This window comes from Halopseudomonas phragmitis (assembly GCF_002056295.1).
GTDB classification, from domain to species: Bacteria; Pseudomonadota; Gammaproteobacteria; order Pseudomonadales; family Pseudomonadaceae; genus Halopseudomonas; species Halopseudomonas phragmitis.
The window spans coordinates 668,358-762,500 of record NZ_CP020100.1; the positions used below are offsets into that span (position 1 = coordinate 668,358).

Here is a 94,143-nt window from a genome sequence, read left to right on the forward strand (position 1 = left end):
CAGCATGATCACTCCAAACTCGGCAGCTACTCCGGCCAGAGCAATGAAGCCAACCGCCGAAGCCACGGACAGGTTGTAACCCAGCAGGTACATGAACCAGAGCCCGCCAGTCAGCGCGAACGGCATGGTCACCATGATCAGCAAAGCCTCATCAACCCGGGAAAAGGTCAGATACAGCAGCACGAAGATAATCATCAGGGTGGCAGGCACCACCAGCATCAAGCGCTGATTGGCACGCTGCATGAATTCGAACTGGCCCGAGTAGCTCAGGCTCATGCCGGGGTCCAGCGTAACCTCGGTCGCAATCCGCTGGCGCAAGTCGCGTACCAGCGAGCCCATGTCGCGTCCGCGCGCATCAATATAGACCCAGCCCGAGGGACGTGCATTTTCACTGCGCAGCATCGGTGGACCTTCACTGATACCGATCCGTGCAACACTACCCAGGGTGATCTGCGCACCATCCGGCGTCAGGATCGGGAGTTGTTGGAGGGCTTGTGGCGAGTCACGCCAATCGCGGCCGTAACGCAGACTGATTGGGTAGCGAGCCAACCCTTCAACCGTCTCACCGATGTTCATCCCACCCACCGCGCCGGCCACCAGATCCTGCACATCGGCGATATTCAGGCCATAGCGCGCGGCGGCAAAGCGATCAATCTCAACATCCAGATAGCGCCCACCGGTAAGCCGCTCGGCAATCGCCGAGGTGACGCCGGGCACCGTTCTGGCCACCTGTTCGATTTCGCGGGTCAACGCGTCGATGCGAGCCAAATCAGAGCCGGCCAGTTTGATGCCGATCGGGCTTTTGACCCCGGTGGCCAGCATATCGATACGATTGCGGATCGGTGGAATCCAGAGATTGGCCAGCCCCGGTACCTGCACCGCCCGGTCAAGCTCCTCAATAAGCTTTTCCGTGGTCATCCCCGCTCGCCATTCGGAGCGCGGTTTGAGCCTGATGGTCGTCTCGAACATTTCCAACGGCGCCGGGTCGGTAGCAGTGTCAGCCCGCCCAGCCTTGCCAAAGACCCGTTTGACCTCGGGCACAGTCATGATCATCCGATCAGTCTGCTGCAGTAGTTCTGCTGCGCGCTGGGCCGACAAGCCCGGCAGAGCGGTCGGCATGTAGAGCAGATCACCCTCATCCAGCGGCGGCAGGAACTCCCCACCCAGGCGCGACAAGGGCCACAGGCTGGTCAGAAACACCAGTAGAGCAACCAGCAGGGTGGTTTTCGGCCAGCGCAACACCGCCTGCAACCAGGGTCGATACAACCAGATCAGCCCACGATTGAGCGGGTTATGCTGTTCGGGACGAATGCGTCCACGCACGGCATACAGTATCAGCACCGGGATCAGGGTAATCGAGAGCCCTGCCGCGGCGGCCATGGCCCAGGTTTTGGTCCAGGCCAGCGGGCTGAACAGCCGCCCTTCCTGCGCTTGCAGGGTAAATACCGGGATGAACGACAGGGTAATGATCAACAGACTGAAGAACAGTGCCGGGCCCACTTCAGTGGTAGCCTCGAGAATCAGGCGCCGGTGCTCGCCCTGGTCTGGTTCACGTCCGCCGTGGGCCTGTTGCCAGGCTTCGAGCTTTTTGTGCGCATTCTCGATCATCACCACGGCGGCATCGACCATGGCACCAACCGCAATGGCAATCCCGCCGAGCGACATGATGTTGGCGTTGATACCCTGGGCCTGCATGATGATAAAGGCCAGCAGCACCCCCAGCGGCAGGGAAATGATCGCCACTAGCGATGAACGCAGATGCCAGAGGAAGGCCGCGCACACCAGAGCGACAACAAGGAACTCCTCGATCAGCTTGCGGCTGAGATTGGCAATGGCACTGTCGATCAGCTCGGCCCGGTCGTAGGTGGTTACAATCTCCACCCCTTCCGGCAGGCTGGCACCCAGTTCAGCAAGGCGTTGGCGCACCCGGTCGATGGCTGCCCGGGCATTGCCGCCGCTGCGCAGCACCACCACGCCACCCACGACCTCGCCCTGACCATCCAGCTCGGCGATCCCTCTGCGCATCTCCGGCCCCAACTGGATACGCGCCACATCGCCCAGCAAGACTGGAACCCGGGCATTATCCAGACGCAACGGAATCTGCCGGAAGTCCTCCAGCGTCTGCAGATAGCCGCTGGCGCGCACCATGTACTCCGCTTCGGCCAACTCCAGCACACTGCCGCCGGCTTCCTGGTTGGCACGCCCGATGGCCGCCTGCACCTGCTGCTGAGTTACCCCCAAGGTCGCCATGCGCACAGGATCAAGAATGACCTGATACTGTTTGACCATACCGCCAACGGTGGCCACTTCCGCCACTTCCGCCAGGGCCTGCAGCTCAAATTTCAAGAACCAGTCCTGCAGGCTGCGCAGCTCAGCCAGATCATGCCGGCCACTGCGATCCACCAGGGCATACTGGTAGATCCAGCCAACCCCCGTAGCGTCCGGGCCAAGCGCCGGCGCAACCCCTTCCGGCAGCCGCCCCTGAACCTGGTTGAGGTACTCCAGTACCCGTGAGCGGGCCCAATACAGATCAGTGCCATCCTCGAACAGTACGTACAGGAAGCTGTCGCCAAAGAACGAGAAGCCGCGTACCGTGCTGGCCCCAGGCACAGCCATCATGGTCGTGGCCAGCGGATAGGTGATCTGGTTCTCGACGATCTGCGGGGCCTGTCCTGGCCAACTGGTACGAATGATCACCTGAGTGTCAGACAGGTCAGGCAGGGCGTCGATCGGCATCCGCTGCATGGACCAGATACCCCAGGCCAGACCGAACAGGGTGGCCAGCAGCACCAGCAGGCGGTTATCCACAGCCCAGCGAATAATGGCGGCAATCATGGCTGCACCTCACGCTTCTCGATCCGCACGATCGGCAGGCCGTCCGGGTCCTCGCGGACCCAGACCCGTACCGCATCGCCCTCGGCGATATCACTCAGATCCAGGGCCGGATCAACCGCAAACTGCATGCTCATGCCAGCCATACCCAGAGTCTCGAACGGGCCGTGTTCAAGCATCAGCCCGTCCTCGTCAAAGTACAGCACCACCGCATCCGCCGGGTGCAAGACCTCAGCCTCAGCGCTGCCACGGGCGACAATACCCCGCAAACTGGCTTCGGAGTCGATAAGGAACTGGGCGGCGATGACCACCTGCTGCCCTTCCTCAAGTCCATCCAGCACCTCGACTCGCTCACCACTTTCCCGCCCGAGCCGGACCCGTTGTGGTCGAAACCGGCCATCGCCCTCGGCCAGCATGACCAGATCCTCCTGACCACCCCGGATCACCGCACTGGCCGCGACCAGCAACTGCTCGCTGGCAACCCCATCCAGCAACTGCACCCGTGCACTCATGCCTGGGCGCAAGCGAGTATCGGCGTTATCCAGCACCGCACGCACCCGCACCACCCGGGCACGCTCATCAGCTTCAGGCAATAGCTGCTCGACCTTGGCTTGCCAGACTTCCCCCGGCCAGGCCGGCAGATGCACCTCAAGCGGTTGCCCGGCCCGCAAGCTGGCGGCCTGCGCCTCTGGCACCGCGGCTTCCAGCCAGATGCGCTCGATCCCGTTGATCCGCGCCACCGTACTGCCGGCTGGCAGGCTCATCCCGGCACGCACCGGCCACTCAGTCAGCACCCCTGCCACGGGGCTGCGCAGCGTCCAGCGCATCTGCACCCGTCCGGTCGTGCGCACGGCCCGCATCAGGTCTTCGGGCATACCGCTCAGACGCAGACGCTGCCAGGCCGCCTCGCTTAGCTGGGCATCCCCAAGCCGCCGCAAGGCCAGATATTCTTCCTGGGCAGCTACCCAGTCCGGCACCAGCAGTTCGGCCAATGGCGCCCCAGCCACCAGCACATCTTCCGGCGCCAGCGCCGCGACCGACTCAACCCAGGCCTCAGCCCGGGTTTGCAGCACGCTGACCTGGCGCTGGTCATAACCCAGTACCGCGCTAGCCTGCAGGACCGGCTCAAGCCGGCCTCGCTCGACTTGGGTCAGGCGCATCCCAAGATTGCGGGTCAGTGAGGGGTCGATACGAATGCTGCTGCCATCATCGCCGGCATCGGCATAACGCGGCACCAGATCCATGTCCATGAACGGAGAGCGACCCGGCGCATCGAAGTGCTGCTGCGGATACATCGGGTCATACCAGTAGAGAATCCGCCGCTCGGACTCGACAGCGGCCGTGGCATGCTCGCCATGCCGTTCGGCAGATGCCAGCACCAAGCCCGGCACCAGCAGAATCAGTAGTTGAACAATCATCAGATGACGACCAGACATGTCAGCGCTCTCCCCAGGTCAGGTGCAGGCGGGTGTGACTGATGGCTCGTGCGGCCTCCAGCTCGACATGCTGCAAACGGGTTTCAATAAGTTCACGACGCGCTTCAATCAGACTGTCCAGCTCCGCACGTCCTCCGCGATAGTCCGCCAGCGCCAGCTCAGCGCGCTGTTCAGCCAACGGCAGCATCTGCTGCGTGCTACGCACTTGGGCCAGTTCAAGCCGCCGGTATTGGCTCAGCTCGACCTCCAGCTCGTTTTCCAGGCGCAACCTAGCGCTGTCACGTTCGCGATCCAACGCCGCCAACTCTGCTTCGCGAGCGGCAATACGAGGCTGTTGCCGCCGACCGGAAAAGAGTGGCAAGCCAACGCTGACCTGAACACTGAACATGTCATCCAGCCCCATGCCACGTCGCTGGTACGCCAACTCCCAACCCCAGTCCGGTCGCCGATCCGCCTCAGCCAGCCGCACGGCCGCCTCGCGCTCACGCGCCAGCGGCCGGTACTGTGCCAGTTCCGGCTGCAGGGCCAGACGCGCCCGATAACCATTGAGGTCGAGCGGCCACTGCGGCCAATTGCCCAGTGTCTGTGCCGGCGCCTGCGCCCCCAGCCAGCGCCGCAACTGCGCACGCCACACCTCCTGTTCGCTCAACAACAGGTCTCGCCGCTGGTCCAGCCGAGCCCGTTCCAGAGCCGCCAGGGGTTGTACGGCCAATGGGCCGAGACCGCCCGCCAGGCGTGCGGCGATGGATGCCGCGAGCACATCGTTCTGAGCATAAAACTCGTCAAATAGCGCCAGTTGGCGCTGCAAGGCGTGCAAGCGCAGCCAGGCTTCAGCCACCTCCAGACGGACATTCAGGCGCTCCACTTCATACTCGGCCTGCACTCTTTCCACGGCGGCGCCAGCCAGTTCACGCTGGGCCTGGCGGCGAGCGCTATTGGGCACCTCCTGCATCAAGCCAATCATCTGCATGGTCATGCCGTCGGCGTTGAGACGACCGCGCCGATCGCCTTCGATCGGCACATTCTGCAGACCCAACGCCAGCTTCGGATCCGGTAACTGGCCGGCGGCCTGGGCCTCGCTACGCACGGCCAATTCGTTCAGGCGCCAGGCCTGCAGACTGGGGGCCTGCTGTTCAGCCAGGCTCAGGGCCTGTTCCAGGGTCATGGCCTGCAGCGGCAGGCTCAGACAGAACGCCAGGGCACTGCCAACAAGCAGACTCCGGCGACAAAAAGAGGGATTCAACATGATCGCAACTCTCTGGTGATCGCCGTGACAAGGCACGGCAGAACGTCAACGGTCAAGCCGTTGGTCCGGGGGTCACACAGGAGTCAGTGGCGCGGCGGGCGCCAGAGCGGGTAGTTCATGGCCGGGCTGGCGCCGGCATGAGTAGCGGGAACAAGTGTGTTCTTGGGCAGGATGCCGGACAACTGGCCTCCGCCCACCAGGGCAGCGGCACTCAACTGGCAATCCAGCCCGCTGTCACACAGCAACTCGGCGGTACTGCTCAGCCAGTCAGCAGTGCCCATGTCGGCACAGTCTTCATGCAGGCCGTGCATCATGACCGGCTCATCAACCAGGCACGCCTGGGCCGCAAGCAACGTCGCCGCCAGCGTATTGAACGACAGCAGCAAAGTCACCAGCAGAGCACCCAGACAAGCACGCAAGGCAGGCATCAGCAGTCCGACCATTCGGGATTGAGTTTCATACGGTAAAGACTAGCATCTTCACCAATCAATGGTTTGATCAAGATCAACGCCTAGGCGCTCACAACACTGGCGCAAACAGATAGGCCGCCCGGGCCGCTACCCGGTACCACAACGACAGCGAATCCAGATCGTCGCGGTGCATCAAGCGGGAGCGAGCAAAGTCCTGCTCGAACATCAGCTCGACCTCGCGGGCAAAAGCCGCATCAATAACCAGCGCGGTGACCTCGAAGTTAAGCCGGAACGAGCGATTGTCCAGATTGACCGTGCCCACCCCGGCGCCGACGTTATCGACCAAAAAGCTCTTGCCGTGCAAAAAGCCGCCCTCATAGCGATAAACCTTGACGCCGGCCTCCAGCAAGGGGCCAAGGAAAGCGTAGGCGGCAAAATACAGCAAGGGATTGTCCGGACGCTGGGGGATAAGAATACGGACATCCACCCCATTGATCGCCGCCAGCTTGAGCATCGACTGGACGCTCTCATCGGGTACGAAATAGGGGCTGGAAATCCAGATCCGCTGATGGGCCGAGTGAATCGCCTGCTGAACCATCAGACTGGCCGTTTCAAAACTGTCCGCCGGACCCGATGGCAGAATCAGCACCGGCGCCGCATGATGACTGGGTATGCTCGGCTCCCAGGGCAAATCGAGAATATCCTCGGTTGCCCAGTGCCAGTCCTCACAGAAAACCAGTTGCAACGCCAGCGCGGCCGGACCCTCGATCAACAAATGGGTATCCCGCCAAGGGCCGAGCCGGGCATGCCCTTGCAAATACTCATCTCCGACATTGAGGCCGCCAACCCAGGCCCGTGCACCGTCGGCGACGACAATCTTGCGGTGGTTGCGAAAGTTCAACTGCAGACGGTTGCCACGTCCTCGGGTCGAGTGAAAGTGATGCACCTGCACCCCGGCCTCACGCAACGCCTGCAGGTAGTCGGCCGGCAACGCATAACTGCCGATTTCATCATAGAGAAAAAACACCTCAACCCCTTGCCGGGCCTTGTCAATCAGGCGGGCCTGCAGGGCCATACCCAGTTCATCGGCGCGCACGATGTAAAACTGCACCAGAAGGTAGCGCTCGGCCGCCTCGATGCCGGCAAACAGACTGGCGAACGTGGCTTCGCCGTCAACCAGCAATGACACCTGATTGGCTTCAAGAAACGGCAGTTTGGCCAACCGCTCAACACCCGCCAGATGTTTATTGTCGTAGGCCAGCGTCGCCCGCTGACTTCGCAACTCGGTCATTTTCGCCATCAAGGCCTGGCTCAGCTCAGAATCCTCATCGCGCCGGGCGTTGACGTACCCCTGAAATTTGGTCCGGCCAAACACCCAGTAGGCCGGGACCGCGACATAAGGCATCGCATTAAGCGAGACAATCCAGGCCACCGCCCCCGGCGCCGTGCGGGTCGACATCATCGCATCCACCGATGAAACCAAGCCCATAATCTGAAACAGCGCCGCTACCATCAGCCAGCGGCGCCAGCGCCGACGTTTGGCTGGTGCTGTCACAAGATTCTCAGCCATCACCCGTACTCACCCCGGCTTGACGGCGCTATAAAGCGCCATGGTGCCGAACAGGGTATTGAAGGTCCTGGCCTGGGTTACCTCGACAAAGCCCGCTGCTTCAAACAGTGGTACCAGCCGGCCGGCCAGGTTGTCCCCGGTATTGGCAAAACCATCAAGCAACTGGATGAACAGGAACAGGCTACGCATCAGCGGGTTTTCGGGCTTGCCCCAGTCCGCGACATGCAACTGGCCGCCCGGCTTGATGATCCGAAACAGCTCCCGCGCAGTGCGCTGTTTTACCTCCCAGCTCAAGTGATGAAAGAACAGACTGGAGAGCACCCGATCAAACCGGGCATCGGCATAGGGCAAGGCCTGGGACATGGCCTGAGCAAAGTCGACACTGATCCCCGCCTTGTCGGCCTTGCGTCTGGCCAAGGTTAGAATCGCCGGGTCGGCATCCACTGCGCTCATGCTGAGCCTCGGATACTGCCGCTTGACCCAGACCGCCAAGGTTCCGGTGCCACAGGCCAGGTCCAGCACCTCCAATCCGGGAGCCAGACCGGCTTGTGCGATCAGCGCCTGTTTGACGCGCTTCTCACGCGTTGTAAGTCCCACCACAGCATCATAAAGTGGCGTCAAGCGATGAAACCCCAAAGCCGGGACAAACGTCGAGTCAGCGCGTTTCATCTACCCTCCTGGCGACACAAGAGCATGTCCTGAGCTTAGCCGAAATCCTCGTCATCGCTTCAGGGCTTGCCCTCCCCACGCCGACCGAGCTGCCAACGCGGCAGGAAGCGGGGAGTACGCGCCGCGTAGTCACGCCATTCATCCCCGAACTGGGCCGCTATTTCCGCTTCTTCAGCCACGGCCAAACGGGCATACATCCAGGCCAGGACCGGGAACATCGCCAAAGTAAGCAGTGTTGGCCACTGCAGCAGGAAGCCCAACATGATCAGCATAAACCCCAGGTACTGGGGGTGGCGAACATGGGCATACAGCCCACTGGTGGCCAACGCCTGCTGCTGTTGAGCGGCATAAAGAGTCCGCCATCCCTGGGCAATCAGGTAGAAGCCCAGGCCAATCAAGAGCAGACTGAGCAGATGAAATGGGCCGAAATGGGGAGCGCTTTGCAACCCGAACAGCATTTCCAGCAAATGCCCGCTGTCATGGGCGAACCAGTCGATCCCCGGATAGCGGCTTTGCAACCAACCCGCCAGGAAGAACAGAGTCAGGGGAAAACCATACATCTCTGCAAACAGCGCGACTAGGAACGCACTGAACGCGCCAAAGGATCGCCAGTCACGCCGCGTTTTCGGCTTGAAGAAACTGAAGGCAAAAAAGATAAAGATTGCCGAGTTGATAATCACCAGCCCCCACAACCCATATCCAGACGCATCAGAGTGCATGTCACTTCTCCCTGGGCTTGTGGGTATCATGACCCGAGTGGCCGTGGCCGCGATGCATGAAAATATGCATCAGCGGACAGGCCAACAGAATCAGCCAAGGCAGCGCACCCAATAGGTGGGCGCGATGTTCCTGCCATAAAAAAAACCCGGCGATCAGTGCAAATCCGGCAAACGCCAGCCAGTAACGCCTGGGACGAGGAAGGCCGGACAGCGCTCCGAGCTCGGACTGCTGACGACTAACAGGCTTATGCTTCATGAACACCTCCGGCCTGCCCGATGCGTGCAAAGCGCCGCTTGAGCAGCAACGAGTTACCGATGACCGACAACGAGCTGGCGGTCATCGCAATCACCCCGATCATTGGGTGCAACAATCCGACCGCGGCCATCGGAATGGCTGCGACGTTGTAGGCACTGGCCCAGATCAGGTTCTGTACGATCTTGTCGAAGGTCGAACGGGACAACTGCATGGCTTCAACCACGCCGGTCAGCTCACCACGCACCAGGGTTACATCGGCGGCCTCGATGGCCACGTCCGCGCCGGCCCCAATGGCAATACCGACATTGGCCTGTTTGAGCGCCGGCGCATCATTGATGCCATCTCCAACCATCGCGACATGGTTACCGTAGCGGGCCTGCAACTGGCGGATGGCATCGACCTTGCCCTCGGGCAGCACACCGGCCTGCACCTCATCGATTCCTACCTCCTCGGCTACCGCCCGGGCGGCACGTTCGTTATCGCCAGTGATCATCACCACATGCAATCCCAGCTTGTGCATGCCCCTGACCGCTTCAGCCGACTCGCCTTTGACGGTATCGGCCACTGCCACCAACCCCAGGGCCCGGCCATCACCGGCCACGATCACCACCGTGCAACCTCGCGCCTCCAGCCGTTGTAGCGACTCATCCAGGCTCTCAAGCGCGGTTATGCCCTGCTCCACGAGCAGCCGACGGTTGCCGATCAGAATCTGTTCGTCCCCGACCCGGCCTGCTACGCCCCGTGCACCAATGGAGCGAAACCCGGTCACCTCAGCGGCCGCCACTCCACGCTCACTGGCGCCATCGACGATGGCCCGGGCAATCGGATGTTCAGAGGCGTTTTCCACACTGGCGGCCAAGTGCAAAAGATGCTGTTCGGAAACCCCTGCCGCCGCCACAACCTCGGTCAGACGAGGCTCACCACGGGTAATGGTGCCGGTCTTGTCCAGCACCATGACCTTGATGTCCTTGAAGGTCTGGATCGCTTCACCGGAGCGAATCAGGATGCCGCGCTCGGCTCCAATCCCGGAACCGACCATCAGTGCAGTCGGCGTAGCCAGGCCAAGCGCACAGGGGCAGGCAATGACCAGCACCGCAACGGCGGCGAGGATGGCCAGCACCGGGCCGTCGGCTTGCGGGTTGACCCAGGGCAGGAATTGGGCACCCCAGTACAGGATCGGCCGCAGAGTTTCGGGAAACAGTAGCCAGGCGGCCAGGCTGAGCAGCGAGATCAGCACTACCAGAGGCACAAAACGTCCGGTCATGCGGTCGGCGAACTCCTGGATCGGCACACGCGAGCCCTGGGCCTGATCTACCAGACGAATCACCTGAGCCAGGAAGGTATCGCGTCCTACCCGGGTAGCCCTGACTCGCAAGCGCCCCTCTTTGTTGATGGTTGCACCAATTACCGGGCTGCCAACTTCCTTGTAGACCGGAACCGACTCGCCCGTTGCAATGGATTCGTCGACATGGCTTTCGCCTTCGACCACCTCACCGTCGGTGGGGACTTTGTCGCCCGGCCTGATCACCATGATGTCGCCAGGTTGCAGCTCTCCAACCGGCAACTCCAGCTCTGTGCCGTCGCGCTCGACCCGGGCAGTCTTGGCGCCCAGGGTCAGCAGCCGACGAATCGCCTGCGAGGCCCGGCCCTTGGCCTTGGCCTCAAGATAACGCCCGAGCAGGTGGAAGGTCATGATGGTCGCCGCCATTTCCATGAACGAGGTCATGGGAAAGATGAACCCCACCAGCCCTATGAAGTAGGGCGGCAGGCTACCTAGCGAAATCAGGACATCCATGTTCAGGGTACGGTTGGTAAGCGAGCGCCACGCTGCCTTGTGTGTGGCCGCGCCACCGAACAGAAAGACCACCGGAAAGGCCAGCACGGCCACCATGGCCAGATAGCCCGGCACTGGCTGCCAGAACATGTGCGGCACCATCAGCAACATGATCAGGGTGGCGGGAACCCCGGCAATCCACAACCGCCGACGCGCCTGCGCCAGATATTGCGCCTCAATCTCAGCCGCATCCGCCTCATCGGCCGCAGCCCCTCGGCGCACGGCAGCCACGTCATAGCCGGCGCGCTCCACCGCCTGCCGCAGCCGCTGTGAGTCGTCGGCCCCCGAGCGGACACTGACGCTAACGTGGTGACTGGCTATGTTGGTCCTAACCTCGGCAACCCCCTCAAGCCGCTGCAGGGTTTGCCTGACGATCCCGGCACAGTGGTCGCTACCCATGCCAGGTACTGTCAACTCATACTCGCTGATACTGCTCTCAATTGTGCTCATGACGGGCACTCCAGACACGGGTAGGGAACACCGACAGGCAGAGCCCAGCAGGCCCTGCCATGCGGTGTACGGTCAGTGATGCCCGGCGTGCTCGTCGTCTTCTGACGTCTCAGCCGCCGGCTCAACAGCCGTTACCGGACTGCCGCCACGCTCGCGCACACAATTGACCAGCATGTCGCGATGCGCTGCCGCCATCCGGTCATGCAGCGCCCCGACCTGCTCTGGATCAGGGCTATCCTGCGCCAGCAAGGCCTGCATCTGGCCCTTGAGCTCCTGCATCTCCTGCATCCGGGCCCGATGCTGTTCCGGCATGGCCGCATCGGCCATCCCGCCTTCCATCGGCATCTCGCCCATCATCATGCAGGGCCCCATACCCTGCTTCATCATCCCGCCGTGCTTGTCGTGCATCTGGTTCATCATGCCCTGGGCCAAGGCCATGAACGACGCTCCCGCCAGCCCGATAGCCAAGCTCAGGCCAACCATACGCTTACGTTGCAAACTCATCATGATCGCGCTCCCCACAGGCCTGCGCCTGCTAAATTACCTATGTGTGAAAACGCCCCGGACGGGGCCAGCCGGTCCCGCGGTGCCACTCAAGGCCGCAGGCGCTGGGTTAACAGGTAAAGGGGCCGCCTGGCGACGCGAGGGGATTGGCGCGCAATCGGCAGTACGGACACCACCGACCATTGGCAGACAGGGTTAGCCATCGGGAAGTAGTGCCCCGCACCAGGCTCGGTACGTTCGGCACGCGGCAAGAGCGCAGGAGCTAGATGTTCCGTGTCTTGATGGTGGCAGTCGGGCCGCTCATCGCTCAGCCACAGCGCAGCTCCGGACTCGAGCCCGGCGGTCTCGGACAAACGAGGCACATCGGCGTGGGACCCGACATGAGCCAAGGCCATCGGCGACGCCAGCAGCAACATCAACCACAGCAGCACCCTCCCAACCCATGGCGGGCAGGGTGAACGCGTAGTGCTGAAGACATCCAAAGGCATGGACATAGGCGTCTCTCGGCTTAGTACAGATTTACTCTACACCCTTGAACTGTCGGACCCTTGATACAGATCAAGATAGCCGTACATCGCCCAGCCCGCCGATTCTGTCGGGCAGTTGGGCATCGCCAGCCAATCGGTTAAACTGTGCGCTTGATTTCCCGCCATGCCGAGTGGCACCCAGAGCACTGTTTAATGCCTAGCACCTTCCACGAAATACCCCGTGAACGCCCCAGCACGCCCTTGCTGGACAGCATTGACGACACCGCACGCCTGCGTGAGCTGGACGAAGAACTGTTGCCGGTACTGGCCGATGAACTGCGGGCGTTCCTGCTCTGGACAGTGGGCCAGACTGGCGGTCATTTCGGCGCGGGGCTTGGCGTGGTCGAACTCACCGTTGCTCTGCATTATGTCTACCAGACCCCGGAAGACCGGCTGATCTGGGACGTTGGCCATCAGGCCTATCCACACAAGATCCTGACCGGTCGGCGCGAGCAGATGGCGACCCTGCGCCAGAAAGACGGCCTGGCGGCCTTCCCGCGCCGCTGCGAAAGCCCATATGACACCTTCGGCGTCGGTCACTCCAGTACCTCGATCAGCGCCGGGCTGGGCATGGCCCTTGCCGCCCGCCTTCAAGGGCTCGAGCGCCGCACGGTCGCAGTCATCGGCGATGGCGCACTGACCGCCGGCATGGCCTTCGAGGCGCTCAACCATGCCTCCGACGTCGAGCCCGACATGCTGGTCGTGCTCAACGACAACGACATGTCGATCTCGCGCAATGTCGGAGGCATGTCCAACTACCTGGCCAAGATCCTGTCCAGCAGCACCTACGCGCACATGCGCGAAGGCAGCAAGAAGGTCCTGTCGAAGATTCCCAAGGCCTGGGAGCTGGCGCGACGCACCGAGGAACACGCCAAGGGCATGCTGGTGCCCGGCACCCTGTTTGAGGAACTGGGCTGGAACTACATTGGCCCGATCGATGGCCATGATCTGCCGACCCTGATCACCACCCTGCGCAACATGCGCAGCCTCAAGGGTCCGCAGTTCCTGCATGTGATCACCAAGAAAGGCAAGGGCTTCTCACCGGCCGAAGCCGACCCGATCGGTTACCACGCCATCACCAAGCTCGAGCCCAAACCGGCCAGTAACGGCATGAGCAAGCCAAAGTTCTCCAACGTGTTCGGCCAGTGGCTGTGCGACATGGCCGCCGAGGACTCACGGCTGATTGGCATCACGCCTGCCATGAAGGAAGGCTCGGACCTGATTGCCTTCAGCGAGCGCTTCCCCGAGCGTTACTTCGATGTAGCGATTGCCGAACAGCATGCCGTGACTCTGGCCGCCGGCATGGCCTGTGAAGGCGCCAAGCCGGTGGTAGCGATTTATTCGACCTTCCTGCAACGGGCCTACGATCAGTTGATCCATGATGTCGCAGTGCAGGATCTGGACGTACTGTTCGCCATCGACCGCGCCGGTCTGGTTGGCGAAGACGGCCCCACCCACGCCGGCAGCTTCGACCTGTCATATCTGCGCTGCCTGCCCAACATGCTGGTCATGGCCCCGGCCGACGAGAATGAAACCCGGCAGATGCTGACCACCGGTTATCTGCACAACGGCCCGGCGGCGGTACGTTACCCGCGCGGCACTGGCCCCGGCGTGGCGATCGATCCCGAGCTCAAACCCCTGCCAATCGGCAAGGGCGTTATCACCCGCCAGGGCAGCCGGGTCGCCATTCTGTGCTTTGGCACCCTGCACGCCAACGCGCTGCTGGCCGCCGAATCACTGGATGCCAGCGTCGCCAACATGCGCTTCGTCAAACCGCTGGACGGCGAACTGATCCGCCAACTCGCCAGCAGCCATGAACTGCTGGTTACGGTTGAAGAGAACGCCGTGATGGGTGGCGCCGGCAGTGCCGTCAACGAGTGGCTGCACGCTGAAGGCCTCAACATTCCGGTGCTCAACCTGGGCCTGCCGGACAGTTATGTCGAGCATGCCAAACCTCGGCAAATGCTGGCCGAGTGCGGACTGGACGCCGCCGCTCTGGAACAGCGCATCCGCCAACGCCTGAGCAGCCTGACCAGCGACGACCAGCCATCGGCTGCGCTTGACCCGGTCAGCGCAAAGTCATAGAGTCCCCCCGCTTCCAGAAGTACTGGGTGCCCGGCCTGGCTTGATCAAGCCACCGGGTGAAACGGGAAGTCGGTGCAACCCCGACGCTGCCCCCGCAACGGTAAAGGATCGCAGGCTAACACCTGCAGGGAAACCACAACGCCACTGTGCTTTTACGGCATGGGAAGGCGGTTTCTTCACATCCTGAGCCCGGAGACCGGCCCAGTATTCCAGGGAACGCCCTTATGGCGTTCCCAGGGGAGCTGCTGAAAACGTCAGCGAGGCAGGCAAGACAAGGCCATTTTTAACGCCGTATTGCCAACGCAGCTAGTTTTCAGGGGCTCACCTGCTGAGGTGCCGCGGAGGGCGGCACTGGTCAGCGTGCGGCCGCCCCCGGTGCATTGCGCCGACCGCCCTCCTGACTTCCCGCCCTCCTCAAAAGCCTGACCTTTTGAGGACCGATAATGAAAAAATTTCTGCCCCTGACTCCTGCCCTGCTGGCCGCCAGCATCGTCCAGGCCAATACCGCCATCGACCTGCCGGATACCGTGATCACTGCTTCGCGGATTGAGCAGCCTCGCGAAGCCGCCCTGGCGGCCAACAGCGTGTTTACCCGTACCGATATCGAGCGCCTGCAGGCCCGCAGCGTTCCGGAATTGCTCAGCCGGGTACCGGGCCTGCAGCAGAACAACAATGGCGGGATTCCGGCCTACTTCCTGCGCGGCAGCAACACCGCGCAAACGCTGGTTCTGGTCGACGGTCAGCGCATTGCCTCCACGACCAGCGGCATTGCTCGCCTGGACTACCTGAATATCGATAATATCGAGCGGGTCGAGGTCATTCGTGGCCCACGCTCCTCGCTGTATGGTGCCGACGCCATCGGCGGCGTTATTCAGATCTTCACCCGCCAGGGCGAGCCCGGCCTCAACCCCAGCGTGCGCCTGGGCTTTGGCAGCAACCATACAGTTGAGCGCAACCTGACCCTCAGCGGCGGTGACCAGCAGACCCGCTACATGCTTGGCGCCACCCTGGATGAAAGCCGTGGCTTCGACCGCACCACCGACAAGCAGGGCAATGACCGTGACCGCGACGGCCAGCGCAACAAGGCGCTGATGCTGCGTCTGGACCACAGTTTCAATGCTGACTGGCAAGCCGGGCTCAGCCTCAACGACCAGCGTGGCAAGAACGAATTCGACGATGCCTATGAATTGTTCCCCGGCTTTCCCGAAGACCAGTTCCGGGTCAGCAGCTATAACGGCCACCTGCAAGGTCAGTTGACCGAGATCTGGCAAAGCCGCCTGGAGCTCGGCCAAAGCTATGACCGCAACAAGACGGTTGGCTCCGGCAGCCCATGGAACGATGGCCGCATCGAAACCACCCGGCATTCAGCCAGTTGGCTCAACCACCTGCAACTCAGCCCGGAACAGCGCCTGAGCGTTGGCAGCGACTGGCACCGCGACCGCCTGTCCTCGACCAACGCCTACACCAAGACGCGCCGGGAGAATCTGGCCGGTTTCATCCAGCACAGCTGGACCCAGCAGAACTTTGCCACCGAACTGGGTGTGCGCCACGACGACAACCAGCACTTCGGCAATCACAGCAGCTGGAACGCCGCGCTGGCCGTACCGGCTGGCGACCGCCAGCAATGGATTCTGAGCTACGCCGAAGGCTTCCGCGCCCCCACCTTCAATGACCTGTATGCGCCTCCGGGCTGGGGCGGCAACCCGGACCTGGATCCCGAGCGGTCAAAAAGCTGGGAACTGCAATGGCGCGCCGAAGTGCTCGACAGCCAGCTCGAAGCCTCGCTGTATCGCAACGACATCAAGGACCTGATCACCTGGAATAGCAGCACCTTCCAGATGGACAACATCAACAAGGCCCGCGTCAACGGCTTCGAGGCCGCCATCAGCCGCGACCTGTTCGGCTGGTCGAGCCGCACTGCCATCAGCTTCATCGACCCACGCGACCGGGCCACTGGCAAAACCTTGCAACTGCGCGCCCGCCGGCACCTGAGCCTGGATTTGGATCGCAGCTTTGGCGACCTGTCCTTTGGCAGCACCTGGCAGCTGTTCAGCCAGCGCTACACTGATCCGGCCAACAGCGACACCCTGGCCGGTTACGGCACCCTGGACCTGCGCGCCAGTTGGCGAGCCAGCCCGGCGCTGCGCTGGGACCTGAAGCTGAGCAATGTGCTGGACCGCGACTACCACCTGGGCACCTACTCACGTCCCACGGGTTTCTGGCCGGCGCCGTCGATTGACCACCCCTACCGCGAACAGGGTCGCAGCGCCTTGCTGGCCGTGACCTGGACTCCACAGCTGTAACCACCCTGCAACTGACGGCCCGATCTGACTCGGGTCGTCAGTTGGTCGCCTGCGGCTTGCCGCGCCAAGCACCAGTTAAGGCATAATGCGCGCTTGGTTTTCATCGCATCGGATGCCGCATGTTCTTCACCGACGAGCGCCAGCACTTCTTCCGCCCGCTCACCAGCAAATACCGCGAACAGATCGTCGAATGCCTGCGCCTGCTGCACGAGCGGCTGTACAGCGCCCGCGCCGACTATGGCGAATCACCGCGCCGCGATCAGGTCCTGGATATCTTCTGCGAAGCCCTGGAGCGTGCCCCGCTGCTCGATGGCGATGACCAGGACAGCGGCCGGTTCAAGAACAACCGCGAGCAGGCCAACTGGATTCTCAACAGCCTGATCGAGCATGGCTGGCTGGAGCGCCAGGTCGACCAGGCCAGCTTTCAGTCCAGCTACCCGTTCAGCCGCCTGGGCCGGCTGTTCACCCTGCCGCTAGTCGAGGCCGACGGGCGCAGTGTACGCACCCGCCACCGCAATACCCGCAACACCCTCAACGCCCTAAGCGCCTTCGCCGAGCATGGCGAAGTCTACGACCTGCTCGATGCCCATGAATACTCCGAGCGGATCATCGCCGACTTCAGCGACATCATTGCCGAGCTGGAAGAGCGCAAGCGCGAACTGGTACGCGAGGTTGAAGCCCGGCAACTGGTACAGCAGGCCAGCGACCAGTTCTTCGAATTCATGGAGCGACGCTTTCAGCCCGACCTGGCCATTCGCCTGTCGGCCGACAGTGTCGAACGTCACCGCGAGCGCATCCTCGAGCTGCTCGAACGGATTCGGCGCAAACCCAGGGACTGGAAAGCCCATGCCGAACGCGAACTGCGGCGCCTGGCCCCTGACCTGCTGAGCGATGAGCGCAGCTCGGTGCTGTGGCAATTGCTCGATGCGATCGACAGCCGCCTGCGCAATGCCTCGGACATCATGCTGCCAGCCCTGCGCAAGACCTTGCAGAGCTTTACCCAGCGCGCCGACCTGATCATCCGCCAGCTCAGCTACCTGCACAGCCAGCAGCACAGCGACATCGTTGGCCTGTGCCGGGAGTTGTCCAATCTGCCCGAAGCCGAGCAGAGCGCCCGCCTGCAAGCCGCCGGCGAGCTCATGGCCGGCGTCGGTCTGGGCCTGCTCGACCCCGGCCAATTGCGCCTGCGCGAGCGCCGCGAGCGGCCACCAGTGCAAAGCCTGATGAGCGACCCCGGCGCCCCGGATGACGACACCCTGCACGAACTGGCCACCCAGCAGCGCCTGGACAAGGCCTTCAACATCAACGCCAGCGGCCTGCGCGACTACCTGCGCAACGCCCTGGCCGGGCGCCAGCGAATCGACAGTCGTGACCTGCCGATCACCAGCGCCAGCGATCTGCTGGCACTCAGTCACCTGATCGAACTGGCCGGCGCCGAACATGCCGCCCGCGGCCTGCAGGTACGCATCGAGCCCAGTGGCCAGACGATTACCGACGAAACCTATTTCAGCCGCCGCGACGGCTTCATTATCGAACTGGAACACGACGACCATGCGTGAAGCCCTGAACGCCCAACTGGCCGAACGCGGCCTGAGCAGTGAGGAGTTTTCCGAGCTGATGATCCGCCTGCTTGATCGCGGTGTGCTGTGCCGTGACGACAGCAAGCGTGAGGCCGAGCTCTATGACCGCTTCTTGCAGGTACGCGAACTGGTCGAGGATTACCTTGAGATACTGCGCATCCGCCTGCTGCACGAGCCGCGCTTCAACCTGCTGCGGCTGTTCCCACCCGGTGCCGAAGTGCCCGGCCTGGCTGACAGCGACGACGATTTTCGCACCGGCCTGCGCCAGCGCCTGAACCAACAGGAAGTGGCCCTGATCCTGGTGCTGCGCGCCGAATACGACAAGGCCCTGCGCGAAGGTCAGGTCGACGAGCAGGGCCAGGTGCTGCTGACCCTGGAAGCCCTCAACCTCAGCAGCCGCAACCTGCTGGGCAAACCGCTGCCGGAAAGTCTCAGCGAGCGCCAGGCGCTGTTGCGCCGCCTTCGCCAACTGCGACTGATCCGCAGCCCCGGTGACAACAGCAGTGAAGAGGATGCCTGGCTGCTGATCCGCCCCGGCATTCTCAGCCTGGTCACCGACAGCGCCCTGAATCAACTGGCCAGCCCCGAGGCCGACGACCTGGACGAGGACGCGCCCTGATGTATCTGAAACGCTCAATCACCGTGAACTGGGGCAACCTGCCGGTCGAAGAACTGGAGTACGGCCCGGTCAACCTGTTTTCCGGCGGCAACGGCTCGGGCAAGACCACCGCCGCCGATGCCCTGCAAACCCTGATGACCGCCGCCCACGACAACCTGTTCAACTACAACCCCGGGCAGGACGAAACCACCCAGCGTGGGCGCGGCGGCAAGCAGGTGCGGACCCTGGCCTCCTACGTGCTGGGCTGTGACGATGGTGCCTACGCCCGGCCCTGGGATACCGACGGCTACATCGCCGGCGTGTTCCACCCGACCCAAGGCGAAAGCGCCGAGCCCTTTACCGCAGTCATCGGCGTGCGCGCCCACCTCGACAGCGCCGGCAGCAGCCGCCAGGCTCGCCAGAACGAACTGCTGCTGATGATCGTTCCCGGTGAAATGCTGTCGCTGTCGCATCTAGTGCGCGAGGCCGACGACGGCCGCCACGTGGTCCCGGTTACCGAACTCCCGACCCTGTTGCGCCGCCAGTTCGGCAAGGCCGGCGTCGAACTCTACGAGCGCAAAAGCGCCTATCTGGCCCGGCTGTATGGCGCACTGCGCGGGCGCCGTGATGCGGTATCGATACGCGAGGCCAAGAATGCCGCACGCACCTTCGCCAACTTCATGGCCTACAAACCGGTCAAGTCGATCGACCAGTTCGTCGCCGAAGAAGTACTGGAAGCCCGCGACTTTGGCGACACCATCCGGCGGATTCGCGAACTGCTGCGCACCGTGCACGGCATGGAGCAGGAAGCCGGCCGCTTGCGTGATGCCGTGGCCCTGCTCCAGCAGTCACGCGATCAGGCCGACCAGTACCTGGAAGGCTGGCTCGAGCGCACCGGGCTCGACTATGCCGCCGCAGCCCAAACCTGGCGGCAGAATCAGAAACAGTATCTGGCGGCCAAGGACGAACAGCGCCAACTGGCGGCGCGCCTGGCCAGCAATCTCGACGAACAGCGCCTGACCAACGAGCGCCTGGAGCAGGCCCATCAGGAGCTGGTGCAACTGGAAGCCCGGCGCCAGGGCATCCCGGCCCTGCACAACAAGGACCAACTGGAAAGTCGCCAGCGCCAGCTGCATGAGCAGTTACAGACCGGGGTCGCCCCGCTGCTGCAACAGGCCCGCCAGCGCGACCAGAACGTCGCAGCCCTGCGCAGCCTGCAGCAACTGCTCAGCCAGCACAGCTTGGGCCTGGAACTGCCGCAACTGGCCAGCCGTGGCTGGCGGGAAACCAGCCAGGCAGTACTGACCGCCGAACAGCAACCAGTGGCCGATCTCAACCAGTTGCTGGCCCGCGACTGGATCGACCTCAGCCCGCTGGATGCCGGCCTGGACGCCATTCGCAGCCAGCAGCACAGCCACAACCTGCTGGCCGAACACCTGTACGCCGAGGGCAGCGACGGCATCAGTCTGCTGCAGAAGGTTGACCGGCTGGGCCAGGAGCGCGCCGCCGCAGTCACCAGCCTGGAGCGCCAGGTCAGCCAGTGCGAACAACAGATCAGCACCCTGCGCGCCAGCCGGGTCAGCTATCCCGGTTATGTCGAAGACGCCCTGCGCGCCATTCGCCAGCAGTGCCCGCAGGCCGACCCGCGGGTCCTGTGCGATTATGTCGAAGTGCTCGACCCGGACTGGCAAATGGCGATCGAGGGCTATATCGGCGGCAGCCGCTTCGCCATTCTGGTCGAACCGGCCTTCGAGGCCGAAGCCATCCGTATCGTCCGCCAGCTCAGCAGCCGCGAACGCAACCGCGCCCGGGTGATTCAGGGCGACAAGGCCCGCCAGGATGCCGAACGGCTCAGCGTACCGGAGGATTCGATCCTCAAGGTCATGCGCTTTGGCCACAAGATTGCCGAGTACTACCTGCGCGCCTCCTATGCCGGGGTACAGCGTGTCGAGCATGCCGATGCGCTGCGCCAGACCCGCCGCGGCATCACCCGCGAAGGACTGGGTTCGGGCAACTATGCGCTGTTCCGCTGCGATATCGACGACAGCCAACTGGTGTTCGGTGCCGAAGCCCGCGAGCGCAATCTGCGTGCCCAGGAAAGCCAGCTGGAACAGTTGCACCTGCAACGTCACGCCCTGCGTCAGCAACAGCAGGCACTGCAGCAACTGGCCCAGTTGCTGAACCAGATCAAACCACTGGACTACGCGGCCCGGGCCAGCGCTCTGCTCGATTGCCAGCGCCAGCTCCGCGAACTCGAACAGCAACTGGACAGTCTCGATCTGGGCAGCCACGGCGACCTGGACGACCAACAGTCGCGAGTCAACCAGCGCTACCGCGAACTCGAACAACGCCAGCGCGAACTGCTCGAAGAGCATGGCCGGCTGGACGAAAAACACCGCCAGCTCAGCCAGCGGATCAACCAGCTGGCCGACCAGAGCGACACCCTGCTGGAAGCCAAGGACGCTGCCGAACAGCATCTGCTGGAAGCCGCCAGCGGCCTGCCCGGCCTGGATCCGCAGCAGCGCCTGGAGCAGCTCGACGCCATGCTAGAACAGGCCCACAGCCCCTTCGACTTCGTCGCCGACAGCGCCACCCTGACCACTCGTCTGCACCAGCAGGCGATCAGTCTGGAGCGCGCCATCGAGCAGTACAACCAGCAGTCCCAGCCGGCTGACCAGTTGCTGCACGACTGCGCCGACGAACTGCACAGCCTTGGTTTTTTCCGCCATATCGGCGGCCTGCAGCGCCAGCTCGACAACCTCTACAATCGCCTGCGCAACAACGTCCTGCTGGAAAAGCAGAACCAGCTGGCCAGCCTGCGCGACAGCTTCAACACCACCTTCGTCAGCGACCTGTGCCATGAAATCCACCAGGCCATCAACGACGGCCGGCGGATTCTGGAACAACTGAACCTGGAGCTGGAACACCACCAGTTCGGTGCCGACCGCGAGCGCTTCCAGTTCGACTGGGACTGGTTGCCCGAATACAAGGAATACTGGGATTTCTTCCAGGAAGTAATGCAGATGCCCAACCTGGGTGATGGCGCCAGCCTGTTCGACAGCAATCTGTCCGAACGCGCCGCCAGCATCCGCGACCGGCTGCTGTCGCTGCTGCTCGATGGTGACGAGCAGCAGGCCCTGCGCGAGCTGGAGCGGCTCAGCGACTACCGCCGCTACCGCCGCTACGACATTCTCAAGCACCCCCAGGGCAAGCCGGCGATCCGCCTCAGCGAATACGGCACCGGCTCAGGTGGGCAGTTGGAAACCCCGGCCTATATCATTCGCGCCGCCGCCGTGACCAGCGCCTTCCGCTTCAATGAGGGCGACAGCCACCTGCGCATGGTGATCGTCGATGAAGCCTTCATGCACATGGACGAAACCCGCTCACGCGAGGTGATCGGCTACTTGACCGAAACCCTGGGGCTGCAACTGATCTTCATCATGCCGACCAGCAAGGCCGGTCCCTTCCTCGACCTGATCAGCAACCAGTTCGTGTTCAGCAAGGTGCCCAGCCGTCAGCCGGTCGGTGAACTCAACACCCGGGTACTGCTCGACCGGCAACAACTCAACCGCGAAAGGGTGGCCGAGCTGTGGGCCCAGCATCGACGAGTCATCCGCCAGCAGGGGATGCTGGACTTTATGGAAGAACTGGTTTGAGTGACCGCGCTCAGGCTTTCTTGCCTGGGCGCTGGTCCTTGATCAGCAACTGATTGTTCTCGCGCTTGATCGTGAACAGGCCGATGCCCTCAAGCAGCCCGCTGAATTTGCTGTAGCCATAGTTGCGCGGATCGAACTCGGGCATCTGCTTGGCCAACTGACTACCCACCGGCCCCAGGTTGGCCCAGCCCTCATCATCCGAAGCGGCCTCGATGGCCTGACGCAACTGATGACACAGCTTGGTATCCTGACGCAGCTCCTGCGCACTCTTGCGCTTGATCGTCGCTTCTTCGGTTTCCGGGTTGCTGGTAAAGATTTCCGTGTAGATAAACCGATCGCAGGCCGCCACGAACGGCTTGGGGGTCTTGCGCTCGCCAAAACCGTAAACCACCTTGCCGGATTCGCGCAGGCGTGAGGCCAGACGGGTAAAGTCGCTGTCGCTGGATACAATACAGAAGCCACCAAACTCACCGGTATACAGCAGATCCATGGCGTCGATGATCATCGCGCTGTCGGTGGCGTTCTTGCCACTGGTATAGGCGAACTGCTGGATCGGCTGAATCGAATGCTCCAGCAGCGCCGCCTTCCACTTGCCCAGCGCCGGCGTGGTCCAGTCACCGTAGATGCGCTTGACACTGGCCACTCCAAACTTCGCCACCTCAGCCAGCAACCCCTCGACGATCGCCGGGTTGGCATTGTCCGCATCGATCAACACCGCCAGCCCCACATTGTGCCCATTGCTACCTGCACTCATAACCCGGCTCCTGCCCGTGATGGAAAGGCTCATGCTGGCATGCTTTGGCGGGCTTGAACAGCGGGCGCTATGGCCGGATCGTGTCCGCATGCGGCGCACTGAAACCGCGCTGCTCCTGCCAAACCAACTCACACAGCACCCTCACCCCCTCTACCGCAGCCGGAGTCGGACGTACCAGGGTGTTGCTGTCGAGCACGAACAGCGCCTCATGACGCACCGCCCGCAGGTGCGGAAACTGGCGCCAACGCTGGAGCCAGGGGGCGGCCAGCTTGCGCTCGTCAGCCAGCAGGATAATCACATCCGGGTCGGCGGCAATGACACTTTCCCGACCGATCTGCGGGGCCAGAATAGCCAGGTCGGCGAAGATGTTGCGGGCACCGCAGTGACGCAGGGCATCGCCCATCAACTGGGCGTCGCTGATGGTATACAGCGGGTCGTCCCAGAGCTGAATGAACACCCGGGGAGAGTCCTCGGTCAGTGGCCGGTGCAACTGCGCCAGTTGCTGGTGGTAGCTATCGACCAGTGCAGCAGCGCGGGCTTCGGTCGCGCTCAGACGACCCACCGCCAGGGTAACCTCGGCAATCTGCGCCAGGCTTTGCGGGTCAAAGCGCTCGACCCGCAGTCCCAACTGCTCCAGGCGTGCCAGCAACTCCGGCGGATTGCCGCTGGTCCAGGCCAGGACCAGATCGGGACGGGTCGCCAGAATACGCTCGACCGGCAGGCTCTGGTGGCTGCCGACCCGGGTTACAGTGGCCAGCTCGGGCGGCAGATTGCCGTCGTCAAGCACGCCGACCAGGCGCTCGCCAGCGTCGAGTTGTACGATCAGATCAGTGAGAAAAGGGGCGAGGCTGACGATCCGTTCGGCCGCCAGTGCTGGCAGGCTGACCAGCACCAGCAGTGTGGTCAGCAGCCAGCGCAGCATCACTGGTTTGCGGCCTGGACCCAGGCAGCCGGTGGGCGATACAGCAGCATCACGCCCTGGCTGGCCAGCACCAGCAGAATCAGCGGCACCAGTTCACCGGCACAGACATACTGCAGCATGCCGATCCAGCCTGGCAGCTTGGCATTGAGCAGGCCCAGCAGTTGCTGGTGATGCAGCCGCGCCCAGGCCGCTTCCGCTTCGGGCTGCTGCCCCTGACGATCAGCTTCGATCAGTGCCTGCTTGTAATACCGAAAGCGCCGCAGGGTAAGGAACACACTAGCAACCCCGACCACGAACAGCGGGATGGCCGCTTGCTCCCAGGCACCTTGCCAACTGCCAAGGAACCAGACCAGAGCAATCGGCAGGCCCAGCGAAACGACGGTCTGCAAGCGCCAGTTGCGCTGCAGGGCTTTCCAGTGCGGACGCGTATCAAACATCAGTCGGCCTCGGCCTGATGGATGTTGCCCAACATATGCCCCAGCTTGCCGGCCTTGGTCGCCAGGTACTTGCGGTTATGCGGGTTGAGACCAAACTGCAGCGGCAAACGCTCGGCTACCGGCACCCCGAACTCTTCCAGCGCCTTGACCTTACGCGGGTTGTTGGTCAGCAGTTTGAGGGTCTTGATGCCCAGATGCTCGAGCATCGGCTTGCAGATGCTGTAATCGCGCTGGTCGGCGCCAAAGCCAAGCTGCTCGTTGGCTTCGACGGTATCAGCACCGCCATCCTGCAGGTGGTAGGCGCGGATCTTGTTCATCAGGCCAATGCCCCGGCCTTCCTGGCGCAGATACAGCAGCGCCCCACGACCTTCATCGGCAATCGCTTTGAGCGCCGCCTCCAACTGGAAGCCGCAGTCGCAGCGCAGACTGAACAGCGCGTCGCCAGTCAGGCATTCGGAATGCAGCCGGCCGAGGACCGGCTGGCCATCGGCGATCTCGCCCATGGTCAGCACCACATGCTCCTTGCCGGTTTCTTCCTCGAAGAATCCGTGCATGGTGAAGGTGCCCCACGGGGTCGGCAACTTGGACGAAGCAATGAAGGTGACTGCCACACCGGACTCCTGTACAGCCGCTGCACACAAAAAGGGGCAGCCATATTAGCAGGTGCGGAACCTGACCGCGACGGTCAGAAGCCTCTGAATAGTGCCTATGGGACCTCTGAAAAACGTAGGCGAGACAGGCAAGACAAGGCAAAAACAGCCGGAAAAGCGCAGTTTACGTGTGGTAAATGAGCATTTTGAGGCTGTTTTTAACGCAGTATTGCCAACACAGGTAGTTTTTCAGAGGTTCCCTAATAGCGGCGCTCGAGCACCAGACTACTGCCCTGATCATCCATCCGCACCCGGCTGAGATAACTCATGCCCAGCAGCACCTCCAGGGGAAAGCCGCCCTCCAGCACCAGTCCCTCGACGCCGGTCAGCTCGATATCGCCGACCTTGACCCGATCCAGCCGCACCCGGTAGCCGTTGGCCTGGCCACTGGCGGTAGCGGCCTGCACCGGGGTGCCGGCAATCCGGTAGTCGATACCCAGACGCCGGGCCTGCACCGAGCTCATGGCCACGCTGGTGGCACCGGTATCAACCAGAAACTGGACACCCTGACCATTGATCGAGCCAGCGATACGGTAGTGCCCGCCATCACCGCGCGGGATACTGACCCGCTGGCGCTCCGGCTGGGCAAAGCCCTCGGTGTAATCGCGCTCAAGCCGGAACTGACGGGTCTGACCATTGATTCGCAGGGTCGCGCTGTGACTGTCGGCACTGAGCAGCTCGATACCCTGCGGCCCAGGCCGGCCGGCCCGGAGCATATGTCGCTGACCGTCGACGGTGATCACCGCCGCACCGGAAAACAAACCAACCACTCTGACCACCGGCTCGGCAAACGCCAGCGGGGCCAACAGCGCAACAGGCAGAATCAGCAAGCGTTTCATCGGGGCTCCCGAATTGATCGCATCGATGAACTCAGAATAGCGGCAGCAGCGCCCACTCGGCCAGCCACAGGACCGCCAGGGCCATGAACCCGGCGATGATATCGTCCAGCATGATGCCCAGACCGCCGTGCACATGCCGGTCAATCCAGCGAATCGGCCAGGGTTTCCAGATATCGAACAACCGGAACAGAACAAAACCGGCGAGCAGCCACGCCCAGCCGGGTGGTGCCAGCCACAGGGCGATCCACAGCCCGACAAATTCATCCCAGACGATCCCGCCGTGATCGTGCACACCCAGGTCGCGCGAGGTACGTCCGCACAGCCAGATACCGAGCAGGGTGCTGACGATCAGCACCAGGGTATAGCCTCCAGGCGGTAATTGCTGCCACAGAAGCACAAACGGCAGCGCCGCCAGGGTGCCCCAGGTTCCGGGCGCGCGCGGCATCGCGCCGCTACCAAACCCAAAGGCAAGAAAATGAATAGGGTTGCGCCACACCGATGCCGGGGTGGGTTCTCGGGACTCAGCCATCCTAGGACTCCTTGAAGTGTTGGTAACCGGGTAATGCGCTGACCCGCTCCGGCCCTTGGCCCTGATCGAGCCAGACGCCCTCGCCCGCTGCCACTTCGCCGATTACCCGCAACCACCAGCCGTCAGCCTCCAGCCGGGCTCTGTGCCTGGCAGGCAGACTGAACAGCAAGACGTAGTCATCGCCAGCGCCTAGCATCCAGTTCAGCCGCTGAGGTTCGGGCCAGCAGGCCACGGCAGCGGAACAGGGCAGATCGGCGGCACGGATATGCACGGCAACGCCGCTGGCGGCAGCCAGATGTCCGGCGTCAGCCAGCAACCCGTCGGAAATGTCCAGCCCGGCACTGGCAACACCGGCCAGTGCCATGCCCAATCCACACTGGGCTCGCGGTCGCCAGAAGCGTTGCAGCAGATAGTCGCGCCCGGCCGGATCAAGTGCTGGCGGGGCCGCCTGGCTCTGCACCAGCGCCAGCCCGGCACCAGCATCGCCCAGCGGGCCACCGACGCACAGCAGATCACCCGCCGCGGCGCCAGCACGGCGCAGCGCCTGGCCGGCGGCAACCTGGCCGAATACGGTGAGTCCAAGATTCAGCGGGCCTCGGGTGGTATCGCCGCCGATCAGGCTGATCCGGTGATCAGCGGCAGCAGCGGCCAAGCCCTCGGCAAAACCGGCCAGCCAGTCCTCGCGGACAGCAGGCAGGGTCAGCGCCAGGGTAAAGGCAAGCGGGGTGGCGGCCATAGCCGCCAGGTCACTGACCGCCACCGCCAGGGCGCGGTAGCCAAGATCGGCAGGCAGGTAGTCGAGCGGGAAATGCACCCCTTCGACCAGGCTGTCGGTGGAGATCACCAACTGCTGGCCGAGGGCAGGCTGCAGCAAGGCGGCGTCATCGCCGATGCTCTGGATGATGGCCGCCTGCGGGCCAGCCTTCTCCAGCGCTGCACTGCGAAAATAACGCCGGATCAGCTCAAACTCACCCAGCGCCATGACAACCGACTCGAGTCAGGGGCATCAACGCCCCTTGCGGGCCGCGTTGACCTCGACACTGCGTAGCCGGGGCGCCAGCTTGTCGAGAATGCCGTTGACGTACTTGTGTCCTTCGGTGGCACCGAAGGTCTTGGCCAGTTCGATGCCCTCGTTGATCACCACCTTGTAGGGCACGTCGATGCGCTTGAGCAGTTCATAGACCCCCAGACGCAGGATCGACAGTTCGATCGGGTCGACCTCGGCCACCGGCCGGTCAAGCACATCGGCCAAGGCTCCGTCGATCTCGTCGAGATGGCGTGGCACGCCAGTCAGCAGTTCGTGGAAATAGGCCCCATCGACCTTGCTGAAATCGTTGTCGGTAAGGAACTGAGCCTCGATGTCGGACACTGGCTGATCGGCCATGTGCCAGGAGTACAGGGCCTGCATGGCCAGGCTGCGCGCCTTGCGCCGAGCCGATGGCTTGGGACCGGCCGCGCGGGCCGGTCGGGGATCATGCTCGCTCACTCAGGCCCCCAGTTGCTTGATGACGCTGACCATCTCGACCACCGACAGTGCCGCTTCAGCGCCCTTGTTGCCGGCCTTGGTGCCGGAACGCTCGATGGCCTGTTCGATGCTGTCGACCGTCAGCACACCAAAAGCCACCGGCACGCCGTATTCCAGCGATACCGAGCCCACGCCCTTGACGCACTCACCGGCGACGTACTCGAAATGCGGCGTACCACCGCGAATTACGGCACCCAGGGTGATGATGCCGTCGAACTGCTTGAGCTCTGCGACCTTCTTGACCATCAGCGGAATTTCGAAGGCGCCGGGCACGCGGATAATGGTGATGTCCTCGTCCTTGACTCCGTGGCGCTTGAGCGTATCGACCGCACCAGCCACCAGGCTTTCCACCACAAAGCTGTTGAAACGGCCAACAACCAGTGCGTAGCGGCCCTGGACGGCGATGAAGTCGCCTTCGATATTACGGATAGCAGTCATGGTCTCTCTCTCTTAAAGAACGGATGGCGCGCAGTGGCGCCATCATCGCGTGCCTCGCCGGCACATGGATTCGGTGCGATCAGTCGCGGGGCAAGTATTCTACTACTTCCAGGTCGAAACCGGATATCGCATTGAATTTCATCGGCGTCGACAGCAGGCGCATCTTGCGTACTCCCAGATCACGCAGGATCTGCGAGCCGGCGCCTACCGTATTGTAGGTGGTAGGCCGGCGCGGTTGCTGCTCACGAGTACCGCCCAACTGGCGAACATGCTCCAGCAGCGCATCACCATCGATGTGGTTGCCCAGCAACAACACCACCCCGGAACCATCCTCGGCGACCTTGCGCATGGCGTCCTGCAGACTCCAGCGTCCCGACTCCTGCACCTGGAACAGATCGCGCAACGGATCGACGTTGTGCACCCGCACCAGCACTGGCTGCTCCGGGCTGATCTCGCCCAGGGTCAGGGCCATGTGCACCAGGCCGTCGGTACTATCACGATAGGCGACCAGGCGGAAGTTGCCCAGTTCACTGTTGATCTCCTGCTCGGCTGCGCGCTGCACGGTGCGCTCATTGAGCAGGCGATAGTGAATCAGGTCGGCGATGGTGCCGATCTTCAGGTTGTGTTCCTTGGCGAACTTTTCCAGCTCCGGCCGCCGGGCCATGCTGCCGTCGTCATTCATGATCTCGCAAATCACCCCAGCCTCGCCGAACCCGCCCATCCGGGCCAGATCGCAGGCCGCTTCGGTGTGGCCAGCCCGCGCCAGCACACCACCGGGCTGAGCCATCAGCGGGAAGATGTGGCCGGGGCTGACGATATCTTCAGCCACGGCATTAGGCGCAGCGGCGGCCTGCACGGTCCGCGCCCGGTCGGCGGCGGAAATGCCGGTGGTAACACCGGTGGCCGCCTCGATTGAAACGGTGAACTTGGTGCCGAAACCGGAGGCGTTGCGCTGGACCATCAGCGGCAGCTTGAGCCGTTCGCAGTGCTCCAGGCTCATCGGCATGCAGATCAGACCACGGGCGAAACGCGCCATGAAGTTGATGTGCTCGGCCTGGCAGGCTTCGGCGGCCATGATCAGGTCGCCCTCATTCTCGCGGTCTTCGTCATCCATCAGGATGACCATCTTGCCGGCGCGAATATCTTCGATGATTTCTTCGATACTGTTGAGTTTCATGCGGCCCTCCCGGGCACCTTGATCAGGACTTCAGATAGCCGTTTTCGGCCAGGAACGCCAGGCTAAGGCCGCCGTCACCGGCACCCGGCTCGGCCGCCTTGTCACCCAGCAGCAGGCGTTCCAGATAGCGGGCAATCACATCGACCTCCAGGTTGACCGGATGCCCGGAGCGGTAGTCGCCCATGATGGTTTCCTGCAACGTATGCGGGACGATGTTGAGGTGAAACACCGCACCGTCCACTGCGTTGACGGTCAGACTGGTGCCGTCGACGGTGATCGAGCCCTTCTCGGCTATGTATTTGGCCAGCGCCGCCGGCGCCTCGATCCGGAAGTGCCAGGAACGGGCATCCTCATGCATCGACAGGACCTTGCCGACGCCGTCGACATGACCGCTGACCAGATGGCCGCCCAGCCGCGAAGCCGGGGTCAGCGCCTTCTCCAGATTGACCCGGCTACCTTCCTTGAGGGTGGTGAATGCGGTACGGCGAATGGTCTCCTGACTGACGTCGGCCCAAAAGCCGTCACCCGGCAATTCCACGGCGGTCAGACACACGCCGTTGACGGCGATGCTGTCGCCCAGTTTGACGTCGGCCAGATCCAGTTTCCCGGTTTTCACGTAGACCCGCACATCGCCACCACGTGGCTGCATGCTCTGGATCCGACCCACGGCTTCGATGATGCCAGTGAACATAGGATGCCTCTCGTTGCACGAAGTACGCTGTCAGCCACCGACCACCAGGCCGAGACCGTACACCGCCAGAAAGCCGAAGGCAAAAGCCAACAGCAGCAGCCCGAAGCTGCGAAGGTATGTCATGAAGGTCAGCCCCGGCACCTTGCTCATGGCCACGATACCGGCGGCGGAGCCAATTATAAGCAAGGAACCGCCCACTCCGACAGCATAAGTCAGCCCCATCCACTCGGCGACGCTCATCTTAAGATCGGACTTGAGCAGCGCGGCCGTCAGCGGCACGTTGTCGATCAACGCCGAGAGCAGCCCCATCAGGAAGTTGGCCAGCAGGGTCGGCATCATGCCATAGAGCGCGGTCAGGCCTTCGAGTACGCCGATGAACTGCAGCATGCCAACCAGCAGCAACACGCCGAGGAAGAACAGCAGCGTCTCGAACTCGATGGCCCGGATATATTCGAGAATCGGGTCGTTGTCGATGTCTTCGTTGAAGAACCGGGCCACCAGAAACATGATCGCCAGGCCGGTAAGAAAGCTCAGCACTGGCGGAATCGCCCAGAGCAGGCTGGCGAGGATGGTAAAGACGATGGTCGCCAGGAAAATCCCGGCAATCACCTGATCCACCCCACGGATCGGTCGCAACGCTTCTTTCTCGATCACCGCCTCGCCATTAAGCCCCCAGGATAGCAATCCGGCCAGCAGCATCACTGCCATGAATGCCGGCAGGCTTAGCATCAGCAGATGGGTGATCTCGACCTTGTCAGCCAGGAAGATCATCAGCGTGGTGACATCCCCGGTGATCATCGCCACCCCGCCGGAGTTGACCGCAAACACCACCAGAGTCGCAAAACGCAAGGTCTTGCGCGCTTCCATGTTGAGGCTGAGGATCAACGCCACCGATACCAGGGTCGCGGTGATGTTGTCGGCAATCGAGGAAAATACAAAGCAGAACAGCGCGGTGAGAAACAGCAGCTTGCGCTCGGTAATCCGCCCCGGCAGCACCAGGTATATGAGGTTCTCGATCAACCCCTTCTTGTTCAGGTAGGCAACAAAGGTCATGGTCGCCAGCAGAAACAGCCAGAGCCCGGCGATATCGGCAATATTATGGTTCAGGGCGGCCTGGACCTCGGCCCGGAACGCCGGATCCGGTGCAGCCATAAACATGACCAGCCAGGCCAGCGCACCGAACAGCAACACCACCTTGGCCTTGCTGACGTGAATGACCTCTTCCAGCACAACCCCCGCAAACGCTGCAATCGCCATGACGATCAGCAGCACCTCTACCGCGCTATGCATGTGACGTACTCTTCAGGAAGGAAAAACCGGGCGCGCCGTAATCCGCCAGTCGCGACCGACCGCGCGCAGGTCGGTAATCTCGACATCCATGGCCTCGGCCATATGGGCAAACGGCAACTCAAGCAAGCCGCGGGCCTGGCTGCCCAGCAGCCGCGGTGCCATATAAATCACCAATTCATCGACCAGTTGCGCACGCCAGAAGGCGCCAGCCAGGTGGGCACCGGACTCCACCAGCACCTCGTTGCAGCCACGCCCGACCAGCTCGGCCAGCAGCGCCGCCAGATCCACATGCTGGTCCTGGCCCGGCAGCGCCAGCAGCTCACTGCCCGCCGCCTGGTATTCGGCCTGACGGTTCGAGGCCTGATAACAGACCACCAGGGTCGGGCCTGGGGTCTGGAACAGCCGGCGCGTCAGCGGGACCCGCAGACGGCCGTCGATCAACACGCGCAGCGGCTGGCGTTCGGCGGCGGCACGGGCCTGGTCTTCCGGCAGGTCCAGCTCGGCGGCGCGCACGTTCAGGGCCGAGTCATCCAGCAACACGCTGTCGGCGCCGCTGATCACTGCGCCACTGCGGGCCCGCAGCCGCTGCACATCGGCGCGTGCAGCCGGGCCGGTAATCCACTGACTTTCGCCACTGGCCATGGCCGTGCGGCCGTCCAGACTCATGGCCAGCTTGAGTCGTACCCAAGGCAAACCACTGCGCATACGTTTGATAAAACCGGGATTGAGCGCTTCGGCCTCGGCCTCCAGCACCCCACAGGTAACGGCGATGCCCGCCGCGCGCAAACGCTCCAGGCCGCGCCCGGCCACTTGCGGATTAGGGTCCTGCATGGCCGCAACCACCCGGCTGACGCCGGCCTTGACCAGCGCATCGGCACAGGGTGGCGTCTTACCGAAATGACTGCAGGGCTCCAGGGTGACATAGGCCGTTGCGCCCCGGGCCTGGGCGCCGGCCTGGGCCAGCGCATTGACCTCGGCGTGCCCTTGGCCAGCACGCACATGCCAGCCCTCGCCGACAATCTGCCCATCGCGCACCAGCACGCAGCCAACCCGCGGATTGGGCTCGGTGGTATACAGGCCGCGCGCCGCCAGTTGCAAGGCGCGAGCCATCATCTGCTGATCGAGCACCGCCATTTCAGGCATTGCCGGGATCCTGATCGCCCCGCGACAGGCGCTCGATTTCCTCACGGAACTGATTGAGATCCTGGAACCGGCGATAGACCGAAGCAAAGCGGATATAGGCGACCTCGTCGAGCTGCTTGAGTTCGTCCATCACCATCTCGCCCACCACCATGGCCTTGATCTCCCGCTCACCGGTAGCCCGCAACCGGTGCTTGATATGGCCGATCGCCGCTTCGATCTGTTCGACGCTGACCGGACGCTTTTCCAGCGCCCGCAGCAGACCAGCCCGGAGCTTTTCCTCATCGAACGGCTGACGCCGGCCATCCTGCTTGATCACCCGAGGCAGCACCAACTCGGCGGTCTCGAAGGTAGTGAAGCGTTCCTGGCAGGCCAGACATTCACGCCGTCGGCGCACCTGATCGCCATCGGCCACAAGCCGGGAATCAATCACCTTGGTGTCATGGGCACCACAGAACGGGCAATGCATAGCTGGGTTCCTAGGGTCTTAAGCGCCGCCCATCTTACTCCCATGCCCGGCATGAATAAACGCCAGCGGCGAAACTCAGCGTTGCGTGGCTAACCAGCTATCACGCAACCGACGCTTGGCAACCTTGCCATTGTCATCGCGCGGCAACTGCTCGACCCATTCAATCACACGCGGCACCTTGTAGCCTGCCAGCCGCTGGCGCAACTGCTCGCGCACCTGATCAGGCGTCGCCCGGCCACTGTCCTGCCCGGCCAGCAGCGCCACCAAGGTCTCGCCATACTCCGCATCCGGCACTCCGAAGACGGCGCAGTCGGCCACACCGGGCATGGTCAGCAGAACATGTTCGATTTCAGCCGGGTAGATATTCACCCCGCCGGAAATCACCATATCCGAGGCACGATCGCAGATGTACAGATAACCGTCATCGTCCAGATAGCCGATATCACCGACCGTCACCAGGTCGTCCAACCCGGCATCAGCCCGGGCCTGCGGATTGTTCAGATAGGTGAAGTCGGTAACCGCTGGCTGGCGTACATAAACCACCCCCGGCACACCCACGGGGCAATCGTGACCATGCTCATCAACGATACGCAGCCGCGTACCGGTGATTGGCCGGCCGACACTGCCGGGCTTGTCCCGGGCCGACTGCGGGTCCTGCAGGGTAATCATGCCGGTTTCGCTGGAAGCGTAGGTCTCATAGATGACTGGCCCCCACCAATCCAGCATCGCGCGCTTGACCTCAGGGGCGCAGGGCGCGCCGGTCGAGGCGACGAAACGTACCGAAGACAGGTCGTAACGCGCACGTACCTCGGCCGGCAAGCGCAACAGACGCACATACATGATCGGCACCAGAAACACCGTATCGATGCGGTGGCGCTCAATCAGCGCCAGGGTCTGCTCGGCATCGAAGCGGGCCATCAGTACCAGGGTTTCGGCCTGCTGCAGAGCCTGCTGGGCAAACGAGCTAGGGGCACTGTGATACAAAGGTGCCGACACCAGTGCCCGGACGCCTGGGCGGATACCCCAGGCCGTCGCTACCAGCTCGGCCATGCGCGCCAGCATCAACTCACGCTCCTCAGGCTGCGGGGCCATACGCTTGACCCCCTTGGGCCGTCCCGTGGTGCCCGAGGTGTAAGCCATGTGCGCACGCGGGGTACGCGGCGGCCCGGCATAAGGGGCCTGCAGCGCCAGCCATTGGCCATAGTCCTGGGCCTCACTGGCAGCAGTTGCCGCGCCCACCACCAGCAACCGGACACCCTCTGGAATCGCCACCTGCACCTCAGCCAGCAAATCGGCCTCGATCAGCAACACCTTGGCCGCGCAGTCGCGCAGGATGAAGCCGACCTCTTCGGCCTTGAAGTGCCAGTTGATCGGGCAATAGAAGCAGCCGGCCGTCTGGCAAGCCTGAATGGCATCGACGAAGGCCGGCCCGTTACGCAGCATCAGCGCCAGCACGTCACCATCCTCCACGCCCAGACGCGCCAGGCCGCCAGCCAGGCGCAGAGCCCGATCATCCAGCTCGGCAGGGGGGTATGACTGTTCGGCAAAAATCAGTTCGGCGGTCATGGCAGGACTCCGGGGGACAATGAATGGATGGCGCTGAAACTGCACCCGACTATAGATACCGCCCAAACAGTCGACAATTACCCATATACCACTCAAACTGATTCTATTATGGAAACAATAACCGATATCAAAACCCTGCAATTTCTGCTCGCCGTTGTCGAAGCGGGCTCGATGAGTGCAGCCGCCCGGCGCCTTGGTACTACCCGGTCCTACATCAGCCGGCGAATCAAGTCTCTGGAACAGCAGATTCAGGCCCAGTTGTTCCGACGTACCACCCGCCAGCTCGAACCGACCCAGATCGGCTGGGCGCTGCATGCTCACGCGATACGCATCAGCCGCGAGCTACAGGCGTTGCAGGCCACAGTGGAAGATCTGGGCCAGAGCTTGCGTGGGCATATCCGCGTCAGCATGCCGACAGCCCTTGGCCAGATGGTCATTGGCCCCTGGCTGCTGGAGTTCGGCCAACGCCACCCGGACGTCAGCCTGCAGGTGATTTTCAGCAACCGGATTACCGACTTGATGGCCGAGGAAGTCGACATTGCCATCCGGATCACCAGCTACCCACCGGAGTCGGTAGTGGCGCGCGATCTAGGCCCCATCGATTGGGTATTGTGCGCCGCCCCCGACTACCTGCAACGCCAAGGCCGACCGAACACTCCGGAGCAGTTGAGCCAGCACCCATTTCTCACCGCCCCGCTCAGTGGCAACCGGCTGACTCTGCGCCTGAGCTCACAGACCCAGCGCTTGAACCTGACGGTAACGTCGCGCCTGCAGTCTGCCGAAGTGCTGTTCCTTAAGCGCGCCGCCATCAGCGGGTTGGGTTGCGCCCTGCTCCCGGCCTACGCCGTCAGCGATGCCCTGCATGATCACCGGCTGGACGTGCTGCTCGACCAGTATCAGATCAGGGTCGATGACTGGGGCGACCGGTTGTACCTGATCACCGCCCCAACCCTCTACCCCACACCCGCAGCCCGGGCGCTGATCGAGTTTTTGCGTGAGCGGCTGGGAAGTCTGGACTGGAGTGAGCCCTGGCCGTAAGGTGCGATCCTGACACCAACGCGCCGCTCAAGCCCGATAATGACCATGACCCTGAACCGCCTTGAACTCGCCCTGCATGCCGTCCTGCCCGATGCCCGCCTATGCGCCACGGCGCTGCCCGGTCTGCCGGAGCTGAAACTGTGGCTGCTGGATCCGGCCAATCTGGATCGCGCCTTCGCCAGCGACGAAACCCGCCGCCTGCTCGACAGCCCGCCGTACTGGGGCTTCTGCTGGGGCAGCGGTCTGGCCCTGGCGCGTTGGATTCTCGACAATCCGCAGCAGGTGCGCGGCCAACGAGTCCTGGATTTTGGCGCGGGTTCCGGCGTGGTCGCTCTGGCCTGCGCCCTGGCTGGGGCCCGAACCAGTATTGCCTGCGACCTTGATCAACCGGCACTGTGGGCCAGCGCGCTGAACGCCGAACTGAACGGCGTAGAACTGGAACTGGCCGGCGACTACTTTGCCGTTGCCGACGAGCTGGACCTGATCATTGCCGCCGATGTGCTTTATGACCGCGACAACCACCCGCTGCTTGAACATTTCGCCGAGCGTGCACCACGGGTGCTGATCGCCGACTCACGGGTCCGCCAGCTTGAGCATCCGCACTATCGGCGGCTGGCCACACTGGCGGGGCAGACCTGGCCGGATCTGGGCGAGCCGCTGGAATTTCGCCAGGTGGCGCTGTACAGCACGCGCCAACGCCCCTCAGCGGCGGCTTGATTTCCCTACCCCCCGCCCCCACTATCGACCAATACCCCAGCCTTGAACGGATCAGCCCGATGAGTCAGTCGCCCTATATATTCGATGTAACAGAAGCCGATTTTGACCGCTTTGTTCTGGAAAACTCGTTTCACAAGCCAGTGCTGGTCGACTTTTGGGCGGACTGGTGCGCCCCCTGCAAGGCACTGATGCCGGTACTGGCAAAAATTACCGAAAGCCTTGGAGGTGAGCTGCTGCTGGCCAAGGTCAACTGTGACGAACAGGCCGGACTGACCCAGCGCTTCGGGATTCGCAGCCTGCCGACTGTGGTGCTGTTCAAGGATGGCCAGCCGGTAGATGGCTTTGCCGGAGTCCAGCCTGAGAGCGCGATCCGCACCCTGCTTGAGCCCCATGTCGGCACCCCGCCGGAGCCCAGCGACACCGCCGATCCGGCCAGCCAGGCCAGCGAGCTGCTGGAGGCCGGCGATCCGGCAGCCGCAATTGCCCTGTTGCAGCCCCTGATCAGCGAGAAGCCTGACGACCCCTTGCTGATTTTGCTGGCCCGCGCCCTGGCGCTCGATGGCCAACTCGACGAGGCGGGCCAGGTACTGGAGGCGGTCAAGGACCGGGATAGCCACAAGGCGGCGCTGAACGGTGCCCGGGCGCAACTGACCTTCCTGCGTCAGGCCGCCGGCTTCCCGCCCCGCCAGGCACTGGAACAGCGTCTGGCAGCCGCGACCAACGACAGCGAAGCGCTCTACCAACTGGCGGTCAGTGATCTGGCCGCCCAGCGTCACGAAGCCGGCCTGCAAGCCTTGCTGGAGCTGTTCCGCCAGGACCGCGGTTACGCTGACGGCGCGGCGCACAAAACGCTGCTGCAGGTGTTCGATCTGTTGGGCAGCGACCACCCACTGACCCTGCAGTTTCGCCGCAAGCTGTATCAGCTTCTCTATTGATCGGTGACCGGGCTGCGGTTGAAACATACCGCAGCAAAGCTGCTTTTGGTCTTTGCAGGCGTTATAAGATAACATCATGCTTTTCACCGACTGCCAGGAGAACTTCCCGATGCGCCTACTCCCCCTTGTAGCCGGTAGTCTGCTGACTACTCTGGCCTTCAGCCTGCATGCCCACAACCACGATCATCACGGGCATAACGGCCACGATCATGACCATGCACATGAGCACGGCGACAGCCTGGGCGCCCATCAGCACGGGGTAGCCAACCTGAACCTGGTACTCGAGGGCAGCGCCCTGGCCATTGAACTGGAAAGCCCGGCCGACAATCTGGTGGGCTTCGAATACCTGCCCAGCACCGACGCCGACAAAGCCAAGGTGCGTGAGGCCATGGCCAGCCTGCGCCAGGCCGATGCTCTGTTCCAGTTCCCGGCCGCCGCCGGTTGCAGCCTGGATCAGGTGGAACTGCAAAGCCCTCTGTTCAGCGCCGTCGAGCACAGCCACAAGCATGACCACGGCCACGCTCACAAGCACAAACATGACCATGATAATGCCCATAACGACATCGAAGCGCACTACCACTTTACCTGCACCAACGTCGCTGCTCTGAACCAGATTGAACTGAAGCTGTTTGAAAGCTTCCCGCGCACCGAGAAACTGCTGCTGCAGGCCATCACGCCGACAGGCCAGCAAGGTGGCGAGCTGAGCCCGGCTCAGAACCTGATCCGCTTCTGAAATACCCCCGGCGTGCAGACCCGCCCTGCACGCCCTCTTGTCTTGCATTAGCCCAAGCCTGTAGTTTGAACCCCTGCAATCTGCCAACGGCACGCCCATGACCCAGCCTGTTATCCAACTGCACGACATGACCTATGCATGGCCTGGCCAGCCAACCCTGCTGGATATCCATGAGTTCACCCTGCAAGCTGGTGAAAAAGTCTTTCTCAAGGGGCCATCAGGTAGCGGCAAGACCACCCTGCTGGGCCTGCTTGGTGGGGTCTACCTGCCAGCCAGCGGACATATCCGCCTGCTCGGCCAGGATCTGGCCAGACTGTCATCGGTACGCCGCGACCGTTTCCGCGCCGACCACACCGGCTACATATTTCAGATGTTCAACCTGCTGCCCTATTTGTCGTTGGTCGACAATGTCATCCTGCCCTGCCGTTTCTCACGAATCCGCCGCCAGCGCGCGCTGGCACGCCACCCCAGCCTGGAGCAAGCCGCTTGCGAGCTGCTCGCCCACCTCGGTCTGGCTGACCCAGCCCTGTTGCGGCGTCCGGTGACCGAACTGTCGATTGGTCAACAACAACGCGTGGCTTCGGCTCGCGCCCTGATCGGCAGCCCGGAACTGGTAATCGCTGACGAGCCGACCTCGGCGCTGGATGCCGACAGCCGCGAGGCGTTTCTCAAACTGCTGTTCGCCGAATGTCAGGCCGCCGGCAGCAGCCTGCTGTTTGTCAGCCATGATGCCTCACTGGAACGGCTGTTCGACCGTGGCTTGTCGCTGCAACAACTCAATCGGGCCGCCAGCACCCAGGAGGTGATTTGATGCATCTGCTGCGACTGGCCTTGAAGAGCCTGGGTAACCGGCGTTTTTCCGCAATTCTGACGGTGCTGGCCATCGCCCTCAGCGTGACCCTGTTGCTGGCAGTGGAGAAGGTACGTACTGAAGCCCGCGCCAGCTTCGCCAATACCATCAGCGGCACCGACCTGATCGTCGGTGCCCGCTCGGGTTCAGTACAACTGCTGCTGTATTCGGTCTTTCGTATCGGCAGCGCCACCAACAACATCCGCTGGGACAGCTTCGAGCACTTTGCCGAGCACCCCCGGGTCGCCTGGGCCATACCGGTCTCGCTGGGCGACTCGCACCGTGGATTCCCGGTCATGGGTACCAATCACAGCTATTTTGAGCACTTTCGCTATGGTCGCAGCCAAGCCCTGCAGCTGAGCCAGGGTCAGGCCTTCGATGACCTGTACGACGCGGTGCTCGGCGCCGATATCGCCCGCGAACTGAATTACCGCCTGGGTGACGAGATCGTCCTGGCCCATGGCACTGGCGCGGTCAGCTTTGTCGATCACGCAGACAAACCGTTTCGGGTCAGCGGTATTCTCGAACGCACCGGCACACCGGTCGACCGCACCGTGCATATCAGCCTGGAAGGCATGGAAGCCCTGCATGTCGACTGGCAACAGGGCATGCCCGCCCGCGGTTCGGCCCGTATTGATGCCGAACAGGCCCGCGAACTGGAGCTGACGCCCAAGGCCATCACCGCCATGTTGCTGGGCCTGAACAACCGGATCAGTACCTTTGCGGTGCAGCGCGAGATCAATCAGTACCGCGGTGAGCCGCTGCTGGCGATCCTGCCGGGCGTCGCTCTGCAGGAACTCTGGAGCCTGCTCGGGGTCGCAGAAAAGGCCCTGTTCATCGTTTCGGTGTTTGTAGTCCTGACCGGCCTGGTCGGCATGCTGACGGCCATTCTCAGCAGTCTCAACGAGCGTCGACGGGAAATGGCCATACTGCGCTCGGTTGGCGCCAAGCCCCGACACATCTTCGGTCTGCTGCTGCTTGAAGCCGCCAGTCTGGCCTTGAGTGGTATCCTGCTGGGGCTCGGCTTGATGTACCTGGGGCTGTGGATCGGTCAGCCGCTGATCCTTGCCCACTATGGCCTGTTCATCCAGATCACCCCCCCGGGCCTGTATGAATGGCAACTGCTTGGCGCTATCCTGTGCGCCAGCATCCTGATGGGCAGCGTCCCGGCCTGGCGGGCCTACCGCCAATCGCTGGTCGATGGGCTGTCGATACGAACCTGAGGTAAGCAGTATTTATGCGAATTCTGGCTGCACTACTCGCCACCACCCTGCTCAGCGCCAATAGCTGGGCCGTTGAGGAACTGACCTGGGGCGACCTGGTACCGCCCGAGGCCCGCGACATGCTTGGCATGCCGGCACCGGTGCACGACCTGTCGCAACTGGCCGACGCTCTGGGTGACGAATTCTATGGCGACCCGGCGGTGCAGGTGGAGCCGGCGGCGCCGGTAGTACCGGAACTGGATGGTCGCCAGGTGCGCTTGCCCGGCTATGTCGTGCCGCTGGGGATTACCGAGCGCGGGGAAGTTGATGAGTTTCTGCTGGTGCCTTACTTCGGCGCCTGCATCCATGTTCCGCCGCCGCCATCAAACCAGATCGTCTACGTCAAGAGCAGCCAGGGCATTCCCCTGCAGGATCTGTATCAGCCCTTCTGGATCACCGGCCCCATGCAGGTTGAGCACATGGAAAGCGATCTGGCCAATGCCGGCTACCGGATCGCCGGAGCCCAGGTCGAGCCCTATACCTATTGATTGGAGCGTCCAGCCTGCTCAGGACTGGTTGTCAATCCACTCCAGCAAGCGTCGGGCCTCTTCCGCCTGACGCCCGTCACTAACCTCAAGCAGGGCCCGACGCGCCGCCTCCGGCTCACCCAGGGCCTGGCGGGCATAACCCTGCCACAAACGAATCTGCCGCCGCTGCTCGGCATTGGCGTCAGACTCGGCGCGGGCCAGGCTGGCCAGCAACCCGTTCCAGTCTTCACTCTCCATCTGCACCGCTGCCACTCTCAGCCAGTGTGAAGCGCGACCACTGTGCTCAGCCAGGCTGCGCCAGGCCGACTCGGCGCGCTGTCGGTCACGCGCCAGCTGCCATAACTGGGCCAGGCGCTCACGTCGCTCAGCATTGGCCGGCAACAGCCCACGCTCGAACATTTCCTCCAGCAGCCTGGCCGCCTGCCAGGGTGCGCCGGCCTGGGTTTGCAGACCGACCAGGCTATCAAGGTCGGTGGCCGAGAAACGCACCCCGGCCTCATAAGCCAGGCGCAAACTGGCCGCCGCCGCCCGAGGACGGTTGTCCAGGCTTTGCATTGCGGCCAGTTGCCGCCAGTACTCCGCATTGGCAGGTTCACGGCGCAGCATCGGCTTGAGCCAGCGCTCGGCCTGACTGTAACGCTGCAGGCGGTAGTTCATGCCGACCAGCAATTGATACCAGGCGGCATCGATGCCTGGTTCTTCGCGCACAACCCGCTCGGCCAAGGGAATGGCCTTGTCGAATTGACGCAGCTGACTGTAGGCCTGCACTAGCAGGCGCTGACTGTCTCGCGGCAGAGCACCGCGCGCCTGTTCTACCTCAAGCAGCGTCACAGCCTCACGGTAACGCCCGGCCACGGCCAGCAACTGGGCCAGATTACGCCGATCCTGACTGGCGGCTTCGGCCTCCAGCCGGTCGTGTGCTAGAGCTTTGCTCAGCCAGTCGATCGCTTCCTCGTGGCGGTCACGGGCAATCGCCAGATAACCCAGCCGCTGCTCAATCAGCGCCTGCTCCAGGCTGCCGGCCCGCACCTGGTTCAGCGCCTGCTGCAGCGTGTCGCGAGCCTGACCGTAGTTACCCTGCTGCTGCGCCTGCTGGGCACTGGTCAGGGCCTGAAACACGGAAGGCTGAACCGTCTGCTGAGCACACACCATCGGGCTTGCCAGGACCAGTAACAGGATCAAGTAACGCATCAGCGACCTCCATCCAAACGGAAGTAGAGCGTTTTGGTGGCTTCGCGCGCCACATTCTGGCCATTCTCCCGTCGCGGGGCGAAACGCCAGCGCATCGCCGCCCGGCGGGCCTCGCGCTCAAACACACCTGGAGGATTGGCATGGGTAACCCGCAAGTTGTCGACCCGACCGTCGGCGGTGATGGTGAAGGCTAGCGTGACCTCCCCTTCAATCCCTGCCGCCAGCGCCCGTTGCGGGTAGTTCGGCGGAATATCGACCAGTGGCGTCACTTCTTCCGACAGGCTTGGCGTGGCGTCCATGGTCGGGGCTGGCGGTGGCGTTGCCACTTCCGCCGCGGCACTGAGGTTCTGCAGGCTTGGCGCACTGCTGATCGCCAGCGGGGTACTGATATTCGGCAGGTCAATGTTGAGATTGACCTGGGTATCGACCTGCGGCTGCGGCGGCCTAGGCGGGGTCGGCGTGACCGGCGGCTGCGGGGTCGGCGGCTCAGGGGCCTGACGCGGCTGGCGCTCGCGACTGTCGCTCTGGGTATCGGAAACGCTGCGCACGAAGCTGACCCGTGCCAGCTCGTCGTCCGGCAGGCTGTTGTCACGCGGCGGCATGATCAGCACCAGCATCAGGGCGAACAGCGCCAGCGCCACCAGCAGCGCGCCAAGGAAACTGACCAACAGGCGCATCAGCGGCTCTCTGCCGTGGCCGCCAGAGCCACGTCCATGACCCCGGCCAGGCGTACCTGATCCATGACCTGAATCACCAGTCCGCTGCGCGAGTCGCGGTCGGCCTGGACCACGACACTGCTGTCCGGCTGGTCCACCCGCAGACGCTCGACTGCTGCGCGCACGGCGCGAATATCGACCCGCTGACGGTCGATCCAGATTTCGCCGTTGGGGCTGACCGCAATCAGGATATTGCCCTTGGGCTGCTCACTGGCGCTCGCCGCCGAAGGGGTTTGCACGGTAATCCCCGATTCCTTGATAAAGGAGCTGGTGACGATGAAAAAGATCAGCATGATGAAGACGATATCCAGCATCGGGGTCAAGTCGATGCCCGCTTCCTCGTCATTGCCGGTGTGCCTGCGCATGCGCATAACTCAATTCCTAATCGTGTCGCAGTCGGTCGGTAAGCCGCTGCAGCGCCCTGCGTGACTGTTGATCCAGCCGCGCCAGGCAAAATAAGCCGCTGATGGCGATCACCATGCCGGCCATGGTCGGCATGGTCGCCCGCGAAACCCCGGACGCCATGGCCCGGGGATTGCCATTGCCACTCAGGGCCATGACATCGAACACCTGGATCATCCCGGTCACGGTGCCCAGCAACCCCAGCAAGGGGCACAGGGCGATCAGTACCCGCACCAGCGGGATAAACCGGTTAAGCCGCTGCTGGGCCTGAGACAGCCAGGCGTTGCGTATATGCCGGGCGGCCAGGCTGGCGCGATCGGCCCGGGCTTGCCAGGCCTGCTGATAGCCCTGGGCCTGGCGGGGAAATACCCAGCCCAGAAACCACAAGCGCTCAAGCATCAATGTCCACAGCAGTACGGTGACCCAGAGAATGGTCCACAGGACCCAGCCACCGCTGTCGAGGAAATCGCGCAGCAGCCACAGTCCGTCAAGCACCGCGGCGCTCCTCGCCACGCTCATCGCCGCCCAGGTGCAGCGCGATCAGGCCGGCACTCTGCTGTTCCAGCAGCTGTACCAGAGCCTTGCTACGCGCCGCCACCAGGCTGTGCATGAACAGCAGCGGAATGGCTACCACCAGGCCCAGTACTGTGGTTACCAGCGCTTGGGAAATACCCCCGGCCATCAGTTTCGGATCACCGGTACCAAACAGGGTGATGGCCTGAAAGGTCGCGATCATCCCGGTCACGGTGCCGAGCAGCCCGAGCAGCGGCGCCACCGCGGCCAACAGTTTGATCAGCCCCTGCCAACGCTCCAGCGCCGGCGTTTCCTTGAGGATGGCTTCATCCAGCTTCAATTCCAGGGTATCGAGCTGTTCCAGCTTCGGTTGCGCACCGATGACCCCAAGTACCCGGCCCAGCGGGTTGCCGGTATCCAGGTTGTCCAGATCAGCAACCTGCCGGTCAACTCGTTGCTGGGTGCGCTGCAGCCAGGCTAGCCGCGCCAGCGCCAGCAGCAGGCCAATCAGACCCAGTGCCAGAATCACATAACCCACCAGGCCTCCCTGCTGAACCCGCTCCCACAGACTCGGGGTCAGTTGCAACTGGTTGATGACATTGCCACGCGTCGGGTCGACCCACAGGTCAGCCAGCCCGGTGCGCGGGCTGTCGAACTTGCTCGCCAAGCCATTGCCATCAGGCTGACGCGCAGCCACCAGCAGTTGCCCTGCTTCGGGTTGATAAATCAGGTAGTCACGCCCCTGCACTGCGATGAAGGGCCCCACTGCCAGCACCGGGCTGAGTTGCTGCTGGCCATCGCGCCCCACAACCGGTGCGTCGAAGCGGCTAACCTTGCCACTGTCTGTCATATCCTGCTGCAGGGTGAACCAGAACTGCTCCAGCGTCTCGACGGTGGGAATCTGCCGGCTCTCGGACAACTGCTGCAGAGTCGCGGTCCGTTCAGGGAATTTCAGGTTGAGCAAGGAATCCTGCCACTGACTGAGGGTGTCACCCGCACTCTGGCGGACGACCCCGAACAACTCGCCCAGACTGCCACTGCGCTGGCTCAGCTCAGCCTGCAGTTCGGCCAGCTCAGCCTCCTGCTGATCGAACCGAGCCTTGAGCCGGTCGGCTTCAGCCTGAACCCCGGCCAGCGCCTGCTCGGCCTCGCGCAGCCGGCGTTGCTGCTGGTCGCGTTCAGTAATGAAACGGGTTTCACGCTCACGCATTGCCGCCTGTTCGCTGCTGCGCAGCTCACGGACGTTGCGCAGCAGATCGTCGAGGCTGGCCGGTTGCGCCTGTACCAGCGGCGCCATCAATCCGGCCAGCAGGATAATCAACAGGCGTTTCATGACTCACCTCCCGGCTCGCTGATCGGCGGCAACGGTAACTTCAGCATCACCGGGGTTTGTTGTTGACGGGCAATGCTCAGTCCCTGTTCCAGCGTCCGGTGATAGCCCGACGGCAGGCTGGTCCAGCGCTGGGCCTGGGGATCCCAATAGCCCTGCTCGCGACCATCCAGACTCTGATAGAACAGCATCAGCCGTCCAAGCCGGAGGAAATCGACCACCCGGGCTTGGCCATTGGCTTCGACAGTGCCACGCCAGGCCTCCAGGGTCCGACCGTAATCACTTTCAATCTGATAGGCTTCGATGGTGCGCCGGTACTTTTCCGCTACGCTGACATCGGCCCGAGCCATCAGCTCCTTGAGCTGAGTCACCCGCTCGGCCCGCTCCTCTGCCAGAAATGGCAGATCCAGAGCGACGAACTGCTCCAGCGAGTCGACCATCCGCTGAATCATCGGCAGCACTTCACGCTGGGTCTCCTCAATGCTGGCCACCTGCAGTTGCAGACTTTCCAGTTCACCTTCCTGGGCGGTCACCATGTCGCGCAGGCGCTCGTTATAGGCCAGCAATTGCTCGCGCTGGGTGACCGCCTGGCGATAGCGCTCCAGCGCCTGCCGGGCAGCATCGTCCATCTGCTCGATCCGCTGCTGGGAAGCCGCCGCCTCGGCGCTCAGCGCCTCGCTCTCGGTCAGCGCCCGCTCACCGGCACTCTGGCCCAGCGCCAGACCCGGCAACAGGGCCAGCATCACCATCCACACCACTTTCATTGGTATCTCCCACCGCGCCGCTCTAGCCGGCGCCTCTTAAAAGAGAAGCATTATCATCTTTGACTGCACAGACTTCAACCACCAATCCAGCCCCGGGACATTTTCCCGGGCGTTCCCCTGCAGACTTCCTGACCACTGTGACAGACGGTCGCAGGCAACCCCATTCAACCTTTGCTCCAGATCAATACCGCCCCATGACCCAGCTACTAAAGTCGCCCTACACGTTATTCAAGGAGAGACTCCATGTCGCATTTCGTTTCCAAATTGACCGCCAGCCTGCTGCTGGCTCCGGCTCTACTCGCTGCTTCTGTCGCCCAGGCTCATCAGGCCGGTGATATCATCGTCCGCGCTGGCGCCATTGTGGTCGACCCGCGCGAGGACAGCTCAGGCATTAAGACCGGCGGCGCCAATCTGGGCGGCAAGGCTACCCTGAACAAGGACACCCAGCTTGGCTTGAACTTTGCCTACATGCTGACCGACCAGTTTGCCGTAGAGCTGCTGGCCGCCACCCCGTTCAAACACGAAGTCGGGGTTGCCGGCTCACCAGCGGGCCTGGATGCCCTTAACGGCAAACTCGGAACCATCAAACACCTGCCGCCGACCCTGAGTGCACTGTGGTATCCGCTGCAGAACAATTCAGCGTTCCAGCCCTATGTTGGTGCTGGGGTCAATTTCACCTGGTTCTTTGATGAGGAAGTAGGCAGCGAGGCCAAGGGCAAGGGTTTCCGCGGCCTGAGCCTGGATAACTCCTGGGGCTGGGCTGCACAGATCGGCGCTGATTACATGCTGACCGAAAATCTGATGGTCAACGCCCAGGTTCGTTATATCGACATCAGCACCACCGGCTACACTCACCTGGATGGCGTCGGCCGCCTGAAAGTCGATGTCGACGTTGACCCGTTTGTCTACATGGTGGGCCTGGGCTACAAGTTTTAAGCCCACCGGGAACGAACAACGGCCGCTACTGCGGCCGTTGGTTTTTGGCTCCCAGGCTCTGCTCCAGTAGCCCGGCCAGTTGACTGCGCCAGGCCCTGGGCTTGATCCCGAAAGTATGCAGAATCCGCTTGCCCGAGAGCGCCGCATTCTGCGGTTCCTTACCGGCCATCGGCTGACTGCTGAAGGGAACCGGCTGAATCAGCGGGTCGTGCTCGATATAACCGGCGGCCAGCAATTCCTGCACCAACGCCTTGGCCAGACTGATCCAGCTACTGACCTCGGCACCACCATAGTGGTAGAGCCCGTACAATGGGGCGTCACAGTCGACCTGTTTGAGCAGCGCCAGTATCACCCGGGCCACATCGGTCACCGGGGTCGGGTTGCCACGCCATTCTTCGGCCAGGGTCACTGGCTGGGCCGAACACAGCTGAGTCAACAAGCGTCCAAGCTGGCCTTCAGCCGAACTGTCCAGCACCCAGCTCAAGCGCAGGATCAAATGCCGCTCCCAGACCAGCAGCCGCTGCTCCAGCTCAGCCTGCATCGCCCCCAGCGGATCAGCCGGTGCGGTCTCATCCTTTTCGCTGTAGGGCGCCGGCTTGAGCCCATCGAAGACCCTGGCGCTGGAGAGCATCAGCAACAGCACGTCATGCTGCTGGCAGGCCGCGAGCAGCGCCGTATCGAAGGCCCGCTGAGCCTGCAACGTGCGGGCATCCTGGACACCCAGTTGAAACTGTTCATGGTAATGGGTCAGATTGACCACGGCGTCCGGCTGCTGCGCCAGCCAACTGTCCAGCGCCTCGGCGCGCCAGCCGCCTTCAGGCTGGCCGACCGCCATGAGCTGGATGTCTTCAGCCGCTGCCAGAGCCGTCAGGGCTTGTCCCAACCTATTGTCAGCCCCCAGCAGCATTACCCGCATGCGCATGCACTTACCTTTATCCGTTCAGATTCGCTGCATTGTGCATTGCTTGCGGCCTGCTCGTCACCCTCAGGTGTAGCTGATCAGTGCCTGGCGCTCTGGGTGATCCAGATGCGGCACATTGTTGAAACTGCTCAAACGCATTGAACGCTGGTTGAAGATGCAGTGAATCAAGGCGGTATTGCGGGTTTGCAGGTTGAGTTCGACCATGATTTCTTCCGGCGCCTTGAGCAGTTGCCGTACCAACATGGCAATCGCCCCACCAGAACTGACCGCCAGCACCCGGCGGCCGGCACACTCGCGCATCACATACTCACGGACATACTGCAAACGCTGCTCGAATTGCACCCAGGTTTCCGGCAACTCACCCTGCAGCTCGCCACGCGACCAGAGCAGAATGCCCTGGCGCAGACGCTTGAAGAAGTCCGCCACCGCCGGTTTCTCCGGCAACGCCTGGTCCGGGAATTGAGTAAGATAGGCCTTCAGAATCGCATGAAAATCAAATTCGTTGAGCTCTGTCAGAACCTCGAAGCTGCTACCGCTGAGCCCCATCCCCTGACAGATGCCTTCGGCGGTTTCCCGATGCCGGACCATATCGCCGACCAGAACCCGCTCAAACTGCATGTCCCGCTCGCGAAAATATTCGCCCAGCAGCCGCGCCTGCTGATGTCCTAACTCGGACAACTGATCATAGTTGCTGGAGCCGAAGGAGGCCTGGCCATGGCGTACGAAGTAGATATCTGACATCGGGCAACCCATTTTCACTGAACAAAAGAAAACCCGGCAGACCGGGATAGCATTCTATGCTCGGTCATACCGGGTTTCACCGACAGTTACATATCAGAACGGAATGTCGTCATCAAAGCTGTCGTAATCGGGCGCCGGCTGCTGCTGAGCGGCTGGCTGAGCCTGCGGCTGTTGACGAGCCGGCTGCGCCGGACGTTCCTGCGGTGCACGTTGCCCCATGCCTTCTCCGCCCTGACGGCTATCGAGCAACTGCATCTGACCGCCCATATCGACCACGATCTCGGTGGTGTAGCGCTTGACCCCATCCTTCTCCCATTCGCGGGTCTGCAGACGACCTTCGATATAGAGCTTGGAGCCCTTGCGTACATACTCTCCAACGATTTCCGCCAAACGGCCGAAGAACACCACCCGGTGCCACTCAGTACGCTCCTGCATCTGACCGCTCTGCTTGTCTTTCCAGCTATCGCTGGTGGCCAGGGTGACGTTGGCCACCGCATTGCCGTTGGGCAGGTAGCGCACTTCCGGGTCGCCCCCTACATTACCGATCAGAATTACCTTGTTGACGCCTCTGGCCATGTTTTCTCTCCTGACGTGCCGCCGCCAGCTCAGGCCGGATCAATGACCCGATCCAGAGCCTCACGGTCGAGCACCTGTGTATCGACTTTTAGATATGCTGCGGCCTCTTCGGCCACAACCACCGCTTCAGCTACCCCCGGAACCGCGAGAATTCGCCGGGGTAATGCCTCATCCCGGACCAGCGCCAGGGGCAACGGCAGGCGGTAGCTGGTAACGTACGGTGGCTCGCCCATGGTAACACCAATCACCCACCAGGACAGTGCAAGCAACGCACAACAGACGAACACCCCGGTCAAGCCAAAGGCCCCGAATACCGCGCCACCCAGCACCCCACCCAGCGCCGCGCCAGCGAACTGGCAGGTTGAGTAGACGCCCATGGCGGTACCCTTGCTGCCGGCTGGCGCCAGCTTGCTGAGCAGCGATGGCAAGGTAGCCTCAAGCAGATTGAAGCCAATGAAGAACAGCACGACCGCCGTCACCAGCCAGCCCAGCGAATCAACACTCAGCCAGAACAGCGGCTGGACCAGCGCCAGTAGCATGATTGCCCCCAACACCACCCGTTTCATCTGTCGCTGACGCTCGGCATAGATGATAAACGGCACCATGGCGAAGAACGACACCAGCAAAGCCGCCAGATAGACCCACCAATGCTCCTCAGGCGGCAGCCCGGCCCGTTCCTGCAGAGCCAGCGGTACGGCAATGAATACCGCCATCAATATCGCGTGCAGTACCGCAATGCCGTAGTTCAGTCGCAGCAGCTCAGGGTTGCGCAGGGTCGGCCAAAAGGCCGCGCGCACCACCCCCGCCTCACGGTGACGAAGCGCCTGTTGCGGCGACGGCACCACCCAGAGCACCAGCACCAACCCCAACACGGCCAACCCGGCGGTCACCTGAAACACTGCCGTCAGGCCACCCAGACCAGCGATTACCGGCCCAGCCACCATCGCCACGGCAAAAGAAGTACCGATACTCATGCCGATCATGGCCATGGCCTTGGTCCGGTGTTGCTCGCGCGTCAGGTCAGCCACCAGCGCCATCACCGCAGCGGCGATTGCTCCAGCCCCTTGCAGCACCCGCCCGGCGATCACGCCATAGATAGTTTCCGCCTGGCTGGCCAGTAACCCACCCAGGGCGAACAGCACCAGACCACCAACGATCACCGGCTTGCGCCCAATCCGGTCGGACAGCATGCCAAAGGGAATCTGCAGAAAGGCCTGGGTCAGGCCATAGGCACCAATCGCCATGCCGATCAGCAGCGGTGTCGCCCCGGCCAGTCCCTGACCGTAAGTGGCCAGCACCGGCAGCACCATGAACAGCCCCAGCATGCGAAAGGCGAACACCGCCGCCAGCGACGAGGCCGCCCGGCGTTCGGCAGTGGTCATTGAATCAGCCCTGGGCATGGTGGCTCCGCAATCAGCAAAAGCGCGCATTCTAGCACGCCGACACCGCCCCGCCACGCCCCGAGCGACCGACGCCGCAAGCCCCATCACTTTGCCGTCCAGTGGCCGAAACCCGTATACTAGTCCGCTTTGCTAGCCGCCCGGTGCATGTGTTGTGGATACCATACTGATTCGTGGGGCACGCACCCACAACCTGAAGAATGTCGACCTTGATCTGCCCCGCGACAAGCTGATCGTGATCACTGGCCTGTCCGGCTCAGGCAAGTCCTCCCTGGCCTTCGACACCCTCTATGCCGAGGGTCAGCGCCGCTACGTCGAGTCGCTGTCGGCCTATGCCCGGCAGTTCCTGTCGATGATGGAAAAGCCCGATGTCGACCATATCGAAGGCCTGTCGCCGGCGATCTCCATCGAGCAGAAATCTACCTCGCACAACCCGCGCTCGACCGTCGGCACTATTACCGAAATCTACGATTATCTGCGCCTGCTGTATGCCCGGGTCGGCATTCCACGCTGCCCGGATCATGACCTGCCGCTGGCGGCCCAGACCGTCAGCCAGATGGTCGACCAAGTGCTGGCCCTGCCCGAAGGCAGCAAGCTGATGCTGCTGGCCCCGGTAATCCGCGAGCGTAAGGGCGAGCACCTGGCAGTGCTCGACGAACTGCGCGCCCAGGGTTTTGTCCGCGCCCGCATCGATGGCCGTGTGCATGACCTGGATGAAGCCCCGGCACTGGACAAACAGCGCAAACACAGCATCGAAGTGGTGGTCGACCGGTTCAAGGTTCGAGATGATCTGCAACTGCGGCTGGCCGAATCCTTTGAAACCGCTCTGCACCTGGCCGACGGTATCGCCATCATCGCTCCCATGGACGGCGAAGACGGCAACGAAATCACCTTCAGCGCCCGCTTTGCCTGCCCCGAGTGCGGGCACTCGATCAGCGAACTGGAACCGCGGCTGTTCTCCTTCAACAATCCGGCCGGTGCCTGCCCCAGCTGCGATGGGCTCGGGGTCAAGCAGTTCTTCGATCAGAAGCGCCTGGTCAATGGCGAGCTGACCCTTGGCGAGGGGGCCATCCGCGGCTGGGATCGGCGCAACGTTTATTATTTCCAGATGCTCGGCTCGTTGGCCGAACATTACGGTATCGACCTGGACACCCCGTTTGGCCAGCTGTCTGAGCAACACCGCAAACTGATCCTCAATGGCACCGGCAGCACTAAGGTCACCTTTCGCTACCTCAATGACCGCGGAGATATCGTGCTGCGCGAACACCCGTTTGAGGGCATCGTTCCCAATCTGGAGCGACGCTACCGGGAAACTGAATCGCAAAGCGTACGCGAAGAGCTGGCCAAGTACCTGAGCACCCAACCCTGTCCAGACTGCCACGGCACCCGACTGCGTCGCGAGGCTCGCCACGTATTCATCGACGAACGCAACCTGCCGGGCATTACCACCCTGCCGGTCGGTGCCGCCGCCGATTACTTCGGCCAGTTGCATCTGGATGGCAGCCGGGGGGAGATCGCCGAGAAGATCCTCAAGGAAATTCGCGAACGCCTGCAGTTTCTGGTCAACGTTGGCCTTGATTACCTGACCTTGGACCGCAGTGCCGACACCCTGTCCGGTGGCGAGGCCCAGCGCATCCGCCTGGCTAGCCAGATCGGCGCCGGCCTGGTCGGTGTCATGTATATCCTCGACGAGCCCTCAATTGGCCTGCATCAACGCGACAACGAACGACTGCTGGCAACCCTGGTGCACCTGCGCGACCTGGGCAACACGGTAATCGTGGTCGAGCACGACGAAGATGCCATCCGCCTGGCCGACTATGTGGTCGACATCGGCCCCGGAGCGGGCGTGCACGGTGGCCAGATCGTTGCCCATGGCACCCCCCAGCAGGTCATGGCGCACCCCGCCTCGCTGACCGGCAAATACCTGTCCGGGCGCAAGAAGATTGCCGTGCCGGCCAAGCGCACTCCACTGCAGAAAGGTCAGTGGCTAAAGCTCAAGGGGGCCTGCGGCAACAACCTGCAGAAGGTCAATCTGGAGATCCCGGTTGGGCTGCTGACCTGCATCACCGGCGTCTCCGGCTCGGGAAAATCAACCCTGATCAACAATACCCTGTTCCCGATCACCGCTACTGCACTGAACGGCGCCACCACCCTAGAGGCTGCCCCCTACGACAGCTTCGACGGCCTGCAACACCTGGACAAGGTAGTCGATATTGACCAGAGCCCGATCGGCCGCACCCCGCGCTCCAATCCGGCCACCTACACCGGCCTGTTCACCCCGATCCGCGAGCTGTTTGCCGGCACCCAGGAAGCCCGCTCTCGCGGTTACAAGGCCGGGCGCTTCTCGTTCAACGTCAAGGGCGGGCGTTGCGAAGCCTGCCAGGGTGACGGTCTGATCAAGGTCGAAATGCATTTTCTGCCAGATATCTACGTCCCCTGCGATGTATGCAAGAGCAAACGCTACAACCGCGAGACCCTGGAGATTCGCTACAAGGGCAAGAGCATCCATGAGGTGCTGGAAATGACCATCGAGGAGGCTCGCGAGTTCTTCGACGCGATTCCGGCGATTGCCCGCAAACTGCAAACCCTGATCGATGTCGGATTGTCCTACATTCGCCTCGGTCAGTCGGCCACCACGCTCTCGGGCGGCGAAGCCCAACGGGTCAAGTTGGCCCGCGAGCTGTCCAAGCGTGATACCGGCAAGACCCTGTACATTCTCGACGAGCCGACTACCGGCCTGCACTTTGCCGACATTCAGCAACTGCTCGACGTCCTGCACCGGCTGCGCGACCACGGCAACACCGTGGTGGTGATCGAACACAACCTGGACGTGATCAAGACCGCCGACTGGCTGGTCGACCTTGGTCCCGAGGGTGGTTCCAAGGGGGGACAGATCATCGCCAGTGGCACCCCGGAACAAGTCGCAGCAATGCCCCAGTCACACACCGGGCGATTCCTCGGCCCGCTGCTGGAGCGTGACCGTACCTGATTCATCCCGCAGATAATTTGCCTCAACGCAGACACGCAAAAGCCGGGCTTGTAGCCCGGCTTTTGCGGCAATGACCACTAAGGTCTTTGCCTGGCGGTTTAGGCCAGATCGAAGCGGTCCAGGTTCATCACCTTGGTCCAGGCCGCCACGAAGTCCTGCACGAACTTCTCTTGACCACCAGCCTGAGCATAAACCTCGGCATAGGCACGCAGGATTGAGTTGGAACCAAACACCAGATCAGCACGAGTTGCGGTGTACTTCTTGGCCCCACTCTTGCGATCCACGCCTTCGTAGATACCACCGTTGGACTTCCAAACGGTAGCCATATCCAGAAGGTTGACGAAGAAGTCATTGCTGAGCACACCCACCCTATCAGTGAAGACCCCGTGCTTGCTGCCGTCCCAGTTCGCTCCCAGCACCCGCATTCCGCCAACCAACACGGTCATTTCAGGGCCGGTCAAGGTCAAAAGCTGAGCCTTGTCCAGCAGCAGAACTTCGTCACTGATATCAACACCGTCACCTTTCCAGTTACGGAAACCATCAGCCACACCCTTTAGGTATTCAAAGGTATCGACTTCGGTCTGCTCCTGGAGCGCATCGACCCGACCGGCGGCGAACGGTACATTGACCGCCACACCCGCAGCCTTGGCTGCCTGCTCGACACCAAGATTGCCGGCGAGCACGATCAGATCAGCCAGCGACAGCTTGGTCGCGGGCTTGATGGCCTCAATCTTGGCCAAAGCAGCAACCGCGACCTTGTTGACCGCCCAACCACGCTGTGGCTGCAGGGCCAGACGCGCGCCGTTGGCACCACCGCGCTTGTCACCACCACGGAAGGTTGCAGCTGAGGCCCAGCCGAGCGAAACCAAGTCGGAAACACTCAACCCTAGCTCAGCGATCTTGGTCTTGGCATCAGCAATATCAGCAGCGGACGGCGCAGCGCCAGCAGGCGGCAACGGATCTTGCCAGATCAGATCTTCCTTCGGCACTTCCGGGCCGAGATAGCGCGCCTTGGGACCCATGTCGCGGTGGGTCAGCTTAAACCAGGCGCGCGCAAAGGCTTCGTTGAAAGCCTGCGGATCATTGAGGAACCTGCGCGAAATTTTTTCGAACTCGGGATCGAAGCGCAGAGTCAGGTCCGTGGTCAACATGGTCGGCTTACGCTTCTTCGACGGATCGAAGGGGTCAGGCATGATCTCTGGTGCGTCTTTGGCCTCCCATTGGATGGCGCCGGCCGGAGACTTGGTCTGAACCCACTCGTACTTGAACAGGTTTTCAAAGAAGTAGTTACTCCACTGGGTCGGGGTCTGTGTCCAGATCACTTCAATACCTGAGGTAATCGCATCCTTACCCACACCACTACCATAGCCACTGGCCCAGCCCAGACCTTGCTGTTCGATCGGTGCCGCTTCCGGATCCGGCCCGATTTTGTCGCCCGGAACCGCACCGTGAGTCTTGCCCAGGGTGTGGCCTCCAGCGATCAGCGCAACGATTTCCTCGTCGTTCATCGCCATGTTGCCAAAGGTGGCGCGAATAAACGGCGCCGCCGAACGCGGATCACCGCTGGCCTCCGGACCTTCAGGGTTAACATAAATCAGACCCATCTCGGTAGCAGACAAGGGACTGTCTTTCAGCGCCTCGGAACGGCGGTGTTTCAGCCACTCCTTCTCGGTCCCCCAGTTGACATCGTTATCCGGCTCCCAGGTGTCTTCACGACCAGCAGCAAAGCCGAAAGTACGAAAGCCCGAGGCCTCCAGGGCAATGTTGCCTGCCAGGATAAACAGGTCGGCCCAACTGATTTTCTGCCCGTACTTCTGTTTTACCGGCCACAATAGACGGCGACTCTTGTCCAGGCTGGCATTATCTGGCCAAGAGCCCAGGGGAGCGAAGCGGTGCTGACCGCGACCGGCGCCGCCACGGCCGTCTACCAGACGATAGGTACCCGCACTGTGCCAAGCCATGCGAATGAACAGGCCACCGTAGCTTCCCCAGTCAGCAGGCCACCACTCTTGCGAGTCGGTCAGGGTCTTCTTGATGTCAGCCTTGAGCGCGGCATAGTCGAGCTTCTTGAACTCTTTGGCGTAGTTAAATTTCTCGCCCAGAGGATTAGATCTTTCCGAATGCTGGTTGAGCAGATCAACGCGCAGCATATTCGGCCACCAGTTAATATTCTGGGTTCCAAGGCCCGCAGGATGGTAAGGGCATTTTGATTCAGTCGACATATGTTCCTTCCTTTAGGTTGATACGCCATTGCTGGTTGGGTATAGAGCCAGAATGGGTAGAAATACCAGTTTTATGCTTGGCTGAGCTCGATTTAGGTCAGCGCCAGGCTTTGCGAGAATCCGACTTAGCGCTCAGTCATGGAAATCGGTTTGAAGGTGAATTGATCACCGAGGGGTATTCAGCTTGAACTGATTTCTTCTTGTGTGGCATATCAGGCTCCTTGCTATGCATAGGTCACGAATGGACACTGGGTAGAACCGGCCGAAACCGGATGCTGCAAGTATTGACCTTGAGCGCTGACTCAGCCAATTCATTTACACAAGCTTGCCAATAGAGAAAAACTTTCAGGAAGGGATTACAGATTAGGCGACAAATCGCAGGCACAAAAAAGCCGGGAAAACCCGGCCTTTTTGCTAAGCAAGGACTGACCTTACTCTTCGCCGGCAGAAGCCAGCTCAGGGCGATCAACCAGCTCGACGTAAGCCATCGGCGCGGCGTCGCCAGGGCGGAAACCGCACTTCAGGATACGCACATAACCGCCGGGACGGTCGGCATAGCGCTTGCCCAGATCGTTGAACAGTTTGCCGACCGCTTCTTTGCTGCGGGTACGGTCAAACGCCAGACGACGGTTGGCAACAGTGTCTTCCTTAGCCAGGGTGATCAGCGGCTCGGCAACGCGACGCAGCTCCTTGGCCTTGGGCAGGGTGGTTTTGATCAATTCATGCTCGAACAGCGACACCGCCATGTTCTGGAACATGGCCTTGCGGTGTGAGCTGGTCCGGCTCAGGTGACGACCACTTTTACGATGACGCATCTCTCAATTCCTCGGTGTCGAGACGATCAGGCCGAAACCTTGTCGTCCTTCTTCAAACTAGCAGGCGGCCAGTTGTCCAGACGCATACCCAGGGACAGACCACGCGAAGCCAGAACGTCCTTGATCTCGGTCAGGGACTTCTTGCCCAGGTTCGGGGTCTTCAGCAGCTCCACTTCGGTACGCTGGATCAGATCGCCAATGTAATAGATGTTTTCAGCCTTCAGACAGTTGGCCGAGCGCACAGTCAGTTCAAGATCGTCCACCGGGCGCAACAGGATCGGATCAATCTCGTCTTCCTGCTGCTCAACCACCGGCTCCTGGTCACCCTTGAGATCGACGAAAGCTGCCAACTGCTGCTGCAGAATGGTAGCGGCACGGCGAATGGCCTCTTCCGGGTCCAGAGTACCGTTGGTCTCCAGATCGATAACCAGCTTGTCCAGGTTGGTCCGTTGCTCGACACGCGCACTTTCCACTACATAAGCCACGCGGCGAACCGGGGTGTAAGTAGCGTCAAGTTGCAGACGACCGATCGAACGGCTCTCGTCTTCGTCGGACTGGCGAGCATCCGCCGGCTCGTAGCCACGGCCACGAGCGACAGTCAACTTCATGCTCAGGGAGCCGTTGTCGGACAGGTTGGCGATTACGTGATCGGGGTTAACGATCTCGACATCGTGATCCAGTTGAATGTCCGCGCCAGTAACCGGACCTGGGCCTTTCTTGGAAAGGCTAAGGGTCACTTGGTCACGGCCGTGCATCTTGATTGCCAGACCTTTGAGGTTCAGCAGGATCTCGATGACATCTTCCTGGACGCCCTCGATGGCGCTGTACTCATGCAAAACGCCGTCGATTTCCGCCTCTACCACGGCGCAACCGGGCATGGAGGAGAGCAGGATGCGACGCAGCGCATTGCCCAGGGTATGGCCGAAACCACGCTCCAGCGGCTCAAGAGTAATCTTGGCGCGGGTGGGCGAGGTTTCCTGTACGTCAATGTGACGCGGGGTTAGAAACTCGGTAACCGAACTCTGCATGGGGCACCTATTTACTGTCTGTCGCTTACTTGGAGTAGAGCTCGACGATCAGGTTTTCATTGATGTCGGCGGACAGGTCGCTGCGGCTCGGCAGGCTCTTGAAGACACCTTCCTTCTTGCCAGAATCGACCTCGATCCACTCTACTTGACCGCGCTGGGCAGCCAGTTCGAGCGCACTGCTAACACGCAGCTGGTTTTTGGCCTTCTCGCGAACGGCTACCACGTCACCCGGGGATACCAGGAAGGAAGCGATGTTCACGGTCTTGCCGTTAACGCTGATGGCCTTGTGGGAAACCAGCTGACGCGCTTCGGAGCGGGTAGCACCAAAGCCCATGCGGTAAACCACATTGTCCAGACGACGCTCGAGCAGTTGCAGCAGGTTCTCACCGGTAGCACCCTTCAGGCGGGCAGCTTCCTTGTAATAGTTGCTGAATTGACGCTCCAGAACGCCGTACATACGACGGACCTTCTGTTTTTCACGCAACTGGGTGCCGTACTCAGACAGACGACCACGGCGTTGACCGTGTACGCCCGGAGGGGTTTCCAGTTTGCACTTGGATTCGAGAGCACGCGCACCGCTTTTCAGGAACAGATCTGTACCTTCACGGCGAGACAGCTTGCACTTGGGACCAATATAACGAGCCATTTCCGTCTCTCCTGATTAAACGCGACGCTTCTTCGGCGGGCGGCAGCCGTTGTGCGGGATGGGGGTAACGTCAGTGATGCTGCTGATTTTGTAACCGCAGGCATTCAGCGCACGGACAGCAGACTCACGACCCGGGCCGGGGCCCTTGACGCACACGTCGAGGTTCTTCAGACCATATTCCAGAGCCGCCTGACCAGCACGCTCGGCAGCCACCTGGGCAGCGAACGGGGTGCTCTTGCGCGAGCCACGGAAACCGGAACCACCGGAAGTGGCCCAGCTCAGGGCATTACCCTGGCGATCGGTAATGGTGATGATAGTGTTGTTGAACGACGCGTGGATGTGGGCAACCCCATCAACCACCGTCTTCTTGACTTTCTTACGGACACGAGCAGCAGGCTTAGCCATATCTGTATATTCCTTCGCGATTACTTACGGATCGGCTTGCGCGGACCCTTACGGGTACGAGCATTGGTCTTGGTGCGCTGACCACGGACCGGCAGGCCACGACGGTGACGCAGACCACGGTAGCAACCCAGATCCATCAGACGCTTGACGTTCATGTTGATCGCACGACGCAGATCGCCTTCGACAGTGCTCTTGGCGACTTCGTTACGCAGCAGGTCAACCTGCTCCTCGTTGAGGTCCTTGATTTTCACATCCGGCGCAATGCCGGTGGTGGCACAAATTTCCTGTGCCTTGGTCCGACCGATACCAAAGATATAGGTCAGGGAGATAACAGTGTGTTTGTTATCCGGGATGTTGACGCCTGCAATACGGGCCATCCAAATTTACTCCGTCTGACAGCTACCTGACTCACCCCAAGCAAACCAGGTTGCGCAAAAAAGGGTGCAGTAGGGTAGCGCTAACAAAAACAAAATTCAACCACCCAGCCAATTATCTGGCCGGGTGGCGGTTATCCTGAGACGTAGTCTTCAATCAGCTGTTGAGGCGATTAGCCTTGGCGCTGCTTGTGACGAGGCTCAGCACTGCAAATCACGCGCACGCTACCATTGCGGCGGATGACCTTGCAGTTACGGCAAAGTTTTTTCACAGATGCTGCAACTTTCATAACCGACTCCTAAAACCTGAACGTCAGCGCAGCATGCCGCTGCCGTAGCCCTTCAGGTTCGATTTCTTCAAAAGAGACTCGTACTGCTGAGAAACGAGGTGCGATTGTACTTGGGACATGAAGTCCATAACAACCACTACGACGATCAACAGCGAGGTCCCACCCAGATAGAAGGGCACATTTGCCGATACCACCAGGAACTGCGGCAACAAACAAACCGCAGTCATGTACAAGGCACCGAACATGGTCAGACGAGTCAGAACACCGTCAATGTAACGCGCTGACTGCTCACCCGGGCGAATACCCGGAATGAACGCACCTGATTTCTTCAGGTTTTCAGCGACATCTTTCGGATTGAACATCAACGCTGTATAGAAGAAGCAGAAGAAAATGATCCCTGCACTAAACAGAATGATATTCAGCGGCTGACCCGGAGCAATGGCCTGAGACAGGCTCTGCAGCCAGCCCATACCCTCACCCTGACCGAACCAGGTCCCCAGCGAGGCCGGGAACAACAGGATACTGCTGGCGAAAATCGCCGGAATCACACCCGCCATATTCACCTTCAGCGGCAGATGACTGCTCTGAGCGGCGAACACCTTGCGGCCCTGTTGGCGCTTAGCGTAATTGACGGTGATCCGACGCTGGCCGCGTTCGACGAAAACGACGAAGGCCACCAAGGCAATCGCCAGAAGGGCAATCGCAATCAAGGCGAAAATGTTGATGTCGCCCTGGCGCGCCGCTTCGAACGACTGGCCAATAGCACTTGGCAACCCGGCAACGATACCGGCAAAAATCAGCATCGAGATGCCGTTGCCAACACCGCGCTCGGTGATCTGTTCACCCAGCCACATCATGAACATGGCGCCCGATACGAAGGTCGTGACCGCTACGAAGTAGAAGCCGAACCCGGTATTGAACGCTACGCCCTGACTGGCCAGACCCACAGACATACCAATGGCTTGAATAAAGGCCAGCACCAGAGTCAGATAACGAGTGTATTGACTGATTTTCCGACGCCCGGACTCACCTTCCTTTTTCAACTGCTCCAAGGTTGGACTGACCGCCGTCATCAACTGCATGATAATTGACGCAGAGATGTACGGCATGATGCCCAGGGCGAAGATACTCATTCGCTCCAGGGCACCACCAGAGAACATGTTGAACAGGCTAAGAATGGTCCCCTCGTTCTGTCTGAACAGATCGGCCAGACGATCAGGGTTGATACCCGGCACCGGGATATGCGCCCCGATACGGTAAACAATGATCGCCAGGAACAGGAAGCGCAAACGCCCCCATAGTTCACTCAGGCCGCCTTGATTCATTCCAGAGAGAGCGCCTTGCTTAGCCATTTAGTCCTCGATCTTGCCGCCAGCCGCGATGATCGCTGCACGTGCACCCTTAGTAGCCATCAGGCCTTTCAGGGTGACGGCCTTGGTGATTTCTCCGGAGAGAACCACTTTGGCACGCGAATACTTGTTGCCGATGATGTTGGCATCCTTGAGCGCCTGCAGGTCAACCACCTCAACGTCCAGCTTGTTCAGCTCACTGGTACGGATCTCGGCGGTCACCATGGCAATCTTGGAAACAAAACCAAACTTCGGCAGACGACGATGCAACGGCTGTTGACCACCCTCGAAGCCCGGGGCGACGGTCCCGCCGGAGCGAGAAGTCAGACCCTTGTGGCCGCGACCGGCAGTCTTGCCCAGGCCGCTACCGATACCGCGGCCGACGCGATGCTTCTCGCGACGGGCGCCCGGTGCGGAACGCAGATCATTCAGTTTCATGTCTTAACCCTCTACCCGAACCATGTAGGAGACCTTGTTGATCATCCCACGGACAGCCGGAGTATCTTCGACTTCAACAGTGTGACCGATACGGCGCAGGCCCAGGCCCTTTACACAGGCGATGTGCTTGGGCAGACGACCGGCAACGCTCTTGGTCAGCGTTACTTTGATTTTTTCGTTAGCCATCTGAGCTTACCCCGCGATGTCTTCGACGGTCTTGCCGCGTTTGGCCGCTACAGACTCGGGAGACTGCATCGACTTCAGACCCTTGTAGGTAGCCTGAACGACGTTAACCGGGTTGGTGGAACCGTAGCACTTGGCCAGAACGTTATGCACGCCCGCAGCTTCCAGCACGGCACGCATTGCGCCACCAGCGATGACACCAGTACCTTCGGAGGCCGGCTGCATGAACACCTTGGAGGCGCCATGAGCAGCTTTGACCGGGTACTGCAGAGTGGTCCCGTTCAGGTCCACCTGAATCATGTTGCGACGAGCGGCTTCCATGGCTTTCTGGATAGCGGCAGGCACTTCACGCGCCTTGCCACGACCGAAGCCAACACGGCCCTTGCCATCACCTACCACAGTCAGTGCGGTGAAGGCGAAGATACGGCCACCTTTTACTACTTTGGCAACGCGGTTAACCTGAACCAGCTTCTCAATGTAACCTTCGTCGCGCTTTTGGTCGAAATTAGCCATAGCTTTTACCCTTAGAATTCCAGCCCGCCTTCACGAGCAGCGTCGGCCAACGCCTTGACGCGGCCATGATACTTGAAGCCGGAACGGTCGAAAGCGACCTGAGTAACGCCGGCAGCTTTGGCGCGCTCGGCGACCAGTTGACCAACCTTCTTGGCGGCTTCGATGTTGCCGGTGTTGCCACCACGCAGGCTGGCGTCCAGGGTGGAGGCACTGGCCAGAACCTTGGAACCATCGGCAGCGATCACCTGTGCGTAAATGTGCTGCGAAGAGCGGTGCACGCACAGACGTACGGCTTCCAGCTCACGCATTTTCAGACGCGAACGGCGAGCGCGACGGAGACGAATAACTTTTTTATCGCTCATTTGCTATGCCCTACTTCTTCTTGGCTTCTTTACGACGCACGACCTCATCGGCGTAGCGTACACCCTTGCCCTTATAAGGCTCAGGACGACGGAAATCACGAATTTCCGCGGCTACTTGACCGACCAGTTGCTTGTCGATGCCTTTGATGATGATGTCAGTCTGGCTCGGGGTTTCAACGGAAACACCCTCGGGCAACTGATAGTCGATCGGGTGCGAGTAACCCAGAGCCAGAGACAGAACCTGCCCTTTGGCCTGAGCCTTGTAACCTACACCGACCAGCTGCAGCTTGCGCTCAAAGCCCTGGCTGACGCCGATAACCATGTTGTTGACCAGGGCGCGGGTGGTACCGGCCATGGCCATGTTCGGGCTACCCGGACGAGCAGCTACGCGCAACTCACCATCTTCCTGAACGACTTCAACGGTGGAGTGCAGATTCAGCTGCAGGGTACCTTTGGCGCCCTTGACTGACAGCTCCTGGCCGTTGACCTTGATTTCTACACCCTGCGGCAATTTGACAGGGTTCTTAGCGACGCGAGACATCGTAACCCCCTATCAGAATACGGTGCAGAGTACTTCGCCGCCGATACCGGCAGCGCGAGCAGCGCGATCAGTCATTACACCCTTGTTGGTGGAGACGATCGAGACACCCAGTCCACCCCTGACCTTCGGCAGCTGGTCAACGGCTTTGTACTGGCGCAGGCCGGGACGGCTCACACGCTTCAGCTCTTCAATTACCGGCTTGCCCTCGAAGTACTTGAGCTCGATCGAGAGCACAGGCTTGGCATCACCTGAAACTTCATAACCGGCAACATAGCCTTCTTCTTTAAGTACTTTGGCGACAGCCACCTTCAGCTTTGCCGAAGGCATGCTGACACTGGACTTTTCAGCCATCTGGGCATTACGGATACGGGTCAGCATATCTGCCAACGGGTCCTGCATACTCATGGGCTTTCTGCTCCTGAAACTGAGTAATAAAGGTCTGGATTACCAGCTGGCCTTGACCAGACCGGGAACATCACCGCGCATGGCTGCTTCACGCAGCTTGATGCGGCTCAGACCGAACTTGCGATATACACCGTGCGGACGACCAGTGATACGGCAGCGGTTACGCTGACGGACCGGGCTGGCATCGCGCGGCAATTTTTGCAGGGCTACCTGGGCATTCCAACGCTCTTCGGCAGAGGCGTTGACATTACCGATGGTAGCCTTGAGCTCAGCACGCTTCTTGGCGTACTTAGCAACCAGACGAGCGCGCTTGGCCTCGCGGTTTTTCATGCTGATTTTGGCCATGACCTGACTCCTAGTTGCGGAACGGGAAGCTGAACGCACGCAGCAGCGCACGACCTTCATCGTCGGTCCGCGCGGTGGTGGTCAGGGTAATGTCCAGACCACGCAGGGCATCGATCTTGTCGTAATCGATTTCCGGGAAAATGATCTGTTCCTTGACGCCCATGCTGTAGTTACCGCGACCGTCGAACGACTTGGCGTTCAGACCACGGAAGTCACGTACACGCGGCAGCGAAATCGACAGCAGACGGTCGAGAAATTCGTACATCTGCTCACGACGCAGGGTCACCTTGACGCCGATCGGCCAGCCATCACGGATCTTGAAACCCGCGATCGACTTGCGCGAATAGGTCACGATGCCCTTGCGACCGGTGATCTTTTCCAGATCGGCCAGTGCGTTCTCGATGACTTTCTTGTCACCGACGGCCTCACCAAGACCCATGTTCAGGGTGATCTTGGTGATCTTCGGCACTTCCATCACGTTCTTCAGGCCGAGCTCTTCTTTCAGCTTGGGAACGAGGTTAGTGCGGTAATGCTCTTTCAATCTTGCCATGGTAAGCACCTAGATTCTCAAGCGTCGACCGCTTTTTGGGTCGACTTGAAAATACGAACCTTCTTACCGTCTTCGACCTTGAAGCCGACACGATCGGCCTTGCTGGTCTCAGGGTTGAAGATAGCCACGTTGGAGACGTGGATAGGCGCCTCCTTTTCAACAATGCCGCCCTGACGACCAGCCATCGGATTAGGCTTGGTGTGGCGCTTGACAATGTTGACGCCAGCGATCAACAGGCGGGCATCAGCCAGGACCTTGAGGACCTTGCCACGCTTGCCTTTGTCTTTGCCGGCGATGACGATTACGTCGTCGTCACGTTTGATCTTTTGCATGACCGGGCTCCTTACAGCACTTCGGGCGCGAGGGAAACGATCTTCATGAACTTCTCGTTACGAAGTTCACGCGTCACTGGCCCAAAGATGCGGGTACCGATCGGCTCATTCTTGTTGTTGAGCAGAACGGCAGCGTTGCCATCGAAACGGATCAGCGAACCGTCAGTACGGCGTACGCCGTGACGGGTACGCACGATGACCGCGTTGAGCACCTGGCCTTTCTTTACCTTACCGCGCGGAATCGCTTCCTTGACGGTAACTTTGATGATGTCGCCAATGCCGGCGTAGCGGCGGTGAGAACCGCCCAGAACCTTGATACACATCACTCGACGTGCACCACTGTTGTCAGCCACATCCAGCATGGATTGAGTCTGAATCATAACTTTCTCCGACCCTTAAATAATCCGCTATACCGCGCGGGGCTTATACCTGCGCCGCGCGCTCGTCAACCTGCACCAGGGTCCAGCTCTTGGTTTTAGCCAAGGGGCGGGTTTCCCGGATGGTGACCAGGTCGCCGATGCGGCATTCGTTGTTTTCGTCGTGCGCATGCAGCTTGGTAGAGCGCTTTACGTACTTGCCGTAAAGGGGATGCTTTACCTGACGCTCAACGAGCACAGTGACGGTCTTGTCCATCTTGTCGCTGACCACACGGCCAGTAACGGTACGTACTGTTTTGTTCTCGGCCATGATCAGTTACCACCTTTCTGATTGAGCACGGTCTTCACACGGGCGATATCACGCTTGACCTGCTTGAGCAGGTGGCTCTGACCCAGTTGACCGGTAGCCTTCTGCATGCGCAGATTGAACTGGTCACGCAGCAGGGTGAGCAGCTGCTCGTTGAGCTGCTCGGCTGATTTTTCACGAAGTTCTGTCGCTTTCATCACATCACCGTCCGCTTAACAAAGGTGGTAGCGAGAGGCAGCTTGGCTGCGGCCAGGGCAAATGCCTCGCGCGCCAGCTCTTCGGAAACACCTTCAATCTCGTACAGGACTTTGCCCGGCTGAATCTGGGCTACCCAGTACTCGACGTTACCTTTACCTTTACCCATCCGCACTTCCAGCGGCTTCTTGGAGATCGGCTTGTCGGGGAATACCCGGATCCAGATCTTGCCACCACGCTTGACGTGACGGGTCAAGGCACGACGGGCCGCCTCGATCTGACGAGCAGTCAGACGACCACGGCTGACGGACTTGAGGGCGAACTCGCCAAAGCTCACCTTACTACCGCGATGCGCCAGGCCACGGTTGTGACCGGTCATTTGCTTGCGGAACTTCGTACGCTTCGGTTGCAACATGTGCGTACCCCTTACTTAGCAGCTTTTTTCTTGGGAGCGGCAGCTTTGGTTTCTTCCGGCTGACCACCAATGATCTCGCCCTTGAAGATCCAAACCTTGACGCCAATCACACCGTAAGTGGTGTGGGCTTCAGCTGTCGCGTAATCAATGTCGGCGCGCAGGGTGTGCAGCGGCACACGACCTTCGCGGTACCATTCGGTGCGGGCGATTTCGGCGCCGCCCAAACGGCCGCTGACCTGAATCTTGATACCCTTGGCACCGATACGCATGGCGTTCTGAACCGCACGCTTCATGGCGCGACGGAACATCACGCGACGCTCCAGCTGCTGAGCAACGCTCTGGGCCACCAGGGCACCGTCGAGTTCCGGCTTGCGGATCTCTTCGATGTTGATGTGCACCGGCACGCCCATCTGCTGAGTCAGTTCCTGACGCAGCTTCTCGACGTCCTCACCCTTCTTGCCAATCACGATGCCCGGACGAGCGGTGTGAATGGTGATACGGGCAGTTTGGGCCGGACGCTGGATATCCACGCGGCTGACCGAAGCGCTTTTCAGTTTGTCCTGAATGTACGCACGTACTTTCAGGTCGGTGTTCAGATAGTCGGCATAGTTGCGACCATCTGCGTACCACACCGAAGTGTGTTCTTTAACGATACCGAGGCGAATGCCTACCGGATGTACTTTCTGACCCATGTGATCGACTCCTACTTGTCAGCAACCTTGACCGTGATATGGCAAGACCGCTTTACGATGCGATCAGCACGGCCTTTGGCACGCGGCATGATGCGCTTCAGGGAGCGACCTTCATTGACAAACACGGTGGAGACCTTCAGGTCATCCACGTCTGCGCCATCATTGTGCTCGGCGTTGGCAATTGCCGACTCCAGCACTTTCTTGATGACATCAGCGGCCTTCTTGTTGCTGAAGCTCAGCAGGTTCAGGGCCTCATCCACCTTTTTCCCGCGGATCTGGTCGGCGACCAAGCGAGCTTTCTGGGCAGAGAGTCGGGCGCCCTTGAGAGTAGCGGCTACTTCCATCTTCCTAACCCCTTAGCGCTTGGCTTTCTTGTCTGCCGCGTGACCACGATAGGTACGCGTAGCAGAGAATTCGCCCAACTTGTGGCCGACCATGTCTTCGGTAACGATGACCGGTACATGCTGACGACCGTTATGTACGGCGATGGTCAGACCAACCATCTGCGGCAGAATCATCGAACGGCGCGACCAGGTCTTGATCGGCTTACGCTCATTCTTTTCAACTGCCACTTCGATCTTCTTCAACAGGTGAAGATCGATAAAAGGACCTTTCTTCAGAGAACGCGGCACTGTCGTATCCCCTCTAATTACTTGCTGCGACGACGGACAATCATCTTGTCAGTGCGCTTGTTGGACCGAGTCTTGGCACCCTTGGTCGGGAAGCCCCACGGCGACACCGGATGACGACCACCAGAAGTACGCCCTTCACCACCACCATGCGGGTGATCAACCGGGTTCATGGCAACACCACGAACGGTCGGACGGATACCACGCCAGCGTTTGGCGCCAGCCTTGCCGAGAGAGCGCAGGCTGTGCTCACCGTTGGACACTTCGCCCAGGGTGGCGCGGCACTCGCCCAGTACCTTGCGCATCTCGCCAGAGCGCAGACGCACGGTGACATAGGCACCTTCACGAGCAACCAGCTGAACGGAGGCACCGGCGCTGCGAGCAACCTGAGCACCCTTGCCAGGCTTCAGTTCGATCGCGTGAATGGTGCTACCGACCGGAATGTTGCGCAGCGGCAGAGTGTTACCCGGCTTGATCGGTGCATCGGCACCGGAGATCACCTGATCACCAGCACTCACGCCCTTGGGCGCGATGATGTAACGACGCTCGCCATCGGCATATTTCAGCAGAGCAATATGAGCGGTACGGTTCGGATCGTATTCGATACGCTCAACGACGGCCGGAATGCCATCCTTGTTGCGACGAAAATCGACCAGACGATAGTGCTGCTTGTGGCCGCCCCCGCGGTGACGCGTGGTGATGCGACCATTGTTGTTACGACCACCAGACTTGCCTTGCTTCTCGACCAGAGGAGCATAAGGCGCGCCCTTGTGCAGGTCAGAGTTGACGACCTTGACGACGAAGCGGCGGCCAGCGGAAGTAGGTTTACATTTAACGATAGCCATGATGTATCCCCTTATTCAGCGCTGGCGAAGTCGATGTCTTGACCGGCTTCCAGGCTGATATAGGCCTTCTTCCAGTCATTACGCTTGCCCAGGCCGCGCATGGTACGCTTGGTCTTGCCCTTGACGTTCAGGGTCGAGACGCTCTTGACCTTGACGTTGAACAGCTGCTCAACGGCCTTCTTGATTTCCAGCTTGGTGGCAGTGGTGTCCACCTTGAACACAAACTGGTTCTTGCTGTCAGCCAGCACAGTCGCCTTTTCAGACACATGCGGGCCCAGCAGTACTTTGAAAATGCGCTCCTGGTTCATCCCAGCATCTCCTCGAACTTCTTGACGGCAGGCACGGTAATCAGCACCTTGTCGTAGGCGATCAGGCTGACCGGGTCCGAACCCTGTACATCACGTACATCGACGTGCGGCAGGTTGCGCGCTGCCAGGTACAGGTTTTCGTCAACGCTGTCGGTCACGATCAGCACGTTGTCCAGGTTCAGATCCTTCAGCTTGCCGATCAGGCCTTTGGTCTTGGGTGCGTCGACAGCAAAGCTCTCAACCACAACCAGACGCTCCTGACGGACCAGCTCGGACAGGATCGAACGCAGAGCACCGCGGTACATCTTGCGGTTCAACTTCTGTTCGAAGTCACGCGGACGCGCGGCGAAAGTGGTACCGCCCCCACGCCAGATCGGGCTGCGGATGGTACCGGCACGGGCGCGACCAGTGCCTTTCTGGCGCCAGGGCTTTTTGCCACCGCCAGAAACGTCGGAACGGGTCTTCTGCTGCTTGGTGCCCTGACGGCCGCCAGCCATGTAGGCGACGACTGCCTGGTGAACCAGGGTTTCGTTAAACTCGGCGGCAAAGGTCAGATCGGAAACGTCGATCGCACTTGCGCCAGCTACATTCAAATTCATGGTAACTCCCCCTTAACCCTTGGCCTTGACTGCCGGGCGAACAACAACGTCGCTACCGGTAGCACCAGGTACCGCGCCCTTGATGAGCAGCAGGTTACGTTCGGCGTCAACGCGCACGACTTCCAGGGTCTGCACGGTCACTTGCTCAGCACCCATGTGACCAGACATTTTTTTGCCCTTGAAGACGCGACCCGGAGTTTGGCACTGGCCAATCGAACCCGGTACACGGTGGGAAACGGAGTTACCGTGGGTAGCATCCTGACCGCGGAAGTTCCAGCGCTTGATGGTACCGGCGAAGCCCTTACCCTTGGATTGCCCGGTAACGTCTACTTTCTGGCCCGCTTCAAAAATGCTAACGGTAATTTCTGCGCCGGCTTCAAACTCCTGACCTGCTTCCAGGCGGAATTCGCATACGCGGCGACCTGCCGCAGTATTGGCCTTGGCAAAATGCCCTGCCATCGGCTTGGTCACGCGAGTAGCGCGACGCTCACCAACGGTCACCTGCACGGCCTGATAGCCGTCGGTATCCTGGGACTTAACCTGAGTGACACGGTTCGGCTCTACTTCAATCACCGTAACCGGAATGGAAACACCATCTTCAGTGAAAACGCGGGTCATACCGCATTTCCGGCCGACTACACCAATAGTCATGTTGTAAACCTCATGAGTGCACGGGGCTATTTACCCGCTATGGCCGCCCATTTCAGGGCGTTACACGACTGATAGCCCCCGTCGTGTGGGGCTTCAGCCGAGGCTGATCTGGACCTCTACACCTGCTGCCAGGTCCAGCTTCATCAGCGCATCAACAGTTTTGTCGGTGGGCTGAACGATATCCAGCACCCGCTTGTGGGTACGGATTTCATATTGATCCCGCGCATCTTTATTGACGTGCGGAGAAATCAATACGGTAAAACGCTCTTTGCGAGTCGGCAAAGGAATCGGACCACGCACCTGAGCCCCAGTACGCTTCGCGGTATCCACGATTTCCTGGGTAGATTGATCAATCAGGCGATGGTCAAAAGCCTTCAACCGAATACGGATTTGTTGGTTCTGCATTTGACCAGAAACTCCAAGTAACGGTTCTTCTGAGCACACCCGCACAACGGGCAGGCCCATCCAAGGGAGGCGCAATTCTACTGATGCAACCACCCACTGTCAACTCAAATACAAAAGCCCCCGAAGAACGGGGGCTTTTGCTGACGCTTCAGATCATTACTCGATGATCTTGGCAACCACGCCGGCGCCAACGGTACGACCACCTTCGCGAATCGCGAAGCGCAGGCCGTCTTCCATGGCGATCGGAGCGATCAGGGTAACAACCAGCTTGACGTTGTCGCCCGGCATCACCATCTCTACGCCTTCCGGCAGCTCGCAAGAACCAGTCACGTCAGTAGTACGGAAGTAGAACTGCGGACGATAGCCCTTGAAGAACGGAGTGTGGCGACCACCTTCGTCTTTGCCCAGTACGTAGACTTCGGCTTCGAACTTGGTGTGCGGGGTGATGGTGCCCGGCTTGGCCAGAACCTGACCACGCTCAACGTCTTCACGCTTGGTACCACGCAGCAGAACACCAACGTTCTCACCAGCACGACCTTCGTCGAGCAGCTTGCGGAACATTTCAACACCAGTACAGGTGGTCTTGGTGGTAGCTTTGATACCAACGATTTCGACTTCTTCCTGAACGCGAACGATACCGCGCTCAACACGACCAGTCACAACGGTACCGCGACCAGAGATCGAGAATACGTCTTCGATCGGCATCAGGAACGGCTTGTCGATAGCACGCTCAGGCTCAGGAATGTAGCTGTCCAGAGTCTCAACCAGCTTCTGTACGGCCGATACACCGATACCATTGTCGTCTTTGCCTTCCAGCGCCATCAGCGCCGAACCAACAACGATCGGAGTGTCGTCGCCTGGGAAGTCGTAGGTGCTCAGCAGATCGCGAACTTCCATCTCGACCAGCTCCAGCAGCTCCTCGTCATCAACCATGTCAGCCTTGTTCAGGAACACGACGATGTAAGGTACGCCAACCTGACGAGACAGCAGGATGTGCTCACGAGTCTGCGGCATCGGGCCGTCAGCAGCCGAGCAAACCAGGATCGCGCCGTCCATCTGGGCAGCACCAGTGATCATGTTCTTGACGTAGTCGGCGTGGCCAGGGCAGTCAACGTGCGCGTAGTGACGAGTCGGAGAATCGTACTCTACGTGCGAAGTGTTGATGGTGATACCGCGAGCCTTTTCTTCCGGCGCGTTGTCGATCTGATCGAAAGCGCGAGCGGAACCGCCGTAAGTTTCAGCACAGACCTTGGTCAGCGCAGCGGTCAGAGTGGTCTTGCCATGGTCAACGTGACCGATGGTGCCCACGTTCAGGTGCGGTTTACTACGTTCAAACTTTTCTTTAGCCACGGTTGATAACCTCTTAAATTAGCTTAGGTTCAAGTTAGCCTTGTTTCTTGATGATTGCTTCTGCGATGTTGGCCGGAGCCTCGGCGTACTTGGCAAATTCCATAGAGTAGCTAGCACGGCCTTGGGACATGGAGCGCACGTCCGTGGCATAACCGAACATCTCACCAAGCGGAACCTCAGCGCGGATCACCTTACCGGAGACGGAATCTTCCATACCCTGGATCAAACCGCGACGACGGTTCAGGTCGCCCATTACGTCACCCATGTAATCTTCAGGGGTAACCACTTCGACCTTCATGATCGGCTCCAACAATACAGCACCACCCTTCTGGGCCAACTGCTTGGTAGCCATCGAAGCGGCGATCTTGAACGCCATTTCGTTGGAGTCGACATCATGATAGGAACCATCAAAGATGGTTGCCTTCAGGGAAATCAGCGGGCAGCCGGCGAGAACACCGTTTTTCATCTGCTCCTCGACACCCTTCTGTACTGCCGGGATGTATTCCTTGGGAACCACACCACCGACAACCTCGTTGGCGAATACCAGACCCTCGACACCGTCTTCAGCCGGCTCGAAGCGGATCCACACATGACCAAACTGACCACGACCACCAGACTGACGCACAAACTTGCCTTCAATCTCGCAAGTATTGCGAATCGCCTCACGGTAGGCCACCTGCGGCTTGCCGATATTGGCTTCAACGTTGAATTCACGCTTCATGCGATCAACGATGATGTCCAGGTGCAGCTCACCCATGCCGCCAATGATAGTCTGACCGGACTCTTCGTCAGTCTTAACCCGGAACGACGGATCTTCCTGGGCCAATTTGCCCAGAGCGATACCCATCTTTTCCTGATCGGCCTTGGTCTTGGGCTCAACCGCAACGTGAATTACCGGCTCAGGGAAATCCATGCGCTCGAGCACAATCGGCTTATCGGCATCACACAGAGTGTCACCAGTAGTGACATCCTTCATACCGATCAGCGCCGCAATGTCGCCCGCACGCACTTCCTTGATCTCTTCACGCTGGTTGGCATGCATCTGAACCATACGGCCGACGCGCTCTTTCTTACCCTTGACCGAGTTGACAACCGAGTCACCGGAAGACAGCACGCCCGAATACACCCGCACAAAAGTCAGAGTCCCGACGAAGGGGTCGGTCGCAATCTTGAACGCCAGCGCAGCGAAGGGCTCGTCATCACTGGAGCTGCGTGAGTCGTGCTTCTCCTCGTCATCCGGATGCACGCCCTTGATGGCTTCAACCTCATCAGGCGCCGGCAGGAAGTCGACAACCGCATCCAAAACAAGAGGAACACCCTTGTTCTTAAACGAGGAGCCGCACACCGCCGGAACGATTTCACAAGCCAGAGTACGCTGACGCAAACCAGCCTTGATCTCGTCCTCAGTCAGCTCAATACCTTCGAGGTACTTGTTCATCAGCTCTTCATTGGCCTCGGCTGCCGCCTCGACCATGTTCGAGCGCCACTCTTCGGCCAGACCCTGAAGCTCCGCAGGAATATCTTCCTCGCGATAGGTCATACCCTTGTCTTCGTCGTTCCAGTAGATCGCCTTCATCTTGATCAGATCGACCTGACCTTCGAAGTTCTCTTCAGAACCGATAGCCAGCTGAACCGGAACCGGGGTATGCCCCAGGCGCTTCTTGATCTGCTCAACCACACGCAAGAAATTGGCGCCCTGACGATCCATTTTGTTGACGTAGACAATGCGCGGCACGCCGTATTTGTTGGCCTGACGCCATACGGTCTCGGACTGCGGCTCAACGCCGGAAGTACCACAAAACACCACCACAGCACCGTCCAGTACACGCAACGAACGCTCTACTTCAATAGTGAAGTCAACGTGGCCGGGAGTGTCGATGATATTGACACGGTACTTGTTCGGAAACTGACCACGCGCACCCTGCCAGAAGGTCGTTACAGCAGCAGAGGTAATGGTGATACCACGCTCCTGCTCCTGCACCATCCAGTCAGTAGTGGCAGCGCCGTCATGCACCTCACCCAGCTTGTGATTGATACCGGTATAAAACAGCACCCGCTCAGTGGTGGTGGTTTTCCCAGCATCCACATGCGCACAGATACCGATATTGCGGTACAGATTGATCGGGGTAGAACGAGCCATGGTAGTCTCCTGAGGCTCTTAGAAGCGGTAGTGCGAGAAGGCCTTGTTGGCTTCAGCCATGCGGTGCACGTCTTCACGCTTCTTAACCGCAGCACCCTTACCTTCAGCCGCATCAAGCAGCTCACCGGCCAGGCGCAGGTCCATCGACTTCTCACCACGCTTACGGGCAGCATCTACCAGCCAGCGCATCGCCAGAGCGTTGCGACGAGCGGGACGCACTTCAACCGGAACCTGATAGGTGGCACCGCCAACACGACGGGATTTAACTTCTACGAGCGGAGCAATGGCGTCGAGAGCTTTCTCGAACAGCTCGACCGGATCCTCGGCCTTGGTACGCTCTTTAACTTTGTCCAGAGCACCGTAAACGATGCGCTCGGCGACCGACTTCTTGCCGCTTTCCATTACATGGTTCATGAACTTGGCAAGAATCTGGCTGCCGTATTTCGGCTCTGGCAGGATCTCACGTTTTGCCGCTACACGACGTCTTGGCATGATAAGCCCTCAAACGGTCTTCAGGTTAGCCCAGGACTGTAACGCTTGCGTTACACCTGACCTTACTCTTATCGACTCAGGTAAATGATTTTTAAACTTACTTAGGACGCTTGGCGCCGTACTTCGAACGACCTTGCTTACGGTCTTTGACACCCGAGGTGTCCAGAGAGCCGCGAACAGTGTGGTAACGCACACCCGGCAAGTCTTTTACACGGCCGCCGCGAATCAGAACGACGCTGTGCTCTTGCAGGTTGTGACCTTCACCACCGATATAGGATGAAACTTCGTAGCCGTTGGTCAGACGCACACGGCAGACTTTACGCAGAGCCGAGTTCGGCTTCTTCGGCGTAGTGGTATACACACGGGTGCATACGCCACGACGCTGCGGGCAGTTCTGCAGCGCCGGCACGTCGCTCTTTTCAGCAACGCGCTTACGCGGCTTGCGTACCAGCTGGTTGATTGTTGCCATCTAGCAAAACTCCACTGATGTCACTGGGACATATTAAATAAAAAATGGCAGGACGAAGTGCCCCGCCAATTTTAGGGGTACGGAATTCTATAGAGCCCGCCCCCGAACGTCAAGGTACCCGGCACCCCTGGGCGCCGGGCCACCCTGTCAGTTTCCGCTTGAGTTGAGCGCGTCGGACAGTGCCTGCTCGACTTCACTGGCGCTGACCTTGACCGGCTTGTCGGCCATTCGCTGACGCTTGCGCTCGGCGTGATAGGCCAGACCGGTACCGGCCGGAATCAAACGGCCCACCACCACGTTTTCCTTCAGACCGCGCAGGTTGTCGCGCTTGCCGGTAACCGCAGCTTCAGTCAGTACCCGCGTGGTCTCCTGGAAGGAGGCTGCGGAAATGAACGACTCGGTCGACAGCGAGGCCTTGGTGATACCCAGCAGAATCCGCTCGTACTTGGCCGGGAACTTGTCCTGGGCTGCCAGGCGCTCGTTCTCTTCCAGTACCTGGGTCAGTTCAACCTGATCACCCTTGATCAAGCTGGAGTCACCAGCTTCGCTGATCTCGACCTTGCGCAGCATCTGACGGATGGTCACTTCGATGTGCTTGTCGTTGATCTTCACGCCCTGCAGACGGTAAACGTCCTGAATCTCGTTGACGATGTACTTGGCCAGCGCACTGACACCCAGCAGCCGCAGGATATCGTGCGGGTTGCTCGGACCGTCGGAGATAACTTCACCTTTGGTGACCTGCTCACCTTCAAACACGTTCAGGTGACGCCACTTCGGAATCAGCTCCTCGTAAGGTTCGCCGCCGTCGGTCGGGGTAATGACCAGACGACGCTTGCCCTTGGTTTCCTTACCGAACGAAATCGCCCCGCTGATCTCTGCCAAAATCGCCGGCTCTTTCGGCCGCCGGGCTTCGAACAGGTCAGCAACGCGCGGCAGACCACCGGTAATGTCACGAGTCTTCGAGGTTTCCTGCGGGATACGTGCAATCACGTCACCCACGCTAACCTTGGCGCCGTCAGTCATATTGACCAGTGCGTTGGCCGGCAGGAAGTACTGCGCCGGCACATCGGTACCCGGCATCATCAATTCCTTGCCATTGGCATCGACCAGCTTAACCGCCGGACGAATATCCTTACCGGCAGCCGGGCGATCCTTCGGATCCATGACCTCGATGTTGGTCAGACCGGTCAGCTCATCAGCGGTACGCTTGATGGTGATCCCTTCATCCATGCCAACGAAGGCCACAGTACCGGAGATTTCGCTGACAATCGGGTGAGTGTGCGGGTCCCACTTGGCAACGATGGCGCCGGCCTCAACCTTCTCGCCTTCCTTGACCGAGATCACTGCACCGTAGGGCAGCTTGTAGCGCTCACGCTCACGGCCGAACTCGTCGGCCACCGCCAGCTCGCCGGAACGCGACACGGCGACCAGCGCCCCATCAGCACGCTCGACGTGCTTGAGGTTGTGCAGACGAATGGCGCCGCCGTTCTTGACCTGCACACTGTCGGCCGCTGAAGTCCGGCTGGCCGCCCCCCCGATGTGGAAGGTACGCATGGTCAGCTGGGTACCAGGCTCCCCAATCGACTGGGCAGCAATAACACCTACCGCCTCACCGATGTTGATCTGATGGCCGCGCGCAAGATCACGACCGTAACAGGTCGAGCACACACCATAACGGGTTTCACAGGTGATCGGCGAGCGCACCAGCACTTCGTCGACACTGTTCATTTCCAGGAACTCGACCCACTTTTCGTCGATCAGCGTTCCAGCCGGTACAATCACATCTTCGGTTCCGGGCTTGAACACATCACGCGCCACCACGCGACCAAGTACGCGCTCGCCCAGCGGCTCAACAATATCGCCACCTTCAATGTGCGGCGACATTAACAGGCCGTTGTCGGTACCGCAGTCAACTTCAGTGATGACCAGATCCTGAGCCACGTCAACCAGACGACGGGTCAGGTAACCTGAGTTGGCAGTCTTCAAGGCAGTATCGGCCAGACCTTTACGCGCACCGTGGGTCGAGATGAAGTACTGCAGTACGTTCAGACCTTCGCGGAAGTTGGCGGTAATCGGCGTCTCGATAATCGAGCCATCCGGCTTGGCCATCAGGCCCCGCATCCCGGCCAACTGACGGATCTGGGCAGCCGAACCCCGGGCACCGGAGTCAGCCATCATGTACATCGAGTTGAACGACTCCTGATCCACTTCGTTGCCATCACGGTCGATGACTCTGGTGGTTTTCAGGTTGTCCATCATGGCCTTGGAAATTTCATCGTTGGCCTTGGACCACAAGTCGATGACCTTGTTGTACTTCTCACCCTGGGTCACCAGACCGGAAGCGTACTGGTCTTCGATTTCCTTGACCTCATCGGTGGCTTCTTCAATGATCCGGGCCTTCTCGTCCGGAATCACGAAGTCGTTGACCCCGATCGAGGCACCAGAGATGGTCGAATAGGCAAAGCCGGTATACATCAACTGGTCGGCGAAGATGACGGTTTCCTTCAGCCCCACTACCCGGTAGCAGTGGTTGATCAGCTTGGAAATCGCCTTTTTCTTCAGCGGCTGGTCAGCCAGCTCGAACGGCAGCCCCTTGGGCAGAATCTGGAACAACAGCGCCCGACCCACTGTGGTATCGACTACCCGAGTCTCGGTGGTCCAGCTCTCGTCCTTGTGCTTGACGGTTTCAGTGATCCGCACCTTGACCATTGCGTGCAGCTCGGCCTGACCGCTGCGGTAAGCCATTTCGACTTCCTGCACGTTGGCAAAGCGCATGCCTTCGCCCTTGGCGTTGATCCGCGAACGGGTCATGTAGTACAGACCCAGCACCACGTCCTGGGACGGCACAATGATCGGCTCGCCAGAGGCCGGCGATAGAATGTTGTTGGTCGACATCATCAGCGCACGCGCTTCGAGCTGGGCTTCCAGCGTCAAAGGTACGTGCACCGCCATCTGGTCACCGTCGAAGTCGGCGTTGTAGGCCGCGCAAACCAGCGGGTGCAGCTGGATTGCCTTGCCTTCGATCAGAACCGGCTCGAACGCCTGGATACCCAGACGGTGCAGTGTCGGTGCACGGTTCAGCAGAACCGGGTGTTCGCGGATGACTTCAGCCAGGATATCCCAGACTTCCGGCAGCTCGCGCTCAACCATCTTCTTGGCGGCCTTGATGGTAGTCGCCAGGCCACGATGCTCCAGCTTGCCGAAGATGAACGGCTTGAACAGCTCCAGCGCCATCTTCTTGGGAAGACCGCACTGATGCAGACGCAGGGTCGGACCAACCACGATCACTGAACGACCGGAGTAGTCGACGCGCTTGCCAAGCAGGTTCTGACGGAAGCGACCCTGCTTACCCTTGATCATGTCAGCCAGTGACTTCAGCGGGCGCTTGTTGGTGCCGGTGATGGCACGGCCACGGCGACCGTTGTCCAGCAGCGCATCAACCGATTCCTGCAGCATGCGCTTTTCGTTGCGCACGATGATATCCGGCGCCGACAGGTCGAGCAGGCGCTTGAGGCGGTTGTTACGGTTGATCACCCGGCGGTACAGATCATTCAGATCCGAAGTCGCGAAACGGCCACCATCCAGCGGTACCAGCGGACGCAGATCCGGCGGCAACACCGGCAGCACGGTCATGACCATCCACTCCGGCTTGTTGCCGGAACCCTGGAAGGCTTCCATCAGCTTCAGCCGCTTGGCCAGCTTCTTGATCTTGGTTTCCGAGGTGGTCTGCGGAATCTCTTCACGCAGCTTGCTGATCTCGTGTTCCAGGTCCATGGCGCTGAGCAGCTCGAATACCGCCTCGGCACCCATACGGGCATCGAAGTCGTCGCCGAACTCTTCCAGCGCTTCGAAGTACTGCTCGTCGTTCAGCAACTGCCCCTTCTCCAGGGTAGTCATGCCCGGCTCGATTACCACGTAGCTCTCGAAATAGAGTACCCGCTCGATATCACGCAGGGTCATGTCCAGCAGCAGACCGATCCGCGACGGCAGCGACTTGAGGAACCAGATGTGAGCAACCGGTGAGGCCAGCTCAATGTGACCCATGCGCTCACGACGGACCTTGGCCAGCGCCACTTCAACGCCGCACTTCTCACAGATCACGCCACGGTGCTTGAGGCGCTTGTACTTGCCGCACAGGCACTCGTAATCCTTGACCGGACCAAAGATCTTGGCGCAGAACAGGCCGTCACGCTCCGGCTTGAAGGTACGGTAGTTGATGGTTTCCGGCTTTTTAACTTCGCCATAGGACCAGGACCGGATCATTTCCGGTGAAGCCAGGCCGATTCGAATGGAATCGAACTCTTCAATCTGTCCCTGGGACTTGAGCAGGTTCAATAAGTCTTTCAAGGCCTATACTCCTCGCAGTGTCTCAAGGGCGGCAGCTCTTGCCGCCCGAGACGTGGGCAGTTGGTGTTTATTCGGATTCCAGTTCGATATCGATACCGAGCGAACGGATTTCCTTGACCAGTACGTTGAAGGACTCGGGCATACCGGCCTCCATCCGATGGTCGCCGTCCACGATGTTCTTGTACATCTTGGTCCGGCCGTTCACGTCGTCCGATTTCACAGTCAGCATCTCCTGCAGGGTGTAGGCGGCGCCATAGGCTTCCAGAGCCCAGACCTCCATCTCCCCGAAACGCTGACCACCAAACTGCGCCTTACCACCCAGCGGCTGCTGGGTAACCAGACTGTAGGAACCGGTGGAACGCGCATGCATCTTGTCATCCACCAGGTGGTTGAGCTTGAGCATGTACATGTAACCCACGGTTACCGGACGGTCGAAGGCGTTACCGGTACGGCCGTCATACAGCCTCATCTGGCCACTATCAGGCAGATCAGCCAGACGCAGCATGTGTTTGATTTCCTGCTCATGAGCGCCATCAAACACCGCAGTCGCCATCGGCACACCACCGCGCAGGTTGTTCGCCAACTCGATGATCTCGGCATCACTGAGCGCAGCCAGATCTTCCTGACGACCACCCACTTTGTTGTAGACCTCATCGAGGAACTCACGCAGCTCGGCCAGCTTGCGCTGCTCCTCAAGCATGCGATTGATCTTCTCGCCCAAGCCCTTGGCCGCCAGGCCCAGGTGAGTTTCGAGGATCTGCCCAACGTTCATCCGCGACGGTACGCCCAGCGGGTTGAGGACGATATCGACCGGCGTGCCGTTCTCATCGTGCGGCATGTCTTCGATCGGCATGATCACCGAGATAACACCCTTGTTACCGTGGCGACCGGCCATCTTGTCACCTGGCTGGATGCGGCGCTTGATCGCCAGATAGACCTTGACGATTTTCAGTACGCCCGGCGCCAGATCGTCGCCCTGCTGCAGCTTGCGCTTCTTGTCTTCGAACTTCTCGTCGAGCAGCTTACGGCGATCGGACAGATAGGCCTGGGCCATTTCCAGCTGTTCGTTGAAGCTGTCTTCGCTCAAGCGCAGCTTGAACCACTGACCATGCTCGATACCGTCGAGAATCTCGTCAGTCAGCACAGTGCCTTTCTTCAGGCCCGCGCCACCTTCAGCGGTCTGACCGACCAGCGCGGCGCGCAGACGCTCGAAAGTAGCCACTTCGACAATCCGGAACTCTTCCTGCAGGTTCTTGCGGATTTCGTCGAGCTGCTGCTTCTCGATCGACAGCGCACGCGAGTCGCGCTCAACGCCATCACGGGTGAAGACCTGCACGTCGATCACAGTACCCTTGGTGCCAGTCGGCACACGCAGAGAGGTGTCTTTAACATCGGACGCCTTCTCACCGAAGATCGCACGCAGCAGCTTTTCTTCCGGGGTCAGCTGGGTTTCACCCTTGGGCGTGACCTTACCGACCAGGATGTCGCCCGGGCCAACTTCGGCGCCAACATAGACGATACCGGCCTCATCCAGTTTGCCCAGCGCGGCTTCGCCAACATTGGGGATATCCGAGGTAATTTCCTCCGGCCCCAGCTTGGTGTCACGCGATACGCAGGTCAGTTCCTGAATGTGGATGGTGGTGAAACGGTCTTCCTGAACCACACGCTCGGAGACCAGAATCGAGTCTTCGAAGTTGTAGCCGTTCCAGGGCATGAAGGCCACGCGCATGTTCTGACCCAAGGCCAGCTCACCCATGTCGACAGAAGAGCCGTCGGCCAGGATGTCGTTGCGCTGCACCACATCACCCTTCTTGACCAGCGGACGCTGGTTGATGCAGGTGTTCTGGTTGGAACGGGTGTACTTGGTCAGGCTGTAGATATCAACACCAGCCTCACCCGCTTCAACCTGGTCATCCGCGACACGAACAACGATGCGGCTGGCGTCGACTGAGTCGATCACCCCGCCACGGCGGGCAATTACGCACACACCGGAGTCGCGGGCCACATTGCGCTCCATGCCGGTACCTACCAGTGGCTTCTCGGCACGCAGGGTCGGCACGGCCTGACGCTGCATGTTCGAACCCATCAAGGCGCGGTTGGCGTCGTCGTGCTCAAGGAACGGAATCAGCGAGGCGGCGACCGAGACAACCTGACGCGGCGACACGTCCATCAGGGTCACATCTTCCGGCGCCTTGACGGTGAATTCGTTCATATGCCGCACGGCTACCAGATCATCAACCAGACGGCTGTTTTCCACCTTGGCGCTGGCCTGGGCGATAACGTGATCAGCCTCTTCAATCGCCGACAAGAACACGATCTCGTCGGTTACAACGGCGTCTTTGACCAGGCGGTACGGGCTTTCAAGGAAGCCGTACTGGTTGGTACGAGCGTAAGTCGCCAGGGAGTTAATCAGACCGATGTTCGGACCTTCCGGGGTTTCGATCGGACATACGCGGCCATAATGGGTCGGGTGTACGTCGCGCACTTCGAAGCCGGCGCGCTCACGGGTCAGACCACCCGGACCAAGGGCAGATACACGGCGCTTGTGGGTAATCTCCGACAGCGGGTTGTTCTGGTCCATGAACTGCGACAGCTGGCTGGAACCAAAGAATTCCTTGACCGCGGCAGCGACCGGCTTGGCGTTGATCAGGTCCTGAGGCATCAGGCCTTCACTTTCAGCCATCGACAGACGCTCCTTGACCGCACGCTCAACACGCACAAGGCCAACACGGAACTGGTTTTCGGCCATCTCGCCGACCGAACGTACCCGACGGTTACCGAGGTGGTCGATATCGTCAACTACGCCCTTGCCGTTACGGATGTCGACCAGAGTCTTGAGCACTTCAATGATGTCTTCTTTGCTCAGAACGCCAGGGCCTTCAATTTCCTCACGACCGATGCGGCGGTTGAACTTCATCCGGCCAACAGCCGACAGGTCATAGCGCTCGCTGCTGAAGAACAGATTGGCGAACAGGGTCTCGGCCGCGTCCTTGGTCGGCGGCTCGCCCGGGCGCATCATCCGGTAAATCTCAACCAACGCTTCGAGCTGGCTGCCGGTATTGTCGATACGCAGGGTGTCGGAGATGAACGAACCGCAGTCGATTTCGTTGGTATACAGCGTCTCCAGACGCTCAACACCGGCCTTGGCCAGCTTGGTAACGATATCAACTGTGGCTTCGGTGTTGCACTCGACCAGGATCTCGCCGGTAGCCGGGTGTACAACCGGCTTGGCAATGGTACGACCAATCAGGTACTCAAACGGCACTTCCAGACTGTTGATGCCGGCTTTTTCCAACTGATTGATGTGGCGCGCAGTGATACGGCGGCCTTTCTCGACAATTACCTTGCCCTTTTCGTCCTTGATATCGAAGGTGGCGATCTCACCACGCAGACGCTGGGGCACCAGCTCCAACTGCAGGCTGTCACCCTTCACTTCAAACACGTTGGTGTCGTAGAAGATGTCGAGAATTTCTTCGGTCTGATACCCCAGAGCACGCAGCAGCACGCTGGCCGGCAGCTTGCGGCGACGGTCGATACGGACAAAGACACAGTCCTTGGGATCGAATTCGAAGTCCAGCCAGGAGCCGCGGTAAGGAATCACGCGAGCGGAGTACAGCAGCTTGCCAGAGCTGTGGGTCTTACCACGGTCGTGATCGAAGAACACACCCGGACTGCGGTGCAGCTGGGAGACAATAACCCGCTCGGTACCGTTGATGATGAAGGTACCGTTTTCGGTCATCAGGGGGATCTCCCCCATGTAGACTTCCTGCTCCTTGATGTCCTTGATCGCCTTGTTCGAAGACTCACGATCAAAAATGATCAGGCGGACTTTGACCCGCAGCGGAACGGCGAAGGTAACGCCGCGCAGGATACATTCCTTGACGTCGAAAGCCGGCTCACCCAACCGGTAACCGACATACTCGAGTGCCGCATTACCGGAATAGCTGATAATGGGGAAAACAGATTTGAAGGCCGCGTGCAGACCGACATCGCGAATCTGCTCCTTCGGCAGGTCGCTCTGCAGGAATTCCCGATAGGAATCCAGCTGAATCGCCAGCAGATAGGGCACATCCATCACATGCGGCAGTTTGCCAAAGTCCTTGCGGATACGTTTTTTCTCAGTGTATGAGTAAGCCATCAGCGTTCCCCAGCTTGGTCACCTGCTTGATAGGCCCTGCCCGCTGGCAAAGCCTTAAAATGCGTGCAAGCCCTAAGTCTTGCTCACTCGCGAAGAGTGCATCCGCAGCCTGAACGACAAAAGCAGGCTAGAACGGAAAAAGGCCGGTGGCACTTTGGCCACCAGCCATCAATCTGACCGATTCAATCAGATTGTCGATGCAAGGTCTTGCCAGCTTACTTGAGCTCGACCTTGGCACCAGCTTCTTCCAGCGCCTTCTTGGCAGCTTCGGCTTCTTCCTTGGAAACGCCTTCCTTCACGGTGCTCGGAGCGCCGTCAACAACAGCCTTGGCTTCCTTCAGACCCAGACCGGTGATTTCGCGAACGGCCTTGATCACGTTCACTTTCTTGTCACCAGCTTCGGCCAGAACGATGTTGAACTCGGTCTGTTCTTCAGCAGCAGCAGCGGCACCAGCAGCCGGGCCAGCAGCAACAGCGGCAGCGGCAGTTACACCGAACTTCTCTTCCATAGCCTTGATCAGTTCTACAACCTGCATCACGGACATTTCGGAAACGGCGTTGATGATATCTTCGTTGGTCAGAGCCATGACTCTATATTCCTGTATTGGGGACGGCACCCTGGCCGTCGACATTAAATGCAAACAAGCAAGCACTCAGCACAGCTGATTAAGCGGCTTCGGCTTCCTTCTGATCGCGGACAGCGGCCAAAGTACGAACGAACTTGCTGGTAGCGCCTTGCATCACGCTCATCAGCTGGGCGATTGCCTCGTCGTAAGTCGGCAGAGAAGCCAGTACGTCGACCTGATTAGCTGCAAGGAAGTTGCCTTCGAACGCAGCAGCCTTGATCTCGAACTTGTCCTGACCCTTGGCGAACTCCTTGAACAGACGAGCAGCAGCGCCCGGGTGTTCAGTGGAGAAGGCAATCAGGGTAGGACCGACAAAGACTTCGTTCAGACACTCATACTCAGTGCCTTCAACGGCGCGACGCAGCAGGGTATTACGAACGACACGAACGTATACACCAGCTTCACGCGCTTCTTTGCGCAGCCCGGTCATGGCAGCTACGGTCACACCGCGGGCATCAGCCACTACGGCAGACAGCGCACCTTTGGCAGCTTCGTTGACTTCAGCGACGATGGCCTTTTTGTCTTCGAGCTTAATTGCCACGGGTTTCACTCCTGGATTTACCATTAACCATCCTTTCGGACGGCATGTTTTGGTGTCTGATCCAGCCTGCACTGAATCGGGAGCACCATCTGCGTAGGCTCAAGAGCCGAAGCTCCGGGTTTGAGGCTTGCGCCGCCTACGGTCTTGGACGACCCCCGCATGGCAGGGACCCCAATAGGTGGCGCACCCAGCGGGTGCGCCGATAATGCTTATCAGATGTTCAGGGAAGCCTGATCGATCTGGACGCCCGGACCCATGGTGGTGCTCAGGGAAACGCGCTTCAGATACACACCCTTGGAGGTCGACGGCTTGGCCTTTTTCAGGTCAGCCAGCAGGGCCTCAACGTTCTCTTTCAGCTTGACGGCTTCGAAACCGACCTTGCCGACCGAGCAGTGAATGATGCCGTTCTTGTCGGTGCGGTAACGAACCTGACCAGCCTTGGCATTCTTCACAGCAGTACCGACGTCAGCAGCAACAGTGCCTACCTTCGGGTTCGGCATCAGACCACGAGGACCCAGCACCTGACCCAACTGACCAACAACGCGCATGGCGTCGGGCGAGGCGATAACCACGTCGTAGTTCAGGTCGCCGGCTTTCATTTCAGCAGCCAGATCGTCCATCCCAACCTTGTCGGCACCGGCGGCCAGCGCGGCCTCGGCATTGGCACCCTGGGTGAAGACAGCTACACGCACGGTCTTACCAGTGCCGTGCGGCAGCAGAGTGGCGCCACGAACGACCTGGTCAGATTTGCGCGGATCAACACCCAGGTTGATGGCGACGTCAAAGGATTCAGTGAACTTGACGTTGGATACTTCGGCCAGCAAAGCGGCAGCGTCTTCAAAGCTGTAGGCCTTGTTCGGCTGAACCTTCTCGTTGATAGCCTTTTGGCGTTTGGTCAGCTTGGCCATTTACACACCCTCCACATTCAGACCCATGCTACGGGCAGAGCCCGCGATGGTACGGATACCGGCTTCCAGATCAGCAGCGGTCAGATCGGCCTGCTTGGCCTTAACGATCTCTTCCAGCTGGGCACGAGTTACGGTGCCGACCTTTTGGCTGTTCGGGCGCGCAGAACCGCTGCTGATACCAGCCGCTTTCTTCAGCAGCACGGCAGCAGGAGTGCTCTTGGTTTCGAAAGTAAAGCTACGGTCACTGTAAACAGTGATAATCACTGGAGTCGGCAGACCGGGCTCAGCGCCCTGAGTCTTGGCGTTGAACGCCTTGCAGAACTCCATGATGTTGACACCGTGCTGACCCAGAGCCGGACCTACCGGCGGACTCGGGTTAGCCTGACCGGCCTTGACTTGCAGCTTGATATAAGCCTGAATCTTCTTTGCCATTTGTTTTCTCCAAAGGGTAGTAGCGCCTTACGGCTCCCCAATTAGCAATATTCCCCCAGCGACAACAAAACCCCGCACTGCCCAAGGCACTGCAGGGTTCAGGGGATTATCGGAATCAGCCTTTCTCTACCTGGCTGAATTCCAGCTCCACTGGCGTGGGGCGACCAAAAATAAGAACAGCCACCTGAACACGACTCTTCTCATAATTCACTTCTTCGACAACACCGTTGAAATCAGCAAACGGGCCATCAGTAACACGAACAACCTCACCCGGTTCAAACAGGGTCTTAGGCTTGGGCTTGTCGCTGCCATCGGCAACCCGACGCAGAATAGCCTCAGCCTCTTTATCAGTGATCGGCGCCGGTTTGTCGGCGGTACCACCAATAAAACCAAGAACCCGACTGGTATCCTTCACCAAGTGCCAGGTGCCTTCATTCATTTCCATCTGAACCAGGACATAACCCGGGAAGAACTTGCGCTCACTCTTGCGCTTCTGCCCGTTACGCATCTCTACCACTTCTTCAGTGGGCACCAGGATTTCGCCGAATTGGTCTTCCATTCCGGCCAGCTTGACCCGCTCTTTCAGAGAGCGCATGACATGCTTTTCGAATCCCGAATAGGCATGCACAACGTACCAACGCTTAGACACGGCGCACCTTTAACCAATGAACTTAGAAATAATCCAGCCCAGCAGGCTGTCCAGACCCCACAAAATCAGAGCCATGACCAGCACTACGGCAACCACAATGAGTGTGGTCTGAGTGGTTTCCGGACGAGTCGGCCAGACGACCTTGCGAATCTCGATGCGCGCCTCTTTCATCAGCGCCCAGAACGCTTTGCCCTTAACGGTCTGCAGGGCGACAAAGCCAGCCACCAGACCCAGAGCCACAAGCGCCACAGCACGATACAAAACAGGCTCGGCGGCAAAATGATGATTTCCGTAAACACCGACGAACACGACAATGGCGACAACAACCCACTTAACTACATCGAAGCGGTTATCGTTCAGCTCTGCCTTGGTACTCATGAATCATCAAGTCCTGTTTTGGTAGCCAGATTGAAAATCTGGCAGGCCAGGAGGGAATCGAACCCCCAACCTGCGGTTTTGGAGACCGCCGCTCTGCCAATTGAGCTACTGGCCTGTAATCGCAGTTGAGCCGGCAATAATACCGGCCCAACCATTCAAGATCAACGACTTTTTACTCGATGATCTTGGCAACCACGCCGGCGCCAACGGTACGACCACCTTCGCGAATCGCGAAGCGCAGGCCGTCTTCCATGGCGATCGGAGCGATCAGGGTAACAACCAGCTTGACGTTGTCGCCCGGCATCACCATCTCTACGCCTTCCGGCAGCTCGCAAGAACCAGTCACGTCAGTAGTACGGAAGTAGAACTGCGGACGATAGCCCTTGAAGAACGGAGTGTGGCGACCACCTTCGTCTTTGCCCAGTACGTAGACTTCGGCTTCGAACTTGGTGTGCGGGGTGATGGTGCCCGGCTTGGCCAGAACCTGACCACGCTCAACGTCTTCACGCTTGGTACCACGCAGCAGAACACCAACGTTCTCACCAGCACGACCTTCGTCGAGCAGCTTGCGGAACATTTCAACACCAGTACAGGTGGTCTTGGTGGTAGCTTTGATACCAACGATTTCGACTTCTTCCTGAACGCGAACGATACCGCGCTCAACACGACCAGTCACAACGGTACCGCGACCAGAGATCGAGAATACGTCTTCGATCGGCATCAGGAACGGCTTGTCGATAGCACGCTCAGGCTCAGGAATGTAGCTGTCCAGAGTCTCAACCAGCTTCTGTACGGCCGATACACCGATACCATTGTCGTCTTTGCCTTCCAGCGCCATCAGCGCCGAACCAACAACGATCGGAGTGTCGTCGCCTGGGAAGTCGTAGGTGCTCAGCAGATCGCGAACTTCCATCTCGACCAGCTCCAGCAGCTCCTCGTCATCAACCATGTCAGCCTTGTTCAGGAACACGACGATGTAAGGTACGCCAACCTGACGAGACAGCAGGATGTGCTCACGAGTCTGCGGCATCGGGCCGTCAGCAGCCGAGCAAACCAGGATCGCGCCGTCCATCTGGGCAGCACCAGTGATCATGTTCTTGACGTAGTCGGCGTGGCCAGGGCAGTCAACGTGCGCGTAGTGACGAGTCGGAGAATCGTACTCTACGTGCGAAGTGTTGATGGTGATACCGCGAGCCTTTTCTTCCGGCGCGTTGTCGATCTGATCGAAAGCGCGAGCGGAACCGCCGTAAGTTTCAGCACAGACCTTGGTCAGCGCAGCGGTCAGAGTGGTCTTGCCATGGTCAACGTGACCGATGGTGCCCACGTTCAGGTGCGGTTTGCTACGTTCGAACTTCTCTTTAGCCATCGAGAGATCCCCTATTCGTGAGTGCAATGCGCGAGTCACGCGACCATTAAATAAAAGGCAGATATTCGCATATCTGCCTTTATCTGGAGCTCATGAGCGGATTTGAACCGCTGACCTCACCCTTACCAAGGGTGTGCTCTACCAACTGAGCTACATGAGCCTACAACTTTTGCAGCGCCGCGCTGGAGCGGGTAGCGGGAATCGAACCCGCACCATCAGCTTGGAAGGCTGAGGTTCTACCATTGAACTATACCCGCCAAGTGCCCGGCTATTGCGAATCTGGTGGAGGGGGAAGGATTCGAACCTTCGAAGGCTAAGCCGTCAGATTTACAGTCTGATCCCTTTGACCGCTCGGGAACCCCTCCGTAAAAGAGGCGCCATTTTCATCACTTGGCACCACTCTGTCAACACTTTTCTTAGCAAAAACCGCCACTTGAAGTTCAACAGAGGCCTCGGGGCGCAGCCATCAAGACCCGGCGACCGAAGCGGGCGCCATTCTAGGGGATGTTGCTGCCGTTAGCAATGGGTCTACAGGGATGAAACTGATGCTGCAAGCCGGGAAAATCATTACGCAGACGCGCCAACATTGCCTGGTCCACCAGACGCCTGGCCGCACTATCGACCTGAACGACATAGAGCCTCCCAAGCTTTTCCACCGACTCCACACGAACATCATAGCCCTGCGCCCGTAATTGCGACTGCCGCGCACGGGCATAGTCCTCACGGCTGAACACCCCTAGAGATAACTGACCCGCATGCACCCCCTGAGTCACAATAAAACTATCAACCCCCTGCTCCTGCAAACGCGCAAGGCGCTGCATCTGCGCCTCCCGACCACCAGGCACCGACATCAACAGCCAATAATCAACACTGTCCGGCACATCACGCCGAATCACGTACGCCTGAATATTCAGAGCAAGCAACCGCTGACGCAACTGCCCCGCATCGGCCGACGACTCGAACTGACCGAGATTGACGCACAAGGTAGTACGCTCTTCGACCCGACCAGAGACTAGCGGAGCATCTACCGACGACTGCGCAGCATCGCGACCAGGCAGCCCACCCTCCAGCGCAGCGTCAGCTACCTGCCGCAAAACCTGACTTGCCCGCCCGTCCTGAAACTGCCACAAGCCATATAATATGTTGAGCAGTAGCAAGAACAGGAACAGCGAGCGCATCAGTCGGCCTCCATGGGACAGGCCAGAGCCAACCCTTCGAACACCAGATCATTGATGACATGACACTCACCCGGCAGCAGCTCAGCCATTCGCGCCGCATCCCCACCCGTCAGAATCACCACCATCGCATCACCCAGCAACTGACGACCAATGCGCAACTGCTCACGCACAAAACCAGCCAGCATCAACTCACAACCATACTCCACCGCCTCAGCAGTCGCCCGCCCCGGACTCGGCTCCAACAGATCCCCTTGCAAACTTCCTTCATAGCGGATCAGGCGCGTGTGGCGCTTGAGACTCGAGCGCAACAACTTGCTACCCGGCGCTATATAGCCGCCCAGGTGCTCGCCCTCAGCATTAACGAAGTCAACCGTCACCGCCGTCCCCAAATCAATGACCGTGCAGGCGCGCCGGCACAATTGATAACCAGCAACCAGGGCCAACCAGCGATCCATTCCCAGCTTGGCGTAATCCGCATAACCATTGCGCACCCCTGCCAGCATCTGACTACCCTTTGCCAGCACCGGGTGCAACTTCAACCAACTGGTCAACTGGTCCATCACCACCTGGGTTTCATCAGCCGAGCGCACGCTAACCAGGCGACAGCCACGAATTTCGCGCTCCTGCCCACCCAAAAGCCGCTGCAACTCCACCAGATCCGGCGCCATATCGCGATCACGCACCCGCCCCTCACGATCGAGCAGACGCCATTTGATCAAGGTGTTCCCGCAATCCAGCTCAAGTAGCATCATTCAACCTCAGGCTCACCTCGCCCCCACTCAGTTGCTGCTCACCATCTACTGTCAGCAACCTTAGCGCCCCTCGCTCAGTTACGCCCCGATTCAACCCTTCAACAACACTGGCGCCGGCCGTTACTTTGACCTCAAGCCCGTGCCACGCATCATACTCAGACCAGCGCTGAGCAAAGGGCGCAAAACCCTGAACCCGAAACAACTCCATAGCCGCATCCAACCGAGCAACGAAGTCGGCCACCATGGTATTGCGATCCAGACTGCCCCCCTGGCCAGACAAGCGCAGCGAAGTCCAGGCCTGATCAATCTCCGAAGCCGGAGCCGTCATCAACACATTCACCCCAACACCAATGACAGCTGCACATTCGGCAGTGAGATCGCCAGCCACCTCAACCAGGATGCCGGCCAGCTTGGCACCTTCAAGCAATACATCATTGGGCCATTTCAAACGACAGCCTTTATAACCTGCAGCCTCAAGCGTATCGACCAACACCATCCCGACCATCAGACTCAGACCTTCGAGCCGCTGCGCCCCACTATCAAATGGCACGACCACCGTCATATAGATGTTTTGCCCATAAGGACTCTGCCAAACTCGACCACGCCGCCCACGCCCAGCTGTCTGCCGCTCCGCCAGACACACCAAGGGACGCATACCACCGACACTCAACAGTCGCTGAGCCTCAGCATTAGTTGAGTCTAACTCCTGATGCAGATACCACTCCCAGCCTTCCGCCCGCGTCGCCGGCAGCAGCTCAATAATTTGCGACTGATCGAGCAGACTTGCCCCTCGCGGCAAGCGATAGCCTTTGCCACGCACACTTTGCAAAGGAAAACCCTGCTCTTCCAGACGCTTCAAGGCCTTCCAGACAGCCGCACGGCTAACGCCCAGCCGCTCGCCCAACGCCTCACCGGAATGAAAGCGCCCATCAGCCAGAAGTTTTAAAAGCTGTTGCAGCATGATTAAAAACCGCCACCCAAACAGACCCAGCATCATACCGCCCAGCGCGCCCGGAATGAATTGGAAATACTTATTTATGGCCACCATCCAGGAGAAAAGAATCACAACGACATCCAATCACTATGACCATTTATCGCAACAGACCAGCCCCTCACCACCCGTACAACATTGTTTGACGCAAAAACTGAGCGCACTGGCTTTGAGTCCTGTAGAATGTCCGCCTATTTTCAAACCAAACCGGCTATCAGAGAACGTCATGACTGATCTATCCCTTTATCGCAATATTGGTATCTTCGCCCACGTTGATGCCGGCAAAACCACTACCACTGAACGCATCCTCAAGCTCACCGGCCGTATTCACAAGCTGGGCGAGGTTCACGAAGGTCAATCCACTACCGACTTCATGGAGCAGGAAGCCGAGCGCGGCATTACCATTCAGTCCGCAGCCGTTAGCTGCTTCTGGAAGGGCCACCGCTTCAACGTCATCGACACCCCCGGCCACGTTGACTTCACAGTAGAAGTCTATCGCTCGCTGAAAGTACTCGACGGCGGCATTGGCGTATTCTGCGGCTCCGGCGGCGTTGAGCCGCAGTCCGAAACCAACTGGCGCTACGCGAACGATTCCAAGGTCTCACGCCTGATCTTCGTCAACAAGCTGGATCGTATCGGCGCTGACTTTATCCGCGTCACCGAGCAGGTTAAAAACGTACTGGGCGCCAAGCCGCTGATCATGACCCTGCCAATCGGCCGTGAAGACACGTTCTGCGGCGTTGTCGACCTGCTGACTCGCCAGGCCTACGTCTGGGACGAAACTGGCGTGCCGGAAAACTACAGCGTTCAGGAAGTCCCGGCCGACATGGTCGATGACGTTGAGACCTACCGCGAGCAACTGATTGAAACCGCCGTGGAAATGGACGACGAGCTGATGATGGCTTACATGGAAGGCGAAGAGCCGTCCATCGATGACGTCAAGCGCTGCATCCGCAAGGGCACTCTGGAGCTGGCCTTCTTCCCGACCTACTGCGGCTCGGCGTTCAAGAACAAGGGCATGCAACTGCTGCTCGACGCCGTTGTCGACTACCTGCCGTCTCCGACCGAAGTCAACCCGCAGCCGCTGACCGACGAAGAAGGCAACCCGACCGGCAAGTTCGCCATCGTTTCTCCGGACGAGCCCTTCCGCGCCCTGGCATTCAAGATCATGGATGACCGCTTTGGCGCCTTGACCTTCTGCCGCATCTACTCAGGCAAGCTGGCCAAGGGTGACACCATCCTGAACTCCTTCACCGGCAAGACTGAGCGCGTCGGCCGCATGGTAGAGATGCAGGCTAACGAGCGTAACGAACTGACCAGCGCCCAGGCCGGTGACATCATCGCCATCGTTGGCATGAAGAACGTTCAGACCGGTCACACCCTGTGCGACCCGAACAACGAGTGCACCCTGGAAGCGATGGTCTTCCCCGAGCCGGTAATCTCCATCTCCGTTGAGCCGAAAGACAAGGGCTCCACTGAGAAAATGGGTATCGCCATCGGCAAGATGGTCGCAGAAGATCCGACCTTCCGCGTTGAAACCGATCCGGATTCCGGCGAAACCATCCTCAAAGGCATGGGCGAGCTGCATCTGGATATCAAGGTCGACATTCTCAAGCGTACTTACGGCGTTGAACTGGTGGTTGGCCAGCCGCAGGTTGCCTACCGCGAAACCATTACCCGTGAAGTCAGCGACAGTTACACCCACAAGAAGCAGTCGGGCGGTTCCGGTCAGTACGGTAAGATTGACTACGTCATTCGCCCTGGCGAGCCGAACTCCGGTTTCACCTTCAAGTCCAGCGTTGTTGGCGGTAACGTTCCGAAGGAATTCTTCCCGGCCATCGAAAAGGGCTTTGCCTCGCTGATGGACACCGGCCCACTGGCCGGCTTCCCGGTACTGGACGTTTCCTTTGAACTGACCGACGGTGGCTACCACGCCGTTGACTCCTCGGCTATCGCGTTTGAAATCGCAGCCAAGGGCGCGTTTCGTCAGTCCATGCCCAAAGCCGGCCCGCAAATGCTGGAGCCGATCATGAAGGTCGACGTCTTCACTCCTGAGGACCACGTTGGTGACGTGATCGGCGACCTGAACCGTCGTCGCGGCATGATTGGCGGTCAGGAAGCTGGCGTAACCGGCGTACGTATCAAGGCCGATGTACCGCTGGCAGAAATGTTCGGCTACATCAGCACCCTGCGTACCATGACCTCCGGTCGCGGTCAGTTCTCGATGGAGTTCTCTCACTACTCGGCCTGCCCAGCCAACGTAGCCGAGGCCGTAATCGCCAAGGAAAAAGAGAAGAAAGCCGCCAAGAAATAAGGCTCACGCCAACTCTTGGACAGAAGACGCCTGATGCTTTGCATCAGGCGTTTTTTTATGCCTGGCAGTTATCCCCCGGACAACTCGGCACACCCCTAGCCGGACACAGCACACCTCACTCTCCCCTAAGCCACAACCCAGGCAACCTCACGCCAGCCGATACTCGATCACCCAGCGCAGCTCAGCCAATCAGCAACATTATGGCAACCTTCAAAGCTGGCAGCAGCACACGGCAAGGAAGGATACCGCCAGCAAGAGCTGACGATCCTACGCAGGCAAGCAGCAGGTAGCGAGGGTCTTGTGCTGAAGCGATGTATGTCGTCAGCCAGCTATCGTTTGATAGCCCAGCAGGCAGAGGAGAACCCTGCAGACAGAATACAGGACATACAGCGTGCCTTGTCCTGAGCCTGACTGGCGGATGGCGCAGGTTTTTTCAGTGCCCCAATAAAAAACCCCGCCGATTGGCGGGGTTTCCTATTTTGTGCTTGACGATGACCTACTCTCACATGGGGAAGCCCCACACTACCATCGGCGATGCGTCGTTTCACTGCTGAGTTCGGAATGGGATCAGGTGGTTCCAACGCTCTATGGTCGTCAAGCAATTCTTTAGCGGTGTCGTGTTAGCTGGTAGCTTTCACGCCATCGCGAATTGGGTGTTGTGATTGAAGCACATGCTAGGTTTGCAATCTCATGTGGAGTTCCACATTGTCTGTACGGTGTCTTGCCACACCCCAGATTGCTTGGGTGTTATATGGTCAAGCCACACGGGCAATTAGTACTGGTTAGCTCAACGCCTCACAACGCTTACACACCCAGCCTATCAACGTCGTAGTCTTCGACGGCCCTTTAGGGGAGTCAAGCTCCCGGTGAGATCTCATCTTGAGGCAAGTTTCCCGCTTAGATGCTTTCAGCGGTTATCTTTTCCGAACGTAGCTACCCGGCAATGCGTCTGGCGACACAACCGGAACACCAGAGGTTCGTCCAACCCGGTCCTCTCGTACTAAGGTCAGCCCCTCTCAAATCTCAAACGTCCACGGCAGATAGGGACCGAACTGTCTCACGACGTTCTAAACCCAGCTCGCGTACCACTTTAAATGGCGAACAGCCATACCCTTGGGACCGGCTTCAGCCCCAGGATGTGATGAGCCGACATCGAGGTGCCAAACACCGCCGTCGATATGAACTCTTGGGCGGTATCAGCCTGTTATCCCCGGAGTACCTTTTATCCGTTGAGCGATGGCCCTTC

The 94,143-nt window shown here is 60.2% G+C and carries 95 protein-coding genes, 4 tRNA genes, 2 rRNA genes and 1 riboswitch (2 of these 102 running past the window's edge); of the genes, 15 read left to right on the top strand and 86 right to left on the bottom strand.

Features of this window, described 5'->3' with window-relative positions; all coding sequences use genetic code 11:
* From BVH74_RS03040 to BVH74_RS03085, 10 genes are all read right to left on the bottom strand, one after another.
* Positions 1 to 2,835, bottom strand: the 5' portion of a protein-coding gene (locus BVH74_RS03040) for an efflux RND transporter permease subunit (protein WP_080048649.1). 297 nt of this gene lie to the left of the window's left edge; 2,835 of the gene's 3,132 nt are visible here — the first part of the coding sequence; the start codon lies at positions 2,833 to 2,835; the stop codon falls past the left edge of the window.
* A complete protein-coding gene (locus BVH74_RS03045) occupies positions 2,832 to 4,268 on the bottom strand; it encodes an efflux RND transporter periplasmic adaptor subunit (protein ID WP_080048650.1) in 1,437 nt (478 codons plus the stop codon). Before BVH74_RS03045 ends, BVH74_RS03040 begins: the two co-directional genes overlap by 4 nt.
* Before the next feature lies 1 nt (position 4,269).
* Positions 4,270 to 5,514, bottom strand: coding sequence for a TolC family protein (locus tag BVH74_RS03050; RefSeq protein ID WP_080048651.1), 1,245 nt, complete (start codon positions 5,512 to 5,514; stop codon positions 4,270 to 4,272).
* 83 nt (positions 5,515 to 5,597) lie between these two features.
* Complete coding sequence (locus BVH74_RS03055) at positions 5,598 to 5,942, bottom strand: hypothetical protein (RefSeq protein WP_131038232.1); 345 nt, start codon at positions 5,940 to 5,942, stop codon at positions 5,598 to 5,600.
* Positions 5,943 to 6,033: 91 nt separating this feature from the next.
* Positions 6,034 to 7,494, bottom strand: a complete 1,461-nt coding sequence (cls, locus tag BVH74_RS03060; protein ID WP_080048653.1) for a cardiolipin synthase — start codon at positions 7,492 to 7,494, stop codon at positions 6,034 to 6,036.
* Positions 7,495 to 7,503: 9 nt separating this feature from the next.
* Positions 7,504 to 8,163 carry a class I SAM-dependent methyltransferase gene (locus BVH74_RS03065; protein ID WP_080048654.1) on the bottom strand — a complete coding sequence of 220 codons (660 nt, stop codon included), beginning with the start codon at positions 8,161 to 8,163 and terminating at the stop codon, positions 7,504 to 7,506.
* Between the two features lie 59 nt (positions 8,164 to 8,222).
* On the bottom strand, positions 8,223 to 8,882 hold the full coding sequence (locus BVH74_RS03070; protein WP_080048655.1) for a methyltransferase family protein: 660 nt from the start codon (positions 8,880 to 8,882) through the stop codon (positions 8,223 to 8,225).
* Between the two features lies 1 nt (position 8,883).
* Positions 8,884 to 9,138 carry a DUF2933 domain-containing protein gene (locus tag BVH74_RS03075; RefSeq protein ID WP_080048656.1) on the bottom strand — a complete coding sequence of 85 codons (255 nt, stop codon included), beginning with the start codon at positions 9,136 to 9,138 and terminating at the stop codon, positions 8,884 to 8,886.
* Positions 9,128 to 11,422 carry a heavy metal translocating P-type ATPase gene (locus BVH74_RS03080; RefSeq protein WP_155121690.1) on the bottom strand — a complete coding sequence of 765 codons (2,295 nt, stop codon included), beginning with the start codon at positions 11,420 to 11,422 and terminating at the stop codon, positions 9,128 to 9,130. Before BVH74_RS03080 ends, BVH74_RS03075 begins: the two co-directional genes overlap by 11 nt.
* A gap of 72 nt (positions 11,423 to 11,494) precedes the next feature.
* Entirely contained in the window at positions 11,495 to 11,929 is a 435-nt protein-coding gene (locus BVH74_RS03085; RefSeq protein ID WP_080048658.1) for a hypothetical protein, read from the bottom strand.
* A gap of 677 nt (positions 11,930 to 12,606) precedes the next feature.
* Between BVH74_RS03085 and dxs the strand changes: the two genes are divergently transcribed.
* The 5 genes from dxs to BVH74_RS03110 all read left to right on the top strand — a co-directional run bounded on the left by dxs (position 12,607) and on the right by BVH74_RS03110 (position 22,675).
* On the top strand, positions 12,607 to 14,538 hold the full coding sequence (gene dxs, locus BVH74_RS03090; protein WP_080048659.1) for a 1-deoxy-D-xylulose-5-phosphate synthase: 1,932 nt from the start codon (positions 12,607 to 12,609) through the stop codon (positions 14,536 to 14,538).
* 7 nt (positions 14,539 to 14,545) lie between these two features.
* Positions 14,546 to 14,757, top strand: a riboswitch (cobalamin riboswitch).
* Between the two features lie 224 nt (positions 14,758 to 14,981).
* Positions 14,982 to 16,841: a TonB-dependent receptor domain-containing protein gene (locus BVH74_RS03095; protein ID WP_080048660.1), complete on the top strand. Its 1,860-nt coding sequence runs from the start codon at positions 14,982 to 14,984 to the stop codon at positions 16,839 to 16,841.
* Positions 16,842 to 16,960: 119 nt separating this feature from the next.
* Positions 16,961 to 18,400, top strand: coding sequence for a Wadjet anti-phage system protein JetA family protein (locus BVH74_RS03100; RefSeq protein ID WP_080048661.1), 1,440 nt, complete (start codon positions 16,961 to 16,963; stop codon positions 18,398 to 18,400).
* Positions 18,393 to 19,040 carry a DUF4194 domain-containing protein gene (locus BVH74_RS03105; RefSeq protein ID WP_080048662.1) on the top strand — a complete coding sequence of 216 codons (648 nt, stop codon included), beginning with the start codon at positions 18,393 to 18,395 and terminating at the stop codon, positions 19,038 to 19,040. Before BVH74_RS03100 ends, BVH74_RS03105 begins: the two co-directional genes overlap by 8 nt.
* Positions 19,040 to 22,675 (top strand): ATP-binding protein, encoded by a 3,636-nt coding sequence (locus tag BVH74_RS03110; RefSeq protein ID WP_080048663.1) that lies wholly within the window; start codon positions 19,040 to 19,042, stop codon positions 22,673 to 22,675. Before BVH74_RS03105 ends, BVH74_RS03110 begins: the two co-directional genes overlap by 1 nt.
* Positions 22,676 to 22,685: 10 nt before the next feature.
* Here BVH74_RS03110 and BVH74_RS03115 read toward each other — a convergent pair whose 3' ends face one another.
* From BVH74_RS03115 to BVH74_RS03190, 15 genes are all read right to left on the bottom strand, one after another.
* Positions 22,686 to 23,429, bottom strand: a complete 744-nt coding sequence (locus tag BVH74_RS03115; protein WP_080048664.1) for an NYN domain-containing protein — start codon at positions 23,427 to 23,429, stop codon at positions 22,686 to 22,688.
* A gap of 67 nt (positions 23,430 to 23,496) precedes the next feature.
* Positions 23,497 to 24,351, bottom strand: coding sequence for a helical backbone metal receptor (locus tag BVH74_RS03120; protein ID WP_080048665.1), 855 nt, complete (start codon positions 24,349 to 24,351; stop codon positions 23,497 to 23,499).
* The gene (locus BVH74_RS03125; protein ID WP_080048666.1) at positions 24,351 to 24,788 is read right to left on the bottom strand and encodes a hypothetical protein; all 438 of its coding nucleotides are present in this window, start codon (positions 24,786 to 24,788) and stop codon (positions 24,351 to 24,353) included. The genes BVH74_RS03120 and BVH74_RS03125 overlap by 1 nt, the downstream gene beginning before the upstream one ends.
* Positions 24,788 to 25,399 (bottom strand): GTP cyclohydrolase II, encoded by a 612-nt coding sequence (ribA, locus tag BVH74_RS03130; protein ID WP_080048667.1) that lies wholly within the window; start codon positions 25,397 to 25,399, stop codon positions 24,788 to 24,790. The genes BVH74_RS03125 and ribA overlap by 1 nt, the downstream gene beginning before the upstream one ends.
* Before the next feature lie 239 nt (positions 25,400 to 25,638).
* Positions 25,639 to 26,277, bottom strand: a complete 639-nt coding sequence (locus BVH74_RS03140) for a retropepsin-like aspartic protease family protein (protein WP_080048669.1) — start codon at positions 26,275 to 26,277, stop codon at positions 25,639 to 25,641.
* Between the two features lie 31 nt (positions 26,278 to 26,308).
* Positions 26,309 to 26,806 (bottom strand): phosphatidylglycerophosphatase A family protein, encoded by a 498-nt coding sequence (locus BVH74_RS03145; protein ID WP_080048670.1) that lies wholly within the window; start codon positions 26,804 to 26,806, stop codon positions 26,309 to 26,311.
* 1 nt (position 26,807) lies between these two features.
* The gene (thiL, locus tag BVH74_RS03150; protein WP_080051602.1) at positions 26,808 to 27,782 is read right to left on the bottom strand and encodes a thiamine-phosphate kinase; all 975 of its coding nucleotides are present in this window, start codon (positions 27,780 to 27,782) and stop codon (positions 26,808 to 26,810) included.
* A 30-nt stretch (positions 27,783 to 27,812) separates the two neighbouring features.
* Positions 27,813 to 28,292, bottom strand: coding sequence for a transcription antitermination factor NusB (gene nusB / locus BVH74_RS03155; RefSeq protein WP_080048671.1), 480 nt, complete (start codon positions 28,290 to 28,292; stop codon positions 27,813 to 27,815).
* A complete protein-coding gene (gene ribH / locus BVH74_RS03160) occupies positions 28,293 to 28,769 on the bottom strand; it encodes a 6,7-dimethyl-8-ribityllumazine synthase (protein WP_080048672.1) in 477 nt (158 codons plus the stop codon).
* A 79-nt stretch (positions 28,770 to 28,848) separates the two neighbouring features.
* Entirely contained in the window at positions 28,849 to 29,946 is a 1,098-nt protein-coding gene (ribBA, locus tag BVH74_RS03165; protein WP_080048673.1) for a bifunctional 3,4-dihydroxy-2-butanone-4-phosphate synthase/GTP cyclohydrolase II, read from the bottom strand.
* Positions 29,947 to 29,968: 22 nt separating this feature from the next.
* The gene (locus BVH74_RS03170; RefSeq protein ID WP_080048674.1) at positions 29,969 to 30,637 is read right to left on the bottom strand and encodes a riboflavin synthase; all 669 of its coding nucleotides are present in this window, start codon (positions 30,635 to 30,637) and stop codon (positions 29,969 to 29,971) included.
* A gap of 30 nt (positions 30,638 to 30,667) precedes the next feature.
* Positions 30,668 to 31,927, bottom strand: coding sequence for a sodium:proton antiporter NhaD (gene nhaD / locus BVH74_RS03175; RefSeq protein WP_080048675.1), 1,260 nt, complete (start codon positions 31,925 to 31,927; stop codon positions 30,668 to 30,670).
* Between the two features lie 12 nt (positions 31,928 to 31,939).
* Complete coding sequence (gene ribD, locus BVH74_RS03180) at positions 31,940 to 33,061, bottom strand: bifunctional diaminohydroxyphosphoribosylaminopyrimidine deaminase/5-amino-6-(5-phosphoribosylamino)uracil reductase RibD (RefSeq protein ID WP_080051603.1); 1,122 nt, start codon at positions 33,059 to 33,061, stop codon at positions 31,940 to 31,942.
* 1 nt (position 33,062) lies between these two features.
* Positions 33,063 to 33,536, bottom strand: a complete 474-nt coding sequence (gene nrdR, locus BVH74_RS03185) for a transcriptional regulator NrdR (protein WP_080048676.1) — start codon at positions 33,534 to 33,536, stop codon at positions 33,063 to 33,065.
* Positions 33,537 to 33,611: 75 nt separating this feature from the next.
* On the bottom strand, positions 33,612 to 35,102 hold the full coding sequence (locus tag BVH74_RS03190; RefSeq protein WP_080048677.1) for an AMP-binding protein: 1,491 nt from the start codon (positions 35,100 to 35,102) through the stop codon (positions 33,612 to 33,614).
* A 108-nt stretch (positions 35,103 to 35,210) separates the two neighbouring features.
* Here BVH74_RS03190 and BVH74_RS03195 point away from each other — a divergent pair, with 108 nt between their 5' ends.
* The 7 genes from BVH74_RS03195 to BVH74_RS03225 all read left to right on the top strand — a co-directional run bounded on the left by BVH74_RS03195 (position 35,211) and on the right by BVH74_RS03225 (position 41,125).
* Positions 35,211 to 36,140 carry a LysR family transcriptional regulator gene (locus BVH74_RS03195; RefSeq protein ID WP_177344505.1) on the top strand — a complete coding sequence of 310 codons (930 nt, stop codon included), beginning with the start codon at positions 35,211 to 35,213 and terminating at the stop codon, positions 36,138 to 36,140.
* 45 nt (positions 36,141 to 36,185) lie between these two features.
* Positions 36,186 to 36,857: a class I SAM-dependent methyltransferase gene (locus BVH74_RS03200; protein ID WP_080048679.1), complete on the top strand. Its 672-nt coding sequence runs from the start codon at positions 36,186 to 36,188 to the stop codon at positions 36,855 to 36,857.
* Positions 36,858 to 36,916: 59 nt separating this feature from the next.
* A complete protein-coding gene (gene trxA, locus BVH74_RS03205) occupies positions 36,917 to 37,792 on the top strand; it encodes a thioredoxin (RefSeq protein WP_080048680.1) in 876 nt (291 codons plus the stop codon).
* Between the two features lie 109 nt (positions 37,793 to 37,901).
* A complete protein-coding gene (locus tag BVH74_RS03210; RefSeq protein WP_080048681.1) occupies positions 37,902 to 38,525 on the top strand; it encodes a DUF2796 domain-containing protein in 624 nt (207 codons plus the stop codon).
* Between the two features lie 97 nt (positions 38,526 to 38,622).
* Positions 38,623 to 39,336, top strand: a complete 714-nt coding sequence (locus BVH74_RS03215) for an ATP-binding cassette domain-containing protein (protein ID WP_080048682.1) — start codon at positions 38,623 to 38,625, stop codon at positions 39,334 to 39,336.
* Entirely contained in the window at positions 39,336 to 40,598 is a 1,263-nt protein-coding gene (locus BVH74_RS03220) for an ABC transporter permease (RefSeq protein ID WP_080048683.1), read from the top strand. Before BVH74_RS03215 ends, BVH74_RS03220 begins: the two co-directional genes overlap by 1 nt.
* Before the next feature lie 14 nt (positions 40,599 to 40,612).
* The gene (locus tag BVH74_RS03225; RefSeq protein WP_080048684.1) at positions 40,613 to 41,125 is read left to right on the top strand and encodes a DUF3299 domain-containing protein; all 513 of its coding nucleotides are present in this window, start codon (positions 40,613 to 40,615) and stop codon (positions 41,123 to 41,125) included.
* Between the two features lie 18 nt (positions 41,126 to 41,143).
* On the opposite strand, the gene BVH74_RS03230 is transcribed toward BVH74_RS03225, so the two are convergent.
* From BVH74_RS03230 to BVH74_RS03255, 6 genes are read right to left on the bottom strand one after another with little or no spacing between them, the layout of a single operon-like run.
* Positions 41,144 to 42,316, bottom strand: coding sequence for a tetratricopeptide repeat protein (locus BVH74_RS03230; protein ID WP_080048685.1), 1,173 nt, complete (start codon positions 42,314 to 42,316; stop codon positions 41,144 to 41,146).
* Positions 42,316 to 42,993, bottom strand: coding sequence for an energy transducer TonB (locus BVH74_RS03235; protein WP_080048686.1), 678 nt, complete (start codon positions 42,991 to 42,993; stop codon positions 42,316 to 42,318). Before BVH74_RS03235 ends, BVH74_RS03230 begins: the two co-directional genes overlap by 1 nt.
* Entirely contained in the window at positions 42,993 to 43,403 is a 411-nt protein-coding gene (locus tag BVH74_RS03240; RefSeq protein WP_080048687.1) for an ExbD/TolR family protein, read from the bottom strand. Before BVH74_RS03240 ends, BVH74_RS03235 begins: the two co-directional genes overlap by 1 nt.
* Positions 43,404 to 43,413: 10 nt before the next feature.
* On the bottom strand, positions 43,414 to 43,929 hold the full coding sequence (locus BVH74_RS03245; protein ID WP_231705562.1) for a MotA/TolQ/ExbB proton channel family protein: 516 nt from the start codon (positions 43,927 to 43,929) through the stop codon (positions 43,414 to 43,416).
* Positions 43,922 to 45,280: a MotA/TolQ/ExbB proton channel family protein gene (locus tag BVH74_RS03250; protein ID WP_080048689.1), complete on the bottom strand. Its 1,359-nt coding sequence runs from the start codon at positions 45,278 to 45,280 to the stop codon at positions 43,922 to 43,924. The genes BVH74_RS03245 and BVH74_RS03250 overlap by 8 nt, the downstream gene beginning before the upstream one ends.
* Entirely contained in the window at positions 45,277 to 46,047 is a 771-nt protein-coding gene (locus tag BVH74_RS03255) for a DUF3450 domain-containing protein (protein WP_080048690.1), read from the bottom strand. Before BVH74_RS03255 ends, BVH74_RS03250 begins: the two co-directional genes overlap by 4 nt.
* A gap of 237 nt (positions 46,048 to 46,284) precedes the next feature.
* On the opposite strand from BVH74_RS03255, the gene BVH74_RS03260 reads away from it, so the two are divergent.
* A complete protein-coding gene (locus BVH74_RS03260) occupies positions 46,285 to 46,977 on the top strand; it encodes an OmpW/AlkL family protein (protein WP_080048691.1) in 693 nt (230 codons plus the stop codon).
* Positions 46,978 to 47,002: 25 nt separating this feature from the next.
* Here the strand turns inward: BVH74_RS03260 and BVH74_RS03265 are convergent, their stop codons facing one another.
* The 4 genes from BVH74_RS03265 to BVH74_RS03280 all read right to left on the bottom strand — a co-directional run bounded on the left by BVH74_RS03265 (position 47,003) and on the right by BVH74_RS03280 (position 50,616).
* On the bottom strand, positions 47,003 to 47,899 hold the full coding sequence (locus tag BVH74_RS03265; protein WP_231705563.1) for a sugar nucleotide-binding protein: 897 nt from the start codon (positions 47,897 to 47,899) through the stop codon (positions 47,003 to 47,005).
* Positions 47,900 to 47,962: 63 nt separating this feature from the next.
* Positions 47,963 to 48,640, bottom strand: coding sequence for a histidine phosphatase family protein (locus BVH74_RS03270; protein WP_080048692.1), 678 nt, complete (start codon positions 48,638 to 48,640; stop codon positions 47,963 to 47,965).
* A 93-nt stretch (positions 48,641 to 48,733) separates the two neighbouring features.
* Complete coding sequence (gene ssb, locus BVH74_RS03275; RefSeq protein ID WP_080048693.1) at positions 48,734 to 49,216, bottom strand: single-stranded DNA-binding protein; 483 nt, start codon at positions 49,214 to 49,216, stop codon at positions 48,734 to 48,736.
* Positions 49,217 to 49,245: 29 nt separating this feature from the next.
* Positions 49,246 to 50,616, bottom strand: coding sequence for an MFS transporter (locus BVH74_RS03280; RefSeq protein WP_080048694.1), 1,371 nt, complete (start codon positions 50,614 to 50,616; stop codon positions 49,246 to 49,248).
* Between the two features lie 154 nt (positions 50,617 to 50,770).
* Between BVH74_RS03280 and uvrA the strand changes: the two genes are divergently transcribed.
* On the top strand, positions 50,771 to 53,605 hold the full coding sequence (gene uvrA, locus BVH74_RS03285) for an excinuclease ABC subunit UvrA (RefSeq protein WP_080048695.1): 2,835 nt from the start codon (positions 50,771 to 50,773) through the stop codon (positions 53,603 to 53,605).
* Between the two features lie 98 nt (positions 53,606 to 53,703).
* Here uvrA and katG read toward each other — a convergent pair whose 3' ends face one another.
* The 49 genes from katG to birA form a co-directional block, all read right to left on the bottom strand.
* Positions 53,704 to 55,827 carry a catalase/peroxidase HPI gene (gene katG / locus BVH74_RS03290; RefSeq protein WP_080048696.1) on the bottom strand — a complete coding sequence of 708 codons (2,124 nt, stop codon included), beginning with the start codon at positions 55,825 to 55,827 and terminating at the stop codon, positions 53,704 to 53,706.
* A gap of 431 nt (positions 55,828 to 56,258) precedes the next feature.
* Positions 56,259 to 56,642 (bottom strand): 50S ribosomal protein L17, encoded by a 384-nt coding sequence (gene rplQ / locus BVH74_RS03295; protein ID WP_080048697.1) that lies wholly within the window; start codon positions 56,640 to 56,642, stop codon positions 56,259 to 56,261.
* Positions 56,643 to 56,668: 26 nt separating this feature from the next.
* The gene (locus BVH74_RS03300) at positions 56,669 to 57,670 is read right to left on the bottom strand and encodes a DNA-directed RNA polymerase subunit alpha (RefSeq protein ID WP_080048698.1); all 1,002 of its coding nucleotides are present in this window, start codon (positions 57,668 to 57,670) and stop codon (positions 56,669 to 56,671) included.
* A 25-nt stretch (positions 57,671 to 57,695) separates the two neighbouring features.
* Complete coding sequence (rpsD, locus tag BVH74_RS03305; protein ID WP_080048699.1) at positions 57,696 to 58,316, bottom strand: 30S ribosomal protein S4; 621 nt, start codon at positions 58,314 to 58,316, stop codon at positions 57,696 to 57,698.
* Between the two features lie 15 nt (positions 58,317 to 58,331).
* The gene (rpsK, locus tag BVH74_RS03310) at positions 58,332 to 58,721 is read right to left on the bottom strand and encodes a 30S ribosomal protein S11 (RefSeq protein WP_080048700.1); all 390 of its coding nucleotides are present in this window, start codon (positions 58,719 to 58,721) and stop codon (positions 58,332 to 58,334) included.
* Positions 58,722 to 58,741: 20 nt separating this feature from the next.
* A complete protein-coding gene (gene rpsM / locus BVH74_RS03315; RefSeq protein ID WP_080048701.1) occupies positions 58,742 to 59,098 on the bottom strand; it encodes a 30S ribosomal protein S13 in 357 nt (118 codons plus the stop codon).
* A gap of 170 nt (positions 59,099 to 59,268) precedes the next feature.
* Complete coding sequence (gene rpmJ, locus BVH74_RS03320; RefSeq protein WP_074781302.1) at positions 59,269 to 59,385, bottom strand: 50S ribosomal protein L36; 117 nt, start codon at positions 59,383 to 59,385, stop codon at positions 59,269 to 59,271.
* A gap of 23 nt (positions 59,386 to 59,408) precedes the next feature.
* Positions 59,409 to 60,737, bottom strand: coding sequence for a preprotein translocase subunit SecY (gene secY / locus BVH74_RS03325; RefSeq protein WP_080048702.1), 1,329 nt, complete (start codon positions 60,735 to 60,737; stop codon positions 59,409 to 59,411).
* Positions 60,738 to 61,172 carry a 50S ribosomal protein L15 gene (gene rplO, locus BVH74_RS03330; protein WP_080048703.1) on the bottom strand — a complete coding sequence of 145 codons (435 nt, stop codon included), beginning with the start codon at positions 61,170 to 61,172 and terminating at the stop codon, positions 60,738 to 60,740. It lies immediately after the preceding gene.
* Between the two features lie 3 nt (positions 61,173 to 61,175).
* Entirely contained in the window at positions 61,176 to 61,358 is a 183-nt protein-coding gene (gene rpmD, locus BVH74_RS03335) for a 50S ribosomal protein L30 (RefSeq protein WP_080048704.1), read from the bottom strand.
* 6 nt (positions 61,359 to 61,364) lie between these two features.
* Entirely contained in the window at positions 61,365 to 61,868 is a 504-nt protein-coding gene (gene rpsE, locus BVH74_RS03340) for a 30S ribosomal protein S5 (protein ID WP_080048705.1), read from the bottom strand.
* A gap of 11 nt (positions 61,869 to 61,879) precedes the next feature.
* On the bottom strand, positions 61,880 to 62,230 hold the full coding sequence (rplR, locus tag BVH74_RS03345; RefSeq protein WP_080048706.1) for a 50S ribosomal protein L18: 351 nt from the start codon (positions 62,228 to 62,230) through the stop codon (positions 61,880 to 61,882).
* 10 nt (positions 62,231 to 62,240) lie between these two features.
* The gene (gene rplF / locus BVH74_RS03350) at positions 62,241 to 62,771 is read right to left on the bottom strand and encodes a 50S ribosomal protein L6 (protein ID WP_080048707.1); all 531 of its coding nucleotides are present in this window, start codon (positions 62,769 to 62,771) and stop codon (positions 62,241 to 62,243) included.
* Between the two features lie 12 nt (positions 62,772 to 62,783).
* On the bottom strand, positions 62,784 to 63,176 hold the full coding sequence (gene rpsH, locus BVH74_RS03355) for a 30S ribosomal protein S8 (RefSeq protein WP_080048708.1): 393 nt from the start codon (positions 63,174 to 63,176) through the stop codon (positions 62,784 to 62,786).
* 39 nt (positions 63,177 to 63,215) lie between these two features.
* Entirely contained in the window at positions 63,216 to 63,521 is a 306-nt protein-coding gene (rpsN, locus tag BVH74_RS03360; protein WP_080048709.1) for a 30S ribosomal protein S14, read from the bottom strand.
* A 10-nt stretch (positions 63,522 to 63,531) separates the two neighbouring features.
* The gene (rplE, locus tag BVH74_RS03365; protein WP_080048710.1) at positions 63,532 to 64,071 is read right to left on the bottom strand and encodes a 50S ribosomal protein L5; all 540 of its coding nucleotides are present in this window, start codon (positions 64,069 to 64,071) and stop codon (positions 63,532 to 63,534) included.
* 17 nt (positions 64,072 to 64,088) lie between these two features.
* Positions 64,089 to 64,403 carry a 50S ribosomal protein L24 gene (gene rplX / locus BVH74_RS03370; protein WP_080048711.1) on the bottom strand — a complete coding sequence of 105 codons (315 nt, stop codon included), beginning with the start codon at positions 64,401 to 64,403 and terminating at the stop codon, positions 64,089 to 64,091.
* 11 nt (positions 64,404 to 64,414) lie between these two features.
* The gene (gene rplN / locus BVH74_RS03375) at positions 64,415 to 64,783 is read right to left on the bottom strand and encodes a 50S ribosomal protein L14 (protein ID WP_080048712.1); all 369 of its coding nucleotides are present in this window, start codon (positions 64,781 to 64,783) and stop codon (positions 64,415 to 64,417) included.
* 43 nt (positions 64,784 to 64,826) lie between these two features.
* Positions 64,827 to 65,090 carry a 30S ribosomal protein S17 gene (gene rpsQ / locus BVH74_RS03380; protein ID WP_080048713.1) on the bottom strand — a complete coding sequence of 88 codons (264 nt, stop codon included), beginning with the start codon at positions 65,088 to 65,090 and terminating at the stop codon, positions 64,827 to 64,829.
* Positions 65,091 to 65,092: 2 nt separating this feature from the next.
* On the bottom strand, positions 65,093 to 65,284 hold the full coding sequence (gene rpmC, locus BVH74_RS03385; RefSeq protein WP_080048714.1) for a 50S ribosomal protein L29: 192 nt from the start codon (positions 65,282 to 65,284) through the stop codon (positions 65,093 to 65,095).
* The gene (gene rplP / locus BVH74_RS03390; RefSeq protein WP_080048715.1) at positions 65,284 to 65,697 is read right to left on the bottom strand and encodes a 50S ribosomal protein L16; all 414 of its coding nucleotides are present in this window, start codon (positions 65,695 to 65,697) and stop codon (positions 65,284 to 65,286) included. Before rplP ends, rpmC begins: the two co-directional genes overlap by 1 nt.
* An 11-nt stretch (positions 65,698 to 65,708) precedes the next feature.
* Complete coding sequence (rpsC, locus tag BVH74_RS03395) at positions 65,709 to 66,389, bottom strand: 30S ribosomal protein S3 (RefSeq protein WP_080048716.1); 681 nt, start codon at positions 66,387 to 66,389, stop codon at positions 65,709 to 65,711.
* Between the two features lie 11 nt (positions 66,390 to 66,400).
* Entirely contained in the window at positions 66,401 to 66,733 is a 333-nt protein-coding gene (gene rplV / locus BVH74_RS03400; RefSeq protein ID WP_080048717.1) for a 50S ribosomal protein L22, read from the bottom strand.
* Between the two features lie 12 nt (positions 66,734 to 66,745).
* The gene (rpsS, locus tag BVH74_RS03405; RefSeq protein ID WP_080048718.1) at positions 66,746 to 67,021 is read right to left on the bottom strand and encodes a 30S ribosomal protein S19; all 276 of its coding nucleotides are present in this window, start codon (positions 67,019 to 67,021) and stop codon (positions 66,746 to 66,748) included.
* Between the two features lie 17 nt (positions 67,022 to 67,038).
* Entirely contained in the window at positions 67,039 to 67,863 is an 825-nt protein-coding gene (rplB, locus tag BVH74_RS03410) for a 50S ribosomal protein L2 (RefSeq protein WP_080048719.1), read from the bottom strand.
* Between the two features lie 11 nt (positions 67,864 to 67,874).
* Complete coding sequence (gene rplW, locus BVH74_RS03415; RefSeq protein ID WP_080048720.1) at positions 67,875 to 68,171, bottom strand: 50S ribosomal protein L23; 297 nt, start codon at positions 68,169 to 68,171, stop codon at positions 67,875 to 67,877.
* Positions 68,168 to 68,770, bottom strand: coding sequence for a 50S ribosomal protein L4 (gene rplD / locus BVH74_RS03420; RefSeq protein WP_080048721.1), 603 nt, complete (start codon positions 68,768 to 68,770; stop codon positions 68,168 to 68,170). The genes rplW and rplD overlap by 4 nt, the downstream gene beginning before the upstream one ends.
* A 12-nt stretch (positions 68,771 to 68,782) precedes the next feature.
* Complete coding sequence (gene rplC / locus BVH74_RS03425; RefSeq protein ID WP_080048722.1) at positions 68,783 to 69,421, bottom strand: 50S ribosomal protein L3; 639 nt, start codon at positions 69,419 to 69,421, stop codon at positions 68,783 to 68,785.
* Between the two features lie 93 nt (positions 69,422 to 69,514).
* Positions 69,515 to 69,826, bottom strand: a complete 312-nt coding sequence (gene rpsJ, locus BVH74_RS03430; protein WP_044501102.1) for a 30S ribosomal protein S10 — start codon at positions 69,824 to 69,826, stop codon at positions 69,515 to 69,517.
* 156 nt (positions 69,827 to 69,982) lie between these two features.
* Positions 69,983 to 71,176, bottom strand: a complete 1,194-nt coding sequence (gene tuf, locus BVH74_RS03435; RefSeq protein WP_080048723.1) for an elongation factor Tu — start codon at positions 71,174 to 71,176, stop codon at positions 69,983 to 69,985.
* Positions 71,177 to 71,210: 34 nt separating this feature from the next.
* Complete coding sequence (gene fusA, locus BVH74_RS03440) at positions 71,211 to 73,316, bottom strand: elongation factor G (protein WP_080048724.1); 2,106 nt, start codon at positions 73,314 to 73,316, stop codon at positions 71,211 to 71,213.
* Positions 73,317 to 73,334: 18 nt separating this feature from the next.
* Positions 73,335 to 73,808, bottom strand: a complete 474-nt coding sequence (gene rpsG, locus BVH74_RS03445; protein WP_080048725.1) for a 30S ribosomal protein S7 — start codon at positions 73,806 to 73,808, stop codon at positions 73,335 to 73,337.
* 97 nt (positions 73,809 to 73,905) lie between these two features.
* Positions 73,906 to 74,277: a 30S ribosomal protein S12 gene (gene rpsL, locus BVH74_RS03450; RefSeq protein WP_080048726.1), complete on the bottom strand. Its 372-nt coding sequence runs from the start codon at positions 74,275 to 74,277 to the stop codon at positions 73,906 to 73,908.
* A gap of 147 nt (positions 74,278 to 74,424) precedes the next feature.
* Positions 74,425 to 78,624, bottom strand: coding sequence for a DNA-directed RNA polymerase subunit beta' (rpoC, locus tag BVH74_RS03455; RefSeq protein ID WP_080048727.1), 4,200 nt, complete (start codon positions 78,622 to 78,624; stop codon positions 74,425 to 74,427).
* A 67-nt stretch (positions 78,625 to 78,691) separates the two neighbouring features.
* Positions 78,692 to 82,762 carry a DNA-directed RNA polymerase subunit beta gene (rpoB, locus tag BVH74_RS03460; RefSeq protein WP_080048728.1) on the bottom strand — a complete coding sequence of 1,357 codons (4,071 nt, stop codon included), beginning with the start codon at positions 82,760 to 82,762 and terminating at the stop codon, positions 78,692 to 78,694.
* 215 nt (positions 82,763 to 82,977) lie between these two features.
* A complete protein-coding gene (gene rplL, locus BVH74_RS03465; protein ID WP_080048729.1) occupies positions 82,978 to 83,349 on the bottom strand; it encodes a 50S ribosomal protein L7/L12 in 372 nt (123 codons plus the stop codon).
* A gap of 79 nt (positions 83,350 to 83,428) precedes the next feature.
* Positions 83,429 to 83,929: a 50S ribosomal protein L10 gene (rplJ, locus tag BVH74_RS03470; protein WP_080048730.1), complete on the bottom strand. Its 501-nt coding sequence runs from the start codon at positions 83,927 to 83,929 to the stop codon at positions 83,429 to 83,431.
* A gap of 212 nt (positions 83,930 to 84,141) precedes the next feature.
* A complete protein-coding gene (gene rplA / locus BVH74_RS03475) occupies positions 84,142 to 84,837 on the bottom strand; it encodes a 50S ribosomal protein L1 (protein WP_080048731.1) in 696 nt (231 codons plus the stop codon).
* Positions 84,838 to 85,269 carry a 50S ribosomal protein L11 gene (gene rplK / locus BVH74_RS03480; RefSeq protein ID WP_080048732.1) on the bottom strand — a complete coding sequence of 144 codons (432 nt, stop codon included), beginning with the start codon at positions 85,267 to 85,269 and terminating at the stop codon, positions 84,838 to 84,840.
* A gap of 115 nt (positions 85,270 to 85,384) precedes the next feature.
* On the bottom strand, positions 85,385 to 85,918 hold the full coding sequence (nusG, locus tag BVH74_RS03485; protein ID WP_080048733.1) for a transcription termination/antitermination protein NusG: 534 nt from the start codon (positions 85,916 to 85,918) through the stop codon (positions 85,385 to 85,387).
* Positions 85,919 to 85,927: 9 nt separating this feature from the next.
* Positions 85,928 to 86,296: a preprotein translocase subunit SecE gene (gene secE / locus BVH74_RS03490; protein WP_080048734.1), complete on the bottom strand. Its 369-nt coding sequence runs from the start codon at positions 86,294 to 86,296 to the stop codon at positions 85,928 to 85,930.
* 39 nt (positions 86,297 to 86,335) lie between these two features.
* Positions 86,336 to 86,411 (bottom strand) — tRNA-Trp (locus BVH74_RS03495).
* A 57-nt stretch (positions 86,412 to 86,468) separates the two neighbouring features.
* Positions 86,469 to 87,662: an elongation factor Tu gene (tuf, locus tag BVH74_RS03500; protein WP_080048723.1), complete on the bottom strand. Its 1,194-nt coding sequence runs from the start codon at positions 87,660 to 87,662 to the stop codon at positions 86,469 to 86,471.
* Between the two features lie 84 nt (positions 87,663 to 87,746).
* Positions 87,747 to 87,822: transfer RNA gene (locus BVH74_RS03505), tRNA-Thr, on the bottom strand.
* 23 nt (positions 87,823 to 87,845) lie between these two features.
* Positions 87,846 to 87,919: transfer RNA gene (locus BVH74_RS03510), tRNA-Gly, on the bottom strand.
* A 23-nt stretch (positions 87,920 to 87,942) separates the two neighbouring features.
* Positions 87,943 to 88,027 (bottom strand) — tRNA-Tyr (locus BVH74_RS03515).
* Between the two features lie 132 nt (positions 88,028 to 88,159).
* On the bottom strand, positions 88,160 to 88,840 hold the full coding sequence (locus tag BVH74_RS03520; RefSeq protein WP_080048735.1) for an SPOR domain-containing protein: 681 nt from the start codon (positions 88,838 to 88,840) through the stop codon (positions 88,160 to 88,162).
* A complete protein-coding gene (locus tag BVH74_RS03525) occupies positions 88,840 to 89,589 on the bottom strand; it encodes a type III pantothenate kinase (RefSeq protein ID WP_080051605.1) in 750 nt (249 codons plus the stop codon). Before BVH74_RS03525 ends, BVH74_RS03520 begins: the two co-directional genes overlap by 1 nt.
* Positions 89,579 to 90,658, bottom strand: a complete 1,080-nt coding sequence (birA, locus tag BVH74_RS03530) for a bifunctional biotin--[acetyl-CoA-carboxylase] ligase/biotin operon repressor BirA (protein WP_231705564.1) — start codon at positions 90,656 to 90,658, stop codon at positions 89,579 to 89,581. The genes BVH74_RS03525 and birA overlap by 11 nt, the downstream gene beginning before the upstream one ends.
* Before the next feature lie 151 nt (positions 90,659 to 90,809).
* Between birA and fusA (BVH74_RS03535) the strand changes: the two genes are divergently transcribed.
* The gene (gene fusA, locus BVH74_RS03535) at positions 90,810 to 92,897 is read left to right on the top strand and encodes an elongation factor G (protein ID WP_080048736.1); all 2,088 of its coding nucleotides are present in this window, start codon (positions 90,810 to 90,812) and stop codon (positions 92,895 to 92,897) included.
* A 483-nt stretch (positions 92,898 to 93,380) separates the two neighbouring features.
* Here the strand turns inward: fusA (BVH74_RS03535) and rrf are convergent.
* A 5S ribosomal RNA gene (gene rrf, locus BVH74_RS03540) occupies positions 93,381 to 93,496 on the bottom strand.
* A 152-nt stretch (positions 93,497 to 93,648) separates the two neighbouring features.
* Positions 93,649 to 94,143 (bottom strand): 23S ribosomal RNA (locus BVH74_RS03545) (it continues 2,395 nt past the right edge of the window).

Bases quoted from the DNA above. Each gene is read 5' to 3' on its own strand.
- katG (WP_080048696.1), bottom strand. From the start codon at position 55,827: ATGTCGACTGAATCAAAATGCCCTTACCATCCTGCGGGCCTTGGAACC.
- rplO (WP_080048703.1), bottom strand. From the start codon at position 61,172: ATGAAACTGAATGATCTGCGTTCCGCACCGGGCGCCCGTCGCGAGAAG.
- BVH74_RS03250 (WP_080048689.1), bottom strand. From the start codon at position 45,280: ATGAAACGCCTGTTGATTATCCTGCTGGCCGGATTGATGGCGCCGCTG.
- ribD (WP_080051603.1), bottom strand. From the start codon at position 33,061: ATGGCGGTGCTCGATCAGCAGATGATGGCTCGCGCCTTGCAACTGGCG.
- ribH (WP_080048672.1), bottom strand. From the start codon at position 28,769: ATGACTGCTATCCGTAATATCGAAGGCGACTTCATCGCCGTCCAGGGC.
- BVH74_RS03145 (WP_080048670.1), bottom strand. From the start codon at position 26,806: ATGGCTGAGTCCCGAGAACCCACCCCGGCATCGGTGTGGCGCAACCCT.
- BVH74_RS03105 (WP_080048662.1), top strand. From the start codon at position 18,393: ATGCGTGAAGCCCTGAACGCCCAACTGGCCGAACGCGGCCTGAGCAGT.
- rpsJ (WP_044501102.1), bottom strand. From the start codon at position 69,826: ATGCAGAACCAACAAATCCGTATTCGGTTGAAGGCTTTTGACCATCGC.
- BVH74_RS03070 (WP_080048655.1), bottom strand. From the start codon at position 8,882: ATGCACTCTGATGCGTCTGGATATGGGTTGTGGGGGCTGGTGATTATC.
- BVH74_RS03075 (WP_080048656.1), bottom strand. From the start codon at position 9,138: ATGAAGCATAAGCCTGTTAGTCGTCAGCAGTCCGAGCTCGGAGCGCTG.
- rpsK (WP_080048700.1), bottom strand. From the start codon at position 58,721: ATGGCTAAGCCTGCTGCTCGTGTCCGTAAGAAAGTCAAGAAGACGGTG.
- BVH74_RS03260 (WP_080048691.1), top strand. From the start codon at position 46,285: ATGTCGCATTTCGTTTCCAAATTGACCGCCAGCCTGCTGCTGGCTCCG.
- rplR (WP_080048706.1), bottom strand. From the start codon at position 62,230: ATGAGCGATAAAAAAGTTATTCGTCTCCGTCGCGCTCGCCGTTCGCGT.
- ribBA (WP_080048673.1), bottom strand. From the start codon at position 29,946: ATGAAACTCAACAGTATCGAAGAAATCATCGAAGATATTCGCGCCGGC.
- BVH74_RS03140 (WP_080048669.1), bottom strand. From the start codon at position 26,277: ATGAAACGCTTGCTGATTCTGCCTGTTGCGCTGTTGGCCCCGCTGGCG.
- rplE (WP_080048710.1), bottom strand. From the start codon at position 64,071: ATGGCAAGATTGAAAGAGCATTACCGCACTAACCTCGTTCCCAAGCTG.
- rpsE (WP_080048705.1), bottom strand. From the start codon at position 61,868: ATGGCTAATTTCGACCAAAAGCGCGACGAAGGTTACATTGAGAAGCTG.
- rplN (WP_080048712.1), bottom strand. From the start codon at position 64,783: ATGATTCAGACTCAATCCATGCTGGATGTGGCTGACAACAGTGGTGCA.
- rplK (WP_080048732.1), bottom strand. From the start codon at position 85,269: ATGGCAAAGAAGATTCAGGCTTATATCAAGCTGCAAGTCAAGGCCGGT.
- BVH74_RS03210 (WP_080048681.1), top strand. From the start codon at position 37,902: ATGCGCCTACTCCCCCTTGTAGCCGGTAGTCTGCTGACTACTCTGGCC.
- rpmD (WP_080048704.1), bottom strand. From the start codon at position 61,358: ATGGCTAACGAAAAAATCAAAGTAACGCTGACCAAGAGCGTTGCCGGT.
- BVH74_RS03215 (WP_080048682.1), top strand. From the start codon at position 38,623: ATGACCCAGCCTGTTATCCAACTGCACGACATGACCTATGCATGGCCT.
- BVH74_RS03100 (WP_080048661.1), top strand. From the start codon at position 16,961: ATGTTCTTCACCGACGAGCGCCAGCACTTCTTCCGCCCGCTCACCAGC.
- rplQ (WP_080048697.1), bottom strand. From the start codon at position 56,642: ATGCGTCATCGTAAAAGTGGTCGTCACCTGAGCCGGACCAGCTCACAC.
- BVH74_RS03300 (WP_080048698.1), bottom strand. From the start codon at position 57,670: ATGCAGAGTTCGGTTACCGAGTTTCTAACCCCGCGTCACATTGACGTA.
- rplX (WP_080048711.1), bottom strand. From the start codon at position 64,403: ATGCAAAAGATCAAACGTGACGACGACGTAATCGTCATCGCCGGCAAA.
- BVH74_RS03125 (WP_080048666.1), bottom strand. From the start codon at position 24,788: ATGTTTGATACGCGTCCGCACTGGAAAGCCCTGCAGCGCAACTGGCGC.
- rpsG (WP_080048725.1), bottom strand. From the start codon at position 73,808: ATGCCAAGACGTCGTGTAGCGGCAAAACGTGAGATCCTGCCAGAGCCG.
- rplF (WP_080048707.1), bottom strand. From the start codon at position 62,771: ATGTCTCGCGTCGCTAAGAACCCTGTCAAATTGCCGCAGGGTGTAGAA.
- BVH74_RS03235 (WP_080048686.1), bottom strand. From the start codon at position 42,993: ATGCGCCTGTTGGTCAGTTTCCTTGGCGCGCTGCTGGTGGCGCTGGCG.
- nhaD (WP_080048675.1), bottom strand. From the start codon at position 31,927: ATGCATAGCGCGGTAGAGGTGCTGCTGATCGTCATGGCGATTGCAGCG.
- BVH74_RS03080 (WP_155121690.1), bottom strand. From the start codon at position 11,422: ATGAGCACAATTGAGAGCAGTATCAGCGAGTATGAGTTGACAGTACCT.
- BVH74_RS03050 (WP_080048651.1), bottom strand. From the start codon at position 5,514: ATGTTGAATCCCTCTTTTTGTCGCCGGAGTCTGCTTGTTGGCAGTGCC.
- BVH74_RS03525 (WP_080051605.1), bottom strand. From the start codon at position 89,589: ATGCTACTTGAGCTGGATTGCGGGAACACCTTGATCAAATGGCGTCTG.
- BVH74_RS03195 (WP_177344505.1), top strand. From the start codon at position 35,211: ATGGAAACAATAACCGATATCAAAACCCTGCAATTTCTGCTCGCCGTT.
- rpsQ (WP_080048713.1), bottom strand. From the start codon at position 65,090: ATGGCCGAGAACAAAACAGTACGTACCGTTACTGGCCGTGTGGTCAGC.
- rpsL (WP_080048726.1), bottom strand. From the start codon at position 74,277: ATGGCAACAATCAACCAGCTGGTACGCAAGCCGCGTAAGCGCGTTGCT.
- rplL (WP_080048729.1), bottom strand. From the start codon at position 83,349: ATGGCTCTGACCAACGAAGATATCATCAACGCCGTTTCCGAAATGTCC.
- nrdR (WP_080048676.1), bottom strand. From the start codon at position 33,536: ATGCATTGCCCGTTCTGTGGTGCCCATGACACCAAGGTGATTGATTCC.
- BVH74_RS03280 (WP_080048694.1), bottom strand. From the start codon at position 50,616: ATGCCCAGGGCTGATTCAATGACCACTGCCGAACGCCGGGCGGCCTCG.
- secY (WP_080048702.1), bottom strand. From the start codon at position 60,737: ATGGCTAAGCAAGGCGCTCTCTCTGGAATGAATCAAGGCGGCCTGAGT.
- BVH74_RS03045 (WP_080048650.1), bottom strand. From the start codon at position 4,268: ATGTCTGGTCGTCATCTGATGATTGTTCAACTACTGATTCTGCTGGTG.
- rplV (WP_080048717.1), bottom strand. From the start codon at position 66,733: ATGGAAGTAGCCGCTACTCTCAAGGGCGCCCGACTCTCTGCCCAGAAA.
- BVH74_RS03115 (WP_080048664.1), bottom strand. From the start codon at position 23,429: ATGAGTGCAGGTAGCAATGGGCACAATGTGGGGCTGGCGGTGTTGATC.
- BVH74_RS03110 (WP_080048663.1), top strand. From the start codon at position 19,040: ATGTATCTGAAACGCTCAATCACCGTGAACTGGGGCAACCTGCCGGTC.
- rpsD (WP_080048699.1), bottom strand. From the start codon at position 58,316: ATGGCTCGTTATATTGGTCCCAAGTGCAAGCTGTCTCGCCGTGAAGGT.
- BVH74_RS03190 (WP_080048677.1), bottom strand. From the start codon at position 35,102: ATGACCGCCGAACTGATTTTTGCCGAACAGTCATACCCCCCTGCCGAG.
- BVH74_RS03270 (WP_080048692.1), bottom strand. From the start codon at position 48,640: ATGTCAGATATCTACTTCGTACGCCATGGCCAGGCCTCCTTCGGCTCC.
- BVH74_RS03520 (WP_080048735.1), bottom strand. From the start codon at position 88,840: ATGCGCTCGCTGTTCCTGTTCTTGCTACTGCTCAACATATTATATGGC.
- dxs (WP_080048659.1), top strand. From the start codon at position 12,607: ATGCCTAGCACCTTCCACGAAATACCCCGTGAACGCCCCAGCACGCCC.
- rplB (WP_080048719.1), bottom strand. From the start codon at position 67,863: ATGGCTATCGTTAAATGTAAACCTACTTCCGCTGGCCGCCGCTTCGTC.
- BVH74_RS03230 (WP_080048685.1), bottom strand. From the start codon at position 42,316: ATGCGTTACTTGATCCTGTTACTGGTCCTGGCAAGCCCGATGGTGTGT.
- rplW (WP_080048720.1), bottom strand. From the start codon at position 68,171: ATGAACCAGGAGCGCATTTTCAAAGTACTGCTGGGCCCGCATGTGTCT.
- fusA (WP_080048724.1), bottom strand. From the start codon at position 73,316: ATGGCTCGTTCTACCCCGATCAATCTGTACCGCAATATCGGTATCTGT.
- BVH74_RS03085 (WP_080048658.1), bottom strand. From the start codon at position 11,929: ATGATGAGTTTGCAACGTAAGCGTATGGTTGGCCTGAGCTTGGCTATC.
- rpsH (WP_080048708.1), bottom strand. From the start codon at position 63,176: ATGAGTATGCAGGACCCGTTGGCAGATATGCTGACCCGTATCCGTAAT.
- rpmC (WP_080048714.1), bottom strand. From the start codon at position 65,284: ATGAAAGCGACAGAACTTCGTGAAAAATCAGCCGAGCAGCTCAACGAG.
- rpoB (WP_080048728.1), bottom strand. From the start codon at position 82,762: ATGGCTTACTCATACACTGAGAAAAAACGTATCCGCAAGGACTTTGGC.
- rpmJ (WP_074781302.1), bottom strand. From the start codon at position 59,385: ATGAAAGTTGCAGCATCTGTGAAAAAACTTTGCCGTAACTGCAAGGTC.
- BVH74_RS03220 (WP_080048683.1), top strand. From the start codon at position 39,336: ATGCATCTGCTGCGACTGGCCTTGAAGAGCCTGGGTAACCGGCGTTTT.
- BVH74_RS03200 (WP_080048679.1), top strand. From the start codon at position 36,186: ATGACCCTGAACCGCCTTGAACTCGCCCTGCATGCCGTCCTGCCCGAT.
- rplA (WP_080048731.1), bottom strand. From the start codon at position 84,837: ATGGCCAAGCTGACCAAACGCCAAAAGGCTATCAACGAGAAGGTTCAG.
- BVH74_RS03065 (WP_080048654.1), bottom strand. From the start codon at position 8,163: ATGAAACGCGCTGACTCGACGTTTGTCCCGGCTTTGGGGTTTCATCGC.
- cls (WP_080048653.1), bottom strand. From the start codon at position 7,494: ATGGCTGAGAATCTTGTGACAGCACCAGCCAAACGTCGGCGCTGGCGC.
- BVH74_RS03055 (WP_131038232.1), bottom strand. From the start codon at position 5,942: ATGCCTGCCTTGCGTGCTTGTCTGGGTGCTCTGCTGGTGACTTTGCTG.
- rplC (WP_080048722.1), bottom strand. From the start codon at position 69,421: ATGACTATTGGTGTAGTCGGCCGGAAATGCGGTATGACCCGCGTTTTC.
- rplP (WP_080048715.1), bottom strand. From the start codon at position 65,697: ATGTTGCAACCGAAGCGTACGAAGTTCCGCAAGCAAATGACCGGTCAC.
- BVH74_RS03120 (WP_080048665.1), bottom strand. From the start codon at position 24,351: ATGCTGCGCTGGCTGCTGACCACACTGCTGGTGCTGGTCAGCCTGCCA.
- BVH74_RS03240 (WP_080048687.1), bottom strand. From the start codon at position 43,403: ATGCGCATGCGCAGGCACACCGGCAATGACGAGGAAGCGGGCATCGAC.
- secE (WP_080048734.1), bottom strand. From the start codon at position 86,296: ATGAGTACCAAGGCAGAGCTGAACGATAACCGCTTCGATGTAGTTAAG.
- rplD (WP_080048721.1), bottom strand. From the start codon at position 68,770: ATGAATTTGAATGTAGCTGGCGCAAGTGCGATCGACGTTTCCGATCTG.
- ssb (WP_080048693.1), bottom strand. From the start codon at position 49,216: ATGGCCAGAGGCGTCAACAAGGTAATTCTGATCGGTAATGTAGGGGGC.
- rpsM (WP_080048701.1), bottom strand. From the start codon at position 59,098: ATGGCCCGTATTGCAGGCGTCAACATCCCGGATAACAAACACACTGTT.
- BVH74_RS03095 (WP_080048660.1), top strand. From the start codon at position 14,982: ATGAAAAAATTTCTGCCCCTGACTCCTGCCCTGCTGGCCGCCAGCATC.
- rpsN (WP_080048709.1), bottom strand. From the start codon at position 63,521: ATGGCCAAAATCAGCATGAAAAACCGCGAGGCCAAGCGCGCTCGTCTG.
- BVH74_RS03225 (WP_080048684.1), top strand. From the start codon at position 40,613: ATGCGAATTCTGGCTGCACTACTCGCCACCACCCTGCTCAGCGCCAAT.
- fusA (WP_080048736.1), top strand. From the start codon at position 90,810: ATGACTGATCTATCCCTTTATCGCAATATTGGTATCTTCGCCCACGTT.
- tuf (WP_080048723.1), bottom strand. From the start codon at position 87,662: ATGGCTAAAGAGAAGTTCGAACGTAGCAAACCGCACCTGAACGTGGGC.
- trxA (WP_080048680.1), top strand. From the start codon at position 36,917: ATGAGTCAGTCGCCCTATATATTCGATGTAACAGAAGCCGATTTTGAC.
- BVH74_RS03265 (WP_231705563.1), bottom strand. From the start codon at position 47,899: ATGCGCATGCGGGTAATGCTGCTGGGGGCTGACAATAGGTTGGGACAA.
- rpsC (WP_080048716.1), bottom strand. From the start codon at position 66,389: ATGGGTCAGAAAGTACATCCGGTAGGCATTCGCCTCGGTATCGTTAAA.
- BVH74_RS03170 (WP_080048674.1), bottom strand. From the start codon at position 30,637: ATGTTCACTGGCATCATCGAAGCCGTGGGTCGGATCCAGAGCATGCAG.